This is a genomic window from Micromonospora sp. NPDC005215 (assembly GCF_040607915.1).
In the GTDB taxonomy this organism is placed as follows: Bacteria; Actinomycetota; Actinomycetes; order Mycobacteriales; family Micromonosporaceae; genus Micromonospora.
Genome location: NZ_JBEXHQ010000003.1, coordinates 60,455 through 175,797, shown reverse-complemented (window position 1 = coordinate 175,797; position 115,343 = coordinate 60,455). Strand labels below are relative to the sequence as shown.

The window sequence follows — 115,343 nt, the reverse complement described above, 5'->3', positions numbered from 1 at the left end:
TGGCCAGGCGGTCCAACGCGCTGAGCAGCGCGGGCAACTCACGGAAGGCGAACAGCCCCGGCACGTAGCCGAACGCCGGCCGCCCCACAGCGACCGCCGAATCCACCACGACCAACGTCCGGGCATCCAGCACCGTCACGGCCGCCGCCAGCAGGTCACCGCCCTGGGAGTACGCGACGTCCAGGCCGGCCACCGTCTCCGGCGCGCTCGGCCCCGGCCCGACCAGGTCGACAAACGGTCGCAACTCCTCCTGGACGGCCACCGCCTCGCCAACACTGCCCGGCCCCACCGTGCCACCCGGCATCGCCGCCGCCCCCCATGATCCACTCGGCTCCAGTGCAGTCGGGCTGTCGCACGGCCTCGGATGCCCCGACATCGGCGAACCCGAGTCGGTCACCCTTGCTCGGGGCCGTCGGCACCGTCCCCGGCGGCACCACCGTCCCGGCCACCCTTCGCAGGCTCGCCGTCGGTTCGCCCCTTCGTCGCGCCGAAGGCGATCGCGAAGGCGATGCCAAGGGCCACACCGAAGGCCACGCCGCCGGTCGACCCGAACGAGGGGACGCCGATCGCCAGGCCGATCAGGATGCCAACCGGCCATGCCCAGAGGTTGGACCTGCCGCTCTGCGTGTCGGAACTCGCCATACGTCGATGCTATTCGACTCGATCGGCAACTCCTGCGCAGCGTCAATCCTCATTGATCTCCTAGTCGAGTAAGTCCTAACTGTGCTGCCCAGGGACACCTTGGCCGGGCTCGGGCTGGGGACGCAGCCGGCCGCGGGCGGTGACTGTTGGTCACCTCCGTCGGGGCGGATGCGGTAGTGAGCGGTATACCTCTGAGTCATATTCATACCTCTGCGGTATACCGCTCAGCAGCACATCACTTGGTGGGCCAGCCACAACGAATGGCGAGCCCTTCGCTGCGCCGCAGCCCCGTCTTGAGTGAGGACTTACTCGTCTAGTCGTTCAAAGCGAATGATCAGGCCCGGATCGAAGACCCACTATCCACACCGGTGGTCCAAGAGCAGCCGGCACCCCTGCGATTACCCGGTTGGCTACGCCGAACACCTCGTCCCAGTCGCCGCCGAGTCGCCCGACCTCACTCGGGCCCAGCGCTGCGCGCAGACGATCCAAAGCGACCCGGTCCACCTGCCCGTACAGGGCTTCACTCGACTTCATTGAATCGGGCTGTCCCACCGCCTCGGATGCCCCGACATCGCCGAACCCGCAACGCACGGGCAGCTTCCCGATCACCGTCGTCCACCGCCAGGGCCGCCAGACCCATCAATTGGCCGCGACTCCCGGGGTGAAATCGAGATCCCGGCGCAGCCGGGTCGACTCGGTCAGCAACTCCCGCGGCGTCAACGCGACCGGCGGCCTGCTCTCCGAAGCAGAGGTGCCCAGCACGTACGACAGCGTCAGATCATCCCCCGCTGCGGTGGCCAACTCTCGGGCCTGAGTGAAGAAGGGCTCAGCGGTCGCCTGTCCGTCGATCCGCGGAACATGGATGCCTATTTCGCCCTCGCTATCTCGGGGTCCGCGCCAGGATCACCGGCCGCCCGGAGCTGCTCCTCGAACATGACGAACGTCCGCTGCCGAATGCCATGGATGATGGCCTGTTCACGTGGAGTCTCATGACGAGCCTCGGCGTCTGCGAGATCCTCGATTGCCCGCACGGCATCGTAGAGCGCGAAGATGGGTCCGTCACCCTTGAGGTAGTGCGCCCTGAATGCCTCGACCTCCTGCACGAAATCCTCAGCGGTACGGCGAAAGATATCGCCGCCGACGTCAAAGACAATCTCGCTGAACAGGTCATTCTTCTCCTGCCAGCCGCCGGTGTCGATGGAAACCCGCCATACCCTGGCGCCACCGTCGGGCGTTTTCACGATCTTCACCGGCGACTGGTAATAGAGGTAGTAGGACGGCAGCACCAGACCTGGCATTTGGGTCATCAAACATTCCCCTCGTAGGTCGACTGCAATGCCTGCCAGAACAACTGTTGCTCACGCCGGAGGATCCCGTCTGCGATCGCTCCCTCGCGCCCCGTCAAGGCACGGCCCTCGGCTCGGGCCAGGGCATCCACATCGCGGCGCACCTCATACAGCGCATGCTCCCAGACCGCTACTGCGTCGAGTGCAGCCAGGTGCAGACGGAACTCGGCAAGATGGGCGTTCCGCGTCCGCAGTACGAGTTGCACGTCCCGGTAGCCGCTGTCCTCAGGAGACATGAACCGGTCCTGGCAACTCACGATCACGACGTCAGGGTGGTCGCGAATCCGCTCGAGCGCGGCGTAGAGATCGTCGAGGTTGCGGAACTCGACCTTCGCGGCCGCGAGGTCGAGCAATTTCGACGCATCGCCCTGATTCTTGTTTACCTTGTCCTCGGCTCGGCGACGGTCCTTGGGCTGAGGACGCCAGCCGGGCTCCCCGACACGAAGGCCGTCAACGTCAGCAAGCGATACCGCTAACTGCTTCAGATCGGCCTGCGCCACCGCCGCAGCGGCGTAGAGATCGTCGAGGTAGCGCCTACGGTAGGCATCGTCACCGCGCCGGGGGTCATCAAATCCTGCCTGCGCGACCGGCCCCCGACGCAACTGAATGCTGGCACTGATTCTCAGCTGCTCGTCGGTGAGGGGAGTCGGCTCTGGCCGAGGTACATCCCGGCCGGCCGCCTCCAGGCCCGCAGCTTCTTGCTGCGCGACGTCGTCGAGCACCTCGGCGAGGACGTCGATGGCCTGCTGATGACCGGCCAGGTGATAGAGGGTCAACGGGCGCGCGGTCAGCGAGTTCGCGAGTTCGGGCGTGGACAGGATCAGGCGCGCCAAATCCGGATGCCGCACCAGCTGCCGGGTCAGGCTCTCGGCCAGTTCTGGCTCGTTCGCGGGTGGCTCCCGCCGAGCGCTGTCGAGCATGTCGCGGACCCGACCGTCGGCGAACAGCCGCACCACGTCCCGCGCCGACGCGTCGTCCAACTCCGGCACCAGCCGACGAAGGCTGGGCGGGTCGACCACCGTCGCGAACTCGGCCGGACTCACTCCGACCGTGAAGATCTCGTCCAGACTGGCGGCCATCGAAACGACCCGGGCCGGGCTGTCACCCGTCGACGGCTGCCGCAAGACAGACCCGGAGGAATCCTCGGCGGGATCGCCGTCGCCCACACTCGCCGAGCCCGGACCGTCCAGCAGGAGATGCATCCGGTTGATGTACGGGTCACCGTGGCCGCCGTCGTCGTCCGCCGAAGGGTGGTCCGGCAGGTCGGGCCGCTCGCTGAACCGGCCGCGGGGTAGCCCGCCGAGCGGCATCGGCCGGCCATCCCCGCTCAGCACCAGCGCGTCGATGCCGACCACATCGGGGTACAGCGGCCGGTCCCGGACCACACCGTTCTGCGGGTCCACGTAGAGCACAGTGCCGTTCTGGTTGAGCGCCACCCACGCGTGCGAACCGCCGTGCGGCCACTCGGTGACCAGGAACGCGTAGCTGCCGTGACCGCCCAGCAACAGTTGGTCGTGCAGGTTCCGGTAGCCCCGGTCGGCGGCCTGCCGCGCCTGCTCGGCGTACGGGCGTTGTCCGGACGGCGGGGCGAGGAGTTGCTGGAAGCGCCCGCCGGTCACGTCCTCCACCCGGCCCGGGCCGCCTGCCTCGCCACGGATCGGGCGTCGGATGTCCCCGTCCAGGTAGCCGTCGAAGGTACGCGGCGCCGACACTCGCGGCCGCCCGTGCACCCAGGTTTCGAACATCGACAGGGTGCAGTCCAGGCAGTTGATGCCCCGGGTGGCGTCGGCCGTGGGACCTCCGTCGTTCAGCAGCCGAAACCAGCCGCCCTGTCGGGGATCGGCGGTGCGGGTGACGGTGCCGTCCGACTCGCGGGGCATCTGCCGTTCGACGTCGACCTGGTGCAGGGCGAGCGGTGGACGCAGTCCTCCCGGCCGCCCGTACGGCCGGGAGTCGTCGATCGGTGGGGGTGTGTCGTCGCCGGTGAGCCGGGACGGACCGGAGGTCTCCACCGCGCCGAGCGCGAGCGCGCCGACGTCGCTGTTGGCGTGCTCGAAGGCGGCAGCGCCGATGTCCACGACCGGCGGCGCCGTGGTGCCGGCCAGCACCGCGTCCGCCAGGTCACGCCACTGGGCGTACGCGCGTGTCTCGTCGTTCGCGGCCCGCTGCCAGCCGTCGGCCCACTGTCGGTGACCAGCCTGGTGCAGTTGTCGGGCGTAGGTGGCGTACTCGATGGCCCGGCGATCGTGCTCGGCGGCCCGGGCGCGCAGTCGGGTGGCCTCGGCCTGTCGGCGGTTGCGCTCGAACCCGGTTCGCTGGGTTTGGTAGTGGCCCTGGTAGAGCCGCCGCTCGGCGGCTTCCGCCTCGGCGGCCCACTGCGCCGCGTACGCGTCGATGGTCTCGGTCGCGGGCGCCACCGGATCGCCGAACGCCATGACGTCGACGGGGACTGCCGCCCTGCCCCGGGCCGGATGATCGGGTGCGCCCGGCTCCCGCGTCGGGGCGTGCGATCGCCGCACCACCGGGGTAGGGAAGGTGACCTGCGGTGTCGGGCCGGTGGTGGTCGTCGGCGCTGGTGTGCCGGTCGACGGTGACCAGGCGACCGGGCCGGAGGTGGTGGGGTGCGGCGAGTTGTCGAGGTGGCCCGGCGCGGCACCGGTGGCCGGTCCGCTGGCCGGCCCGAAGGTCCCGGCCCCGGGCGCGGCGACGGACGAGAGCCCGGGAGCGACCACCGACGAGACCCCGGGAGCGACCGCCGACGGCAGCCCGGGAGCAGCCACCGGCGAGAGCCCGGGAGTGACCGCCGACGAGACCCCGGGAGCCGCCGCCGGCGACGTCCTCGGATCGGCGGGCACCGGCGGCAGCGTCGGATCGGCCGCGACCGGGAGTGCGGCGCTGGCCTCCTTCAGGAGTGGTCCGTCCGCCGGCGGCATCGGCTCGGACGGGTGCGGCGAACGACTAACTGCGTCCACGTCGGACAGCGCGCTGACCGACGGTGGTGTCGACACGTGGACGTCGGAGGCGGTGGAGGGCGGCACTGCCGTCGCCTGAGCCGCGGAGACGCCCGGCAAATCGGCGCGCAGCGGCACCACGGGCTCCGGTGGCGACGTGGCGGCGGCCGGCGTCGCCTGCGCCGGAACGCCCGGAGCCGGGACCATCCCGGTCGAACCCGCCGCACTCGCGGCCACCACGGGCGAACCCGCTCCGACCACACCCCCTCCCGAAGCCGCCTCGGCCGACGAGGACGCTCCCGAGGCGGACGGATCGGCGGCGACCGGTGCCACGGGAGGTAGGGAAGGGCCAGCGAACGACGTCCCAGCGAGGGCGTTGGCCTGCGCGTCGAGCCGGGCGCGTAACGCGTGGTCGGTCTGGCCGGTCACCGAACCGGTGGCCCCGGACGCGGCGGCGCGCGCCACCCCCTCCACTGAGGTCAGGCCCTGACCGGTGGCCAGGCTGGCGGCGCTGTCGGCGAGCACCTCGCCGGTCATCTCCCGCCCCAGGTGCTCCCCGACTCGTGCCATCCGCCCAGTCGCGTGCCGGCCCAGGCCGGCCAGCGGTGCCACGGCCCCGCCGGCGAGGCCACCGACCGCCGACGCGCCGAGGTCGGTCACATCCAGGCCGTGGGCCCGCCCGGTGGAGTTCTGGTACGCCTGGGTGGCCAGGGTGACCCCGGCCTCCTCGGCGGCTTCCTCCAGCCCCTCCCGGGCGGCCCGCCTGGTGAGACCGCGCACGCCACCCCGGGCGGCCTCCTTGGCCGCCCGCTCGCCGGCCTCCTTGAGCCCGTGTTTGAGGGATTTGCTGGCCAGTTGACCCATCAGCCGCTTGAAGATCTGTTGGACCAGCAGCCGGGTCGCGGTGATGGCCGCGCCGGCCGCCGGGGTTGCCGCACCGGCGGTGAGCACCGCGGCGACCGCCACCGAGAGCAGCTCGATGACCAGGATGCCCAGCTCGATCCAGACTTCCAGCTTGGCGCCCTCGATGTCGCAGCCGCACTCCTCGACCAGCCGGCCCAGATCGGCGGTGACCGCGAGCAGCACGGGCAGCGGGGCGTCGGCACCCTCGGCGATCCCCCGCCAGGCCGCCTCGAACGCCGCGTCGACCGCCCCGACACCGCCGTACCCGTCGTGCACCTCGCCGGCGGCCGCGGCGGCGTCGGTGTACGGGCCGGAAAGGACGCCGGCAACCGCGTACCACTGGTCGGCGACGTCCCAGACGGCCCGCTCGTTGCCCTCCGGCCACTGCACACCGACCACCCAGTCGAGGGCCTCGTAGATCCAGCCCGGCACGTCCCAGGGTGCGTGGTCCAGCGGGTGCGGAATCGGGCTCGGCAGCACACTCATCTCCGTCGCCGGCCGTCAGCGCTGGTCGGCGGCCCGACCGAACCGGGCGGCGCTGTCCCCGTCGGTCTGCACGCTCGCGTCGACGGCACGGACCACGTCGCTGCCCAACTCGGTGAGCCGGTGCCCGACGCCCGCCCAGGCCCGCAGCACGGTCTGCTCGAAGCCGCGGTAGTTGCGCTCGAACGCGGCGCCGACGTCGTCGCGACCCCACGGCCGGGCAGCGCTGGCGGCCTCGATCGCACCGCCTTCCGCCGCTCGACGGGCCGTCACCGCCTCACCGGCGAGGGCCAGGTCGGCACCGCCGCGGCGGGTCCGGGACGGATCGAGCCAGAGCTGCGCGTCGGTCATGGCTGCCCCGCACCTTTGCCGAGAACGGTGTCGGCCCGGCCGAGCAGCGTGGCGTAATCCCCGGTGCGCAGGAAGTCCGCCGACCCGGAGCCGGCCGGCATGACCTCGGCGACAAGGTCGCGGGTGGCGTCGGCGGCGGCGGTCGCGGCGGCCCGGATCGTTTCGGTAATTTTTCGGGCGAGCGCCTCGGCGTCCCGCTCGCGGTAGACGGCCGGCGTCAGCTCGACCTGGATCAACTGACCCTGGGCGCCCACGGTGGCCGTCACCTGGCCGTCGGCCGAGCGCCGGGTCACCCGCAGCTCGGCGAGGCGCGTCTGCAAGCTGTCCAAACCGGACCTGAGCTGCTTGTACTGCCCGTACACGTCGTCGAATCGGGCCCGTAGCTCGCGGTTGGCGTGCCGGTCCACGTGTTCGCTCACCGCCGCCCCTTTCGTCACCGTCGGTAGAGCAGCACCATACCGGCTGCCATCGATCCGCGTAATCCGGTAGTTTCAGTGCGTGATCGACCGTCAACAGGCCGAGCAGCTCGCGGCCACCTGGGCCCGCCGTGACTCGCAGCGCCTCGGCCACGAGTGCACAGCGATGGTCGACGAGTTCGACCTCGGCTTCGTCATCACGTCCGTCGTGCCCACCGAGGTGCGTACGGTCCCCGGTGACCTGCCGACGACAGTCATCGACAAGCAGACCGGCAAGGTCACCACCTGGCCGCGGGTGCCGAGCGATGTGGTGGCGGATCTGTACCGACGCAGCCAGCCGGCCGGGCCGACCGCTCCCCGCACTGTCGACCCGTCGAGTCTGCTGGTCCGGGAGATTCATCGGATCGCCACCCCGAACACCACCGCGCACCTGACCCTCGAAGGCCGGATCTGGACGGCCCAGGGCACCAGGGCGGACGTCCCGCTCAACCATCATCCGCTGGTCCGCACCTACCTCGACCAGTTGCCCCCGGGCGACCTGGTCCGCGGCGGCGACGCCCACGCCGAGCTGATCGTGGTCTCCGACGTGCTGCACGAGTACGACCACCGCCGGGCCGCCGAGGGCATCGCGCCGATGGGTCGGGGCGAGGCGGCGGCGCTGCTGGCGGACGCCCGGTTCGAGATCTTCCGGATCCGGGAGCCGGGTGACCCGGCCGGCGGCCCCGCCGAGCTGCCCTGCGATTCGTGCATCACGTTCCTGGTGCGCGCCAACGTCCTGCCGGAGGCGGCTCGGGCGTACACGGAGACCTGGCGTGCCCCGGCGGAGCCCGACCCTGATCCTGGCCGCTTTCCGGCGGAGGTCGCCAACGCGCTGGTCGCGGCCGGTTGGCGTCCGCACATCGGAGACCAGATCATGGCTGCCGCCGCCGTGCGGGACGTCACCGCGGTGCGGGGGGTGACCCACCAGCACGCGGTCTTCCCCGCCGCCGTCGAGGCGCTGACCGCGTTCCCCAGCCTGGTCGGCGCCCGACGCGGTCGCGGGGAGCAGGTGTGGATCTCCCGTTTCGACATTCGCCCGCACACCATCGCGCACACCGCCGACACCCTCGCGGACTTCGGGGCGGTGCTCGGCGTACGACTGTTTCCGATCGGCACCGAGCAACAGGACAGCATCCTGGCGGTGGACGAGCGCGGCCGGGTCTTCGCCCTCGATCAGGCCGGCGAATGGTTCCTCGGCGACACCATCGACGCGGCGTTGACCACGCTGCTGCTCGGCCGCGCCCCCGCCCGGGTCGGCGACGACGGCACCTGGCAGTCCGACTGAGGCGGCAGCGTCAGCGGAGCACCTCGACGGTGTTGCGGCGGATCAGGTTCTTGCCGGGCTCGCGGATCTGGTCCATCGCGGCGGAGTTGAGCAGCACACAACTGCCCGACGGGCCGGTCACCGTCACCGTGGTCGCCCGGTTGTTGTCCAGGTTCGTCACCCGCAGCCGGGTGCCCACCGGGAACTGCCCGCTTGTCGCCCCCGGTCCGGCCGCCTCCTCGAAGAAGGTGAGCGCACCCGAGCACGCCGAACGGGGCGCCGTGCCGGGCGCGCCGGGCGACGCGGCACCGGGGCGGATCGAGCCGGGAGCGGGCGCGGCGGCGGGTGGCGCGGCACCGTCGACGCGTTCCACCACGTTGCGGCGGATCACGTTCTTGCCCGGCTCCCGGACCAGCTCCATGGCCGCCGCGTTGAGCAGCACACAACTGCCCGACGGGCCGGTCACCGTCACGGTGGCCGCCCGGTTGTTGTCCAGGTTGGTGATCCGCAACCGGGTACCCACCGGGAAACGGTCGCTGGTCGCCGCCGGCGCGCCGCCCTCCGCCGAGAAGGTGACCGAGCCGGAGCAGACGGTCGACCGTGCCGGGGCGGTGTCGGCGAAGCCGAAGTTGGTCCCCACCGCCACACCCGCCGCGGCGAGCACCGCCACGGTCGCTGCCAGCACGTGTCTGCGCTGCACCCTCATCGACGTCACTCCCGTCCTCGGTGGTGTCTTTCCCTCCCCTGGTACGGACGGGAGCGCCCTACCGTTCAGCCGGGACGGGCACCGATCGGGCGGCGGCCAGGTCCACCGGCCCGTACCGGGTGTGCGGCGCCCCGGTCATCAGCGCCCAGTAGCGGTCGCCGTACGACCAGTGCCACCACTCGGTCGGGTAGTTCACCATCCCCGCACCGCCGAGAGCGTCCACCATGATCTGCCGGTGCCGTCGGGCCGTGGCGGAGATCGTGGGTGCGTCGGTGAAACAGGCGTCGTCGCTGTCCTCCGGGGTGGCGTCGATGGCCGTGCCCAGGTCGAGTTCCACACCGTCGTCGGTGCAAAGCGTCAGGTCCACCGCCCCGCCCGTGCTGTGCGGGGCCACCTCGACCGGCGAGACGAACTTGGTGGTCTCCCGGTGCAGACGCTGCGGGGACCAGTCCGGGTGCCGTCGGCGCAGCTCGTCCCGGTAGCCGGTGAAGATGGCCAGCTGCGCCTGGTACGGCCGGTATCCCTCGACCACCAGCAGGCGCATCCCGGCCGGCAGGGCACGCTGCGCGGCCAGCAGGCGGTCCACGACTGCGGCGCGTAGCCGGGCGTACGCCCCGGCGGGGTCGGCCGCGCGGTCGTCGAGCCGCAGTTCCGGCAGCTCACGCAGGTCCAGCAGGGGGTCGCCGTCGTCGGCGCTGGGCACCGCCGCCACCCGCGGATCGGAGAGCAGGATCATCGGACGGTCCCCGCGGTGATCGCGGTCCGTTCCGCATGCCGGGTACGGGCCAGCGCGACGAGCCGGTCCACCACCTCCCGGTAGCCGACACCGGCAGCCGCCCACACCTTCGGATACATCGAGTGCGCGGTGAATCCGGGCATGGTGTTCAGTTCGTTGACGTACAACTCGCCGCTCGTCTCGTCGTAGAAGAAGTCGACCCGGGCCAGGCCCCAGCCGCCGATCGCGGCGAACGCGCGCAGCGACAGCTCGCGGACCCGCGCTGTCACCTCGTCCGGCAGTACGGCGGGGACGATCATCGGGTCGGCGTCGCCGAAGTACTTCTGCTGGTAGTCGAACCACCCGCCGGCAACCCGCACCTCGCCCACCGCCGACGCCTCGGGGCGCCAGCCACCGAGCACCGCGCACTCCAGCTCCCGGCCGGTGGCGCCCTGCTCGACCAGGACGAGCTGGTCGTGGCGAAGCGCCTCCTCCACGGCGGCGGCCAGGTCGTCGCCTTCGTCGACCCGGGAGATGCCGATCGAGGAACCCATGTTCGCCGGTTTCACGAAGAGCGGCCGGCGCAGCCCGAGGACCAGCTTCTCCGGGTCGTCGGCCGCCCGGTAGGTGTGCGCGTCGAACGCGACGTACGGGGTGACGGGGATACCCTCGGCGCGCAGCGCCCGCTTCATCGCCACCTTGTTCATGCCCACCGCGGAGGCGAGGATGCCGCACCCGACGTACGGCACGTCGAGTGACTCCAGCAGCCCCTGCACCACACCGTCCTCGCCGAACGGGCCGTGCAGCACCGGGAAGACCACGTCCAGCTCGGCGTGCACCGCGCCGGGGGCGTTACCCGCGGACACCTGCACGACGCCCGGACGCGGACCGGCCCGCAACTCGACGGCCGGGCCGGTCACCAGCAGGCGGTCGTCGATGGCCCGCTCGCCGGCCGGCCGGTCCCGCAACTCGGCAAGCAGCGCGTCGGGCATCAGCCGAAAACCGCCGCTGCGGGTGACGCCGATGGCGAGCGTGCGGTAACCGCCGCCGCCGAGCGCCCGAGCCACCCCGAGAGCGGACGCGCAGGACACCTCGTGCTCCGCCGACGGTCCACCGAACAGGATTCCGATCCGCGTCGGCGCGCTCACGCCGCCACCGCTTCCCCGGTCGGCACCTCGGCGGGCGGCGGGACCAGCAACCGGGCCACCAGCGCCGGCTCCACGTTTCCGCCGGTCAGCACCACCCCGACGGTCCGCTGCCGACCAGCTCCGGGGGTGAGCCGGAGCGCACCGGCCAGGCCGGCCGCCCCGGACGGCTCGGCGAGCACCTTCAGCTCCGTCAGGATCAGCCGGAACGCCGCGCCGATCTCGTCGTCGTCGACCCGGACGACCCCGCGCAGCGCGTTCCGCACGATCGCGAACGGCAGCTCACCCACGCAGGACGGCCGCAGCCCGTCCGCGATGGTGGGCACCGGCGCGACCGGGACGCGCTCACCGGCCGCCAGGCTGCGGGCGAGCGAGTCACAGCCGACCGGCTCCACGCCGTACACCTCGATGCCCGTGCCGGCGGCGGCCAGGCAGGCGCCCGCGACCCCGCCACCACCACCCACGGGTACGACAAGCGTGTCCAGCGGTGTGCCGGCGCGCTCGGCCTCCTCGATCAGTTCGAGGCTGGCGGTGCCCTGCCCGGCGATGACGTCCGGGTGGTCGTACGCATCGACGACGGGGTGGCCGCTCTCGGCGGTCAACCCGTTGGCCACCGCCACCCGCTCCTCGACGCTGGTGCCGGCGAACACCACCCGCGCCCCCGCCGCGCGGGCACTGTCGACCTTCGTCGGTGCCGCGTCGACCGGCAGCACCACAGTCGCCGCGATCCCGTGCTGGTGAGCCGCCAACGCCACCGCCACCGCGTGGTTGCCGGTGCTCTGCGCGATCACCCCGGTGTGGCCGGCCGCGGCGAGCCGGCCAACCGCCCGCAGCGCGCCCCGCATCTTGTACGAGCCGCCGTCCTGGAGGTTCTCCGCCTTGAACAGGACTCGCGCCCCGGCCAGTGCGTCGATCACCGGGGACCGCAGCACGGGCGTACGGACCACGCGGCCGGCGAGCCAGCGGGCGGCCTCCTCCACATCGGCCCGGACCTGGGCAACGGTGCGTGACATCGGGTTCTCCTCTCGGGCACACCACGGTTCAGATCCGCCGGTACGCGGACCCGGGGAACGGCGGTGAAGCGCTAGGTCACACTGGGTAGTTGGACGTCGACCCGTAGGCCCCCGTGCTCGGCGGGCCGGGCCGCGATGATCCCGTCGTGCGCCTGGGTGATCGAGCGGGCGATGGCCAGGCCGAGACCGGCGCCTCCGCCCTGCGAGGTGCGGTCCCGGGCGAGCCGGCGGAACGGCTCGAAGAGACCGGCCACCGCCTCGGCCGGCACGGGCTGACCGGTGTTGACCACGGACAGCGCGGGCACCCCGCTCACCGCGACGGTCAGCGAGCCGCCCCGCCGGTTGTACTTGATCCCGTTCTCCACCAGGTTGCTGACCAGGCGCTCCAGCAGCACCCGCTCGCCGACGACGACCCGGGGCGCGAGATGGGTGTCGATGGTGACAGCGGCCTCCCGGGCGCGGTCCTGGTATCCGGCGAGCACCGCCTCGACGATCGCGTCGAGACGCTGCGGTATCCGCGAGCGCAGGCCCTGGTCACTCTCGCTGAGCGCGAGCAGACCCTCGATCAGCCGTTCGTTGCGCTCGTTGGTCTCCAGCAGTTGGGCGGTCAACAGCTCCAACTGCTCACCGGAGAGCGCCCGAGCCATCCCGACCTCGATGAGCGTCCGCTGCACCGCCAGCGGGGTACGCAGCTCGTGCGAGGCGTTCGCGGCGAACCGGCGCTGCCCCTCGTACCCGGCGGAGATGCGTTCCATCATCTCGTCGATCGACCGGGACAGCCGGGCCAGCTCGTCGCGCCCCCGAGGGCGGATGCGGTGACCGAGGTTCTGCGGGCCGACGTGCCCGATCGGCTCGGCCAGGTCACGGACCGGGCGCAGGCACCATTCCGCGCCGAACCAGAGCGCCACCAGGACCGCCACGGTCACGAGCAGGACGGCCACCAGGGGCAGCACGAACGCCCCCGGCCGCACCTCGGCGCAGACCGTGCTGAGCCCGGGCAATGGCACGTCGCAGAACTGCTGTCCCCAGCCCCAGGTCACCCCGGTCAGCCATTTGCCCATCGTCGGCAGCACCGGCCCGGCCAGCAGTGCCAACAGGCCCACGAGCAGCACCCGACGTCGGGGCGTCCAGCTCACGCCGTACCGCCGATCCGGTAGCCCGCCTTGTGAACGGTGTGGATGATCGTCGGATCGCCGAGCTTCTTGCGGAGAGTCATCACGGTGACCCGTACCGCGTTGGTGAACGGGTCGGCGAACTCGTCCCAGGCCTGCTCCAGCAACTCCTCGGCGCTGACCACCTGACCTTCGGCCCGCAGCAGCACGTGCAGCACGGCGAACTCCTTCGGGCTCAGGGTGAGCGGCCGGCCGTCCCGGGTGGCCACGTGCCGGCCCACGTCCAGCGTCAGGCCGTCCTGACTGAGCACCGGCGGCAGCGCCGGGGTGGACCGTCGACCGAGGGCCTGCACCCGGGCCACCAACTCGGCGAAGGCGAACGGCTTGGTCAGGTAGTCGTCCGCACCGAGCCCGAGCCCCTCCACCCGGTCCCGGATGCCGGCCGCCGCGGTGAGCAGCAGCACCCGGGTGCCGACCTGTGAGTCGGCGATGCTGCGGCACACCTCGTCGCCGGTGTGCCCGGGCATATCCCGGTCCAGCACCGCCACGTCGTAGCGGTGCACCCCGATCCGCTCCAGCGCGCCGTCGCCGTCGTAGCAGACGTCGACGGCCATCGACAGGCGGCGCAGCCCTTCGGCCACCGTGTCCGCCAACAACCGCTCGTCGTCCGCCACCAGCACCCGCACGTTTTCCGCTCCCCCGAGTTCGGCCTGCCCGGCATACCGTCGCAGGCCCGGGTTAAGGGTTCCGTAAGCACCCGCGACAAGCCATCCTCCACGGCAACGACCAGCGGACGAACCAGCGCAACCCTGACCCTGCCGGCTTCGTCCCCTGTCGCGCCGTCTGCGTCCCAGGTTCGGTGGCCACGACGGTTGACGGTCGAGGGTGAGCTGCGTCACCAGGCAGTGGGGTCGCTCCGCCTAACAAGCGATGTACCTCCGAGTCGAAAATAGGACTCAGAGGTATATCGCTTGTTGCCCTGCCCTCGTCCAGGGAGGTGACGCTGCGTGAGCACCCACCGCCGAATGCTCAGTCGCAGGCGGTGCCGTCGCCGTCGCGGTCCAGGTCGTAGATGTCGTCGCCGATCACCCTGATGGGGCCACTGACGTAGGCGGGGCCGTTGCCGCTGCCGCCCGCGCAGTCGACGTCGCTGGCGATCGGAACGCAGCCGCTGTAGTTCGGGTCGCACGTCGAAGACTGCGGCTTCTTGGTGCCGACGGCGACGACCTGGGCCACCGCCTGCTTCGTCACTGTGGACTTGACCAGCTTCCTGGACGTCCGTACCCCGTTCGTGGTGGTCACCTGGTACGTCAGGGTTCGTACTCCGTTGACGCCCTTGGTCCGGACGACCCGCTTACCCTCGGCCAGGGACGAGTCCTTGACGGTCTTCTCGCCGTACCGGACGGTGACCTGCTCCGTCTCGGTCGTCACCTTGACGACCGGCGGGGACGCGGCATCCGACGGGGTCGGCGAGGCTGGCACCGAGGGCTCGGTCGTGTCGGCCGCGGCAGCTGGCGTGGCGACCGGGGCGTCAGCCTCCTCGGTTGCCGCGGCAGCTGGCGTGGCGACCGGGGCGTCAGCATCCTCGGTCGGCTCGGCGGGCGCTGCCACGATGGGCTGCTGCGCCTGCTCGGCGGCCGTGCTTGTCTTGGTCGGCTCCGGCTCGCCGGCCAGCGCGCCGACGATGGCGGTGCCGGTGCAGCAGAGCAGCAGGATCGACAGGGTCACCGAGCCGAGGATCACGGCGGTCCGCCGGGCGGGACTGGCCCGACGGAACCAGCTCGGGCGAGGCACCTGCCCAAACGACGACGGGTACGGCGGCCCCGGATTTTGCGGTGGTTGCATCGTCACGGCGATGAGTGTCGTCGCAAACACCGTGCCCAATATCCGCCGTCGTGCTCGTCACCTGCGCCGTTCGCGTCGCACCGATGATCCATGGGCACTGCCTCGGACAACGAGACGACACCTGCGGCAAGCCTCCAGGCCGGCTGGCCAGGGCCGATCGTTCGGCTGCATTTGTCAACAAGAGCCGCAAATCGGCACGCGGCGCGCCCTCGCGCGGCCACTCGTCGAAGGACGACAGGTGATGTGTCGAGATGCCGTCAGCAGGCGCGCTCAGCCGTGGCGAGCATCGGCTCAGACGTGGCCACGACGAGCCCGCAGAAAGGACCCAGCAGCCGATTGATGCCGTCACCCGTCGGTGTCCACACTGGCGCCATGCCCAAACCGTCAACGCGGAGTTTGCGGACCTTGGCCCTGGGCGCGTCCGCCCTCACCCTGGGCGGAGTCGCGATCGCCTGGAAGCTCCATCGTGTCGAGGCGCTCAGCTGGCTCGCCGGCATCGGAAGCTTCGTGTTGGCAGCCGTCACACTCTTCAGCTCCGGCAACGCCGGCGGCAACCCGCAGCGCACCTTCCTGGCCCGGCTCGGTGGGCGGATCAGGCGGGTGTTCCTCTCCGGGGAGGATGGGAACACCACCATCCGCGCGACGACCGGCGCGACCATTGAGGACATCACGGTGAGCGGGCCAGCTCTACCGGCCGCGCCGACACCCAGAGAGTCACCAACGGACAGGCTCGCGCCAGCCATTCGGGCAGACCTGGTGGGTCGGGGCACACCGGGCGCCGTACCGACTCAGGTCGTCCCGCCGGAGGCAGCACAACCGCACTCTGCCGTGCCGGTTCTGGTGGTGGACGGTCTCGTCAGCCGCACGGACCAACTGGATCGGGTGCTGGACGGCATCCGGCGCAACCTCAACGGCACTGTCACCGTGCTCGCGGCGAAGGGCATGGGCAAGACCTCGTTCCTCGGGCTGCTACGGACGGCCATCCAGCGCGACTTCCCGGACGTCGTGATAATGCCCATTCGCGCGAACATGACAGCGGAGCCCTACGGGCTGAGTGAGGTCTATCGGGGCGAGTACGGCGCCGACACCACAACCGTCGTCTCCGCCCTCCTGCTGGAGAAGTCGACACAGTTTCTCGGGGATCTGGCGCAGGCGGTGGCGCGGCAGTTTCCGGGTTTCATGATCGCGGCGGAGGCAACCCGCAGCGCGGCGAACACCGTCACGGTCAACAACACGTTCACCGCCAAGTCGTGGGGAAGACTGTCCAATACCGCGCTTGAGATGAATGTCGCAGGCGAGAGTCCGATCGAGCGGATACGCCAGGCTCAGCGACGCGTCGACGAGGCGTTCATCGCCGACTGGCGCAATTTCGTCGCGGGTCAGCGGGCGGTCCTGGTTGTCGACGGCTTCGAAACCCTCATCGACGACGCGGTGGGCCAGTGGTTCGTTCGACTCGCCGCCCGCCTGCCGAATACAACTGTGGTGCTGTCGCTCGTGCCACGCGAGTTCGCCGAGCACGGCCAACAGGTGTTGGACCCGGCCCTCGTTCAGGAACTGCCCCGGTTCACCGCGGCCGAGACCCGCGCCTACCTGGCGCACCATCTCGGTGACCAGGTCGGTGCACGCCTGACCAGCCTGGTGTACGGCTTCACCGGCGGCCACCCGTACGGGCTCAGTCTCGTCGTGAAGTTCATGCACGCCCACCGCGAAGAGGCGCTCGACCCGGACCGCCTACAGGATCTGCTCTCCCGGCTCTCGCAGGGCGACCGACAGGTGGACGATCTGGTCCGGGCAGTAATTCGACCGGAGAGCAATCCGGACGTGTGGCGGGTGGCCGAGGTCGCCTCCCTGCTGAACAGTTTCGACGTACCGATGCTCGTGTCCGTCCTTGCCGGCGAGGAGCTGGCGACCGCCCCGGAACGGGTAAGCGACGCGGTACGGCGGATCGAGCACCTCGGTCTGATCGATCCGCTGCCGGTGGTCGGGCGGTTCCGTCTGCACGACTTCATCCGGCCGTCGATGTCCGACGCGCTCCGGGAGTTCCAACCCGAACGGTGGGCGCACATCCATCGGCGCGCGGCCACGTACTACTACGACCGCATCATGTCGTTGGAAGACAAGACATCCACTGTGTACGGCTCCTGGTTCAAGTACGAGAACGTGGTGTGGCAGATGTACGAGGCCGAGTGGTTGTCTCACTCCGCCCGTCTCGTCGACGAACGGGAAGTCGTTCGCGCCCAGTTCATCGTGCTTTTTCTGGAGGCATTCTGGTGGTGGGCGCTCTACGTCGACTTCTCTTTCTGCCACCAACTGCTGGACAGCTGGCAGCGGGCGACCCGCGACGAACTGGACCGGGACCTGGTCAAGGAGCTGCGCCGCTTCCACGAAAACTATCCGACCGGCCCGGACAAGCCGGCCGGCGCACACTGGACCGAGGTGCGCCATGCGTTACGCACGATCGGCCAGCTGTGCGGCGTTCACCACGGGTGGCAGGATGCGCGCTATTCGGCAGAGGTCCAACAGATCCGCCGCAAGGCCTGGCTCTATCTCGGCGTCTTCACCGCCCACTCGTACTGGTACGACAGGCAGTTCGCTGCTGCCGACGCCGCGTACCGGAGGCTTGAGCCGGAGTTCCTCGACCTCGACGATGAGTGGCTTCTCGCCTGGATCTACTTCGAGTGGGCCGAGGTGGCGCTCGGCGCCGGTGATCACCCCTCCGCCGGTGCGCGGTGCCGGCAGTCGAGCGGGTGGGTCCGCAAGCTGGCCGAGGCCGGGGAATCCGAGTCGGAACTGCTTGCCAATCTGCACCGGCTGCTCGGTGACCTCTTCTCCGAGACCGACCGAACTATCGCCGCTGAGCAGTACGGCCAGGCGGTGAAGCGGGCCTTCGTGTTCCACCTGACGGACGACCCGCTCGGCCCGGCGGTCACCGGACCGGACGAGTACACCAGCCAGTTCTACGCCGAGATGACGTCCCGAGCCGCCGCCCGGCTTGCCGACTGGTGGCAGGATCCTCGCCGGGAAGCCATCCTGACGGCTCTGGTCGAGCCCACCGCTGGTCAGCCGCCGCTGACCAGCCAGACGGACCTCGACGCGGGCGCCGGGTCCATGGAGACCAGGAAACAGCTGGTCGAACGGTTGTTGCCGCGCGGGCCCCGCGACGATGAGCTGTACCGCCGTTCGGGAACCTTCATCGACCACTGGGGCGATGTTGTCGAGCACCTCGACCTGGACATCGCGGCCGAACTGGAGCGCGTCGACGAGCTGGCCGCCAGGCTGATGGACGGCTCAGCCGACTGACGTGTCCAGCTCAAGCCGGTCGACCAGCCAGCCCGTCTGCCACCGTCGCTCCGCCTCGTACCGGTCTTCGGTGGGATCCGGTCGACGGGCCTGGGCCGCCCGCGCGGCCACGTAACCGAGGGCCGGAACCGGATAGGTCTGGGCCATCTCGACAGCATCGGCCAGGTATCCGCAGAGCCGCGCGGCGGCTTCCCGGCCGGACAGCGTCGCCGTCCTCTGCAGGTGCAGGGCCACCTCGCTCACCCCGGCGAAGGGGTCGGCCTCGGTGCGGCGGTTGCCCGACGCCAGTAGCTGATCCGCCACCTCCGTCAACAGGTGGCCGCCGGGGTCGCCGTACTCAGCCGCGGCGTGGGTGGCGGTCCGCCCCACGCACGCGCGCTTGAAGGCGGCGCCAGCATCGGCGTCCCACTGCGGCACCGGCTTCGCCAGCCGCCCACGTTGGGCGACGACCTTGTGGCCCGCCACGGTGACCGGGCCTTCCAACTCGACCGACCACAGCTCGTCGTGCAACCAGTAGGGCAGATCCTCGACGCGACACGCGTGCAGCCCGCGTTCGCAGGGAACGGTCGCGGTTGCCTGGAGCCAGTCGGTTGACCAGGTCTGGCCGGAGAAGGGCGCCACCTGGCCAGCGGCCAGAAACTTGTAGTAATTCATGGCGAGGTGCGTTCGGCCGGATCGAGGTCGACTGTCGGCGCGGTGGCACCGCCGGCGGCGTTCCCAGTGGCCAGGGTGAGGAGATGCTCCGGCGGCGGTCGACCCGGCAGGCTGGAAAGGCTCGCCCGTAGGTCTCGCACCTTGCCCACGTGGCTCAGACAAGCGGGGCAGACCAGCAGGTGCAGCTCGACCAACTCGCGCCGATCCGCCGCGACAGTGCCGTCGATCAGGCGCGCGGTCAACGACACAGTGGAGTCACATCGCAGGAAGGTGTCCACCGCTCTCCTCCTTGTCGAGCTGCCGATCGATGAGGGCGACCACCTCGGTCCGGGCCGCGCCAAGAAGCTCGAGGTAAGCCTGCTCGTCGTGGCCGACGAGAGCCGCCGCCTCGGCCGGCGCGACGCCGAGCACATCGGAGAGGATGACAGCAACCCTCGGCAGCGGAGGCAACCGCCGGACGGTCAGCGCGACCAGAGGACGCGATGGGACCACCCCATCCCAGCTCGGCGGATCCTTGCGCCACCACCCCGCCCACGGATCGTCCTCGCCGAGGAACCACCACTGAAGCACGTCCGCGTCGACAGGGTCCGACGAGACGAAGAGCAACCCGGCATCTGACAACGCGTCGAGCAGTGCGGCCACCACGACGACCCCCGGCCGGGGCAGGCGCTCCCCGGCGACCAGCCTGGCCAGCACCCCCGCCCAGACGTCATCGAGCACCGGGCCGGCGCGACCATCGGTGGCCAGCAGATCCAGGGCGCTGGCTGTCGTCGGGTAGTCCCGCCGCAGCAACTCGGCCGCCACGTCCAACGGGGGAACGGTGGGATGTTGATCCAGGGCCAGCGGAGTCAGCGCGGGTCCCTGGCGTTCGACGACGGCGACCAGGGCGTTGAACTCAGGATCATCGTGCACCTCGAGCCCTTCGGCTGACTCGAAATACTCGACGAGGAAGGACGTCACGAGGTCTTTCGGCACCGCCGCGTCACAGGGCTGGACGGCCAAAAGCATGCCAGGCTCCCGCAGCGCGTCCGGCCGAAGCCGAGGCTGGGCGAAGGGGACAGGCAGCATGCCGAAACCCGCCCGTTGGTAGAAGCGCAGCCGCGCGGCGGGATCACCGAACTCACCGGCCGGATGCAGCCGCGGATCCTCGACCTCCGCGAGGACCACATCGGCGCCCGAGCGCTCCCGCCACGCTGGCAACAGGCGGCCCACCAGCAGACCGCCAATGCCGCCACTGCGGGTCCCCGGTCGCACCGCGAGGTAGCTCAGCAGCAGAACTCCGCCGATGGGTTCGGCCACGATCACGCCGACGGGCGCGGCGTCGTGCACCGCCACACCGACGAATGTCTCGCTCGATCCCGCCAGGACTTCGAGGTCGTCCAGCTGGTGCGCCGGGAAGCTGGGCACCAGGATGTCGTCGTAGGCTCGCCGCAGCAGATCAAGGTCGGGCTGGTCGTTCAGATCACGAAGCTCGATGCGCCCGATGGCCGTGTCAACCGTCGGTGGCGTCATCCCACCATCCTCGGTTCTGGGTGCTGGCCGCCGCAAGTGGCGTGGCACCGACGCACCAGACAGCGGCGGATCGGTGACCGCGACGGGCGGGCGGCGCGGATCAACTTCGCGGCCCGGCCCTGCTTTGTCCTGCCCGCGCGGCGGCCTGGCACCGGCCCGGCCATGGAGCGCCGTCGGCTCAGCGGTCGGACCGGCGCACCGAGTCGACGAAGGACGACCAGTCGGCCAGCGCGAAGGCCAGGATGCCACCGTCGCGGTCCTTGCTGTCGCGCACCAGCACCCGACCCGGCAGGTTGTCGGCCACCTCGACGCAGGCGCCACCGTTGTTGCTGCTGCGGGTCGCGGTGCGCCAGCGGGCGTTGGTCATGTCCATGTCGTGGCCACTTCCCTCAGTTCGGTCGACCAGCGTTGGGGTAACGCCTCACCGGCGAAGCTTTCCCGGCCGTGGAGCGCCGTCGGCTCAGCGGTCGGACCGGCGCATTGAGTCGACGAAGGACGACCAGTCGGCCGGCGCGAAGGCCAGGATGCCACCGTCGCGGTCCTTGCTGTCGCGCACCAGCACCCGACCGGGCAGGTTGTCGGCCACCTCGACGCAGGCGCCACCGTTGTTGCTGCTGCGGGTCGCGGTGCGCCAACGAGCGTCGGTCATGTCCATGTCGTCGCCACTTCCCTGATCAACTCGGTCGACCGGCGTTGCGGTAGCGCCTCGCCTGTGACGCTCTCCCACCTGCGACCCATGCTAGCGATGTCGACGGGATCGGTCACGATCTGACCACGGAGCTGGTTGTCGAGATACGCCAATTCCGTCCCATCGGGCAGCCGGCCCAGCACGAAGGGCCCGGCCAGACCGGTGTGCCACGGGCTCTCCGCCGGGATGACCCGGACCTGCACGTGCTCCCACTCGGCCACCGCTACCAGGTGGGCCAACTGCCCGGACATCACGGTGCGGTCGCCAACCAGCCGGCGCAGCACCACCTCGTCGATCACCGCCACGAGCTGCGGCGGGTCATCGCGGCCCAGGACCGCCTGCCGTTCGAGTCGGCTCGCGACGATCACATCCACCTCGGACGGTGGGACGAGACCGCCGGTGCCCAGCACCGCGCGGGCGTACCCCTCGGTTTGCAGCAGGCCCGGCACCAGCAGCGGCTCGTACCACCGAATGCCGGTGGCGTCCTGTTCAAGCTCGGTCCATGGTCGGAACCACGGCAGGTCACGGCGGCGGAACGGCTCCGGCCAGAGGTCGGCCGCGTCCCGGCGCAGGATCTGGGCCACCGTGACCCGGGTACGCGGGTGCGGGATGCACCCCGCGGCGAGCCACCGCGCCGCCGTCTTGGGGTCGACGCGAACCTTCTCCGCCAGCGACTCGACCGTCTCCCCCACCTCAGCCATCGCCACCCGCAACGCCTCGTTCGCCACCAAAGCCTCCCGCCCGCCAGGGGTACACCGTGACCTCGCTCGGTGCACGCTGCGGCGCATGTTAACCACGCTGAGTGGCGGTGTCTGCGGCCTACCGGCGTGTGGCGGTCGGACGTGTTGGCGCGCTTGCCGGACGCCCCCCAAACGCCCCCAACGTGTCCCGGCCACACTCGTTGATCAAGAGGTTTCAGTCATCAACGGGCGCATTCTTGACGCTAACCTCTTGATCAACGCCGGCGGCCAGGCGTGCGGAGGCCAGGCCGGCGCGCGGACAGGCGGCCGGAGGGGTTAGTGGTTGGGCGGGATGACCCGGAGGTGACCTCGACGGCCGGTCTGGTGGGGGTTCTCGTGGTGCTGGTCCGGGTCCGGCGGGCGGGGCGCGGGGCGGGCGGCTTCGCGGACCGCTTCGGCGAGCGCGACCAGGTCGTCGGTGGTGGGCGGCGGTGGCTCGAACTCGCCCTCGTGCCGGACCACGTCCCAGCCACGCGGCGCCGTCAGGCTGCGGGCGTGCGGCTCACACAGGTCGTACGTGTGTGGCTCGGCGAACGCCGCCAGCGGCCCCACCACCGCTGTCGACTCGTTGTAGACATAGGTCAATGTGGCGACCGCTTGCCGGGGGCAGCCGTTACGGGAGCAGCGCCGTGGTGACCTCACGTGCGGCAGGGTATCTCCATTACCGGGTCCGGCGCATCGCTTCGCGTTGCGACACGCCCGTCGCGGTGATCACAGTTCGCCGTTCTGGGCGCGGCGCGCCACGGGAGCGGCGGTGCCGCTGGCCGGCCCCGCGCGGGGGCTACCCTTTGCCTCATGACGAGCCCGGAACACCGCCGCCCCGGCCCTGGCCGGCGCGTGCACCGTGACCGGCACGGTCGCGGCCTGCGCGGGCGACTGGTGCCGGCCACCGTGCCGCTGGCGCGGACCAAGGCCGAGGTCTTCGACGACCTGGTCCTGGACACCGTGGAGACGCTGGAGCGTCGGTTCGCCAAGGAGTTGGCCGGGGTCGAGTTCGCGGTCGAGGACGTTCCGCCGGACCTGAACGTGTACGACTCCGACGTGCTGGAGGACGGCGAGGTCCCGCTGGCCCGGCTGCTGCCCGGTCGCCCGGGCCGGCAGGAGGTGCCGCCGCGGATCGTGTTGTACCGGCGGCCCCTGGAGTTCCGGGCGATGGACCGCGAGGACCTCGCCGATCTCGTGCATGACGTGATCATCGAACAGGTGGCGAACCTGCTCGGGGTCGACCCCGACGAGCTGGCCTGAGCCAGGCCCCGCACGGGTGGGTCGGGCGGCCCCCACCGCCCTGACCTCGCACCGCTCAGGCGGCCCGCCGCTTCAACTTGCGCCGCTCCCGCTCGGAGAGCCCACCCCAGATGCCGAACCGCTCGTCGTGACCGAGAGCGTATTCGAGGCATTCCGTCTTGACCTCGCACCGCGAGCAGATTCGCTTCGCCTCGCGGGTTGAGCCGCCCTTCTCGGGGAAGAACGCTTCCGGGTCGGTCTGCGAGCACAACGCCCGCTCCTGCCACTCCGGCGCGTTTCCGAGCAGGTCGGCCACCTCAAGCTGGCCGTCCATAAAATGCCTCCTTGTCGCGCACCGGCGTCATCGCCGCTGCAACCCCCCACGCGAAAGGCGTGCTTGTCCGTCCGGTCCCGTTTTGTTGCGTTCCGTGCGAACAACCCCATTCAAATTACACGCGTGTAATGCGTGCGCCGTCAAGCCAAACTTGATAATGGAGTCGCTCTCCCGACACCCCCGGCCGGCCACTCGGGCCGTCCAGCCTCGCAACCTGCCCTATCGATTCAGACCCCGGCCGAGTAACGCCCTCTCCGGCGAGTTGCCCGACTTTTCTGCCGTGGCGCTCCCCCGACGAGTCGCCGCCGGGACGACGTCAGACACCCCCACCCCCAAAGCTGATCTTGGTGGGGGACAGGTTAACGCGGCGCGGCGCAGACCGCCCGTCGAGTTGGGGACAGCACGTGCGCCCCGCCCACAATGTGGGCGGGGCGCGGTGCGGAACCGGTGCCGGACGGTCAGCTGGCGGCCCCGAAACCGCTGGTGGGCCAGACGAATTCGGCTATCCCTCCACCGTGGACAGAAACCGATCCCACTGGCGTACTCTCGTCCCACCAGACGGTATAGATCCCGCCGGGCAGGTCCGGATAGACCGCACTGTGGAACGAGCCGTCCTGCACCCGGCGCTCGCGCACGGCGGAGTGGACCCGCCGATCATCGTCCCGGCTGATCTCGATCTCCCGGCCGTGCAGGTCCCGGCCCGTGTAGACGATCAGGGCACCGGTGTCGCCGCCCAGATCGAGGACGACGCTCCCCGTCTCCGACGGTCCGTACGCGTGCTCGTGCATCCCTTCCCCCTGCCGAGTCAGGACGCGGCCGGCGGGTTGTTGAACCCGTCGTACGGCGTACCCAGGTAGGGGAAGTTTCCGAGGAACGGCGCTGTCACGTCGGCGGCGCTGAGGCCGGGGGTGACCGCGGCGGCCGCCGCGTCGGGGCGGAACGTCTTGTCCACCAGCGGCACTGTCACCCCGGCGATCGCCCGCAGCGCGATGCTGACCACGTCGTCGCCGACCCGCCGCCCGTTCGGGAACCCGGCCAGGTCACCACCGAGCACCCCGAACCGGTCCGGCTGCCGGGTCGGCGGGATCGCGGTGTTCAGCCGCAGCATGTCGGCCTGCACGTCGCCGGTGGCGTTTGTGAAACCGTCGATCAGACCGGCGGGTACGCCGGTGAGCAGGATCGCCACCAGGTCGGCGCGGGCCTTCTTCGCCTTGGTGAGCTTGTCCAGATTCGGGAAGACGTCCGGGTACAGCGCCGGCAGCAGAGCGGCCAACTCCGGCTGCTCCACGAACCGTGCGAACCGCTTGTCCTCCGACGGTGGCAGCGAGTTCCACAGGTCCTTCTTGGACATCGGCACGATGACCTCGTTGAACAACGGATTGCCCAGCCGGGAGACCTGCGTGAACGGCCCGGTCGCGGTGTCCGCGCCGCCCCGGTCGCCGAGTACCCGCACCTGCCGGCGCGACGCCGACGTCCACACCCCGATCACCGACGCCGGGTCGCCGGCGCCGTAGCGGTTGGCGCGGCGGCGCACCTGCTTCAGCGGCACCTGCACGGCGATGCTGTGCACGTTCATCCGGTCGGTGGCGTTGACCGGCTCCCCCTCGGCCTTGAAGATCTTCTTGCCGGCGACGTGCAGCTGCTGGAACGGCCGCAACGTGCCGAGGTCGAAGATCGCGCCCAGGTCGACGAAGAAGCCGTCCGCGCGCTGGCCGGCGAAGACCCGCTCTCCGGTGGACAGCGAGTAGGTCGCCTGCCGCACCAGCTCGGCGTACTTCGGGGTGGACAGCGGGCCGACGTTGCACGGCGGGCAGGGCAGCTTGTGTGCCAACCGGTGCTCCCGGCCGTCGGCCACCCGGGTCAGGCTGTAGAACTGCCGTCGGTTCCAGTTCTTGCTGTCAAGCGACTCGATCGTGCCGGTGTTGTAGAGAAAGCTGTTCGGATTGGTGATCTCGGTGGTGAACTCGAACCGGTAGGTGACATCCGGACGACCGTCGCCGTCGTTGTCGATATGGATCTCGTAGCGCACGTCGTCACCGAACTCGAAGAAGTTCGGCCCCCCGGAGGGCAGCTGCAACGGAACGTAGTTGGCGATCAACGTCACGGTGTCGGGCTTGTCGGGGCTGACGAACGCGTACAGGTCGGAGCTGTCGGCGACCGGATCCTTGGCTATCTCCGGGGCCTCGCGATGGGAAGACATGGCGGACCAACCTCACTGGGCGGGGACAGGATGGCAGTGCGGAGTGCCGGGTCAGCGCCGGGCGGCGCGCCGCAGCCGGTCCGCCAGGCCGCGGTCGCGTACCTCGATCCGCGTCTCACCGACGAAGACGTCCATCGTTCCGGATCTGGCATCGCGCAGATGCACGACGATCGGTTCGTCGGCACGTCCGGCCGCGCCGGGGGCGTTCTGCGCGGCCGACAGGCCCGGCACGGTGAGCGCGGCGGCGCCGAGAGTGGCGCTGGCCGCGGCGGTCAGTGTCTGCCGGCGGGTCAGTCGCGGCCACTGCCGCTTCCGCTGATCACTGGTCATGGGCAACCTTTCCGGCGGCGGCGCGAACGCGCCCGCGGGGACGGGACGGGTCCGACGCCGTCCATCGACGCCGCCGGGCCCCTGAAGGGACACCGGCGGTGGTCCTGGCCGCGACCGCCGCCGGCATCGCGTGGTACGGCCGGCGGCGGGGAAAGGTTCGACGTCAGGGTCGGGCGTGACCGTACGCAGTCGACCGCTTGCGCGCCGGCCGTCCGGCGGCCTCGGCGATGGCCCGCAACTGCTCCTCGGTACGCGCCGACCCGTTGTCGGAGCCGGCCATCCGGGAGATGGTCTCCTCCATCAGCGTGCCGCCCAGGTCGTTGCACCCACCCTGGAGCATCACCACGGTGCCCTCGTCGCCGAGCTTCACCCAGGAGCACTGGATGTTGTCGATGCGACCGTGTAGCAGCAGCCGGGACATCGCGTGCACCACCCGGTTCTCCCGCCACGTCGGTCCGGGGCGGGCGATGCCGGCCAGGTAGATCGGGGCGTTGGTGTGCACGAACGGCAGGGCCACGAACTCGGTGAACCCGCCGGTGCGGTCCTGCACCCCGGCCAGCACCCGGAAGTGCGCCAGCCACTGCCCGGGGTGGTCGACGTGGCCGTACATCATCGTGGAGCTGGACCGGATGCCCAGCTCGTGGGCGGTGCTGACCACGTCGACCCAGGCGGCGGCCGGGAGCTTGCCCTTTGTCAGCACCCAGCGCACGTCGTCGTCGAGGATCTCCGCGGCGGTGCCGGGGATGGTGTCCAGCCCGGCCTCGCGCAGCTGCGTCAACCACTCGCGCACCGGCACGCCCGCCTTCGCGGCGGCGGTGACGATCTCCATGGGCGAGAACGCGTGCACGTGCATCTCCGGCACCCGGGCCTTGATCGCGCGCACGATGTCGGCGTACCCGGTGACCGGCATCTTCGGGTCGATGCCGCCCTGGAGGCAGACCTCGCTGGCACCGACGGCCCACGCCTGCTCGGCCCGGTCGGCGACCTGGTCGACGGAGAGCCGGTACGCGTCGGCGTCCCGCTCACGCTGGGCGAAGGCGCAGAACCGGCAGCCCACGTAGCAGACGTTGCTGAAGTTGATGTTGCGGTTGACCACGTAGGTGACGTCGTCGCCGACGGCGTCGCGGCGGACGTCGTCGGCGAGCCGGCACAACGCGTCGAGCGCCGGCCCGTCCGCGCCGAACAGCGCCAGCGCGGCGTCGGTGTGCCGGGGATCGAGCAGCGCCGCCGGGTCGTCGGCGGCCAACCGCAACCCGGCCGCCAGGTCACGGTCCGCGCCACTCCCGGCCGGCACCGGGGGTACGCCCGCTCGGCGCGCCGCCGCCTCGGGGGTGACCTTGCCGGCGACCTCGGACCAGTCGCCGTAGACGCTGTCGAAGTCGCCGCGCCGGTCGTCGGTCCGGCCGGTGGTGTCGATCGTGGCGTGCAGGTCGATGCGCCCGCCGAACACCTCCTCCGGCTCCTGCCAGGGACGACCCTGCGGCCGGGCCGACTCGACCGCCATGCCGGAACTCGGATCGGCCAGGGCGTTGACATGCGGCAGCAGCCGCGGGTCGAGCCACGGGTCGCCGGCGCGCACGTACTCCGGGTAGATGGTCAGCCGCTCCCGCAGTGTGAACCCGGCCAGCTCGGTGTGCCGGGCCAACTCCTCGATCTGCGGCCACGGGCGTTCCGGGTTGACGTGGTCCGGGGTGAGTGGCGAGACACCGCCCCAGTCGTCGATCCCGGCGCGCAGCAGCAGCTCGTACTCGCCGGCGATGAGGTTCGGCGGGGCCTGGATCCGGGCCTTCGGGCCGAGCAGCAGCCGAGCCACCGCCACCGTGGCGGCCAGGTCGTGCAGCTCCGCGTCGGGCATGCCGCGCATGGCCGTGTCCGGCTTGGCGCGGAAGTTCTGCACGATCACCTCCTGGAGGTGGCCGTACTCGCGGTGGGCGCGGCGGATCGCGAAGAGCGCGTCCACCCGCTCGGCCGGCGTCTCGCCGATGCCGATCAGGATGCCGGTGGTGAAGGGCACCCCGACCCGGCCGGCGTCGTCGAGCACGCGTAGCCGGACCGCCGGCTCCTTGTCCGGTGAGCCGTAGTGCGGGCCGCCCGGCTCGGACCAGAGCCGGGTAGCGGTGGTCTCCAGCATCATGCCCATGCTCGGGGCCACCGGCTTGAGCCGTTGCAGCTCAGACCAGGACAGCACGCCGGGGTTGAGGTGCGGCAGCAGGCCCGTCTCCTCCAGCACGGCCACCGCGCAGGCCCGCAGGTAGTCCAGTGTGGAGTCGTAGCCGCGCTCGTCGAGCCAGCTCCGAGCCGCCGGCCAGCGCTCCTCCGGCCGGTCACCGAGCGTGAAGAGGGCCTCCTTGCAGCCCTGTGCGGCACCGGCGCGCGCGATGGCCAGCACCTCGTCGCGGTCCAGGAACGGCGCCGGCAGCCGGTGCGGCACCGTGGCGAACGTGCAGTAGTGGCAGCGGTCCCGGCAGAGCCGGGTCAACGGGATGAAAACCTTCTTCGAGTACGTGACCACACCCGGCCGCCCGGCGTCCCGCAGCCCGGCGTCGCGGATCCCACCGGCGATCCGGAGCAGATCGTCGAGGGCGTCACCACGGGCGGAGAGCAGCGCGGTCGCCTCGTCGACATCCAGCGCCCGCCCGGTCGCGGCCCGGCCCAGGGCCCGCCGCACGCTAGCGTCACTCGGGCCAGATTGGGTGCGATCAACCATCCGCTCAGCCTATGCGCAGCGCCAGCCCGCCCCGCCAGTCCCAGCCCGCACCGTGAGAAACGGCCCACCTGGTTCGCACCGACGGGGTACCCGTACCGGCGATCTCGCTGCGGCCAGCCACCAGCGATCGGGCTGCGCCAGCCACCGGCGATCCGGCAGCGCCAGCCACCGGCGATCCGGCAGCGCCAGCCACCAGCGATCCGGCAGCGCTGTGATCAAGTGATGAAAAGTAGGTGCCAGGAGCGCTGTCGACCTACTTCTCATCACCTGATCATGGAGTCATCCAGGAGGACGACTCAGCGGGGCTGGTCGGGGTGCTCGCCGGGCTTGATGTACTGGGTACGGTCGTCGTCCGGTTCGGCGGGGCGGGTGATGGCCTGCGTCGGGTCAGCCGCAGCCAGGTCGGCGGGGCGGGTGATGGCCTGCGTCGGGTCAGCCGCGGCCGAGTCGGCGGACTGGCGCGGAATCGTCTGCGTGGGATCGGCCGAAGACGGCTGCCCGAACGGCGGCGCAGCCGGGGACGGCGGCGCGGAGTTGACCGGCGGAGCGGACTGCGGGAACGGCGGGGCCGACTGCGGCGCGGCCTGCGGGTGCGGCGGGGCCGACTGCGGGGCCTGGAACGGCGGCGACGGCTGGGCGTACGGGCCGGCGAACTGACCCGGCGGGTACCCGCCCGGCTGGCCGGGAGCCGGCCACCCGCCCTGCGGCTGACCACCGGGCTGCCCCGGGGTAGGCCAGCCACCCTGCTGCTGCGGCCAGCCCGGCTGCGGTTGGCCGTAGACACCCGGCTGAGGCTTGGGCCGCGGCACGTAGTAGTGGGCACGCCAGATGGTGTAGACGACCCAGGCGGCGACCGCGAAGATCATCATCCAGGCGAACTGGGTGAGCACACCGAGGAGCGCGTCGAGCACCTCGGTATCGGCCAGCTGACCCACCGTCCAGATCAGCAGGGTCAGCGTGCCGAACACGGCGCTGACCCCGTACTCACCGAGGGCCACCTGTGTGATCAGCTTGGCCTTCGGCACCACCGGCGAGATGTGCGTGGCCAGCAGCACGGCCAGCAGCGGGAGGCCCACCGCCTCCACCCCCACGAACGTGCCGAAGGCGTCGCCCGCACGATCGGTGAAGGAGCCGTCCGGGTCGATCAGCCGGAGCAGGCCCACGAAGAGGAACACGGCGTTGGCGCCGAGCAACGCGAGCGCGGCGAGTTCGCGTAGTGGCTTGGTCAGCTGACGGGCCTGCGCCGCGTCGGCGGACGCGGGCTCGGCGGGGCTGGTCACGAACTCCCCCTCGGGGCATGAGCGGACAGGGCGCACGTGAGCCTAGTCTGCTTCCTTGTCACCGCTCATTTCTGAGCGCTTCGGATGATTCGCTCTCCGCCCGGCGGACCGGGCTGGAGTCCGGGAGCGGCAGTCTGCTCCGGTGGCGATCGGCTCGCGCCTGCACGATCTGCTTCACCACGAGGTGCGGGGTGTGCAGGGTGATGTCGGGATCACCATGTCGTCGCAGGACGTTGATCGCGGCGTTCACGTCGGCCTGCCACACCACCCCGCACGAGGTGCAGTGAAGCCGGTCCCCGGCGCGGCGGCCGAGGCAGCCGCAGCGGTGACAGACTTGTGAGGTGTAGGCGGCATTGACGTGCACGAGCGCAGAACCTCTGCGCTCCGACACATTCTTCAGCGCCCGCGCGGTGACTCCCTTGGTCCACGCGGCGAGACGCCGATTAGTGTTCCTGCCGAGCGATTTGCGCCCGGTGAACGTCTTGGTCAGGTCTTCGGCCACCACGACGGCAGCCTTGTCCACCACCTGGTGCACGGCGGTGAAGATCTCCGTGCGCACCCGCGCCTGGTGACAACCGGCCTGCCGGTCACGCTTGATCGCGCCCAGGTTGTTGCGGGCAATCCGGTCAGCTTTGGCGTGGTTGCCACGCCGGGCGGCGGTGTTGGCGACTGACCGCAATTTCGCACGGTGGCGGTTCCGTTCCTTGAGGCGATCGGACTCTGTGGTCAACAGGCGACCAAGACCTTCGCCGTGGTAGTTGCCGTCGGAGTCGGTCAGCGCCTCCGTGTAGCCCTTGTCCACGCCGATTGTCGCCTCACCGCACGGCCGCTGCGATGTCTTCATCGTGGCGGCGTCGATCTGATAGTGGATCTCCACCGGGTCGCCGCGCAGGATCAGCCGCAAGGTGCCCGTTGGGGCGACGATGGTGTTCAGCGGGATGCGGACCAGTTGCCGTCGCACGAGGCCGGGTACGGCGAGCCACAACCGCCCATGCGCGTCGACACGCGTGTTGTGCTGGTCGGCGCGCACCACGATCTGATTGCGGGTGCGATTGTGGCCCCGCCGCCAGCGCAAGCGCATCAACCGCGACAGATACGGGTCCTGGCCCCACCGATCAGCTTTGAGTAGACCGAACAGCCGCCTACGCTCGGCAGGGTCGCTGGTATGGCGTCGGATGGCTTCGCGCGCCGGCACCTTCGCGGCTTCGCAGGTCGCCGTGATGTCGGCCATCGCGTCGCGGACGGTCTCCTTCCACGGGGTGGCCAGCACCCCGAACTGGCGGTGGGTGCCTTCCGCCAGCCAGCGGTCGCGGACCTGCCGGTCGGTGAGCCAAGCACCGCCAACCGAGGCGTAGCGCTGCCACACCTCGGAGCGCACCCGCCCCAGCCGCCGAGCCTGCTCAGCGAGCGCGGCGTACTTGCCTGCGTTGAGCCGGTGTGAGTAGGCGATCCGGGTCGTCTTCACGCCAGATCCTCGGTCAGGTCCGCTGACGTGAACTGCTTCTCGTAGCGGCGTAGTCGACCGCCCACTCGGTTGGCGAACTCCCTGATCCGGTAAACGCTACTCATTACGCCTATTTGTAGCCACTTCCAGTCAATCAATCAACCCTGGAGTCACTGCTCCAGGGGCACCGACGGACCGGAGGCGTCACGTGCGCGAGGATGGTCGTCATGCACATCGTGGTTCTGACCGGCGGCATCGGCGGCGCCCGGTTCCTGCTCGGCGTCCGGGCGTACGCCCGCGAGGTCGGCGCGGAGGTGACCGCCGTGGTCAACGTCGGCGACGACCTGTGGCTGCACGGGTTGAAGATCTGCCCCGACCTGGACAGCGTCATGTACACGCTCGGCGGCGGCGCGGACCCGGAGCGGGGCTGGGGTCGGGTCGGCGAGAGCTGGACGGTCAAGGGCGAGTTGGCCGCGTACGGGGCACAGCCGGACTGGTTCGGCCTCGGCGACAAGGACATCGCCACCCACCTGGTACGCACCACCATGCTCAACGGCGGTTACCCGTTGAGCGCTGTCACCGAGGCGCTGTCCACCCGCTGGCAGCCGGGCGTACGCCTGCTGCCGGCGACCGACGACCGCCTGGAGACCCACGCGGTGGTGGAGGACGAGCAGGGTCAGCGGGCGATCCACTTCCAGGAGTGGTGGGTACGGCACCGGGCCGACATCCGCACCCACCGCTTCGTCTTCGTCGGTGCGGAGACGGCGAAGCCGGCACCCGGGGTACTGGACGCGATCGGCTCCGCCGACCTGGTGCTTGTCGCTCCCAGCAACCCGGTGGTGAGCGTCGCACCGGTGCTGGCCGTACCGGGGCTGCGGGAGGCGGTGGCGGACGGCCCGGCGCCGGTGGTTGGCGTCGCACCGATCATCGGGGGCGCTCCGGTGCGGGGGATGGCCGACCGCTGCCTCGCCGTGCTGGGTGTCGAGTGCAGCGCCGCCGGGGTGGGCCGCCTCTACGGGGGCCGGTCGGACGGCGGCGGCCTGCTGGATGGCTGGTTGGTGGCCGAGGAGGACGCTGGCACGGTGGTGCCGGGGGTGACGGTCCGCGCGATGCCGCTGCGGATGACCGACGAGGCGGCGACGGCGGCCATGGTCCGCGCCGCGGTGGAGTTGACGTGAGGCTGGAGATCCTGCCGGTGCTCGGCATCGGCCACGTGACCGAGGGTGACGACCTGGCGGCGATGATCGCGACCGCGGCGCCGTGGCTGCGTAACGGGGACGTGCTGGTGGTGACCAGCAAGATCGTCTCCAAGTCGGAGGGGCGGCTGGTCGACGTCCCGGCGGACGGGCCCGAGCGGCTGGCCGCACGGGACGAGATCCTGGCCGGGGAAACCGCCCGGGTGGTCGCCAGTCGGGGGCCGACCCGGATCGTGCAGACCCATCACGGTTTCGTGATGGCCTCCGCGGGGATCGACGCGTCGAACGTGGACAAGACCCAGCTGGTGCTGCTGCCGGTCGACCCGGACGCGTCGGCGCGGGCGCTCCGCGACGCGCTGCGAGAGCGCTACGACCTGGACGTGGCCGTGATCATCAGCGACACCATGGGCCGACCCTGGCGCAACGGGCTCACCGACGTGGCGCTGGGCGTGGCCGGGATGCCGGCCATCCGCGACCACCGGGGCGAGGTGGATCCGTACGGCAACGAGCTTCAGCTGACCCAGATGGCCGTGGTGGACGAGCTGGCCGCCGCCGGTGAGCTGATCAAGGGCAAGTGCGATCAGGTCCCCGTCGCGGTCGTGCGCGGCTACCTCGCCGCCACCACCGCGGGCGACGCCGGTGGCGCGCGGGCGCTGATCCGCGACGCGGCACAGGACCTCTTCGCGCTCGGCACCGCCGAAGCCCGCGCCGCCGGGCTCGCCGACGCCGCCACCCTGGCCGATGGCCCCGGCCCCACGCCGGCCGACCTGACCGCGGTGCGACGGGCGATCGACGCGGTCGCCGGGGTGGTCGCCCCCGGCACGGTCTTCACCCTGGTCGACGAGGCCGAGGTACGCGCCGGGCTGGTCGCCGAGATGCCCGGATGGCCGGACGGGGCCACCCTGGTGCTCGGCTCGGCCCCCACACCCGTCGACCCGATCGGCCTGGTTCGCTTCGGCGCCGACCTGCACCGACTGCGCGTCGCCCTGGCTGCCCAGGGCGTCGGGTCGACACTGTTACCGCCGCCGCCCGGCAGCCCGGCGAGCGCTGCGCTCGCGCTGTGAGGGACGGCCGGGCCACCCGCCCGGCACACGCCGCGCTCGCGCGGTGAGAGACGGCCGGGCCACCCGCCCGGCACACGCCGCGCTCGCGCGGTGAGAGACGGCCGGGCCATCCACCCGGCACACGCCGCGCTCGCGCGGTGAGAGACGGCCGGGCCATCCACCCGGCACACGCCGCGCTCGCGCGGTGAGAGACGGCCGGGCCATCCGCCCGGCACACGCCGCGCTCGCGCGGTGACCGGTGGCGGGTCAGGCGTCCAGCATGGCCCGGCCGAGCGGGGTCAACGTGTGCAGCACGCTGTTGCGGTCCCGGTGGCTGACCAGCAGGCCGGCGTTGCGCAGCACCGTGGCGTGCTGGCTCGCCGCCGCCGGTGAGATGTTGAGTCGGCGGGCGACCTCGCCGGTGGTGCAGCCCTCGTCGCTGGCCTGCAACACCGCCGCTCTGGTGCGGCCGAGCAGCGCGGCGAGTGAGTCGCGGGCGGCAGCGGACCGGGCCGCCCCGGTGCCGTCGACCGACGCCAGCCCGCCCAGCCGGTCCACCCGGTAGACCAGCACCGGCGGCAGGGCCGGATCGAGCAGGGCGACCGGCGTGTCCGCACAGAAGAAGGACGGCACCAGCAGCAGCCCTCGACCGTCCAGGTGCAGCTCCCGGCTGTGTGGGTAGTTGCGGACCTCAAGCACCCCACCGTCCCAGCGCATGGCCGGCCGGAGGCTGGTGAGCAGGCTCTCGACACCACCGTCGAGCAGCGCCCTGGCCCGGTGCGCCCGGTCCGCCGCGACCGCCGACTGGATCCGGCTCCAGTACGGATTGATCGCCAACGACCGGTACTGGACCATCGAATCGGCGAGGTGGTGCAGCACCGCCACCTCACCCCGGGCCAGCGCGGCTGCCGAGGGCGGCAACTGGTTCTCGGCGGCGAGCACGCTCAGGTCTCGTTGCAGCATCCCGGTCGGGGTGCTGCGGAGCGCGTCCAACCCGGCCTCGAAGCCGTCGACGCTGGCATACGGGGTGAGGAAGTCCGGGAAGTAGCCGCGCGGCGGGCTCAACGCGAAGAGCAACCGGAGCTGCTCGGAGGCGACGTCCTGACGCAGCCCCTGGGACACGGTGCGCCGCCAGTTCGCCGTCAACGGGTCGCGGTTGCGGCTCTGCAACGCGTGCAGGCTGAGGACCAGCTCCCAGACCGGGTCCGCCGCCGGCGCCACCCGGGTCCGGAGGATGTCCTCCCCGGAAAAGTGGATCTTCAGCATGGAGCGCTCCAGTGTCGCCAGCAGGGGGATGCCGGGTGACCGTTCGACTCTACCTGGCCGGCACTAATCTCCATCTTTAAGCCTGGACTGAAAAACCTCGACGTCGGCGGAGCGGTTCGACATGCTTCCAGTGCCCGAACAGGGTGCCGGTGCGTCCTTGAAGCCCCGGTGCCAGGGCACCGGGTCTGGGGAGGCCCCGGTGATCGGGCGGCACCACGAGGGTCTGCGGCCCTTGCTCCGCAGAGGTGCCGTCCGGTCATCCCGCCCTCAGCATCACCCGCTCGGCTCAACCAACCCAGAGCGCGACCCGGTGATCCTCGTCCGTGACGTAGAACGGTCGCCCGTCCAGCTCGGCCAGCCCTTCCACGTGGTGGAACGGCGCCAGGTCCAGCACCGGCTCACCGACCAGCCGGCACACGTCGTCCGACCCGGCGGCCGGGAGTCGGAAACGGACGTGCCGAGACGTGACGTCACCGCCGCCCGGATGGTCGTCGAGCAGCACCGAGCCCTTGCCCAGCGCGTCGATCGAGCCGATCACCGCCGCGTACCCGCCGTCCGACGTCGGGGTGATCGCACGGAAGCCGGTCAGCTTCCCCGGCGGGGTGACCCCAGTCAACGCGTACGCGCGCAACGCCACCGGCCACGCCGGCTCCGCCGCGAACATGCCCGGCACACCGGCCACCTCCACCAGGATCGGCTCACCGGCGTCCGTCACCGGGAACCGCAGCCCGAGCAGCACCGTCCCGCCCGGGGTGAAGGCGGCTGCCTCCACGTTCAACGGCAGGTCGTCCGGGGCCAGCCGGCTCACCCAGCGCTTCTCCCGGGCGGTCCCCCGCGCCAGCGTCTCCACGATGAACCGCTCCCGCACCCGTTCCCCCGGTGGCAACACTGTCAACGGCGACCCGGCGAGGGCGTCGTTCACCGCCCGGTGCAGCCGGAACGAATTGCGCACCACGTGCACCGGTAGCGGCCCGGCCGCCGCGTCGTCCTCCCGGAAACGGGCCACGAAGGCGCGCCGGGGCCGCAGCGGGCCAGCCTTCGAGCCGAAGTGGGAGCCGAAGACGTACACCCAGCCGTCGTGATGGGCGAGCGCCTCGCCATCCTCGGTCCGCCCGTTCTCCACACCGGCGTCCGCCAGCACGTGCCGGGCCGTCCACTCGCCGTCGTCCCGCTCCAGCAGCAACGCCAGGCAGAGCTCCACCGGCCCCTCGTCCAGCACCGTCCAGAAGCCCCGCCGGGCGCCGTACGCGCGCAGCAGCGCCATCGACCGCACCGGCAGCAGATCGCTGGCCTCGTTGCCGGCCACCACGAATTCGACGAGTCGCAGGGTCACCGAGCCAGCGTACGGAGCACCCGCTCGTACAGTGGTGGGGTGTCCGACACCTCGATCACCGCCCAGCCGACCGACCCCGAGGCGTACGCGTCGCTGCACGCCGACGCCACCGCGCTGCTCGAAGGCTGGCAGCCGACCAGCCCGGCCGCCTCCACCGCGCGGGACCAGACCCTCGCCCTGCTCGCGGCCGGGCCGATCGCGATGAGCCGGCAACACCGCCCCGGGCACATCACCGCGAGCACGCTGGTGCTGGACGCCACCGGCGCACGGGTGTTGCTCTGTCTGCACGTCAAGTTCGGTCGTTGGGTGCAGCTCGGCGGGCACTGCGAGCCGGTCGACCAGACCCTGGTGGCCGCCGCGCTTCGCGAGGCCACCGAGGAGTCCGGGATCGCCGGCCTGCGCATCGACCCGGTGCCGATCGATGTCGACGTGCACGAGGTGCTCTGCCAGGGCGGCTCACGCCACTACGACGTCCGGTTCGTCGTGGTCGCGCCGCCCGGCGCGGTGGAGCAGGTCAGCGACGAGGCCGAGGAGTTGGGCTGGTTTCCGCCGGACCAGCTGCCCGAACCGCTGGCCGGCGGGACCGTGCAACTGGTCGCGCCGGCTCTCGCGGCCCTCAGACGTAGCCCTCTTCGCCGCGCGCCTTGAGCTCGTCGACAAGGGCCTTGACGCCCTGGGCCTGGTCGCGCGGGCAGACCAGCACCGCGTCCGGGGTGTCCACCACGATCAGGTCGCGCAGCCCGAGGACAGCCACCAACCGACCGGACTGCGGCACCACCACCAGGTTGGCGCTGTCCCGCAGGAGCACCCCGGGCTTGGCGTCGGTGCCGAGCACCACGTTGCCCGCCTCGTCGGCCGGCAGCACCTCACCCAGGGTGTGGAAGTCGCCGACGTCGTTCCAACCGAAGTCGCCCTGCACTGTCGCGACCCGACCCGCGGTGGCCGCGCCCTCCATCACCGCGTAGTCGACGGAGATCTTCGGCAGGGTCGGCCAGATCGCGCCGAGCACCTCGTCCTGCTCGGGGGTGCCCCAGGCGGCGGCGATCGAGGCGACGCCGGCGTGCAACGCCGGCTGCTGGCGGGCCAGCTCGGCAAGGAAGACATCCACCCGCCACACGAACATGCTCGCGTTCCACAGGTGTCGGCCGGACCGGACGTACGCCTCGGCGACCTCGGCGTCCGGCTTCTCCTTGAACTCGGTCACCGGCCGCCACGGAGCATCGTCGGTCTCCTCGCCGGTCTCCAGGTAGCCGTAGCCGGTCTCCGCGCGGGTCGGGGTGATCCCGACGGTCATCAGCATTCCCTGCTCGGCCCCCCGGACCGCCTCCTGCACCGTGTGGACCCAGCTGCCCGGGTCGCCGATCAGGTGGTCGGCCGCGAAGCTGCCCATCACCGCGTTCGGGTCGCGCGCCGCGATCACCGCGGCGGCCAGGGCGATCGCCGCGCAGGAGTCCCGGGGGGACGGCTCGACCAGGATGTTCTCCTCCGGCAGACCGGTCAGCTGCCGAGCCACCGCCGCGACGTGCGCGGCGCCGGTGACCACCAGGGTCCGATCCGGTGTGGTCAGCGGCGCGAGCCGCTCCACTGTCGCCTGGAGCAGCGAGGAACTGGTGCCGGTCAGCGGGTGGAGGAACTTGGGGTGGCCGGCGCGGGACAACGGCCACAACCTCGTGCCGCTGCCACCTGCCGGAATGACCGCATAAAGCATCCGCACATCATGCCCGACGCACCTGCTGGCAGTGGCACGGGTCACCACCAGGGACCCGGGGGGGTCACGAACGGGCGCGACTCCAGGCGGCGATGTGCACCTCGGCGCTGGACTCCCAGGTGAACTCCTTGGCCCGGTCGAACCCCGCCTTCGCCAGCGACAACCGCCGCTGCTCGTCGTCGAGCAGCGCGGCCAGGTCGGTGGCGATCTGCTCCGGGTCCTCCGAGGTGTACGCGACCGCGTCGCCGCCCACCTCGGGCAGCGAGAGCCGGGGCGTGGTCAGCACCGGGGCGGCGCACGCCATGGCCTCCAGGATCGGCAGCCCGAACCCCTCGCCGTAGGACGGGTAGGCGGCGACCAGTGCGCCGCCGAGGAAACCGGGCAGGTCGGCGTAGCGCAGGTAGCCGGGGCGCAGCAGGCGCAGGTGCGACGGGACCTCGGCCACCGCCCGGTCGATGTCGTCGTCGTGCCCCTGCCCGCCGGCGATCACCAGGGCCGGCGGCTCGGCCCGGTCGGCCACCGCTTGCGCCCAACCACGGATCAGGTTGGGTACGTTCTTGCGCGGCTCCTTGGCGCCGAGGAAGGCGACGTAGCTGCTGTTGCCCAGCCCCAGCCGGGCGCGGACGCGGGCCTTCTCCTCCTCGGTGGGGGCGTGGAAGGCCGCCTGGTCGACACCGTGGTAGGCCACGTCGATCCGCGTGGGGTCGGCGTCGAGCAGCCGGATCAGCTCGTCCCGGGTGGCCTTGCTGGGCACGATCACCCGGTTGGCGCGGCGCAGCGAGGTCTTGATGGCGCTGCGGAAGAACGTGCGGCGGGATTTGTCGTAGTGCTCCGGCTCGGTGAAGAACGTCGCGTCGTGCACGGTGACCGTGACCGGACACCCGGCCCGCAGCGGGCAGGTGTAGAAGGGCGAGTGCAGCACGTCGGCGCTCACCTGCTGGGCGAGCAGCGGCAGGCCGGTCTGCTCCCAGGCGAGCCGGGCCGGGCGGTGCGCCACGGCGGCCGGAGCTGGGATGATCTCCGCGCCGGGCAGCATCCGGGTGTAACGCTCCAGGTCGGTGCGGAGGCTGACCACCGCCAGCTCCACCCCCGACCCGCACACCTTGCCGAGGGCACCGAGCAGACCGTCGACGTATCGACCGACGCCACCACGGTCGGTGGGGACACTCGTGGCGTCGATGAGCACGCGGGGCGGGCGACCGGCGGTCACGGGGCGACTCCTTGCACTGGCGGGTCTGTGGGGAACAACACTCCGGGGGTCAAGCCTACGCCGGAGCGCGGGGCCGACGCTGACTGCGACCCGACGGTACGCCGAGTTGTCATCGTCATCGAGTACGGCCCGTAGGGGCGTATCGTTCGCGCCGATGGCCGACAACATTGCCCGGGTGTTCGCCGACGCGATCGCGACCGACCCGACCCGACCGCTTCTCACCTGGTACGACGATGCCAGTGGCGACCGCACCGAGCTTTCCGGCGCCACATTGGCGAACTGGGTGGCGAAGACCGCCAACCTTCTCGTCGACGAGGTCGGCCTCGCCCCGGGCACCGCGGCCGGGGTGCTGCTACCGCCGCACTGGCAGACCGCGGCGGTCCTGCTGGGCTGCTGGTCGACCAAGTTGAGCGTCATCGACACGCCAGGCGACGTCGACGTGCTCTTCGCCGCCGCCGACCGGCTCGACGAGGCGCAGTCCTGGTCGGCCGACGAGCGGTACGCCCTCGGGTTGGCTCCGCTCGCCGCCCCGCTCCGGCAGGTGCCGCCCGGGTTCGCCGACTACGTGGTCGAGGTACGCCGGCACGGCGACCACTTCAACCCGCAGCCGGGGCCGGGCCCCACCGACGAGCACCTGCTGGCCCGCGCCGAGGCCCGCGCCGCGGAGCTGGGCATCGAGGCCGGCGCTCGCGTCCTCGTCGACGCCGCCCGCTACCCGGACCCGGTCGACTGGCTGCTGGCCCCGCTGACCCGGGCCGCCACCGTGGTCCTCTGCGCCAACCAGGACCCCGCCCGCCTGGCCGCCAGGCTGACCACAGAGAGAGTCACGCACCCCCTCCGCTAGGGCCGCCGCGCCCTGCGGAGGTCCGACGGGTGCGGCCCGCGATTGGACCGAGTAGGTGCTGATTCTCCCCTTGCGTCTCAGACGGGCGTTCTGGTCGGAGGGCGGCGTTGGGCCAGGGCGGCGAAGGCGGCCAGGGACTCGGGGTTGGCCAGGGCACCCTTCGCGGCGGCCTGGTCGACCGGGGTGCCGGTCAGGATCTTCTTGACCGGGACCTCCAGCTTCTTCGCCGACAGGGTGCGGGGCACCGCGCGTACCTGATGGATCTCGTCGGGCACGTGCCGGGGCGACAGGGCGGTGCGCAGCTCGCGGCAGATCTTCTTCCGCAGGTCGTCGTCCAGGTCCAGACCGTCGGCCAGCACCACGAAGAGCAGCAGCTCACCGGCGCCGCCCTCGTCGTCCTCCAGGTGCACGACGACCGAGTCGACCACCTCGTCCAACCCCTCGACGACCGAGTAGAACTCGGCGGTGCCCAACCGCACCCCGCCCCGGTTGAGGGTGGCGTCGGAGCGGCCGGTGATGACGCAACCGCCGCGCTCGTTGATGGTGATCCAGTCCCCGTGCCGCCAGACGCCCGGGTAGACGTCGAAGTACGCCTCGAAGTAGCGGACGCCGTCCGGGTCGTTCCAGAAACCCACAGGCATGCTCGGCATCGGCTCGGTGATCACCAACTCGCCCAGCTCACCGATCACCGGAGCGCCGTCGGCCGAACGTGCCTCCACCTTCGCGCCCAACGCCCGGCAGGCGATCTCGCCGGCGTACACGGGCAGGAGCGGCACCCCGCCCACGAAGCCGGTGCAGACGTCGGTGCCGCCGGAGAGCGACTGGAGCTGCACCCGGTCGCTGACCGTCTCGTACACCCAGTGGAAGCCCTCGGCGGGCAGCGGCGCACCGGTCGAGCCGACGCCGCGCAGCGCGGACAGGTCGGCGACCTCGCGGGGCACCAGCTGCGCCTTGCGGCAGGCCAGCAGGAAGGGCGCCGAGGTGCCGAAGTACGTGGTGCCGGTCTCCGCCGCCAGCCGCCACAGCCCCCCGAGGTCGGGGTGGGCCGGATTGCCGTCGAAGAGCACGATGCTCGCGCCCACCGCCGGGCCGGAGACCAGGAAGTTCCACATCATCCAGCCGGTGGTGGTGAACCAGAAGAACCGGTCGGCCGGGCCCAGGTCGTGGTGCAGGGCGAGCATCTTCAGGTGCTCCAGCAGGATGCCGCCGTGACCGTGCACGATCGGCTTGGGCAGCCCGGTGGTGCCCGAGGAGTACAGCACGTACAACGGGTGGTCGAACGGCACCGGCGTGAACGTCAACGGCTCGTCGGTGGGCGCGGCCAGCTCGTCCCAGCCCAGCGCATCCCGCGGCGCGGGGCCCGCCGGGTCCAGGTAACCGATGCCGACGGTGTGCCGCAGCGACGGCAGGGCGGCCCGGATCGCGGCAACCTCCGCGCGCCGGTCCACCGCCTTGTCGCCGTACCGGTAGCCGTCCACGGCGACCAGCACTGTCGGTTCGATCTGCTGCCAGCGGTCGGTGACGCTGCGGGTGCCGAACTCCGGCGCGCAGGACGAGAAGATCGCGCCCAGGCTGGCGGTGGCCAGCAGGAGGACGTATGTCTCGGGAATGTTCGGGGCGTACGCCGCCACCCGGTCACCGGCGGTGACGCCGAGCCGGCGCAGCCCGGCCGACACCCGGCGGACCTGCTCGCGCAACTCCCCGGCGGTCAGCGTGACCGGCGCGCGGGTCTGCCCGTGCGCGATCACCACCGGGTCGTCGTCGGCGCGCCCCGGCATCCGCAGGACGTTCTCCGCGTAGTTGAGCGTGGCGCCGGGGAACCAACGGGCGCCGGGCATGCTCCGCTCGGCCAGGGTGGCGGTCGGCGGGGTGTGCGCGACAACCTCGAAATGGTCCCAGATCGAGCGCCAGAACCCGTCCAGGTCGGTGGTCGACCAGCGCCACAGCGCGTCGTAGTCGGCGAAGTCCAACCCGCGGTGCTCCCGCAGCCAGCGCAGGTAGCCGCCGATCCGGGACCGCTCGCGTACGTCCGCCGGCGGCGTCCACAGCATGTCAGCCACTGCTCCACCCTCCCCTGGCCCGGCACGACAGTGTGCAGGTCCGTGGCGCCATCTTGCCCTACCTCGAAGCGCCATTCTGCGCACCGGGTACGGCTACCGATGCGTGCCCACCCCACACTCCGGCCGGTCACCCCATGTGGAGAACATGGCGGGGCTCCCGGCGGTGACCGGGAGCCCCCCGCTCTTCTCAGCCGGCGCGGTGGGCCTGGATGGCACGGCGGCGGGCGAGGCGGTGCGCGCGACGGATCTCGGCCTCCTTGTACCGGCGCTCGTCCTCCGCCGTCTCCGGCAGAACCGGACGGACCACCCGTGGGGCACCGCCCACGTCCACGCCGACGAAGACCAGGTACGCGGTGGCCACCCGGACCGGTGCGTCCTCGGCCGAGTCCCACCGCTCGGCGACCACCCGCACGCCCACCTCCATCGAGGTCTGGCCGGTCCAGTTCACCTGCGCGTGCGCGTGCACAAGGTCACCGACCCGGACCGCCTCGGAGAAGACGATCTCGTCGATCGCCGCGGTCACCGCCGTTCCGCCGCTGTGCCGGGCAGCGGCGGCGCCCGCCACGTCGTCGACGAACTTCATCAGAACCCCGCCGTGCACGGTGCCGTAGAGGTTCACGTCCACGGCAGTCATGATCTTGCTCAGCGTGACGCGGGAGTACGACGTCGGCTTGCCGATCGGTGCGGCGGAGAGGTGCTCAGTCATGTCGAAAACGGTACGGTGCGCGGATGCGACATCTCTGGAGCTTCCTCGCCGGGCTGGTGGTGGCGCCCATCACCTGGGTGCTCGTCACACTGGGGCAGGACGGGTCGAGCCGGACGGTCGACCGCTGGGTGGAGACCGGCACGTTCAACACCGCCAACCTGATCGAGCCAGCCGTGTACCTCGGTGTCGGCGGGGTCCTGCTGGGCCTGCTCGGCACTCTGCGCTTCTCGCCGATCGGTCCGCTGGTGGCCGGGTTGCTGCTGGTCACCCCGTACATCGGGATGTTCGTGGCGCCCTTCGCGGTACGGGACGCGATCCCGCACGGGTGGAAGGTGGCCGGCGATCCGTTGCCGCTGCGGCTGCCCGTGGAGAACGGCACACTCTTCCTGATCGGCCTGCTGCTGCTGATGGCGACCTTCAGCCTGCAGCGTTGGCGGCAGTGGCCCTACCCGGCCACCGAGCCGGCCACGGCACCGGTGTCCGCCCCGGGCACCGGCCCCCGCAACGACGACTTCACGCTCACCGACTGGCCGTCCCCCACGCCCGCGGAGCGCGAGACCGCACCGCTCACTCTGGGTTACCCGGCCGAGCCGACACCGACCGATCCGCTGCCGCGGCGGGTGGGTGGCGAATCGCCCTGGTCCGCCCCACCGCGCGGCCAGCCGCGCCCGGAGGACACCACGGAGATTCGCTGATCGTCGGGCGGGCCGGGCAACCGGCCCGCCCTCTTCCTAGTGCGAGGCGACCGCCAGGTCCGGGTCGACAGTGCCGAGGCCGGCGCGGGGCACGACGAGGAGCATGACGATCAGCGCGGCGGCCATGCCGCCCGCGATGACGACCGCCATCGGTACGCTCCCGGTCCCGAACAGGCCCGCCAGTGGTGCCGAGAGCGCGCCCACACCGAACTGCACGGCACCGAGCAGCGCCGCGGCGGTGCCAGCGGCCTCACTGTGCCGGCTCATGGCCAGCGCCGGAGCGTTCGGCAGGGCCAGGCCCGCCGCGGCCAGGACCAGCCACAGTGACGCGAGCAGGGTGCCCAGGCCACCGAAGCTGGTCGCCGCGAACATGACAAGCAGCAGCCCGGCCGCCGTTCCCGCGATGAGCGCGCCGACCAGGATCTGCTGCGGGGTGTAGCGGCGCAGCAGCCGGACGTTGAACTGGGTGGCCCCGATCAGGCCGACGGCGCCGGCCCCGAACGCCAGGCCGAACTGCTGCTCGTCGAGGCCGTACTCCCGCTGGAGCACGAACGACGACCCAGCGACGTACGCGAACAGGGCCGCCATCGCCAGCCCGGCAACCAGCACCAGACCGACGAACGCCCGGTCGTTGAGCAGCCCCCGGTAGTCGCGCACTGTGGCACGGACCCCTCCGTGCCGACGACGCGCCACCGGAAGGGTCTCCGGGAGCCGGAGCGCCGCCACGACGATCAGCAGCGCACCCAACACCGCCAGCGCCGCGAAGACGCCCCGCCAGTCGGTCCAGCTCAGCAGGCCGCTGCCCAGGGTCGGCGCGAGAATGGGCGCCAGGCCCATGACGAGCATCAGCCGGGAGAAGATCCGGGCGAACGAGGCGCCACTGAACAGGTCACGGACGACGGCGGTCGCGACCACGGTGGCAGCCGCGACGCCCAGCCCCTGTAGGACACGCAGCGCGCCGAGCACTGCGATGTTGGGCGCGAAGACGCACAGCACGGAGGCCACGATGTGCGCGGCCAGCCCGGCCAGCAGCGGCACCCGCCGTCCGACCACATCGGAGAGCGGCCCGATCAGCAACTGGCCCAGCGCCAGGCCGACAAGCGTGCCGGTCAGCGTCAACTGCACGGCGGTCTCGGTGGTCTGCAACCCTGCCGTGATGGCGGGCAGCGCGGGCAGGTACATGTCGATGGTCAACGGCCCGATGGCGATCAGCGCACCCAACACGAGGACGAGTTGCGCCCGCTGACGGTTGGTCATCAGGTCACCGGGCAGCACCTCCCCGGTCGTGCCCGGGTTTACCGTGCGGGTGCCCGGTCCGGTCTTGTCCACCAACTGCCTCATCATCTCGATCTCTCTGCGGGAGCTTGTGCGTCGTCACGGCGTCAGCGCGTCCACAGCTGCGGAGCGTGGTGTCCCGGTGCCCGACGTTGGGCGACGAGAGAGTGACGAGGCAGGGGTCGGTGGGGTGGCCGGACGAGGCGATCGCCCGGTGGTGGTCCTCTCGCTCGCCAACACCCGAAAACCGTACGACGTTCCCGCTGTGGGGGGAGTCACGCCGCGTCGGCCCTCGCGACGTCGCCCACGACCGGCGGGCGGGGACCGATGCCGGTCCCCGCCCGCCGCCCAGCTCACCGCAGGCCGAAGGCCCTGGTGATGCTCTGCTCGACGCTGTTCCCCCGGGCGTCCCGGGCCGTGGTGCGCAGGGTGACGAAACCTGCCGTACGCGGGGCGTCGATCCGCGCACGCCAACCGTCACCCTTGTGCTGGAGCTTGGCGTGGTGCCAGCTGACGCCGTCGTCGTAGGACACGTCGAGCGTCACGGTGCGGATGGCGGACGCCTCGGTCGCCGTCGGCAGGTGCAGTGCGGTGACGGTGATGTCGGCGTTGCGCTTCGCCCTGCCGTCGACATCGGTGTCGACGGCGTAGTCGAGCTGGATCAGGGACGGGTTCCACCACAGGGTTCCCGGGCTGATCCGGCCGGAGGTGAAGCCCCATTCCGTCCGGGTGGCGGTGGAGTACGGCCCGGCCCAGGCGTCCCGCCGGTTCTGCGAGACGAGCCGGTACGGCAGCGGCTCCGGGCTGAGGGTGCCGCTTGCCATCATCGGCTGGTAACGGTTGGCCTCGCCGACGAGCGTGTCGCCCTGGTAGAGCCGCAGGCTGTTGTCGACGGCCGGGTTGCCGGAGGTGCTGCCCTCGTGCGCGGTGCCCGAGTCGCCCCAGCCGGGGATCAGTGCGGAGATCGCGTCACCGTCTCCCCGGAAGACGGTGCTGGTCGTCAGCAGCCGGGGCCGTTGCACCGGGCCGAACCACCGCTCCTCCTGGACCGAGCCGGCCCGGTAGGCGGTGGGTGCCGTCTGCTGGGCCTGCTCGTCCGGCACCGCGACGTTCGTGATCCACCGCGTCCCGGCGGTGACCCAGTCGGTGCGTTCGCCACGCGCCGGGACCTCGTGGTAGTCGATGCCGCTCAACGAGCCCGACGCGGTGAAACCGCTGCGAGTCTCCACCGCCCGGCCGGGACGCCAGTTGCGCAGGGACATGTCGACCCGGGCCAGGTCGCGCGGGGTGAACCGCTGGGCGAGGTCCGCCGGAACGGCGCCGGCGTAGTCGTGGATCAGGTCGTAGACGTACTCGGTTGTCGGGTGGGAGGTGACGTCGAGCCGGACCCGCCTGTCGTGCGCGATCCGGGCGATCAGCTGCTCGCCCTCGTCCCGGGTGAGGGTGGCCACGGTGACCGGCGGCGGGTCCGTCGGCACCCACGCCGAACCCGGCCACGGCGCGAGGCGGCCGCTGCCGTCGTTCACCACGAGCAGGAGACGAGCGCCGGCGGACGCGGCCGCCGTGGCCTGCTTCTCCAGGGGTACGGCGTCGTTGCGGCGCACCACTGCCGCCTTGCCCCGCACGTTCAGCGTGGCGTACCCGCTGCTGCCGCCGTCGCCGGCGAACACCGCGTCGAGGTGTTGAGCACCTCGGGGCAGCGGCGTTGCGGCGCGTTGTACCCGCAGGTCCTCGTAGTCGCGACCACCGGCCGCCACCGTCAGTGCGGGCTGCGCCGTACGCCACTGGGTGCTGAGGCTGAACGTGCCCGTCGTGACCTTCCGGCCGGTGGGCAGCACCCACACGCTGTCGTACGTGGCATCCGGGTACCAGCCGTCGGTCCACCGGTTGCCGCCGAAGTCGCGAGACATCTCGAAGCGGGCGCCGTCCATTGTCGAGTCCTGCGGCGTGGTCACCGTGACCTGGCGGGCCAGGGTGGCGTCGAAGGCGATGGTGCGGTCCTGGTCGAGGGTGATCTCCGGTACCGGAAGCAGGCCGAGTCCCCGCGAGTTCGGCCCGTTCACGCCCTCGATGTCGGTCTTGACCCAGGCCGCGTACGTGCCCGCGGGAAGCCGCAGCTCCAGGGTGCCGGTGGCGTCGATCTGCTGCTGCCGGACGCTGTTGTCCTGCCCGAGCAGGAGGAGGTCTCCACCTGTCGGTTTGCCGCTGCGGTCCTTCACCGTGAGGGTGAGATGGTGGCGCACGCCCTCACGGCCGACGGCGAGCGAGGTCCGGGTGCGGACCGCGCCGGAGGCGTCGGTGGCGGTGAGGAATCCCGCGAAGGGGTTGTCGGCCGGGACGCGGTCGAAGTTCGTGGCCACTGTCACCGCGGTGACGCCGCGCGCCGGGACGGTGATCTGCCGGGACGACAGCGTGAAGAGATCCGCGGGGCCACCGTCGACGGTCGCGGCGAGGTTGAGGGTGACAGCGTTGTCACCGAGGTTGCGGTAACGGACTTCCCGTTCGACGGTGCCCTGCGGGGCGGTCGGCCACTCGGGGTACCCGAAGTTGGCGCTGGGGGTGGCCACGACGGACGCGGCAGTGGTCGCGGCAATGTCCAGTCGGCCGTTGCCGCCCTGGTACGGGTTGAGCCCGGCGAGCGGCTTCGCGGTGCTGACCAGAGCTTCCTTGAGCTGCACAGCGGTGAAGTCGGGATGCTGGGCGACCAGCAGCGCGGCGGCGCCGGCGACGTGCGGGGCGGCCATCGACGTGCCGTCGCCGAGGCGGTACCAGCCTTCGCCGGCGGAGTACTGCGAGCGGGCGGCCAGGACGCCGACACCGGGGGCGGTGAGGTCGGGCTTGAGGGCTCTGTCGCCGACCCGCGGACCCTGCCCGGAGAAGTCGGCGAGGCTGTCGTGGCCGTCGACGGCGCCGACGGTCAGGGCGGCGTCCGCGCTGCCGGGGCTGCCGATCGTGTACTGGCTGGGACCGGTGTTTCCGGCGGCGACGACGAACAGCGCTCCGGTCTCCGCGCTGAGTTCGTTGAGCGCCACACTCATCGGGTCGGTGCCGTCGGTGGGTTCGGCCCCGAGGCTCATGTTGACGATCCTGGCGTGCTGCTCGCGGACGGCCCACTCCATGCCGCTGATGATCCACGACTCCTGACCGGAGTTGTTGTCGCCGAGGACCTTGCCGACGTGCAGCCGTACGCCCGGGGCGACGCCCTTCTCCGTACCGCCCGAGGCCGCGCCGGTGCCGGCGATCGTGGAGGCGACGTGCGTGCCGTGGCCGAAGACGTCCTTCACCGTCTCGCCGGGGACGAAGGACTCGGTGGCGGCGATCTGACCGGCGAAGTCCGGGTGACCGGTGTCGATGCCGGTGTCCAGGACGGCGACGTCGACACCCTTGCCGGTGTTTCCGGACGCCCAGACCTGCGGGGCGCCGATCTGCGCGGTGCTGTCGGCGAGGTCGGCTTCGACCTTGCCGTCCAGCCAGATCTTCGCGATGCCGCCGCCGAGTGCGAGCCGGCTGCCGGTGGAACCGGCGCTCACCTCCCCACCGCCGGTGAGCGAGGACCAGAAGGTCTCCGAGCGGTCGACGTTCAGGGCGGCGCCCTGGATGGTGTCCAACCTGCGCACGTCGTGGGCACCCTCGGGCGCCGAGGCGCTACGGGCACGGGCGGCGGCAGCGGTGTAGGTGACGATCAGCGGGAGCTTGTCGCGCTGCGCGTCGTCGTATCCGTCCGCCAGCAGCTCGGAGAGGTTGAACAGCTGCTTGTCGAGCAGTCCGGCGCTCACGTACGGCAGCACGCCGTGCGGATAGACGTAGGTGTCCCCTCCTTCCCGGGACGAGGTGAACCCGGTCAGCCGACCCTCGGTGTCGCGCACCTGAGGGCTGAGGCTTCCGTCGGCCGACCGGGTGGCGGTGACCTTCTCCCCGGTGACCAGGGTCACGGTGGGGGTGGTCGCGGGAGCCGGGGGTGGGGCAGACGCGAGGGCGGATGAGGCCGAGGGGGCAGCGGCGCCGGGTGAGGCCAGGGCGGGCGACGGGGCGAGCACCGCGAGCGCGGTGCACAGCGCTATCGACCCTCGTCCGCGCAGACGTGGAGGTAGCAACACGATTCCTCAAGTTGATCAGCACAAGAAAGGCAGGTGCTAATCTCCCGGCTGCTTGTTTCAGCAGTGGATCTTGAATGTTTCGTGACGGGTGGGTGGTGGCCGTCTCCCGCTGCTCACGTGGCCGGCGAGGGGCGTACGAGTTCCGTGGTCGCCGCCGCGCTTCCCCTCGCCTGGAGGACCATCGGCAAGGACGTCAGCAGCATCCGCACCAGGCTCGGCTGCCCCCGTCCGATGACGACTCACCGGCGTGTCCTCGCCGTCCTGGCGTATCTCAACAACCAGTCAAGGTTGTCCCACGCATCGCACGCCCCCTCGTCCATCAACCAGTCCGCTGGTCGGCGCCGTCGTTCGGGTCTCCGCACGCCGACCAACCACTCCCCCTTGCCGGTCGGAAGAAGAATCACCGACTGCCCATGCCGAATCCTTCCCGTATTCTTCCCAACGCTGGAACGCGTCAGATCGGCAGCCATGGGCATCGGGAAGGTCGTGGTGGAGCTTCGGGTCCTGGGCCCGGTCGAGGTGTGGAACCGTGGGGTTCCGCTCCAGTTCGCTCGGCGTCAGCAGCGGGTACTCCTGGGGATCCTCGCGCTGGAGGCGAACCAACTGGTCACCGGTGACCGACTGATCGACCTCCTGTGGGGTGAGCTTCCACCCAGGCGGGCACGGGCGGTGCTACAGACCCGGGTGTCCGAGATCCGCGCGATCCTCGACCTGGCCGAGGAACCCGATCCAGCGGTCCTGCTGGACACCACCGGCGGTGGTTACCGGCTGCGGGTGGCACCCGAGCAGGTCGATGCCCAGCTGTTCCGCAACCTGGTGAGCGATCAGCGGACGCGGGGCTCCGACGACGAGGCACGGTCGATCCTCCGGTCGGCGTTGGCCCTCTGGCGCGGACCGGTCCTCGGCGGATGGCTGCCGGCCGAGGCGCAGGCGGACCTGACCCAGGGCCTGGAAGCGTTGCGCCTGACCGCGAACGAGGACCTCTTCGACGTCGAGCTCCGGCTCGGCAACCACCGGGACATCGTTGACGACGTTGTCGAGTTGGCCGGCAGGCATCCGACCCGGGAGCGGCTGGCCGGTCAGATGATGCGGGCCCTTGCCCGGTCCGGCCGAGGCCCCGAGGCGCTGACGTCGTTCGACCGCTGGCGGCGGTGGTTGCGAGACGAACTGGGCACCGACCCGTCGGCCGAGATACAGGCGATCCACCTCGCGGTGCTGCGGGGCGCCGACGACCAGCCGGACACCGACGGCAGCCGGACGCCGGTCGTCTCCACCCATCCACCGCACGCCTCGGACGGGCAGCGACGAAGCTCCCCAGCCGGGTTCCAACTCAGCACGCCGCGTAACCTTCCCGCCGACATCGCCGACTTCTCCGGACGGCAGTCGGAGCTGGCCAGGATCGAGAAAATCCTGCTACGTCCGGGCGCCGGCGCCCGGATCGCGGTGGTCTCCGGACCCGCTGGTGTCGGCAAGACCGCGTTCTCCATCCACGTCGCGCATCGACTGGCCGGCTCCTTTCCGGACGGACAGCTCTACGTCAACCTACGCGGCGTGGACAGCGACAGGGGCCTGGCTCCGTACGAGGTGTTGGGTCGGTTCCTTCGTGCGCTCGGCGTCGACGGGCTCCACCTGCCGGCGACCCTGGATGAGCGGATGGACCTCTATCGGGATCTGCTCGCGGACCGGCGGCTGCTGCTCCTGTTGGACAATGCCGCCGCCGACGACCAGTTGTCGGCCCTCATCCCCGGCAGCACGTCGTGCGGGGTCCTGGTCACCAGCCGCGCTCGGCTGGGTGCCATCCTCGGCGCCCAGACCGTGGCGCTCACGGTGATGGACGCGGCCGATTCCATGCTCCTGCTGACCCGGATCGCCGGCCCGGGCAGGATGCTCGACGAGGCGTCCGCCACCGCCCTGATCAGCCGCTGCGCCTACCTGCCCCTGGCGATCCGGATCGTGGGCGCGAAACTGGCAGCGAAACCGCACTGGACCGTCGACAGGCTCGTCCAGATGCTCGACGACGAGCGCAGCCGGTTGGACCGGCTCTCACACGGTCACCTCGACGTCCGCGCCAGCCTCGCACTCAGCTACCAGGTGCTGAGTCCGGCCGCGCGGACGCTGCTGCGCCGACTCGGTGACATCGAGGTCGCCGAGGTCAGCGACTGGCTCGCCGCCGCGCTGCTCGACACCACGGCCGATCAGGCACAGGAGCTGCTGGAGCAGCTCATCGACGCCCAACTGCTGGACTTCTCCGGCCACTATCCGTCCGGTCAGTCGCGCTACCGCCTGCACGACCTCGTACGCCTCTTCGGCCGGGAACGGGCGCTACCGGAAGCCAACCCCGGGGAGCTGAGCGCGGCACGCGGCCGGGCCTTCGGTGCCGCCCTGAACATCATCGAGCGACTCCTCCACGCGCTGTACGGCGGGCTCACCCTCACCATGCAGGGCGGGACTCCACGGTGGGAGGTCGACGAGCTTCTCATCGGGTCGTCGGCGACCGATTTGCTCGGATGGTTCGACGTGGAACGCCCCACCATCGTGTCGATCATCAACCGGGCGGCCCGGGACGGGCTCGCTGAAACAGCCTGGGACCTCGCCTGCACGGCGTCCCCGCTCTTCCCGTTGCGCCGGCAGCACGACGACTGGCAGCGCGTCCTCGAGGTCGCCTGGGAGAGCGCGCTGGCCGGGAACGACATCCGGGGGCAGGCGGCGATCTCCTACCGGCTGGGGATGTTGAGCCTCGACCGGCAGCAGATCGACCGGGCCGACGAACACCTCCAGCGGGCCAGGCGGCTGTTCGACGACATCAGTGACCTCCACGGGGTGGCGGTGGTGGATGCGTACCTCGCCATGGCGATGCGTTTCCGGGGCCAGCCGGACGCGGCGCTGAAGCGGTACTCGTCGGCGCTGGCGGGTCTGCGGGACACCGACGTGGGCGGAGCCGCCTTCGTCCTGCGGGGGATGGGGCAGGCCCACCTGGATCTCGGCGACCAGGACGGCGCCAAGGCGCACTTCGACGAATCCCTCGCGTTGTACGACACGATCGGTCCCGCGCCGATGGCACGCGGGCAAGCGCTGTTCTGGCAGGGTATGCGCCTGCTGGCGGCGGGCGCTCACGAGCAGGCGGCCCCGCTGTTCGACCACGTCCTACAGATCACCGCAGTCCTCGGAGACCGGCACGGGCAGGCCCAGGTGCTGCGCGGGCTCGGCATCTGCCACCATCGGGCGGGCCGGATCTCGGAGGCGCGGGCGGCGCTCGACGAGGCGCTGCGGCTGATTCAGCAGCCGATACCCACAATCGTGGAATCGTTCGTACGGCGGACCGTTCGTGACCTCTTTGGCGACGATTGATGACCTGGCAGGCGTCGATGGATCCCACGGCCGGAGACATAGACGCTAGGATCCAGCCATCCATCGAAACATCGGCATGGGAGACAAGTTTTGAGGAAGCACATCGCTGCCGTGGCAGCTGTTCTCGCCGTGGCTCTGTCCGTCTCCGCTCCGCAGTTGGCCTCGACGTCGTCGTCGGAAACGAAGCCCACCGTGGTCGTCTCGGTGGCCTGCGACTGGTGCGCGCCAGAGCGCTGAGCAGCTTCACTCAGGCCGAGTGAGCCTCCGCACGTCGGCCAGTCTGAGCACATGGTCGAGGGCCATGTCGGATGACCCGGTCGGCCGACGGTCGCGCCGCACCCGCGGGCGTGACCGTCGGCCGAGCAGGCCGGTGTCACTGACCGAGATGCTTGACCAGAAACTCGCCCGCGTCCGCGAATGCCTTGGCCTGGTTTTCCCGGCGGAGCAGGCCGTGCCCCTCATCCGCGAAGATCTCGTACCGCACCTCCACCCCGCGCGACCGCAGCCGCTGCACGATCTGATCGCTCTCCTGCTGGGGCACCCGGGGATCGTTGGCCCCCTGGATGACAAGCAACGGGGCCCGGATCTGGTCCGCGTGGGTCACCGGTGATCGGGCCATCAACCGGTCCGCATCCGCCTCCGGGTCACCGATCACCGCGGCCACCAGTGAACGCCACGTCGGAGGCGAGGCCTTCGCCAGGGTGACGAGATTGCTCGGCCCGTACAGGTCGACGCCGGCGGCCCAGTCCAGCTCCGGCAGCCGGCTGAGGCAGGACAGGACCGCGAAACCGCCGTACGAGGCGCCCATGATCCCGATCCGGGTCGGATCGACCCACTCCTGGCTGCGCAGGAAGGCCACCGCGTCGGCGAGGTCCGTCAGATCGCCGCCGCCCCAGTCACGGTTCACCAGGTCCGAGTAGGCGCGGCCATATCCGAGGGAGCCGCGGATGTTCGGGGCGAAGACGCCGATCCCGTGCGCGAGCAGGTACTGGTAGAAGCCGTCGTACATGTAGACCGGCAGTTCCTGCCAGGCCGGACCACCGTGCACCGAGATCAGGACACCGGCGGACGCCCGACCCTCGGGGCGGTAGAGGTAGCCGGGGATCTGGCGGCCGTCGCCGGCCGGATAGCGGACCAACGTCGGCTCGACGAAGGTGGCGGGGTCGGCCGCGACCGGCCGGGCGTCGCTGAGCCACCGGAGTTCGCCGGTGTCGAGTTCGATCAGGAGAATGTTCCACGGCTGGGTCGCCGTCGAGAATCGCAGCACGACGAAGCGCCCGTCGGCGGAGACGGTGAGGCCGGTCGCCGCCCCGGCGGGCAGTTCCGGAATCCGGATGTCGGCGCCGGTGCCGAGGTCACGACCGCGTAGCTGGCAGAAGCCGTCGACATTGACGTTCCAGACCAGCACCCGCCCGTCAGCGGAGAGGGCGACCTCCTGCACCTCCCAGTCCGGGGTGTCCAGCCAGGTGAGAGCGCCGGTGTCCGCGTCCATCACCGCCAGACCGGTGAACTCCCGTTCGAAGTTCGACATGACCAGGAAGCCGCTGCCGTCCGGCAGCCACGGGCCCAACCAGTACGTCGCCACACCGTCGCGCGACGTCAGCGAACGGGGCTCGGCACCGTCCAGGGACGCGACGTACACGAGGTGGTCACTGTTGGTGGTCCGCCACTCGGCGACGGTGAGCCTGGTCCCGTCCGGAGACCAGTAGCCGGGAAACGCCCTGCCACCGCCTGCGTACACCCGGCGCACCTCGGCGGACGACAGGTCGAGGATCAACACGTCCTGGTCGGCGGGGGTCCGATCGTTTCCGCAGTACGCGACGAACCTGCCGTCGGGGGAGAACGGATCGCCCTCAGCCGCGGAAAACTGCACGTCCGGCACGTCGGTCAGCCGCACCGGGTCCCCGCCGTCGGCGGCGATCCGGTGCAGTTGCGTGTTCTCGTTCCCGTGGTCATCGGCCAGGTACAACAGCCACTCGCCGCCGGGGTGCCAGGCAACCCTGCGGACTGTCGAGTCGGTGTTGGCGGTCAGCCGACGCGTGCCGCCATCCGACAACGACTGTGTGACCAGGTTGAACTGGCCGTTCCGGTCATCGACGTAGGCGATCTGGCTCCCGTCGGGGGCGATGACCAGCGTCGGCAAGAATCTCAGGCCTGACTGAAAGTCGCGGTATCCGGGCATGAGGGAGATCCTAGACACTCGATGTCCGCGGGCGTTCGATCGATGGCCTGCGGCCGATCCCATCCTGAGCACTGCCTGGATAAGATGCCTTTGATGAAGATCCTCAATTGGGTTTCGGCCACCCTGGACCATGCGGTGCCGCTGGCAGCCCTCTTTCGACGGGCCGAGGCGAGCACGCCCGTCGGCCTCGATCAACGCCCCGAGAGCGTCCACCTGCGGCTGGCGACTCTCGGGCCCGACCTTGCTCGGAACACCCTTGTCGGCGTAGCTGACGACGGAGCCGTCGCCGCGTATGCGGAGGTCGCTGACATGGGGGAGGCCGATGGCGTACGCCGGCTCCGGCTGACCGCCGTGGCCCATCCCGAACTGCCGGCCGATGTCCGCACGGAGTTGCACCGGTGGCTCATCGAGCGGGCGGATCAGTTGCGGCGGGCCGGCGGAACGGCACAGGCGGCCGTCCTGGGCACCCGGTGCGCCGAGAACGACGGGGCCGGGCACCGGCTGCTGATCGAGGACGGCTTCTCGCTGGCCCGGCACGAACGCGACCTCGTCTTGGCGGTGCCAGAGCTGCCGCCCGCCGTGGAAGTGCCGCCCGGTCTGGTGCTGGAGTCCGTCGACGAGCGTTACGAGGAACTCGCCCGGCTGGCCCACAACGAGGCCTACGCGGAAAGCACGGCGGCGGTCCGGCCAGACCAGCGCAGCTGGCCGCAACACGCCATCACGCACCCGCGGTTCCTGCCCGACCTCTCCTGCCTGCTGCTCGCCGAGGTGAGCCGACCTGACAACCCGGTCGCGGCCTTCCTGTTCGCGCTGGCCGACGACGACGCGGACGAGCCAATCGCGGTGTTGCACTGCCTCGGCACCCGGCCGCCCTGGCGCCGCCGTGGCCTGGCCACCGCGATGATCGTGCGAGCCCTGCACCAGGCCCGATCATCGAGCTTCCGCCGGTTGCGACTCCAGGTGAGCGACACCAACGAGCCAGCCCTGGCGCTGTACCGGAGGCTCGGCTTCGCCGAATCGGGACGCGGGTACGCGGTGCTGATGCGACAACTCACCGCCGACTGACGACGAGGGCGCGCGCTGGTCGAGCCGCCAACGTCTCAGGAAAGGCCGGGGGTGGGCCGCTACCGAGCCAGCGCATGCTGCACAGACACCCGCTGCTCAGTCCTTCAGCAGCTGCCGCGCCATGACGATCCGCTGCACCTGGTTCGTTCCTTCGTAGATCTGGGTGATCTTGGCGTCGCGCATCATCCGCTCGACGGGGTAGTCCCGCGTGTAGCCGTAACCGCCGAGCAGCTGCACCGCGTCCGTGGTGATCTCCATGGCGGCGTCCGAGGCGAAGCACTTGGCCGCCGCGCCGAAGTAGGTCAGATCGGCGTCGCCGCGCTCCGACTTTCCGGCAGCCGCGTACGTGAGCTGCCGGGCCGCCTCCAGCTTCATGCCCATGTCGGCGAGCATGAACTGGATGCCCTGGAACTCGGCGACCGCCTTGCCGAACTGGCGGCGCTCGGCCACGTACCCCTTGGCGTAGTCGAGCGCACCCTGCGCGATCCCGACGGCCTGCGCGGCGATGGTGACCCGGGTGTGGTCCAGGGTCTTCATCGCGGTGGCGAAGCCGGTGCCCTCCGCGCCGATCATCCGGTCGGCGGGGATCCGCACGTTGTCGAGGTAGACCTCGCGGGTGGGCGAGCCCTTGATGCCGAGCTTTTTCTCCGGCGCGCCGAAGCTCACCCCCGCATCGGACTTCTCGACCACGAAGGCCGAGATGCCCCGGGACCGGGCGGCCGGGTCGGTGACGGCGAAGACGGTGTAGAACTCCGACACGCCGGCGTTCGTGATCCAGCGCTTCACACCGTTGAGCACCCAGTGATCCCCGTCACGCACGGCCCTGGTCGTCATCGACGCGGCGTCGCTGCCCGCCTCCGGCTCGGAGAGGCAGTACGAGAACATGGCGTCACCGGCCGCGACCGGCGTCAGGTAGCGGCGCTTGAGCTGCTCGGAACCGGACAACAACAGCGGCATCGTGCCGAGCTTGTTCACCGCCGGGATCAGCGAGGAGGACGCGCAGGCACGGGCCACCTCCTCGATCACGATGGCGGTGGCCAGCGCGTCCGCGCCCGCGCCGCCGTACTCCTCGGGGATGTGCGGGGCGTGGAAATCGGCGGCCCGCAGCGCGTCGTAGGACGCCTTGGGGAACTCACCGGTCTCGTCGGCCTCGGCGGCGTGCGGGGCGACCTTCGCCGTGCAGACCGCACGCACCGCCTCCCGGATCGCCTCGTGCTCCTCGGGCAACCGGTAGACGTCGAACAACTCGCCTGCGGCCATGTTGGGCCCCTCCCCTTCACCGCTATCATGCGCAGTCTGTGACGACTCCTGACCGCCGACCGCGCAGACTGAAGACTAGCGACTGCAGTTCAGGTGATGTTACCGGCGCGTAGGTATGGGCATGAGGGTGCACCCACGCCGCTGGGCAATGATGGAGGACAACAGTGAGCCACCCCTCCGGTGCCCCGCCAGGCGCCGCAGCAGAATGCGACGCGACGACGCGCCGCCAGCGCGAGCGGAGAAGACAGGCGTGACGATCCCCTACCCCACCATCCAGCCGACCCCCGCCATCGCCGCGGTGACACCGCCCTCGGGCGCGCCTCGGCCGCGGGTGACGTTCCTGGGGACTGGTTACCTCGGTGCGACGTACGCCATCTGCTACGCCGAACTGGGCTACGACGTGCTCGGATTCGACGTCGACGCCGACAAGATCGCGATGCTGAACGCTGGTCAGGTGCCGATCCACGAGCCCGGCCTGGATGAGCTGCTGCGGCGCAACCTCGCCGCCGGCCGCCTCCGGTTCAGCACCGACATCTCCGAGGCAGCCGACTTCGGTGACGTGCACTTCATCTGCGTCGGCACCCCGCAGCGGGCCGACGGGATGGGCGCCGACCTGTCGTACGTCGAGGCGTCGGTCACCAGCCTCGCGCAGCACCTCACCCGTAAGGCCCTGATCGTCGGCAAGTCCACCGTGCCGGTCGGCACCGCCGACTGGGTGGAGCAGCTGGTCGGCAAGCACACCCCCCACGACCTGGGCGTCGAGGTGGCCTGGAGCCCCGAGTTCCTCCAGGAGGGCTTCGCCGTCGACGACGTCCTGCGCCCCAACCGGATCGTGGTCGGCGTGAAGAGCGAGTGGGCCAACGGCATGCTCTACGCCGCGCACAAGGGCGTGTTCGACCTGGCCGCCACCGAGGACCGCGAGGTGCCCCTGGTGGTCACCGACTTCGCCACCGCCGAGCTGGTCAAGGTCGCCGCGAACGCCTTCCTGGCCACCAAGATCTCCTTCATCAACGCGATGGCCGAGGTCTGCGAGGCCTCCGGTGGCGACGTCACCCAACTCGCCCGCGCGATCGGCTACGACCCACGGATCGGCAACCGGTTCCTCCAGGCCGGCCTCGGCTTCGGCGGCGCCTGCCTGCCCAAGGACATCCGGGCCTTCCAGGCCCGCGCCCAGGAGCTGGGCGCCGGCGAGGCGCTGCGCTTCCTGCACGAGGTCGACCTGATCAACCTGCGCCGTCGTACCCGGGTGCTGCAACTCGCCTCGGACCTGCTCGGGCGTCGCTCCGGTCCGGCCGGCCCGGACTTCTCCGGCACCCGGATCGCCGTGCTCGGTGCGACCTTCAAGCCCAACACCGACGACGTCCGCGACGCTCCGGCGCTCGCCGTCGCCGCGCTGCTGCACAAGGCCGGCGCCGAGGTGCACGTGTACGACCCGCAGGGCACCGAGAACGCCCGCCGCGCGGTGCCCGAGCTGACCTACGAGACCGGCATCAACGAGGCGGTCACCGGCGCCGACCTGGTCTGCGTCCTCACCGAGTGGGCCGACTTCCGTAACGCCGACCCGGTCGCGCTCGGCGAGTTGGTAAGCGGTCGCAAGGTGGTCGACGGCCGAAACTGCCTCGACTCGGCGCTCTGGACCCAGGCCGGCTGGGACTACCGGGGCATGGGCCGCCCCTGATCGGACCACCCCGCCGGCCGGTCATCGAGCTTCTCGATGGCCGGCCGGTGTCGTTGTTTGCCCCGGACCCGCCGACAAGAGTCGAAATCCGGGCCAGCTTTGGGCATGCTGCGACAGTGGGAGTCCACAGTGCGGGTGGAGGGGTGTCGTGGCGAACTTTCAATGCTCCTCGTGCGGCCGGGAGATCAAGCCGGCCGTCCACTGCCCACACTGCGGGGCCGACCAGCCGCAGTGGGCCGAGCACCTAGCGGACATCGAGCGTTCGATCGCGGAGATGAAGGCGCGCGACGCCGCCATCGCCCGCGAGCAGCGGCAGATCGCCGCGAAGATGCAGGCCGCGCTCTTCCAGCGGGACATCCTCGCCCACGCCGGTGAGGAGCGACTCAAGCAGGCCACCCGGCCCCGCCGGGTGCTGCGCCGCCGCCCTGGCCGGCGGCCATCGACCGCCACCGCTTCAGCGCCGCCCCGGGTTCCCCGCCAGGGCGCCCCGTCCGCCCCGGATGACCCGCCGCCGCCTCCGCCGCGGCCAAGCTGGCTGGACGCGGACGACCCGGCGCACCCGCCGGAGGCCTCGTCGCGGGAGGTGCAGAACATCCCGCTCGGGCTGGGCGCGTTGCTGCTCGCGGTGGCCGCTGTGGTCTTCGCCGCGGTCGCCACCAGCTCGATGGACGCGCTGGCCCGGCTCGGCATCCTGCTCCTGGCCACGGCGCTGATGCTGCTCGCCCCACCGGCGCTGGCCCGGCGCGGGCTCACCTCCACCGCCGAGACCATCGCCGCGGTCGGCCTGCTGCTGGTGCCGCTCGCCGGCAACGCCCTCTGGGCCGTGGACCGGATCGGCGGCGGCACCTCCGGCACGGTCTTCGCGGGGGTGCTCTTCGCGGTCACCGCCGCTGTCGCACTCGGGTACGCCCGCTGGACCGGTCTGCGCGCACCCCGCTTCGCCACCGTGCTCGCCGCGCAGCCGGTGCTGCCGCTGTTGGCGTACGACCAGATCACCGGACCGGGCGGCTGGGCGCTGGTGCTGGCCCTGGTCGCTCTTCTCGACCTCTGGCTGGCCCGCTCCGGCGTGGCCCTGGAACGCCCTGTCCGGCAGGACGGGCCAGCGTCGGGCAGCACGTCGGCGCCCCGCCAGCGCAACGCCGAGACCCGGCCGGAGGGCGACCCGGAGGAGGCCGCCGAGCTGATCGACGCCAGCGCGGGTTCCGCCGACACCCGGCCGGCCCGCCCGGTTCCCGGGCTGGGCGCGCTGACCTGGCTGCTGCACGCGGTGGCGGTCGCGCTCGCCCTGGCGTACGCGGTCACCGCCCTGCTCCGGGCGCAGACCGTGCCGACCGCGACCGGCGCCGGGGTGGTGCTGCTGCTGGCCGCCGCGATCGGGCTGGCCGGCGCGCTGGTGCTGCGTCGCCCACCGCTGCCCGACGTCGCGGCCGGCATCGTCACGCTGGCCGTGATCGGGGCGCTGAGTCGAATCGCCTCGGTGGCCTTCCCGGGCCAGGCACTGCTGCTGATCGCGGCGGTCATCACGGTCACCGGGCTGGCCGTGCGCGCGGTTCCCGAGGCGGCCCGACGTGGCCCGCAGCTCGCCTCGGCGGTGGCGCTGACCGTCAGCGGTCTGGTGGTCGCCGGAGGCGCGCTGCGCGCCGGGGTGGCGCCGCTCCGGGCGGCACTGCCCGCCTGGGGTGCCGACCTCGACCGGTATCCGGCCGAGCTGGCCGCCGCGGTCGGGCCGACCACCTGGCAGCTCGCGGCTGCCGCCTTCCTGCTCACCATCGCGGCGGTGCTGGCCCTGCCCACCGAGATCCGCCGGGAATTCGCGGTCGCCGGCGCGGCGCTGACCGCGCTCGCCGTACCGGCCTCGCTCGGTCTCGGTTGGGCCACGGCACCCTGGCCGATGGTGATCACGGCGATCGGCATCGGGGTCATCGGGCTCTCCGCCCGCACCGATCGAGCCGCGGCGGCGCACGCCATCGGGGCGGCCGTGGTGGGCCTGCTCGGCGCCGGTGCCAGCCTGTCGCGCCCCGCACTCACCGCCGCGGTCCTGCTCGCCCTGTTCACGGCCGGCACGCTTGTCGCTCTGGCGCCGCGGATCCGGATCGCCTCGGCCGCCTCCGACACGGTCACCGCCTGGGCCGCCGGAGGTGCGGCGTTCGCGCTGCCCGGGGCGGTGGCCGCGTTCGTGGCCGCCACCGTGCCCACCGACCCGACCCCCACCCCGGCCAGCCTCCGGGAGGTGACAGTTCCGGTCCTGGCGGCCAGCTTCCTGGCGGTCTGCGTGACCCTCGGCTACGCCGCCGTCGTGCAGGTCTCCCAGCGCCGCATCCCCGCACCGCTGTCGGTCGGCACCGGGCTGGGCGCGTTGCTGGTCACCGCCGCCGCGTTCGGAGCGCCCGGCGCGACCGTCGCCGACGCCTGGGTGGGCGCGTTACTGCTGGTCGCCGCGGTGCTGCTGTTCCTGGCCCCATCCATCGACGCCGGCCGTCGCGCCGACCTCACCCTCGACGGCTCGGACCTGGCCGCCGCGGCGGTCACCACCGCCCTGATCGCCACGCTGGTGCGGATCGGGGCGGTGCTCGCCCCGGGCGGGCAGTTGGCGATGGCCGCCGCCCTGGTCCTGGTGGTCGCCGTGGGAGCACGCACCATGCCGGAGGAGTGGCGACGCGGACCGATCCTCGGCCTCGCCGCCGGCGGTCTCCTCATCGGCGTACTCGCCGGCTGGTCGGCGGTGCGCGGTGGGGTCGGCGTGCTGGCCACCCCCGGCCCGATCTGGCAGGGCGACCTGAGCGGCTGGCCGGCCTCGCCCGTCGGTGGGGCCACCTGGCAGGCGCCTGTCGCGCTGGCGCTGTTGGCCCTCGCCGCCGGCATCCTGCTCCCGCCGCCCTGGCGGTGGGACGTGTCCGGCGGGGCCGTGGTGCTCGCCACGATCGGCGCGCCGGCCGCGTTCGATCTGGCCTGGTGGTCGCCGGTTTTGGTCGGCGGAATGGTCGCCACCATGTACGGGATGGCCGCGGTGGCCAGCGAGGAGGCGCGCGCCGGGCTGTCCCGGGCGACAGTGGCCGGGGTGGTCGCGCTGCACGCCGCCGGAGCCGGCCTGGTCCGGCCCTGGACGACGGCGCTGGCCCTGGGCAGCATCGCGCTGATCGGCGTGGTGGTGGCGGCGCTGGCACGCGTCCTGGCCGGCCCACAGGTGGCCGACATCGACACCGAGGGGATGCCACCACACCTGGTGCAGATCGGTGGCGCGGCGATCGGTGCCGCGCTGCTGGCCCTGCCCGGCGCGGTGGCGGCACTGGCCGCCGAATTCGAGAACTCGGCGCAGGTGGTGCTGACCGCCGCGCTGGCCGCGTCCAGCCTCGGCCTGGCCGCCGTGGCAGCGGTCCGCCGGCAGGTGCCGCAATATCTGCCCTGGGTCAGCGTCGCGGTGGTCGGCGGGGCCAGCATCAGCGCCCTGGCCGCCATCCCCACCGGCCTCCCCGCGGGTGTCTACGCGGCCGCCGCCGCCCTGCTCGGTGTGCTGGCCGAGCTGATCCGAGCGGCCACCGTGCCGCCCACCGGCTCGGCCCAGCCGGTCCGGCGCTGGGCGGTACGGCTCGACGGCGCGCTCCGGCGACTGCCGGACGACCCGGAGCGACGCCGGTGGCGGGTCAACCCGGCTGCGGGCGCACTGGCCGCGGCGGCCCTACCGACCGCCCTGGCCCTCGCCTCGATCGCACCGGCGCTGGTCGCGGCACTGGTCGAGCCGCACCGCACCCTGACCCGGATCTGGCAGGGCCCGCCGCCGGAGCTGCTCACCCCACCTTCGGACGTGGTCAATCCGACGCACGTGCTGACGGCGCTGCTGCTCACCGCGACCGCCGCGCTGGCCGCCACCGGGTTCAGCGGCGGGCGGCGGTCCCGGGCCGTGCCGGTGGTGCTACCCGGGGCAGCCGTCACCCTGCTGATCGCACCCATCGCGTTGGGCTGGGGCTGGCCCGCCAGCACCGCCGCCGCGCTCGCCGTCTTCACCATCGCGATGCTCGGGCTCGCGCTGACCCCACCGCCGCCGCTGGCCGAGCGGGCCCGCTCGCTGCGGCTGGCCCGGGTGCTGGTGTTCGCCATCGGTCTGGCCGGTGGCAGCGCCGGGCTCGCGGGCAGCCTCGCCGACCGGCAGCTGACCCTGTTCACCCTGGGCAGCGGTGTCGGGGTGGGCGCCGTGGGGGCGCTGTTCGGCACCACCCAGCGGGCGCGCATCCTCGGTTGGCTCTTCGCCTCACTCATGGCGCAGCTCTTCGTTCTCACCGCCGGCCTGGTCGCCGGGCTGGCCGCGGTCTGGTCCGCGTTCGGGGTGCTCGCGGTCGGGGCCGTCCTACAGGTGCTCGCCGCGACCCTGCCCCGGCTCCGCCGCCCCGAGGCGCAGCGGGAAGCGTCCACTGTGGAATGGACCGGATACGCCGCCGCGCTTATCGCGTTGGCCCTCGCCTTCGACTCGCCCCGACACATCGCCGCCCTGCTGGCCGCCTGGGGTGCGGTCCTCGGCGTGGCGGCGACCCGGCCCGGCCGCCGGCCGGTGGAACGCCGGATCCTGTTCTGGGCCGTGGTGGTCTGCGAGATCACCGCCTGGTGGATCCTGATGCGGGTCGCCGACGTGGCGCTGCCCGAGGCGTACACGCTGCCGTTCGCCGCGCTGGCCCTGCTCGTCGGGGTCCTGGAACTGCGCCACCGACCGGACCTGAGCAGTTGGGTGGCGTACGGGCCGGCGCTGGTCACCGCCTTCGTGCCGACGCTGGCCATCGTGCTGGCCACCGAGTCCAGCACGGTGCGGCAGATGCTGCTGCTACTCGGCGCGGTCGCGGTATTGATCTTCGGCTCGTCCAGTCGACAGCAGGCACCGGTGATCGTCGGCGCGTCGGTCACCGCGATCGCCGCGATCCACGCGCTGGTCAGCCTCGGCCCGTGGCTGGCGCTCATCCCGGTGGGCATCCTGCTCCTCGTGCTCGGCGCGAGCAACGAGCGCCGACGCCGGGCTCAGGAACGCCTACAGACCGCCCTACGCGGCATGAGATGAGACCGGAGGCGACGCCGCCAGCTCCGACTCCTGGGTCGGAGCAGTTGGGCAGGGTCCGCTCAGTGATCTTTGAGGGAACATCTGACCGACGAGACCTACCGTGAGATCGATATCGCGGTGGCCCGCCGCACATATCGGAGCAGCGCCTCTAGACGGGTAGGTCCTCACCCGGGGAGCGGGGCTGCGGACGCGGCGAAGGGCGCTCGCCGTCCGCGTTGGCTGCCCGCCATCTCGATGTGCTGGTGAGCGGTATACCTCAGAGGTATGAATATGACTCTGAGGTATACCGCTCACTATCGCATCCGCCCCCACGGAGGTGACCGACGGTCACCGCCGGCCGCCGGCCAGGGTTAGGAATTACTCGTCTAGGAAACCCTCGCCGCTCTTCCACCTGCCTGAGAGATGCGGAGGGAACTCCTGGTGCTGCTGGCGCACGCCGGACCGGCGGGGCCGGTGCGTTACCGGAGGGTTTCCTGGAGGGCGGCTTCCTTGGTGGCGACCAACGTCTCCAGGTCCCGCTGATAGGCCGCCATCTTGGCGCGCAACCCCTCGTCGGAGGCACCGAGGATCCGTACGGCCAGCAGGCCGGCGTTGCGGGCGTTGCCGATCGACACGGTGGCGACCGGGATCCCGGCCGGCATCTGCACGATGGACAGCAACGAGTCCATGCCGTCGAGGTGCTTCAGCGGCACCGGCACACCGATCACCGGCAGCGGCGTCACCGAGGCGACCATGCCCGGCAGCGCGGCGGCACCACCAGCCCCGGCGATGATCACCCGCAGGCCCCGGTCGGCGGCGTCGCGGCCGTACTCGATCATTGCGACCGGAGTGCGGTGCGCCGAGATCACCCGCACCTCGTACGCCACGCCGAAGTCGTCAAACACCTCGGCGGCGGCTCGCATGGTCGGCCAGTCCGAGTCGCTGCCCATGATCAACCCGACAGTGCTCACCGGGGTCTCCTTCTCGACCGAGGGGGTCACTCGTGCCCCTCGCGCAGCCAGCGGGCGGCCTTCGCGGCGCGCGCCCGTACGTCGTCCAGGTCCTCGCCGAGCACCGTGACGTGCCCGACCTTCCGGCCGGGCCGCACCTGCTTGCCGTAGAGGTGCACCTTGGCACCCGGCTCGGCGGCGAAGAGGTGGTGCAGCCGCTCGTCGATCGACATGCCGCCCGGCTCGCCGCCCAGCACGTTCGCCATCACCACCACCGGCGCGGTCAGCGAGGTGTCGCCCATCGGGTAGTCCAGCACCGCCCGCAGGTGCTGCTCGAACTGCGAGGTCCGGGCACCCTCGATGGTCCAGTGCCCGGAGTTGTGCGGGCGCATCGCCAGCTCGTTGACCACGATCGCCGGCCGGCCCGACTCGTCGCGCACCTCGAACAGCTCCACCGCCAGCAGACCGATCACCCCGAGCGCGGTGGCCAGGTCGATGGCGAGTTGCTGGGCGGAGACCGCCAACTCCTCGTCCAGGCCGGGCGCCGGGGCCAGCACCTCCACGTTGATGCCGTCCCGCTGCACCGTCTCCACCACCGGGTACGCGGCCACCTGACCGAACGGCGACCGGGCGACCTGCACAGCCAACTCCCGGCGCAACGGCACCCGCTCCTCGACGATCAGCCGGGTGCCGCCGGCGAGCAGCGTGGCTGCCAACTCGGTGGCCTGGGTGGCGTCGTCGACCATCCAGACGCCCCGGCCGTCGTAGCCACCGCGCGCCGCCTTGAGCACCACCGGCCAGCCGACCTGCTCGCCGAAACCAACAAGGTCGGCGGGCTCGCCGACGGGACGCCACACCGGGTTGGGCGCACCCAGCTCGGTCAGGCGTTCCCGCATGACCTGCTTGTCCTGGGCGTGCAGCAGCGCGTCCGCCGGCGGATAGAGGGTCACCCCTTCCGCCGCCAGCGTGCGGATGTGCTCCGAGGGCACGTGCTCGTGGTCGAAGGTGACGACGTCGCAGCCCTTGGCGAAGGTGCGTAGGGCGGCCAGGTCGGTGTGATCGCCGTACTGGACGTCGGCGGCGACAAGCGCCGCGCCGTCGTCGGGGGCGGTCGCGAGCACACGCAGTGACTGGCCGAGGGCGATCGCGGCCTGGTGGGTCATCCGGGCCAACTGGCCGCCACCCACCATGCCGACAGCAGGCAAACCGGTACGGGAATCCATAGCGCGGCCAGCCTATCCGGGCCGCCGACAGGCCTGCCCGGAGGGCCGGCGACCATGCCGCCGCCGGCCGGGCCACGCCCGGTGCCCGGAGCGCGAGCAACTACCGGGCGTGGCGATGCGCTCAGCCCAGCTCGGCGACCAGCTCCTCGACGGAGGTGACCGGCCGCTGGCAGACGAACCCCCGGCAGACGTACGCGGCGGACCGGCCGTCGACCAGCGGACGGTCCGCGAGCAGCGGCACCCCGGGCTGGTCGGGTTGCCCGGCGACGACCACCGCCCCGGGCGGGGCGTGCCGTCGGGCCGCGGCCACCAGGGGATCGCCCGCCGGGTCGTCGGTCACCACGGCGATCTCGTACGGCCCGGAGAGCAACGCCTCACCGACCATGGCCGCGTACCCGGTGAACCGGGGGTGCTGCCCGACGATCGGCGCGACAGTGGCGAGCGCCGCCTCGGCGGCCTCCCGGTAGCGCGTCTCCCCGGTCAGCGCCGAGTACGCCACCAGAGCGGCGATCAACGCCGACCGGCCGGACGGGGTGGCGTTGTCGGTCGGGTCAGCGGGCCGGGCGACAAGCCGTTCGGCGTCGTCGGCGGTGTCGTAGAAGGCGCCACCGGGCGCGGCGAAGCGCGCCAACGCGGTGTCCAGCAGCTCGCCGGCCAGCGCGAGCCAGCGACCCTCCCCGGTGAGCTGGTGCAACGCGCAGAACGCCTCGGCCACACAGCCGTAGTCCTCCAGGACGCCGGCCGGCTCGCCGACCCTGCCGTCCCGGGAGACCCGGCGCAGCCGGCCGTCCACCAGGTGCACGGTGGCCAGGAGCTCGGCGGCGTCGCGCATCGCACCCTCGGCGACGATGGTCACGCCGTCCATCAGGTTGGTGTCCTCGTCGCGCGGAGCCGCGTACAACGCGGCCACCTGGAGGAACTCGACGATGGCGGTGATCGCGAGGCCGTTCCAGGCGGCCACCACCTTGTCGTCGCGGGCCGGCTGGGGGCGGGTGTCCCGGGCGGTGAGCAGTCGCCCGACCACCTGCTGCCAGCGGGCCCGGACCTCGGGGGCGGCGTCGTCGACGTCCCGGGCGAGCCTGAGCACGCTCATGCCGTGCTCGAAGGTGCCGTCGTCGGTCACCGTGAACAGGTCGGCGGCGAACCGGCCGTCCTCCTCGCCCAGCGCCTCGACGAGCTGTGCCGGTGTCCAGGCGTAGGTGAGCCCCTCGACGCCCTCGGTGTCGGCGTCCAGCGCGGACGCGAAGCCCTCCCCCGGCCGGTGCAACTCGTCGGCGAGGAAGCGGGCGGTGTCCCGCGCCACCCGGCGGGCCAGCGGATCACCGGTGAGCCGCCACAGCTGGGTGTAGAGCCGCAGCAGCAACGCGTTGTCGTAGAGCATCTTCTCGAAGTGCGGCACCGTCCAGTGCGCGTCCACCGAGTAGCGGGCGAAGCCGCCGGCGAGCTGGTCGTAGATGCCACCACGGGCCATGGCCTCGGCGGTGTGCCGGGTGATCTCCAGGCTGCGCGGGTCGCCGGTGCGCTGGTGGTGACGCAGCAGGAAGAGCAGGTTCATGTGCGGTGGGAACTTCGGGGCGCCACCGAAACCGCCGTTCGTCGCGTCGTACTCACTGGCCAGCCTGCCGGCCGCGGCGTCGAGCAGCGGCGCGTCCAGCGGGGCGGTGGGGCCACCCACGGCCTGCGCGCCACCGATCGCCTCGACCACGGCGGCGCCCTGGCGCACCACCGCCTCGCGCTGCTCCCGCCACGCGGTGGTGACCGACTGGAGCAGCTGGAGGAAGTTCGGTCGCGGGAAGTAGGTGCCGCAGAAGAACGGCGTGCCGTCCGGGGCGGCGATGACGGTCATCGGCCAGCCGCCCTGGCCGGTCATCGCCTGGGTGGCGGTCATGTAGACCGCGTCCACGTCCGGGCGCTCCTCACGATCCACCTTGATCGACACGAAGTTGTCGTTCAACAGGGCGGCGACCTGCTCGTTCTCGAACGACTCGTGGGCCATCACGTGACACCAGTGGCAGGCCGCGTAGCCCACCGAGATGAGCACCGGAACGTCCCGCCGTTTCGCCTCGGCGAACGCCTCGTCGGTCCAGGGCCACCAGTCGACCGGGTTGTCGGCGTGCTGGAGCAGGTACGGGCTGGTGGCGTCGACGAGTCGGTTCACGCACACGACCATAACCAGCCCCGGCGCTTACCGCGCGGGCTCCACCGGACGGTCCGCTGCCCGGTCGCCCGCATGGGCAGCGTCGGGGACCGCTGAGCCGGGAACGGTCAGGAGGCGCCGTCGGCGCGCAGTCGGAACACGTTCGACTCCGCCGAGTCGCGCAGCGACCCGAGCACCGCGCCGATCTTGTCGGCCGGCATCGGCTTGAAGAAGTGGTAGCCCTGCGCGGAGGTGCAACCCAGCTCCGCCAGGGCCAGCCGCTGCTCGGCGGTCTCCACCCCTTCGGCGACCACGCGCAGCCCCAGCTCGTGGGCGAGCCCCACTGTGGTCCGGACGATCGCGGCGGCCTCCGGCGAGTCCGCCATCCGGATCACGAACGAGCGGTCCACCTTCAGCTCGTCCACCGCGATCCGGGTGAGGAACGTCAGCGACGAGAAGCCGGTGCCGAAGTCGTCGACGGCGAGCTGCACGCCCATCGACCGGAGGGTGGCCAGCACCTCGTCGATGATCTCCAGCTCACTCATCACCACCGTCTCGGTGATCTCCAGGACGAGCCGGCGCGGTGGCACCTGATGGCGGCGCAGCGCCTCGGCGATCTCCGCCGGCAACCGGGGGTCGAGCAGGCTGCGCGCCGACAGGTTGACCGAGATCGGGACGTCGAGCCCCTCCCGCGCCCAACCGGCGGCCACGCCGAGGGCCTTGTCCAGCACGTAGCGGGTGAAGGTGCCGAGCTGCTCACTGTTTTCCACAGGTCGGATGAAGTCGGCCGGACTCAGCCACCCGCGCCGGGGATGCTGCCAGCGGATCAGCGCCTCCACCCCGGTGGGCGCACCGGTGGCCAGGTCGACAGCCGGTTGCAACGCCAGCACCAGCTGGTCGTCGACCTTCAGCGCCTCGCGTAGCTCGGCCAGCAGGGCCAGCTGATCGGTGCTGGCCGCGTCACGGGTGCCGTCGTACGCGGCGACGTTGCCGCCGCCCTCCTTGGCCTGGTACATGGCGATGTCGGCCCGACGCAGCAGCTCGGTCAGGTCGGCGGTGCCGGCGTCGGCCACCACCACCCCGACGGAGACCTCGATCGACATCCGTACGCCGGCCACCTCGGTCGGCGCGGCCAGTCGTTCGGCGATCTCGCGGGCCTGACGCAGGGCGTGGGCCATCGGGGCGGCCCGGTCGCCGAGCACCGGCACCGCGGTGAGCAGCAGCGCGAACTCGTCGCCGCCGAGACGGCCGAGCAGGTCGCCGGGGCGGGCCAGCGCGCTGAGCCGGTTCGCGGTCAGTCGCAGCAGCTGGTCGCCGGCGGCGTGACCGAGGGTGTCGTTGACTTCCTTGAACTGGTTGATGTCCAGCAGCAGCAGCGCCACCGGGTGATCGTGCGCGAGTTGTCGCAGCGACTGGTCGCCCTTGCCGAGCATCGCCGCCCGGTTCGCCAGCCCGGTGAGCGGGTCGTGCACCGCCTCGTACGACGAACGAGCGGTGACCAGCCGCAGTTCCCGATGGGTCGCGGCGTCGTGCAGCGCGGCGGCGAGCGCGTCACCGAACGCGGCCACCGCGTCGCGTTCCCGGGCGTTGGGTGGGGCAGAGCGGGGGAACCGGACCCGCAGCCGGCCGACCGGAGCGGCACCGACCGACAGTGCCCGGCTCAGCTCGTGCTCGTCGGGCTCGGACCGGTCCGGTGGGTCCGTCTCCCGGTCGACGAACTGGCCGGTGGCGTCGCCCCGGTACCGGTGCCACCGGCCGTCGGTCCGAGCCACGTCGACGTCCACCAGTTCGGCGTTGAACAGCGTCAGCGCCCCGGTGACCGCCGCACTGGCCACACCTCGTTCGTCGAGCTGGTTGAGGGCCGCGGTGGCTTCGGCGAACGCTCGCCAGGTGCGATGCTCCTGATCGGAGCGCAGCCGGTAGCGGTAGGTCTGTTGCAGCAGCCACAGCAGCGGCGGGAGCAACAGCAACCACCGTGGGTCGAGTTTCAGCAGGGCGACGACCACGAGGCCGACCGCGACGTTGCCGACGAACATCAGCAGCTTGCCGCGCAGCGCGGCGAGCAGCGGTGGCCCGATCGGCAGCCCGTGCCGCAGGCCCAGCGTCACCCCACCCAGCCAGGCGGTCACCAGGAGGTAGGTCACCGACCCGGCGATCACGGCCAACGCCAGCATCGGGGTGGGCCGGGCGAGCAGCGGCCGTCCGAGCGCGGTGGCCACGGAGACGGCCAGTGCCGTCGCGGCGGCCAGCGACGCGGCGATCCGGACGATCTCCAGGGCGGGACGGCGGTCGGTGTGCAGGGAGAGCATGGTCCAGGCCAAACCGGTGCCGAGCAGCGTGGCGAGCGGCAGCCAGCCGGCTGGCGTCAGATGAAGGCAGACGATCAACGCCGCCTCGCCCCAGGTGATGCTGACCATGCCCGCGGTCGACCGGAACCGCAGCCGAGCGAGCTGGGCGAGAGCGAGGACGGCGACCGCGATGCCGAATCGGGCCGGCCCGCCGAGGGGATCGTCGGCCGGCAGCCTGGCGGGAAGGGTCAACCCGACCACGGAGGCGACCAGGGCGGTCAGGGTGACGGCGGCGGTGAGCACGAGCAGGCGGCCCGGTGTGCCCCGCACCCCGAGCCGGTCGAACGAGTCGCCGGCCGGACCGGAGGTCATCGACCTCCCCCGTCAGCCGACCGACCGACGATACGGCGGGCGGCCGGTGCTGTGCTGGTCATCGGCGCCCCCTCCCGCACACGGCTCGGAGACTTTTGGTCCCCCGGCGGAAGGCTAAGCCAAACCGGGTGGTCGCAACAGGGGGCGACCACCCGGTTCGGCGTGATTCACGTGCTGGCTACCCGTTCCGGTGCTGCTGGTGCCCATTGGGACCGGCGGTGGATGAATCATGCCCCCCGGCCCCGTCTGTCGGATCGACGACTGAAGCGTCGGCCCTGGTCGGGTCGGCCGGCCTCGCCTGCTGCGGGAACCGGTCCGGCAGGCGGCGCAGCCGAGCGTTCATGTTGCGGATCAGCAGAATGGTCGCGGCGGCCAGCAGCAGGATGAGGAAGAGGCCCATCGGCCCGGCCAGACCACCCGTGCGGGTGTCTCCGAAGTTGTTCTCCGCGAGCACCTGAGCAGTGGTCAGCATGGCGTTCCTCCGATGTGCGGTTGGTAACCAGGGTAGCTCTGCCCGGAATCAGCGTGCGTGCGCCGTCTCCCGCACCCCCGCGAAGAGATCGGACTCGGGCAGCGGGCTGTCGACCATTGATCGGGCCAGCTCGAAGTCCTCGGTTGGCCAGGCGCGGCGCTGCAACTCCATCGGCACGTGGAACCAGAAGCCGTCCGGGTCGACCTGGGTGGCGTGGGCGCGCAGCGCGTCGTCGCGGACCGGGAAGAACTCGGAGCACTCCACCCGAGTGGTGATCCGTGGGCCCTTGTCGGGCCGGTCCTCCCAGCGCTGGAGCCACTCCTCGTAGGGCGACTCCTTGCCCGCGGCCAGCATGCCCTCGTGCAGCGCCATGATCTTGGCCTTGGAGAAGCCGATGTCGTAGTAGAGCTTCAGCGGCTGCCAGGGCGCGCCCAGCTCCGGGTAGCGCTCCGGGTCACCGGCGGCCTCGAACGCGGCCATGCTCACCTTGTGGCACATGATGTGGTCCGGGTGCGGGTAGCCGCCCTCCTCGTCGTACGTGGTCACCACGTGCGGACGGAACTCGCGCATCAGCCGCACCAGTGGGCCGGCGGCCACCTCGACGTCCTGCAGGCCGAAGCAGCCCTCAGGCAGCGGCGGCAGCGGGTCGCCCTCGGGCAGCCCGGAGTCGACGAAGCCGAGCCAGGCCTGCTCGACGCCGAGGATCGCCCGGGCAGCGTCCATCTCGGCGCGGCGGATCTCGCCGATGTTGGCCCAGACGTCGGGACGGTCGAGCTTGGGGTTGAGCACGCTGCCGCGCTCCCCGCCGGTGCACGTCACGACCAGGACCTCAACGCCCTCGGCGACGTACTTGGCCATGGTCGCCGCACCCTTGCTCGACTCGTCGTCCGGGTGCGCGTGCACGGCCATGAGTCGCAGCTGCTCTGCCAACTTCGGCACTCCTCGTCTGTGCCGGCCGGTGGACCCGACCGGGCTCGACCGGCTGACCTGCCGGGATCGTTGCTCACCGCACCCTGTCGCCGGCCAGCACCGCAGGGCATGACCTGCCATTCCTGCCGCTGGACCGGGTGGGAGGATGGACTCTGTCATTCTTGCCGATGCCGCCGACAACAACGCCAGGAGATACCCGCCGGTGACCGAGACGCACGCCACAATTTCACCCGGCGCTCCGGTTTTTCCCGCCGGACGCTACGGCCGTCGCCGGGCACCTGGCGGCGAGCGCCGTCGCAACCTGCTCGCCGCGCTGGTGCTGCTGGCGCTCGTGGCGACGCTGACCGTGATCTCGGTGCGGCTCTACCGCCAGTACGGCGACCCGGTCTACGACGCCCAGGTGATCACTTACACCGACATCACGGACACCCAGGTGCTTGTCGACTTTCGGGTGACAGTGCCGGCGGGCGGCTCGGCGGTCTGCGTGCTGCGCGCCCGGGACCGCGCGGGCACCGAGGTGGCCCGTGACCAGATCACCGTCACCGCCCGGCCGGGCGACCGGCACGTCACGAGCCGGCACCGCCTGACCACCACCGCGCGGCCGTTCATCGGCGAGGTCCTGCGCTGCCGACCCCCGGCCTGACCTGCCACAACAGCCGCACCGACAGGCCTCGGAGGGCGCCTACCCCGGGGTGTCGGATCCGGACACCGGCGGTATTGGCCGACACGCTGTGTCGTACCGCACTGGTAACTTGGTAATTCACCTGTCAGCCAGCCACGCACAACTGAGGAGAACGCCTGTGTCCACTGGCAACGAGGCGCCCGCCACCTGGCTGTCCCAGGACGCGTACGACCGCCTCCAGGCCGAGCTCGACGAGCACATCGCCAACCGTCCGGCGATCGCCGCCGAGATCAACGCTCGGCGCGAGGAGGGCGACCTGCGGGAGAACGGCGGCTACCACGCCGCCCGCGAGGAGCAGGGCAAGGCCGAGGGACGCATCCGCTACCTGCAGGAGCTGCTGCGCACCGCGAAGGTCGGCGAGGCGCCGACCGCGGACGCGGTGTCGCCCGGCATGGTCGTGACGATCTACTTCGACGACGACACCGACGACACCGAGACCTTCCTGCTCGGCTCGCGGGAGATCGCGGCCACCACCGACCTGACCGTCTACAGCCCCGAGTCCGCGCTCGGCAAGGCGATCCTGGGTGGTCGGCCCGGGCAGACCTGCACCTACACGGCACCCAGCGGCGCCGACATCAAGGTGACAGTGGTCAGCTTCGAGCCCTTCTCCGGCTGACGTCGCCGGCTCCACCGCAGGCCCAGACGCACCGCCCCGAGGCGTGGCACCCCACCGGTGTCACGCCTCGGCGGCGAAGACCACCTGGTAGCCGCTGGCCCGCAGCGCGCTGATCAGCGTGTCCGAATGCTCGACGCCCCGGGTCTCCACCGACAGCGCCACCTCCACCTCGCCGAGACTGAGGTGCGGGTTGGCGCGCTGGTGCTCCACGTCCACCACGTTGGCCCGGTGCTCGGCGATCTGACTGAGCAGCGACGCGAGTTGTCCCGGCCGGTCCGAGCAGCGCACCGTCACCCGCAGGTAGCGGCCCGCGGCGGCCAGACCGTGCTCGATCACCCGGAGCATCAGCAGCGGGTCGATGTTGCCACCGGAGAGCACCGCGACCACCGGCGTCTCCACCTCGACCACACCGGCCAGCAGCGCGGCGACGCCGACCGCCCCGGCCGGCTCGACCACCTGCTTGCCGCGCTCCAGCAGCATCAACAGGGCCCGGGAGATGTCCTCCTCGGAGACCGTGACGATCTCGTCGACGAGCTTGCGCACGTGGTTGAAGGTGATCTCCCCGGGCCGACCGACAGCGATGCCGTCGGCAATGGTGAAGAACGCCGGCAGACGGACCGGCTCCCCGGCCACCAGCGAGGGAGGAAACGCCGCAGCACCGGCCGCCTGGACGCCGACGATCCGGACGTCCGGTCGCAGCGCCTTCGCGGCGACCGCCATCCCCGAGATGAGGCCGCCACCACCGACCCCGGTGATGATCGTCTTGACGTCCGGGCACTGTTCGAGGATCTCCAGCGCCACAGTGCCCTGGCCGGCGATCACGTCCGGGTGGTCGAACGGGTGGATCAGCACGGCCCCGGTTCGCTCGGCGTAGGTGTGCGCGGCGATCAGTGACTCGTCGACAGTGTTGCCGGCGAACTCGACCTGCGCGCCGTACCCCTTGGTGGCGGCCACCTTCGGCAGCGGCGCGTTGACCGGCATGAAGACGGTGGCGTGCGTGCCCACCAGGCCCGCGGCGAGGGCCACGCCCTGCGCGTGGTTGCCCGCGCTCGCCGCGACCACGCCCCGCTCCCGCTCCGCCGCCGACAACCGGGAGATCCGCACGTACGCGCCGCGCACCTTGTAGGAGCCGGCGCGCTGCAGGTTCTCGCACTTGAGCCAGGTCGGCCCGCCCAGTGCCGCGCTGAGCGGACGGGAGGGCTCCAGCGGGGTGGTCCGGATGACACCGGCGAGCAGTTGCCGTGCAGCCCGCACGTCGTCGAGACCGACCAGTTCCGTCATGCCCCGATCGTGCCACCCAGCTCCGGAGCCCTCTGCGGCGACACCGGCCTCCCCGTTCCGACCCGGGGGTAGCCGGGGGCGTGCCGCGCCCACGGCGCGGCCATCTCGAACTGGCCGGCCACACCGAGCAGCAGCAGCTCCGAGCCCGGCGGGCCGACGATCTGCACGGCGACCGGCAGACCGTCCGGGCGGCGGCCGACCGGCACCACGATCGCCGGCAGACCGGCGATGTTCCACGGCGCGGCGTACGGGGCGTACCGGATGTTGGCTGTCATGTTCGCCCGCCAGGACCGGTCGGACCAGCGTGCCGCCTCCGGTGGCGCGCTGGCCAACGCCGGGGTGAGCAGCAGGTCGACCGAGTGGTCGGTGAAGAAGTCGACAGATCGTTGCCGCCACGCGGCCCGGTCCGCCTCCCGCACGTAGCCGCGACGGTGCGCCCACTCGCCCAACGCGACGTGCCGCCGGGTACGCCGTTGCAGGCCCCGGCGGTCCAACCCGGCGGCCCGCACGTCGGCGGCGGCGGCGGCGAGCCAGGTGGCGATGCCCTGCAGGCTCAGCGCGGTGGGGTAGACCGGATCGGCCGGCACCGTGTCGTGCCCGGCGGCGGCGAGGAGCCGACCGGCGGCGGCGACCGCGTCCCGGTTGGGCGCGTCCGGTGCGACACCCCGCACCGGCGAGCGCAGCGAGACACCCACCCGCAACCGTTGCGGCGGAACCAGCTTCTCGGGACGCCGGCCGGCGAGCACCGAGAAGCCCACCGCCGCGTCGGCGACGGTGCTTGTCAACATGCCGTGCTCGGTGAGGCCGAACCAGTCGTCCGCGCCGAGCTGGCAGGGGACCACGCCCCGACCCGGCTTGAGCCCGACCAGCCCGCAACAGGCCGCCGGGACCCGGATCGAGCCGAGGCCGTCGTTGGCGTGCGCGATCGGCACCAGCCCGGCGGCCACCGCGGCGGCCGCGCCACCGGAGGACCCGCCGGGGGTACGCGTGCTGTCCCACGGATTGCGGGTCACCGCGTTCTCGTCGTCGGTGACCGCCCAGAGCCCCAACTCCGGCATCCGGGTCACACCGAGGATCACCGCGCCGGCGCCGCGTAACCGGCGCACCACCTCGTGGTCGGCCTCCGCGACGTCGCTGCGTGCCGCCGCCGACCCGTTCCAGGTGGGCAACCCGGCGACCGGAGTGTTCTCCTTGACTGCCACCGGCACCCCGGCCAGTGGCAGGTTGGCGAGGTCCTCCTGCTCGTCGACCTTCTCCGCCTCGGTGATCGCCTCGCCGCCGCGGACGGCGCGGAACGCGGCCAGCTCACCGTCGGCACGGGCGATGTACTCAAGGTGGTCGGCGACGACCTGGGTGGCCGACACGTCACCCCGGCGTACGCCCCGGGCGATCTGCTTGGCGGTCGCCCCGACCCAGGTCGCCATGATGTCCTGCACGGCCATCCTCCCCAGCGGTCAGCCCAGCGCCTGCTCCAGATCGGCGAGTAGGTCGTCGACCGTCTCGATGCCGACAGACAGTCGCACGAGATCGCCGGGAACTTCAAGCGGCGAGCCGGCAGCACTTGCGTGTGTCATCCGACCCGGGTGCTCGATCAGGGATTCCACGCCACCCAGCGACTCGGCGAGCACGAAGAGCTTGGCGCGGTTGCAGATGTCCACCGCGTGCTCCTCACCACCGGCGGCACGGAACGAGATCATGCCGCCGAACCGGCGCATCTGCTTGGCGGCGACCTCGTGACCGGGGTGCGACGGCAGCCCGGGGTAGAGCACCTGGGCCACCTTGGCGTGCCCGTCGAGGTACGCGGCGAGCCGCTCGGCGTTGTCGCAGTGCCGATCCATGCGTACCCCGAGGGTCTTGATGCCGCGCAGGGTGAGCCAGGCGTCGAAGGGGCCGTTGATCGCGCCCATCGCGTTCTGGTGGTAACGCAAATCCTCGCCGAGCGCGGCGTCCGCAACGACCAGCGCACCACCGACCACGTCGGAGTGCCCGCCGATGTACTTGGTGGTCGAGTGCACCACCACGTCCGCGCCGAAGGCGATCGGCTGTTGCAGGTACGGCGAGGCGAAGGTGTTGTCCACCACCAGCAGCGCGCCCGCGTCGTGTGCCACGGCGGCCAGCGCGGCGATGTCGGCGATGCCCAGCAGCGGGTTGGTCGGCGTCTCCAGCCAGACGATCTTCGTGCGGCCGGGCTGCACGGCCGCCCGGATCGCCGCCGGGTCGGAGACCTTCGCCGGGGTGAACTCCAGGCCCCAGCGCTGGGCGACCCGGGCGAACAGCCGGTACGTGCCGCCGTACGCGTCGTCCGGGATCACCACGTGGTCGCCCGGCTGGCAGACGGCCCGCAGCAGCGCGTCCTCCGCCGCCAGACCACTGGCGAAGGCGAGCCCCACCGGCCCGCCCTCCAGCGCTGCCAGGCACTCCTGGAGCGCGTCCCGGGTCGGGTTGCCGGAGCGGCTGTACTCGTAGCCGAGCCGGGGCGCGCCGACGGCGTCCTGGGCGTACGTGCTGGTCTGGTAGATCGGTGGAATCACCGCACCGGTCCGCGCCTCAGGGTCCTGACCGGCGTGGATGGCGAGCGTCTCGAAGCCGTGGGTCATTCTGGTGAGGCTAGTGCCCCGTCGGAGAGGGCTGGAACGGAACCCGCGCTCCCGCCGAGGCGACGCCCTGCGATCCGGGACCCCCGGCATAGCCTGGCCCGATGAGTGGGTGCGTGTTCTGCGGGATCGTGGCGGGCGAGGTGCCGGCGTTCCGGGTCGCCGACACCCCGGACGGGGTGGCGTTCCTGGACACCCGGCCGGTGTTCAGGGGGCACGTGCTGGTGGTGCCCCGAGTCCACCTGGTGACCCTGGCTCAGTTACCGGCAGACCTGCTGCCCGGCTACTTCGCGCTGGTCCAGCGCCTGGCGGTGGCCGTGGAGACCGGCCTGGGCGCCGGTGGGACGTTCGTGGCGATGAACAACAAGGTGTCCCAGTCCGTCCCGCACCTGCACACCCATGTGGTTCCACGGACCAGAGGCGACGGGCTGCGCGGCTTCTTCTGGCCACGTACCCGCTACGAGGACGACGCCGAGGCCCGGACCTACGCGGACCGCGTTGCCGCCGCACTCCCGGGCGGGGCCTGACTCACACCGGCGCGGGTAAGGAAGGTGGACCCACCGGTGTTACACGCTGGGAGAGGTACGAGAGGAGATCCCCACGTGTTTTTGCGCCGTATGAACGCTGAGATGGTTTCGCCCGATCAGGCCCTACCGGGCCGTCCGATCGCCATGCCGGTCGCCGACCGCCACGAGGTGCTGGGCACCCCGCTGAAGGGCCCATTCCCGGAGGGCCTGCAGGTCGCGGTCTTCGGCATGGGCTGCTTCTGGGGAGCCGAGCGACTGTTCTGGACGCTGCCGGGGGTCTACACCACCTCCGCCGGTTACGCGGGTGGCATCACCAGGAACCCGACGTACGAGGAGACGTGTTCCGGCCGGACCGGGCACGCCGAGGTCGTCCAGGTGGTATACGACCCCAGCAAGATCACCTATGAGGACCTGCTGAAGGTCTTCTGGGAGAACCACGACCCGACCCAGGGCATGCGCCAGGGCAACGACGTGGGCTCCCAGTACCGGTCGGCGGTCTACACGACCACCGACGAGCAGCGGGCCATCGCGGAGTCGTCCCGGGACGCGTTCCAGCCGATCGTGACGCGGGCCGGCAAGGGTGAGATCACCACCGAGATCGCTCCGCTCGGCAGCTACTACTTCGCCGAGGACTACCACCAGCAGTACCTGGCGCCGACCAAGAACCCGAACGGGTACTGCAACCACGGCCCGAACGGGCTGAGCTGCCCGGTCGGCGTGGCGCGGGTCGCCGGCTGACCACCGCCACCCGCACACGCGTGCTGCCCGGCCGCCGATGAGGCGGCCGGGCATTCCCATCTGACCGTGTGATCGAAATCCGTTGCCGACCCCGGTGAGAACTCGATAACGTGGCCGTACACGTGAAGGGAGGTGGTCCAGACTTGTATAGCAATCGGACTCGTGAGGTGGCTGTCAGCTAGCCGCTGTCCTCGACAGTGATCGGTCCGCCGCAAGGCGGGCACCAGCACCATCGTCGAGACCGTGTGGCAGCGGTGCGGCGAATCCACGACAGCCACCCGACCCCCGGGGTGCCGGCCAAGTCCAGCCGGCCCGCGCACCAGCGCGGAGCGCCCCGGGGGTCGCTCCATATCCGGGGGAGCGGCGATGTCCATGCGCGAGCTGGTGATCCTCGGAACGGCCAGCCAGGCGCCGACCCGTCAGCGCAACCACAACGGGTACGCGCTGCGCTGGGACGACGAGGTGATCCTCTTCGACCCGGGCGAGGGCAGCCAGCGCCAACTCCTGCACACCACGGTCACGGCCACCGACCTGACCCGCATCTGTATCACCCACTTCCACGGTGACCACTGCCTCGGCCTGCCCGGCACCATCCAGCGGCTCTCCCTGGACCGGGTTCCGCACCCGGTCGCCGTGCACTTCCCGGCGGGCGGTGCCGAATACTTCGCCCGGCTGCGGCATGCCACCTCCTTCTACGAGACCGCCGAGTTGCGGGTCACCCCCATCGAGGAGGACGGGCAGCGGATCACCCTGAGCTGCGGCACGCTGGAGGCACGCCGGCTGCGGCATCCCATCGAGACGTACGGCTATCGGCTGGTCGAGCCGGACGGCCACCGGATGCTGCCCGAGCAGCTGGCCGCGTACGGCATCAGCGGGCCGGCCGTCGGCGAGCTGATCCGCGTCGGCCACCTGGACCTCGACGGGCGTCGCGTCACCCGCGACGAGGTGAGCGTCCCCCGGCCGGGTCAACGGTTCGCGTTCGTGATGGACACCGGCCTCTGCGACGGGGTGTACGCCCTCGCCGAGCACGCCGACCTGCTGGTCATCGAGTCGACCTTCCTGGAGTCGGAGGCCGCGCTCGCCGCCGAGGTCGGCCACCTGACCGCGGCGCAGGCCGCCCGGGTGGCGACCGAGTCCGGGGTACGCCGGCTCGTGCTCACCCACTTCTCGCAGCGCTACTCCGACCCGCGCCGGTTCCACGACGAGGCCCGCGCGCACTTCGACGGTGACCTGATCATCGCCGAGGATCTGACCACGGTGCAGCTCCCACCCCGCCGGGTAGCCTCGGCCGGGTGACCGTCACGCTCCGCCCCGCGACCGCTGCCGACATGATGGCGGTGGGGGCCCTGCACCAGCGCTCCCGGGTTGCCGCGTACTCCGCCTTCCTGCCGGCCGAGGCGTTGGCCGACCCGACGCCGGAGGCGATGGGGCGGTACTGGGCGGAGCGGTGGCGCTGGGAGCGGGACAACCACCGGCTGACAGTGGCCGAGCGGGCCGGGACGCTTGTCGGGTTCAGTTACCTGGGTCCGGACGACGAGGACGATCCGGGGACCGGGCTGCTCAACGCGATTCATCTCGACCCGGCCGAGCAGGGCCGGGGCACCGGCCGGACGCTCATGGTGGACACGTTGGAGGCCATGCGGGTCCGTGGCTGGCGGCGTGCCGTGCTCTGGGTGCTGCGGGAAAACGCGCGTGCCCGCGCCTTCTACGAACGCGGCGGCTGGACATCGACGGGCGTGGAGCGCGAGGAGCACATCGGCACTGCCCTCACCCCGCAGGTCCGCTACACCCGCCCCCTCTGAACTGCCCGGCCCGGCAGCAGACCGACGCTGGCCCGCCATGCCGATGTGCTGTTGAGCGGTATACCTCAGAGGTATGAATATGACTCTGAGGTATACCGCTCACTACGGCATCCGCCCCCCACGGAGGTGACCGACGGTCACCGCCGGCCGCGCCCACAGCCCCAGCCAGGGTCAGGACTCGCTCGTCTAGTGGGCGCCCAGGTGGGCCAGGAGGTCCTGCCGGGTGAGGACGCCCTTCGGCTTTCCGTCGACGAGGACCAGGGCGGCGTCGGACTTCTCCAGCAGGCCCACCGCCTCGCTCACCGGCTGACCGCCACCGATCATCGGCAGCGGGTCGCCCATGTGCCGCTCGATGGTGTCGTGCAGGTGGGCCTGACCGGTGAAGAGCGCGTCGAGCAGGTCCCGCTCGGCGATCGAGCCGGCCACCTCACCGGTCACCACCGGCGGCTCGGCCTTGAGCACCGGCAGCTGCGAGACGCCGTACTCGCGCATGTAGTCGATGGCGTCGCGAACCGTCTCGGTGGGGTGCACGTGCACCAGCTCGGGCAGGCCGCCCGGCTTGCTGGCCAGCGCGTCGGCCACCGTCGGCTCGGCGCCGGAGTTGTCGAGGAAGCCGTACCGGGCCATCCACGAGTCGTTGAAGATCTTGGAAAGGTAGCCCCGGCCGCCGTCCGGCAGCAGCACCACCACCACGTCGTCCGGGCCGGCCCGGCGGGCGACCTCCAGCGCGGCGACCACCGCCATCCCGCAGGAACCGCCGACCAGCAGCCCCTCCTCGCGGGCCAACCGCCGGGTCATCTCGAAGGACGCCTTGTCGGAGACCTCGACGATCTCGTCGGCGACACCCTGGTCGTACGTCTCCGGCCAGAAGTCCTCGCCGACGCCCTCCACCAGGTAGGGACGGCCGGTGCCGCCGGAGTAGACCGAACCCTCCGGGTCGGCCCCGATGATGCGCACCCGACCCTCGGAGGCCTCCTTCAGGTACCGGCCGATGCCGGAGATGGTGCCGCCGGTGCCGACGCCCGTCACGAAGTGGGTGAGCCCGCCCTCGGTCTGCTTCCACAACTCCGGGCCGGTGGTCTCGTAGTGCGAGCGCGGGTTGGCCGGGTTGCTGTACTGGTTGGGCTTCCAGGCACCGGGAATCTCGCGGGTCAGCCGGTCGGAGACGTTGTAGTACGACCGCGGGTCCTCCGGGGCGACAGCGGTCGGACACACCACCACCTCGGCGCCGTACGCCCGGAGCACGTCCTGCTTGTCCTGGCTGACCTTGTCGGGGCAGACGAACACGCACTTGTAGCCCTTGAGCTGGGCCACCAGGGCCAGCCCGACACCGGTGTTGCCGCTGGTCGGCTCGACGATGGTGCCGCCGGGCCGGAGCAGGCCGGCGGCCTCCGCGTCCTCCACCATCCGCAGCGCGATCCGGTCCTTGACCGAGCCGCCCGGGTTGACGTACTCCACCTTGGCCAGCACGGTGGCCTGGATGCCCGCTGTGACGTTACGCAGACGCACCAGCGGGGTGTTGCCGATCATGTCGACGACATTGTCGTAGAACTGCACGGTGTGCCCTTCGTTGCGGCGCCGGCGACGGCGGCCGGGCAGACGTTTCCTCGCCGCCCAGCGTACGTGTCGTCAGGGCACCAGCCCCCCGGGGATGACCGAGCTGCGCCCGGCCTCCCACTGGAGGAAGCGCTCTGTTTCGGCGAGCACGCTGCCGGCCAACCACGTGATCATGACCGCGTCGTCGGCCAGCCCGAAGATCGCCAGCGGGATCTCCGGGAGCAGGTCGATCGGCGAGACGATGTACGCCGTCGCCGCCGTCATCAGGGCCAGCCGTAGCCCGCCGTCGTACTCCCCCTTGGTGGTGGCCCGGATCATCCGGGGCAGGGCGGCCAGCCGGGTGCCCAGCGACGGCCCTCCGCGTGCCCCGGCCGTCAGTGCCCGCGCCAGGGCCGCGAACGCCGCGCTGCGCTTCAGTGTCTTCCCCATCGTCGCGCTCCTCTCCGCCGAATCAGCGTGGCGGGTCGGCGCAAGTCGGCCGGCCTCTGCCGTACCGATACCCCGCCGCGTCGGTTTCCAGGCACTCGGGTGCCGGCACGACGACAGCGGCATGTCGGGGCGGCGCGATAATGTCGTGGTATGGGGGTGGCTGATTCCGTCGTACCCGGTGAGCGCTGGCGGCAGACGCGGCGGTTCGCCCGGCTGGCGGCGATCGGGACGGGCGCCACCGCGGCGGCCGCGGTGGCGACCGGCGGTGTGCTGCTCGGCCAGGCCCGGCAGGCCCGACGCACCATCCCGATGGCCGAGGCACCGCCACCACGCTGCGACGGGATCTACGGCGCGAAGTTCCCTGGCCCGGCCCTCACCATGGTCGTGCTCGGCGACTCGTCGGCTGCCGGCTACGGGGTGCACCGCCGTCGGGAGACGCCCGGCGCGCTGCTCGCCAACGGCCTGTCCCGTCGACTGCACCGGCCGGTGCGACTGCACCGCTTCGCGGTGGTCGGCGCCATCTCCGCGGCGCTCCGCCACCAGGTGGAGGCGGCGCTGGAGTGCCGACCCGACGTCGCGGTGATCCTCATCGGCGGCAATGACATCACCAACCGGACCCCGCGTGGGCTGGCTGTGCGCTATCTCGTCGAGGCGGTGCACACGCTGCGCGACTCCGGCTGCGAGGTGGTCGTCGGCACCTGCCCCGACCTGGGTGCTATCCGCCCGATCCAGCCGCCGCTGCGGTGGCTGGCGCACCGGTGGAGCCGCCAACTCGCCGCCGCCCAGACGGTCGCGGTGGTGGAGGCGGGCGGTTGGACGGTCTCCCTCGGTGATCTCCTCGGCCCCCGGTTCGCGGCGGAGCCGACCCGGATGTTCGCGTGGGACCGGTTCCATCCCTCCGCCGAGGGGTACGCGATGGCCGCCGCCGCGCTCCTGCCGACGATGCTGTCCGCGCTCGGCGCAGGGCAGGAACGACGGGCCACACCGACGTGGGGAGAGGGCGTACGGTCGCTGCCGGAGGCCGCGCAGGAGGCGGCCCGGCACGCCGGCACCGAGGTCAGCGGCGTCCAGGTCCAGGGCCGCGACCGGGGGCCGGCCGGCCGGTGGGCGAGGTTGCGTCGCCGGGCGTTCTTCGGTGTCGGCGCGGTGCCGCAGCACGGATCCGCTCCGGACGCCTCGACAGTGGAGGGACTGGCATGAACGAACGCAGCGAGCGGGGCGTGACCGCCGGCCTCGCCGGCCGACTGGGTCGGGCGGCGGCGTTCTCGCTGCTCGCCGGCACCGTGGGCGGCGCTGCCGTCCTGGCCGGTGAGGCGTTCGTCGCCCGGCACCGGCGCTACGCCCAACCGGAGCTGGGGCTGGCCCTGCGGGCCACGATCGGCCGGGCGGGCGCACCGCCGCTGCGGCTGGTGCTGCTCGGCGACTCGTCGGCACTCGGCGTGGGTGTCGACCGTCTCGACGACACCATCGGCGGGCAGTTGGCCAACCTGCTCGCCGAGGGCCCGACCGGCCGACGCGTGCACCTGTCCAGCGTCGGCGTCTCGGGTTCCCGCTCGACGGACCTGGCCACCCAGGTGGCCCGGGCCCTGCTCGGTGAACGGCCCGACGTGGCGCTGATCCTGATCGGCGCGAACGACGCCACCGGGCTGCGCCGCCCCTCCGACGCGGCGGCCTACCTCGCCGCCGCTGTGCACCGGCTGCGGGAGGCGCGGGTCGAGGTGGTGGTGGGCACCTGCCCCGATCTCGGCGCGGTGCGTGCCATCGCGCCGCCGCTGCGCCAGGTGGTCGGCTGGTCGGGGCGTCGGATGGCCCGCGCGCAGACCGCCGCCGTGCTGGACGCGGGCGGCTCGGTGGTCGACCTCGCCACCGAGACCGGGCCGGTGTTCCGGGCCGACGCGGGGACGCTCTGCCACGACGGCTTCCACCCCTCCGCCGACGGCTACCGGGTGTGGGCGCACGCGCTGCTGCCCGCCATCGTCGCGGCGGCGGCGGCCACGACCCGGCGCTAGATCGTCCCAGCCAGGGTGACATTTCCCGCCGCGCACGCTCCTTCCGCGTCATGTTACTGACGGGTTAACGTTGGCTCATGCCGATTGAGTCGTCCCGCGACGCCGTCATCGTCGCCACCGCCCGCTCCCCCATCGGCCGGGCGCACAAGGGGTCCCTGCGCGACGTCCGCTCCGACGACCTCGCCGCGACCATCGTCCAGGCGGCTCTGGACAAGATCCCCCAACTCGACCCGACCACGATCGACGACCTCTACCTCGGGTGCGGCCTCCCCGGGGGTGAGCAGGGCTTCAACATGGCCCGGGTGGTGTCCACCCTGCTCGGTCTGGACACTGTGCCCGGTGCCACGCTGACCCGCTACTGCGCCTCGTCGGTGCAGACCACCCGGATGGCGATGCACGCGATCCGGGCCGGCGAGGGCGACGTGTTCGTCTCCGCCGGCGTGGAGATGGTGTCCCGCTACGCCCGGGGCAGCTCCGACGGGCTGCCGCCGGAGGCGCAGGCGCTGGTCGGCGGCGGTTGGGAGAATCCCCGCTTCGGGGCGGCCGGCGAGCGCTCGAAGCGCCGCGCGCAGGGCGGCGCCGAGGTCTGGGCCGACCCGCGTGAGGCCGGCGAGCTGCCCGATATCTACCTGACCATGGGGCAGACCGCGGAAAACCTGGCCCAGGTGTACGACGTGACCCGCGCCGACATGGACGAGTTCGGCGTACGCAGCCAGAACCTCGCCGAGAAGGCCATCACCGACGGCTTCTGGGCCCGGGAGATCACCCCGGTCACCACGCCGGACGGCACCGTGGTGAGCACCGACGACGGCCCCCGTGCCGGCGTCACCCTGGACGCGGTCGCCGGCCTGAAGCCGGTGTTCCGTCCGGACGGTCGGATCACCGCGGGCAACTGCTGCCCGCTCAACGACGGCGCGGCAGCCGTGGTGGTGATGAGCGCCCAGCGGGCCGAGGAGTTGGGGCTGACCCCGTTGGCCCGGATCGTCTCCACCGGTGTGACCGCCCTGTCACCGGAGATCATGGGCCTCGGGCCGGTCGAGGCGTCCCGGCAGGCGCTGCGCCGGGCCGGCATGACCATCGACGACGTCGACCTCGTCGAGATCAACGAGGCGTTCGCGGCGCAGGTCATCCCCTCCTACCGCCAGCTGGGCATCCCGGAGGAGAAGCTGAACGTGATGGGCGGCGCCATCGCGGTCGGTCACCCGTTCGGTATGACCGGCGCCCGGATCACCGGCACCCTGCTCAACGCGCTGGAGTGGCACGACAAGACCATCGGTCTGGAGACCATGTGTGTGGGCGGCGGCCAGGGCATGGCCATGGTGCTCGAACGGCTCAACTGAGCCGGGCCGCCCTCAGAGCGCGCTGCGGGTCGCCGTCACCTCGGCGGCGGCCCGCGCCAGCACCTCGTCGCCGGCTCCGGTGGCCCGCAGGTCGGCCGTCACCACCCGTAACTGGTCGGGCAGCGCCAGGTCGTTGTCGAGCCGGGGCACGGTCCGGCGCGGCTCGCCCTCGGCGTCGGCGGCCAGGTTGGCCAGCTCCTGCACCAACCGGTGCACCAGGTCGGCGCGGGGCACGTTGCCGGTGGTCGCGACCGCCGCCCAGCGCGGCTGCTGCCAGTGCCCGACCTGACTGACCAGCAACCGCACGGCCTGATCCAACTCCGCTGCGCTCATCGGCACCGAGTCTACGGCCGGCCGGCGCACCGGTCACCGACGCAGGTAGCTGAGCAGCCGCAGCAGCTGCCAGTAGAGGAAAACCAAACCGGTGAGCAGGCCGAACGCGCTCAGCCACGCGTACCGGCGGGGTCGACCGTCGCGCACCGAGCGCTCGACGAGGTCGAAGTCCAGGATGAAACTGAACGCCCCGGCGATGATGGCCACCACCGAGAAGGCGTACGGCAGCCAGCCCACCTGCCCACTGACGCTGTATACCGCCAGACCCGGCCGGCCGGAGATCAGGTACGACACCAGGTTGACCACGCTGAGCACGGCGATCCCGAGCAACGTCCCGATCACCAGGCGGGCCAGCCGGGGCGTCGCCCGGATCACCCTGGCCCGGTAGAGCGCCGCCATGCCGAGGAAGACGCCGAACGTGCCGGCCACCGCCTGCACCACGATGCCCGGGTAGACCTGCTCGAAGGTGCGACTCGCCACCCCGAGCAACAGGCCCTGAAGCACGGCGTAGCCGACGATCGGCACCGGGTTGGTGATGCCTCGCAACGAGATGACAAGGACCAGCGCGATCGAGGCGAGCGCGCTGCCGGCCAGTGCGGCGCCAAGCCAGTCCGCGTCCGGGATCACCGCCCAGGACACCGCCGCCGCCACACCGGTGACCAGCAACAACCCGACGGTACGGGCCACCACGTCGTCGACCGTCATCGGCTCGACGTCGCGGGCGCCGAGCACCCGGGACTCCACCCGGCCGGTCTCGTCCAGCCGGTTGAGCACCGGGTTGTTGCTGCGCACCGCCGCCTCCTTCGCCCGCGTACCCGCCGGGCCTGTGTCAAAGCCCCTGGCCGGCCTGGGCTTAAACACAGGCCCTCGCAGTCACTCTGCCCCGGGCGGACCGGCGGCGGCGGGAAAACGGCGCGGACGACGGCGCCCGCCCCCGCCGAAGCGGGAGCGGGCGCCGGTCGGCAGTGCGGACGAGGTCAGTCGTCGCCCTGGAAGTAGCTCAGCAGGCGCAGGATCTCGATGTAGAGCCAGACCAGGCTGACCAGGATGCCGAACGCGGCCACCCAGGAGTAGCGCTGCGGCAGGCCCATCCGGACGCCGTCCTCGATCTCCTTGAAGCTGAGCACGAAGCTCAGCGAGGCGACCACGATGCAGACCAGACTGAAACCGATGGCCAGCGGGCTGCCGTCCCGCAGGCCGGTGTTGACGCCGAACAGCGCCAGCACCAGGTTGATCATCATGACCGCGAAGAGGCCGGTCATCACCGCGATCATGCCCTTGACGAAGGCCGGGGTGGCCCGGATGACCTTCGCCCGGTAGAGCATCGCCATCAGGAAGAAGATGCCGAAGCTGGCCGCGGCGGCCTGGAGCACGATGCCGTCGTAGGCCGTCTCGAACGCCTTGCTGACCATGCCGACGAAGACACCCTCGACGACCGCGTACGCGATCACCAACGCCGGGTTGGCCATCCGGGAGAACGAAATGATCAAGCCGAGGACGAGGCCGACCACCGCCGCACCGATCCAGGCGGTACCGACCAGCGCGTCGGGCACGAGCACCCAGGCGGCTGCGGCGGTGATGCCCAGGATGCCGAGCAGGGCGACCGTCTTGACGACCACGTCGTCGACGGTCATGGGCGCCACGGTCGGCGGCGCGGCCGGGTAGCCGGCCTGGGACGGGTACTGCTGGGGAATGCCGGGCTGTCCGTACGGCCCGGCCGGGGCGTACCCGGCGGAGCGCTCCCGCTCGGCCGCTTGGCCGAGCCGGGCGAGCACCGGGTTCGAGGTCTTCACTGTCTGGCCTCCCTCAGGGGGTCGTTTGCACGTGAACGTGCCCTTCAAGAGTAAACGGCGTGGCCAAGTCCTGGTGATCACGAATGAGAATGTGTCGAGCTGGGGGTGCCCGGGGCGGGGGTCGAACCCGCACGCCTTGCGGCAGCCGCTTTTAAGGCGGCCGTGTCTGCCTTTCCACCACCCGGGCGGGTGGCACCGGCGCGTCGACACGCGCGGTGCAGTGTCACCGTAACCGGTTAGCGGCGACCCGACGTACCCAGCAGGGCTTGCCACATTAGGGTCGGTGCCGTGAGCAGCGCAGCCCCCACGGCCCCCGACGCCGCCCCTGAGCAGGCGCTCCGCGTCGCCCGTCGGGTCGACCGCCGGCCTCGGGCCGCCCGCCTGCTGGCCGCCGTCCACCGACACCGGGCGGATCTGCTCGTCGCTCTGGTCTGGGTGGTGCTCGCCGGCTGGCTCACCCACGGGCTGTGGCCCGATCCGTCCGGCCGCACCCTGGCGCTCAACCCGGAGGACCAGACCCTCTACGAATGGTTCCTGGCGGTCGACGCCCGCGCGCTGCTCGGGGACTTCGACCTGCTCACCGACCGACTCAACGCGCCCGACGGCGTCAACCTGATGGCCAACACCACGGTGATCGCGCTCGGCATCGTCTTCGCGCCGGTCACCCTGCTGCTGGGCGCACCGGTCAGCTTCGCGCTGCTCGCCGCCGCCAACCTCGCCGGCACCGCCGCCGCCTGGTACCTGCTGTTGCACCGGATGCTGCGCGCCCGCCGGCTCGCTGCGGCGCTCGGGGCAGGACTGTGCGGCTTCGGCCCCGGCATGGTCTCGCAGACCAACAGCCACCTGCACATGACCGCCCAGTGGCTGGTGCCGGTGATCGTCTGGCTGGTGGTCCGGCTGCTGCGGGCGGCCGACCCGGGGCCGGCGACGCCCGGACGGGCCCGACCCGGCGGGCCGGATCGCCGACGGATGGTCACCTCGGCGGCCGGGCTGGCCGGCGCGGTCAGCGCGCAGGTGTTCATCGGCGAGGAGGTGCTCTTCCTCGCCGCCGTCACGCTGCTGGTGATGGCGATCGGCTACGCCGTGGCGGACCGGGACCTGGCGCGGCGGGCGCTGCCCGGCTTCGCCGGTGGGCTGGCGATCGCCGCCGGGCTCTCCCTGCTGGTGCTCGGCTACCCGCTGTGGTTCCAGTTCGCCGGCCCGCAGGGTGTTGCCGACGGCATGTTCACCCCGGCCTACTTCTCCGCCGACCTGAGCAGCTGGTGGACGGTCTCCCCGCTGTCGGTGGCCGGCAGCGACGAGGCGGCCCGGCTGACCACCGGTCCGGCCGAGTACAACACGTTCCTCGGCTGGCCCCTCCTGCTGGTCACCGTGGCCTGCGCGATCTGGGCCGGGCGACGTCGACTGGTCTTCGCCTGCGTCGTGGCGGGCCTGGTGATGGGTGCGCTCTCGCTCGGCCCCGAGGTGGTGCTCGGTGGCACCAGGACCGCGCTTCCCGGCCCGTACGCCCTGATCGGCGGGCTACCGGTGGTGGATGGCGCGTTGCCGATGCGGTTCGCGCTGGCGTTGCTGCCGATCGTCGCGACACTGCTCGTGCTGGCGGTCGACCGGGCTCTGCGCGGCACCGGTCGGGCCCGACGGCTGGTGCCACTGGCCGTCGGCGCGGCGCTGCTGCCGATCTTCCCCACTCCCCTGCCGACCACCGCACGGCCCGCCGTGCCGGAGTTCATCACCGGCGGCCACTGGCGGCAGTGCGTACCCCCCGGCGGGGTGTTGGTTCCGGTGCCGCTGCCCACGCCCAGGGAACCGGGGCCGATGCGCTGGGCCACCGCCGCCGACGCCGCCTTCAGCCTGCCCGAGGGGTTCTTCATCGGCCCGTACGGGCGGGGCGGCACCGCGGCGATGGGCACCTTCAAGCAGCCCACCTCCGCGCTGCTGGCGGACGTCGCCCGGCGCGGTGACCAACCGGCCATCGGCGACGAGCAGCGCCGGCAGGCCGCCCGGGACGCGGACTTCTGGGGCGCCTCGTGCGTGGCGCTGGCCGACGACGCGCCGCACGCGGAGAGTTTGCGGAGCACCCTGGAGCAGCTCTACGGCCCCGGAACCCGGGTGGCCGACGCCTGGATCTGGCGCGTCTGACCCCCCACCGCCGCACCCGAGAAGGGCCCCTCCCTACCGGAAACGGTAAGAAGAGGCCCTCTCGTGCATCTCTGGGTCAGACGCGCGGTGCGCCGACCGGCTGGGACGCCTCGACGAACTCCTCGCGCGGGTCGTGCAACTGCCCCAGGGCGACCACCTCACGCTTGAGGAAGAACGCCAACGACCAGTCCACCACCACCCGGACCTTGCGGTTGAACGACGGGATCCGGCTCATGTGGTACGTCCGGTGCATGACCCACGCCGGCCAGCCGGTCATCTTGATCCCGTACACCTGGGCGACGCCCTTGTGCAGACCGAGGCTAGCGACGCTACCGACGTGCTTGTGCTTGTAGTTGACCGGCTCGCGGCCTCGGATCACGGCCGTGATGTTGTCGGCCATCCGGGCGGCCTGGCGCACCGCGTGCTGCGCGCTCGGCGAGCAGAAGTTGCCCGGCTCCTTGGTGAGGTCCGGCACGGCGGCGCAGTCGCCGGCGCTCCACGCGCCCTCGACCACCCGGTCGCCGTCGACCACCTGGAGCGTGGGCAGGCAGGTGATCCGCCGACGGTCGTCGCGCGGGAAGTCGGTCGCGTCCAGCATCGGCGACGGCTTCACGCCGGCCGTCCAGACGATCGTGTCGGACCGGAAGCTGTCCCCGTCGGAGAGCTTGACCACCCCGTCGACGCAGGACTCGAGCCGGGTGTCCAGCCGGATGTCCATGTTGCGCTTCATCAGCTGCTGGACGGTGTAGGCGCCCATGTCCCGGTCGACCTCGGGCAGCACCCGCTGGGTCGCCTCGACCAGCACCCAACGAACCTCGTCCTGGTTCAGCTCCGGGTAGTAGCGCAGGGCGTCGCGAGCCATGTCCTCCATCTCGGCGAGCGCCTCGATGCCGGCGTACCCACCGCCGACGAAGGTGAAGGTCAGCGCCGAACGCCGGACGTCCGGGTCGGCCGTGGCGGCCGCCACGTCGAGCCGGTCCAGGACGTGGTTGCGCAGGTAGATCGCCTCGCCGATGGTCTTGAACCCGATGCCCTGCTCGTGCAGGCCGGGGATCGGCAGGGTGCGGGAAACCGACCCCGGGGCCACGACCACGTGGTCGTAGGTGATCTCCCGGGCCGGGCCGCTGATCGGCTGCACGGTGGCCACCTTGCGGTCGTGCTCGATCCGCGTGACAGTGCCAGCCACCAACTTGCACCGCCGCAACTCCTGGCGCAGCGGCACCACGGAGTGCCGTGGGGAGATGTTGCCCGCCGCGGCCTCGGGCAGGAACGGCTGATAGGTCATGTGCGGTTGGGGGTCCACCACCATGACCTCAGCCTCACGGGAGCTGAGCTTCTTCGACAGGCGCAGCGCCGCGTAAAGACCGACGTGCCCGGCACCCACCACAAGGATCCGCTTCGGATTCACGTTGTCTATCTTTCCCCGGCCGGCTCAGGTAATGCCGCTCGCGGCCCCCATCTGTGACGGAGCACAACCCATGTGACCTGCGTAACCCTCAGGTCGCACCGGTCACCGCCGTCGCAGCAGCCAGCCCAGCAACGCCGCCGTGCCCACAGCCAGCAGCAGCCCCAGCACTGTCACCCACTGGTATCCGGCCTCCCCACCCATGCCCGCGGCCTGCAACAACAGCACCCCCAGCACCGCGGTGCCCAGCAGGACACCGCCCGCCCGCAGCAACCACCGGGTGATCAGCGCGGGGTCCACCACCGCGTCGTAGGGCAACAGTGCGGCCAGCGCGCAGAGGGTGTGCGCCAGGTAGAGCAGGGCGGCGACGGCGAGCAGCCGCCAGAGGGCCACCGGGCGGCCGTACCCGTCGGTGGCGAGCAACCACCCGCCGACCGTGACCAACGCCGCGAAAACCGCCCAGACCCGGCGCGGACCGAACGCGGGAAACAGCGCGGCGACCGCCAGGAAGAGGAGCGGGCGGCCGGAAAGCACCTCGGCGGGGAAGGCCAGGGCGAACCCGGCAAACACGATGACGAAGATCCCGGCCCGAACCAGTAGCGGGGCAGCACTGATGCGGGCCACCGCTTGCTGGGCGGCCCGAACCCGCCCGGTCACCGCGTCGATCATCTGCCACCAACCCTCGGAGCCGTCGCCAACCGGGCCACGTCCCGCAACACCTGGTCCAGGCTGCCGGCACCGGCCCAGCGCACCACCGGTACGCCGTGCTCCCGGAGCTGTCCGATCATGACGTCCCGATCCAGGCGCCACAGCCGGTACGCCACCTCGGCCCAGCCCTGGTTCTTCGGCGACGACAGGTCGGTCGGCAGCGTGTCGACGGCCACCACGAACCGGCCGGCGCGGGCCAGCCGGGCGAGCATCTGCGCCGACCGTTCGTCAAGCAGCGGAGTCAACACCACCACCAGCGCGTCCGAGGAGAGCAGTTGCGGGCCGAAGACCTGGTCGTACGGCTCGTGCGAGGACGGGTGGACGTGCACGTCGAGCAGCCACTCCAGAACGGTCAGGTACTGCCGACGCCCGGCGGCCGGACGCAGCCGGCGAGCTGTCGGCCCGTACTCCAGCAGGGAGACCCGGTCGCCGCGGTGCAGGTAGTGCTCGGCGATCGCGGCCGTGGCCCGGACTGTGGTGTCCAGCACCGAGGCGGCGCCGCTCACCCCGCCGGAGCGGCCAGCCTCGGCGAGCACGTCGAGCAGCACCACCACCTCGGCGTCGCGGTCGGAGAGCGTGGCTGCCACGTGCAACTGCCGGGCGCGCAACGACACCCGCCAGTCGATGCGGCGCAGCCGGTCCCCCGGGGCGAAGATCCGTACCCCGGCCAGCTCGCCGCCCTCGCCGGGCCGACGGGAGTGGTGCGCCCCGACCAGCCCGGCGGCGCGGGGCATCGCCTCGACGGCCTCGAACGGCTCGGTACGCGGGTACACCCGCACCCGGACCGGCTCGGTGAGCACCGCCCGGGAGACCAGCAGGCCACCCGCCGTGGCGACCCGGGCACCGGCCGGTCCCACCGGATGCCGGCCCCAGCGCAGGGCGTGGCCGGCCAGTTCCAGATCCGCCACCGTCGCGCTGGGCACCGACGTCACGAACGGCCGGTCGGCGACGGATCGACCCCTACCGCTGGCCGGAGCGCCACCGCCGGTCGGCGTCGTGGCGGCGGGCGACGCGTCGTCGACGATCCCGTCCAGGGCGAAGCCGGCCCGGTCGATGCGCAGCCACGGCGACACGCGGGAACGCACCACCACCAGGTCGTAGTCCACTGTGTCCGGATTGCCGACGCTCACCGCCGCCGTCACGTCGCCGCCCTCGACCAGCGGCCCGTCCTCGCCCTGCGTGATCCACACCTGCGGCAGCGCCGTCGGCCGCCGGCGCAGCGCGTACGCGGTGCCCAGCGCGAACGGGGCGGCCAACACGATCAGGTCGACCCGCCCCAGCAGCACCCCCGCCACCAGCAGCAGGCCGGCGAGCAGCACCGCCCGGCCGAGCGCCCGGGTGGGTGCCCAGCCGGCAGCCGGTTCCGGCTCGGTGGCCGTCGGCACTGTCGGTCCGGTCATCAGCGCCGAGGCCCGCCCGCGGCGTAGCTGGGCAGCGCGCCACTCGCCGGGGCGGGGGTGGCCTCCAGCACCTCGCCGACCACGAACGCCGGATCGACCCGGCGCAACCACATCTCCGGGCGCAGGGTGATCCGGTGGGCCAGGGCGGGAGCCGCCACCTCCTTGACGTCCTCCGGCACCACGTAGTCCCGGCCGCCGAACACCGCGCGGACCCGGGCCAGCAGCAGCAGCGCCAACGATCCCCGAGGGGACGCGCCGACCAGCACCGACGGGTGCTCCCGGGTGGCCGCGGTGAGGGAGACGATGTAGCGGCCGATGGAGTCCTCCACCACCACGTCCTCCAGGGCGGCCTGCATGGCCCGCAGCGTGGCGGCGTCGACCACCGCCTTGATGTCCGCCTCCTCACGGCGGCGGCTCATCCGGCGGCGGAGCACCTCCCACTCCTCCTCGTGCTGCGGGTAACCGAAGGAGACCCGCAGCAGGAACCGGTCCAGCTGGGCCTCGGGCAGCGGGTACGTGCCCTCGTACTCGATCGGGTTGGCGGTGGCCAGCACGTGGAACGGCTCGTCCAGCTTGTAGGTCACCCCCTCCACCGAAACCTGCTTCTCCTGCATCGCCTCCAGCAGCGCGGACTGCGTCTTCGGCGGCGTCCGGTTGATCTCGTCGGCGAGCAGCAGGTTGGTGAAGACCGGCCCGGCCCGGAAGGTGAAGTCGCCGTTGCGCTGGTCGTAGAGGAACGAGCCGGTGACGTCGGCGGGGAGCAGGTCGGGGGTGAACTGCAACCGGCGGAAGTCCAAGCCCAGCGCCTGGGCGAACGAGCGTGCGGTGAGCGTCTTGCCCAGCCCCGGCAGATCTTCGAGCAGCACGTGACCGCCCGCCAGGATGCCGGCGAGGACCAGCTCCAACGCGTCCCGCTTGCCGACCACGACGGTGCCGACGGCGTCCAGGACCGACCGAGCCAGGTGGCCGACCTCGGCGGGGGCAATGCTCCGGTCCACGTCGTTCATCAGATCTTCTCCAGTTCGGCGACGATCACCGCGAGGTCGCGTGGCGACGGGGTGCGGCGAGGCGGGGTCTCCAGGAACGTCCACAGCCGGTCACCCAGCAGGACACGGGCGCGGGCCGGATCCGACTCGCGGGTGACGCCGTGCTTCAGGCGCATCCGCTCGTCGGCCAGTTCACCGATCCGGGGCAGGACCACCCCGGTGAAGCGTTCGGGTCGGGTCGTGGACCAGTCCAGCGGCCATTCCCAGCGATTGATCGCGGTGCGCAACGCGTCCCGGGCACCCCAGTTGTAGCTGCCGTCCTCCTCGCCCGTCCCGCCCCGGCCACCCCCGGGCAGCGGAGGTGGCGGCGCGAGCAGGGCGGTGACCCGGCGGACCGCCAGCACGGCGAGCACCCCGGCAATGAGTACGGGCAGCGAGACCTGGAGGCCAACCGCGCGGAGGCCGACGAGCAACACCGCGACGACCGCGGCGGCCAATGCGAGGGCGCGCACCACGGGACCGGTCCGAGAGCGGGGCGCCTCTGGGCCTCTCGGCGCGGCCTCCTCCTCGAACGCAAGCAGGTCGTCGATGCTGGTGCTGCTCACGGGGTCACCGCCGTGAGCTCTCCACGCAGCCGACGAAGTGCGGCGCGGGCCTGGTCGCGGGTGCGTTCGTCGACCGGGCGGGTGGCGTAGCGGGCCTCCCGGTAGACGTGCGCGAACTCGGCAAGCACGTCGGTGCTGACGATCGCCGGAACGCCGGCCGCCGGGTCACCTCGTAGCAGCCGGCTGACCAGGTCGGTGGGGGTGTCCCCGGCGAGCCGTGGCACGCCGGCCGCGGCGGCGGCCTCCTCCAGGCGCACCCAGCAGGCGATCACCGCCACCCGGGGATCGGTGTCCCGGTCGTCGAGCTCCAACAGGCCGGCGTCGAGGGCGGCGACCACCTCGTGGGCGGTGCCCTCGGCGGTACGCCGGGCCCGCTGCGCCGGCAGGGCCCGGGTGGTGCGGCGCAGTGCGCCCCGGATCAGAATCCAGGACAGGTAACCGAGGGCGGCGAGGATGGCCAGCCCGAGCAGAACCACTGCCACGGTGGCGATCCACTGCGGGATGTGCGCCTGCGTTGCCTCACCGGCCGTACGCGGCTCGACCGGGATGGACGGCGACGGCTCGGCGGTCGGGTACTCGGGCACCCACGGGACGTTCTCCGCGGCCGGCGGGATCCGGCTGGCCCCGATCGACGAGTGCGCGGACGCCAGCGCGGCACCGGCGAGCAGTGCGGCGACCGCGGCGACCGGCCACCACCGGCGAAGCAGGCCGAGCGCCGGACGCAACACCCCCGGCTCGGCGGCCTGCGACGGGGTGGGGGGGCGTGTTCCGTCTGTCATCGCCACCACCCCACGCGTGTCTCAGTCCACCCCGGCCAGCTGCTTAGCCTGGCCGAAGACGTCGTCCAGCATCTTTGGTGTCAGCCGCCCGGTGAAGGTGTTCTGCTGGCTGACGTGGTAGCTGCCCAGCAAGTCCGGAGCGGCTGTGCCGGACCAGTGTGCCCCATGACCGAACGCCGGTCGCGGGCTGGGCGGGCGCTGCCCGTACACCTGGCGAAGCACCGGCCACCACGAGGCCCAGGCGAACGCGCCAAGCGCGACGACGACACGCAGCGTGGGCTCGATCAGCGTGACCTCGCGGTGCAGCCAGGGCGCGCAATTGTCCCGCTCCTGCGGGGTCGGCTTGTTGTCCGGAGGCGCACACCGGACAGCCGAGAAGATCCGCAGGTCCCGCAGGGCCAGCCCGTCGTCGGCGGCGACGCTTGTCGGCTGGTTCGCCAGCCCGGCCCGGTGCAGCGCGGCGAACAACACGTCACCGGACCGGTCACCGGTGAAGATCCGGCCCGTGCGGTTGCCGCCGTGCGCGGCGGGTGCCAGCCCGAGAATGGCGATCCGCGCGTCGTCGGTGCCGAAGCCCGGCACCGGGCGGCCCCAGTACTCCTGGTCGCGGAAGGCAGCCCGGCGGGTGCGCGCGACCTCCTCCCGCCACCGGACCAACCGGGGGCAGGCGAAACAGTCAGTCACCGCCGCGTCCAGGTCGGCCAGGTCGGTCGCCCGCGCTGCGCGGGCGACCACCTGCTCCGGGGTACGCGACTCAGCCAAGCTTGGCCCGGAAGAGTTCCAGGGTGCGGGCCCAGGCGCTGGCGGCGGCGCGCTGGTCGAACGCCTCCGGCCGGTCGTCGTTGAAGAAGGCGTGCGAGGTGCCCGGATAGTCGTAGAGGTGGCAGTCGCCGCCGGCCTCCTCGATCGCCCGGCGGGCGGTCTGCACGCCCTCGGCGGCCGAGGTGCCGTCCTCTTCGGAGCAGTGGACGAGCGCGGCCTTGCCGGCGTAGTCGGCCCAGTCGGGGCGCATCGACTCCCACGGCAGCACCGGATAGAAACCCGCGGTCGCGACGATCCGCTCGGAGACGGTGGCCGACCAGAGGGCGAGGCTGCCACCGGCGCAGAAGCCCACCGCACCGACCTTACCGGTGACCTCGGGCCGCCCGGCGAGATAGTCGGCCGCGCCGGCGATGTCCTTCGCCGCCTCGTCCATCCGCATCGCCATCAGCAGCCGCTGCGCCTCGTCCGGCTCGCTTGTCGTCTCACCGTTGTAGAAATCCGGGGCGAGAGCGACGAAACCGGCCTCGGCGAACCGTTCCGCAACCGACCGGATGTGCGGAACCAGGCCCCACCACTCCTGGATGACGATGACGGCGGGGCTGGCCATGCCACTGGCGGGTATCGCGAGATACCCCTCGCTCGTACCCCCGTTGCTGCGGTAGGTCACCATTTCGCCCATGGGCCGTCCTCCTAGCGGTCAGTCATCGTTGGCTGGTCGCCCAGTGGTCCTAGTGCCGAAAGCCTGCCATGCCGCGCCGCCGCCGGGAAGACGCCGGAACAGTGGCATTCACCTCCTGTTCGCCCGCCGGTGACTCCGGGTACGCCGACGGCGGCGGGGTAAGCTCCCGCCGCCGTCGATGCTGATCTACCGCCGTGGTCAGGCCTTCTTGGTCAGGCAGAGCACGTAGCCCGTCTTGCCGGGCATGATGGTGGAGTAGATGTACCCCTCTTCGTCCGGCTTGAAGTACTGCTCACAGGCGGTGCCGGCCCGGGCCTGGGCCTCGGTCTGGTCTTCGACCCGACCGACCACGTTGTACGCCGCCTCGGTCGAGGTGCACGCGACGATCCGGGCGTCCGTGACCTTCTCCTGCTTGGTGCCGGTGACCTCGGGCAGCTTGGCGATGCAGTCGCCGGCCTTGGCGGCAGCCGTTTCGTCCTTGTTGACGAAGTTGCCGATCGCCGAGACGACACCGAACTTCAGGCCGGCGACGACGACGACCGCGAGGATCGCGCCGGCGATGCCGAGGGCCTTCTTCGCACCAGACTTCTTCACCTCCGGCTCGGCCGACTCCGGCCCGGCCGACTCCGGCCCGGCCGACTCCGGACCGGCCGGACGCGACTCGGCCGACTCCGGCTCGGCTGACTGCGGCTCGGCCGACTGCGGCTCGGCCGGACGCGGCTCGGTCGGCTGCGGCCCTGCCGGACGCGACTCGGTCGACTCCGGCCCGGCCGGACGCGACTGGGCCGACTCCGGCCCGGCCGACTCCGACTCCGACTCGGCCGGACGTGACACCGCCGCCTGCGGCTCGGTCGGCTGCGGCTCGGTCGGCTGCGGCTCGGTCGGCTGCGGCTCGGTCGGCTGCGGCGTCTCGCCGGCCGGCTCCGGCTTCTCGACGGCCGGCTCAGCCGGTGCGGCGTCGGACGCGGGGGGCGTTGCGACCTGCTCTGGCACAGGGGTTCCTTCCGAGGGGTTGATGAGCAGACGACACCGTAACGATCATTGATTTCCGGTGTCGTCCCGCTCGCCTCGTCCGTTCAGTTATTTCCCAGCCTCGCCCGCATGATCCAATTCACACCGTGACTCAGCTCGTCGGGGTGGGGCTCGGTGTCGCGGTCGGCTCCGCCGAGGGATCGCCGGTCGTCGTTCCGCTCGGTGTCGGCGTACTGGTCGGCCCGGCCGTCGGCGTGCTGTTCGGCTCCGCTGGCAGCGTGCTGGGCGCGGGCGGCGCCACGGTTGGGCTGGACCCGGCCGGACCGCGAGGACCGAAGGGCGCCCGGCCCACGCAGTACGGGTACGGCCGCAGCAGCGGGTTGCCGTACTCGTCGACCCGACCTTCGCAGTCCGGGTAGCCCAGGCGGATCGGGTTGCCGTCCTGGTCGAAGAGCCGGGCGTTCTCCACCAGCCGGCCCTCGCTGTCGTAGACGAAGACGTCCCGGACCTGGCTGTACTGGCTGTCGACCGAGGTCTGGTCGTAGTAGTAGCCGCGGTCGAGCCGGCCCTCGAGATTGACCAGGGCGGAGAGCGCGAAGACCACAAGAACCGCGCTGCCGACCTGCAGCGCCGAACGCGGCCAGCGGGTCAGCTGGGCGGAGCGACGACCGAGCCAGATCGAGGCGAGCACGAGGCCGACCAGCATGACCATGCCGGCGAGCGACTCGCCACCAAACCGAGGCAGCAGACCGTAGGAGTCACCGCCGGTGCTGATCGCGGTGAGCAGCATCGCGGCCAGATAGCCGCGCAGCACCCACCACGCCGGGCGCAGCAGGCGGAGGAAGTCGCTGGCGTGCGCGTACCCCAGGGGTGGACCGAGCCGGGTGTCGACCGCGCTCAGCCGGCTCCGGAGCCGGACCATCGCGGTCGCGACCCGCTGGTCGAGGTTGCGCCCACCGCCCGGGGTGGCGCCGGCCGCGGCGCGCAGCTCGGCGGCGTACGTCTCGGGCTCGCCCAGCCGCTCGACGAGAGTGCCCTCGGCCTCGGCGGCCACCTCACTGAGGTGGTCGGCGAGATCCTCGATCAGCTCGTCGCGTTGCGTGGACGGCAGGTCGGCCAGAGCGGCCCGGACCCGCGCCACATAGTCGGTGATCTCCTGCTCCGCGACGGTCATGCCGCCATCCCCCGATCGTCGAGCAGACTGTCCATTGTGGTGGCGAACGAGCGCCAGAGCTTGCCGGAGCGGGTCAACTGGTCCCGCCCCGCGGCGTTGAGTGAGTAGTACTTGCGGTGCGGCCCGGATTCGCTCGGCACGACGTAGGTGGTGAGCAGGCCGGCGGCGAAGAGCCGGCGTAGCGTCCCGTAGACCGAGGCGTCGCCGACCTCTTCCAGGCCGGCCTCGCGCAACCGGCGCAGGATGTCGTAACCGTAGCCGTCCTCCTCCCGGAGGACGGCCAGGACGGCCATGTCGAGCACGCCCTTCAGCAACTGTGTGGTGTCCACGCAATGCACACTACTACGCAATGCGAAGTAGCGTCAACGATTCCGGCACCGACACGCGCTGGCGCTGGCGCTGGCGCTGGCGCTGGCGCTGGCGCTGGCGCTGGCGCTGGCGCTGGCGCTGGCAAGATTCACTCGGGTTCCTGGAAGTCGGGGCATCCAGGCGACTCGGACGCCCCGACTTCCCCACAATGGAGTCGATCAACCGCCTCGCGGGGGTCCTTCCGTCGATCACGCGCCCCGCTAGCGCGTGGCTGGCTGGAGGCTCCAGGCGATGCCGTCGAGAATGTCGTGCTCCGAGGCGACCACCGACGGCATCCCGGCCCGCTCCATGATCACGCGGAGCACCAGCGCACCAGCGCCGATCACGTCGGCCCGGCCCGGGTGCATCACCGGGATCGCCAACCGCTGCGCACGGGTCTGGCCCAGCAGGTCCGCGGTCACCTGGGCGACCGCCTCGTAGGACACCCGGGCGTGGTGGATGCGCTCCGGGTCGTACTCCCGCAGGCCCTGCGCGATGGCGACCACTGTGGTGACCGACCCGGCGAGGCCGACCAGGGTGGCCGCCTCGCGGCCGGGCACCACGGCGAGCGCCCGGTCCACGGCGGCCGCGATGTCGGCCTCTGCCGCCGCGACCTGCTCGGGCGTCGGCGGGTCGCCGGGCAGGTGCCGCTCGGTCATCCGGACACAGCCGATGTCCACCGAGATCGCCGCGCGCACCCCCGCGGCCCGGTCACCGACCACGAACTCGGTGGAACCACCGCCGATGTCGACGACCAGGAACGGCTCCCTCGCGTCGGCCGGCAGGCCGCGCACCGCGCCGGTGAACGACAGCCGAGCCTCCTCGTCGCCGGTGACGACCTCCGGCGCGACGCCGAGGGTGCCCCGCACCATCTCCGTGAAGTCGTCGGCGTTGGCGGCATCCCGGGACGCCGAGGTGGCGCACATGCGCACCCGCTCCGCGCCCAGCTTCTCGATGTCCGCCGCGTACGACGCCAGCGCCACCCGGGTCCGTTCGATCGCCTCCGGCGCCAACCGGCCGGTGCGGTCGACACCCTGGCCGAGCCGGACGATCTCCATCCGGCGGGTCAGGTCGACAAGCGGCGCCGGCGACCCGGTGGACTCCTCGGGCAGGTCGGCGACCAGCAGTCGGATCGAGTTGGTCCCGCAGTCGATGGCCGCCACACGCGTCGTCACGGCAGCAACCTTACGGCAGGACGGGCGGGCACCCCGGGCCTTGGCCGGGTGGCCGACCCTCGGTCTGTCGGCCACCGACCTGACGTAAGAGTTCTTCGCGGCCCACCCCCGCCGGCCTGACTAGAGGCGCAGCAGCATCCGGGTGTTACCCAGCGTGTTCGGCTTGACCCGCTCCAGGTCCAGGAACTCCGCGACACCCTCGTCGTACGAGCGCAGCAACTGCTCGTACACCGGTTGCGGCACCGGTGCGCCGTCGATCTCCTGGAAACCGAACGCGCCGAAGAACTGCGTCTCGAAGGTGAGCACGAAGATCCGTGCCACCCCCAACTCCCGGGCCGCGTCGATCAGCTCGTCCACCAGCCGGTGCCCGATCCGCCGGCCCCGACAGACCGGATCCACAGCGACCGTACGGATCTCGGCCAGGTCCTCCCACATGATGTGCAGCGCACCGCAACCCACCACTGCGTCGTCGACGGGGCGGACCGCCACCCGGAACTCCTGCACCTGCTCGTAGAGGGTGACTGTCGCCTTGCTCAACAGCCGCCGGTCGTTGGTGTAGGTGTCGACCAGCCGCCGGATGCCGCGCACGTCCCCGGTGCGAGCCCGCCGCACCAGGATCTGACTCTCGGGTGCCGACGACCCAGCCTGAACGTTCATTCGCCCGCCGGGACGTCCACGCACGGGCCGGCCGTCCACCAGGGCTCGACCAGCTGCAACGTCTCGTCACCGAATGGGTTCACCCCGGGGCCGGCGCCCAGCGCGTGCCCCAGGTGCACGTGCAGGCACTTCACCCGGCCCGGCATCCCACCCGCCGAGATACCGGCGATTTCCGGCACCTCGCCGACCGCCTTCCGGCGGGCGAGGTAGTCCTCGTGCGCGGCACGGTAGTGGGCGGCCAACTCGGGATCCGTCGTCAATCGGTCCGCCATGTCCTTCATCAGCCCCGCCGACTCCAGCCGGCTGCACGCCGCGGTGGCACGGGGGCAGGTCAGGTAGTAGAGCGTGGGGAACGGCGTGCCGTCGGCGAGACGGGGAGTCGTCTCCACCACGTCCGGGAGTCCGCACGGGCAACGGTGCGCCACCGCCCGGGTGCCCCGGGGCGTCCGGCCGAGCTGCGCGGCCACCGCGGCCAGGTCCGCCTCGGTGGCCGACTCACGCTGCGGCAAGGGTACGGAATCCGCCGCCGGCTCCGACGGTGGTACGACAGTCACTGTGCCATCTCTCCTGGTGTGCTGGTCGGTGGATCACTTGCCCGGCTGCTGGCTGTCCGCCGCCTGCACGCTCGACCAGAGCGTGTCGTACCAGGTCGATGGCCCGGCCGGGGCGGCCGAACCGGCCGACTTCCCGGCATCCCGGGCGGCGCCCTCCGGGTCGTGCAGCACCACCATCATCTTCTCGCCAGGCGGGCCCATGAAGAACCGCTCCCGAGCCTGCGTCTTGATGTATTCCTCGTCTTTCCAGTTGGCGGCCTCGGCGGCCAACTTGGCGATCTCCGCCTCCTGCACCGCCTGGGCCGCCTCCATCCGCTCGATGTCGGCCTGCTGGTCCAGGTAGACCCGGACCGGGTAGGTGTAGGCCAGCGCGAGCGCGATCAGGACCGCGAACAGCACGGTGGCCCGACCGGTGAAGCGACGGGGGTGAGGTGCGGTGAGCCGCTTGACGGCACCACCGGCGGCGGTACGCCGAGCGGCGGCCGGACGATTCGCGGAGCGGACGCCCTCGGCGCCCCGGGCCGCGCCCGGAGCCCGACCAGCGGTGCCGCGCGGCTCGGCGCGTACGCCGGTCTCGCGGACCGATCCCCGGGTGGCCCGTCCACCGCCCGGCCGACCGGACTGACCCGGCCGGCGGGCGGGACGCTGACCACCCGGTGTGCGGCGCTGCTGCATCGTCACACCCCTCCCCCGAGGCTTCGCGCGTCTCAGGCCGAACGGTAGCGCGGGAACGCGCCAGCGCCGGCGTAGCGCGCCGCGTCGGCCAGCTCCTCCTCGATCCGGAGCAGCTGGTTGTACTTCGCGACGCGGTCCGAGCGGGCCGGCGCGCCGGTCTTGATCTGGCCGCAGCCGGTGGCCACCGCCAGGTCGGCGATGGTGGTGTCCTCGGTCTCGCCGGAACGGTGGCTCATCATGCACTTGAAGCCGGCCCGGTGGGCCAGGTCCACCGCGTCCAGGGTCTCGGTCAGCGAGCCGATCTGGTTGACCTTGACCAGGACCGCGTTTGCCGACTTCTCCGCGATGCCGCGGGCGATGCGCTGCGGGTTGGTCACGAACAGGTCGTCACCGACGATCTGCACCCGGTCGCCGATCGAGGCGGTAAGCGTCTGCCAGCCACTCCAGTCGTCCTCCGCCAGCGGGTCCTCGATCGACACGATCGGGTAGTCACCGGCCAGCTTCGTGTAGTAGTTGCTCATCTCCTCGGCAGACTTCGCGGCACCCTCGAAGGTGTAGGTGCCGTTGTCGAAGAACTCCGTGGCCGCCACGTCGAGCGCGAACACGATGTCGGTGCCGAGCCGGTAGCCGGCCTTCTCGACCGCCTCGGCGATCAGGTCCAGGGCTGCCGCGTTGGTCGGCAGGTTCGGCGCGAAGCCACCCTCGTCGCCGAGCCCGGTCGACAGGCCCTTCTTCTTCAGCACCGACTTCAGCGCGTGGTAGACCTCGGCGCCCGAACGCAGCGCCTCCCGGAAGGTCGGCGCGCCGATCGGCGCGACCATGAACTCCTGGATGTCGACGTTCGAGTCGGCGTGCGCGCCACCGTTGAGGATGTTCATCATCGGCACCGGCAGGAGGTGCGCGTTCGGGCCGCCCAGGTAACGGAAGAGGCTCAGCTCGGCGCTGCCGGCAGCGGCCTTCGCCACCGCCAGGGAGACCCCGAGGATGGCGTTCGCGCCCAGCTCCGACTTGCTGTCGGTGCCGTCGATGTCGAGCATCTTCTGGTCGATCAGCCGCTGCTCGCTGGCCTCGTACCCGATGATCTGGTCGACGATCTTGTCTTCGACGTTGGAGACCGCCTTCTCCACGCCCTTGCCCTGGTAGCGGTCGGCGTCACCGTCGCGCAGCTCGATCGCCTCGAAGGCGCCGGTGGAGGCGCCGGAGGGCACGGCGGCGCGGGCGACCGTGCCGTCGTCCAGGCCGACCTCGACCTCGACCGTCGGGTTGCCCCGCGAGTCGAGAATCTCCCGGGCGACGATTCCCTCGATGGTTGCCACTAAGTCGCTCCTCGTTGTTGTGATCCGGTCCGTGGGTGGGCCGCGACGGTGCGGCTGAGGCAGGTGTTGAACGCAGCGTATCGGGCCGCACGAACGGGCACGGCGTCGCCCGCGCACCCGAGTCGCCCCGCGGTGACGGACATTCCCGGATTTCCGGGCGTCAACCGGCAACGGGTTTGCGCTGCGCGGACCACATCCACCAGGCTGGTCGTCATGCCCGCCGCCTCGACCACCCTCCGCATGCTCGCCGTGTCGGTCATCGCGTCGCTCACGGTCACCGGCTGTCAGACATTCGAGGACGCCGGAGTCGCCATGGGTCGCTCGGAACTCGTCAACGACCTCGCCGCCCGGCTCGACCGGGCGCTGGAGCTGACCTACTCGGCCGACTACCAACTCCCGGGCGGCCAGAGCGCCGAGATCGTGCAGGCGCAGGATCCGGCCCGGTCCGCGTACACCTACCCGGGCGGGCGGCTCACCGTCACCCCGGAGGCCATCACCCGGTGTACGACGACCGGCGCCCGCCCCGAGTGCACGCTGGTCGCCCCACCCACCCCGGGCAGCAAGCCCACAGTGACGCTCTTCGGCGAGGCGAACCGGCAGGGCCTTGCCACCCCACCCGTGGTGGTCGGGCTGCTGACCGCCGCCGCGCTCGACCCGCAGGCGGTCATCAAGCAGAGCGACACCACAGTCGCCGGGCACCACGCCGCCTGCGTCGAGGTGCAGGGCTCGCCGTCCGGTGACTTCACCGCATGCGTGACCACCGAGGGCGTGCTCGGCAGCTTCACCGGGCCGGTCGACGGCAAGCCGGTGGACCTGGCGCTGAGCCGTTACTCCGCGACGGTCGACACCGGCGCGTTCGACCCGCCGGCCGGCGCCGGTGTCGTGGACCGTCGCCCCGGCGGCTCGTGACCGACCCAGCGGCCGGGCTCACGCCCACGCCAGGGCGCGACGCGGCCCCGTCCTCCGCTGAGCGCGGCTCTGCCTTGTCCGCCCCAGGGCACGGCGCGGCAACGTCCGCCCCTGGGCACGGCTCTGCCCTGTCCGCCCCAGGGCACGGCGCGGCAACGTCCGCCCCGGGGCACGGCTCTGCCACGTCCGCCCCAGGGCGCGGCCCAGTCCCGTCCGTGGCATCCCACGGCGGGTCGGCGGCCACCGCGCCGCACTGCGGGTTCCGGCCGGGAGCCGACCGGAGTCGGCCGCCCGCCCCCGGCGACCTGGCCCTGCCGGTGACCGGCGCGAAGCTGCTGACCAGCGCCGACGGTCAACCGCTCCGGGTGGTCGACCTGCCCGCCGACACCGACTGGGTGCCGCTGGGCACCCTCGACGGAACACCCGCGTGGGCCACCGAGTTGTCCACCGCCGAGGATCTGCCCGGCCAGGCGCGCGACTGGGCCTCGCTCGCCGCCGAGGTGCCGGAGCCACACGCCACGCTCGCCGGCCGGGCGCTGGCGGTGATGACGTGGCGGCGTACCCACCGGTGGTGCGGCGCCTGCCGGGCCGAGCTGACCGACCTGCCCGGCGAGACCGCTCGGCGATGCCCCGACTGCGGTCTGTACGTGCCGATGCAGCTCTCCGCCGCGGTGCTGGTGGCGATCACCCGGCCGGGCCCGGCCGGGCGCGCCGACGAGCTGCTGCTGGTCCGGCACGCGACCGGGCCGACCGGGCTGTGGGCGCTGGTGGCTGGCTTCGTCGAGGCCGGCGAGACGCTGGAGGCGGCGGTACACCGGGAGGTTAGCGAGGAGGTCCGGCTGCCCGTGGACCGACTGGCCTATTTCGGCAGTCAGCCGTGGGCGATCTCCGGCCCCGGTGTGCTGCTCGCCGGATTCACCGCCCGTGCCGCAGACCCGCACGCCGAGCCGGTGGTCGACGGCCAGGAACTGACCCAGGCTCGGTGGTTCGGCCTGGATGCGCTGCCGGCGGAACTGCCGCCCGCGTACTCCATCTCGCGCTGGCTGATCGACGCGACGGTGACCGCCGCGCGACGGTGACCGCCCCGCGACGCAGCGGTCAAGATCCGCGCAGGTTCGGGGATGTTGCTGCCTCAGGCGCGCTGGAGGCAGCAACTTCAGCGACGTTGCGCGGATCTTGACCGGCGGGGAGCCTAGATCTCCAGCAGGGTGCGTAGGTGGCGCGGGGGCGGGCAGTCGTGGGCGAGCATCGCGTCGTGCCAGTCGCGGGCCGACACGCCGTTCGGGCGGGCGAGGGCGATCTCGGCCACCTCGCTGTACCCGACGAAGTAGGTGGAGAGCTGGGTGGAGGTGAGCAGCGCCCGACGCCACTTGCCGGCCGCCTCGCCCTCCTCCTGGAAGCCGCGTTCGGTCATCAACGCCATCGCCTCGGCCTCGGGCAGGCCCTCGGCGTGCACCAACTGGTCGAGCAGCGCGTTGATGGTCATCCGGAGCTGCATCTTGAGCTGCTGCAACCGCACCGGGAGGCCGCCGAAACCAAGCCCCGCCATCAACTCCTCCGCGTACACCGCCCAGCCCTCGATGAACGGGCCGGACTCGGACAGGGCCCGGACCCGGGTGGCACCGACATAGCGGCGGGCATGGGCGAGCTGGAGGAAGTGCCCCGGCATCGCCTCGTGCACCGTCAGGTTGCGGATCATGTGGTCGTTGTACTCGCGGTAGAACGACTCCACCCGCTGCGCCGACCAGTCCGACGGGGTGGGCGCGATGCAGTAGAAGGTCGGCACGGCCGCGGTCTCCAGCGGACCGGGCGAGTCGCAGTAGGCCACCGCGACACCCCGGGCGAACTCCGGCATCTCCTGGATCACGCACCGGTCGTCGACAAGGGTGACCAGGTCGTGCGCGCGGACGAAGTCGGTGGCCTCGTCCAGCGTGATGCCGGCCAGGTCGACGATGGTCCCGTCGTTCGGGTGCTCGGCGGCGAGCAGGTCCAGTGCCCGGCGGACAGCCCCGTCGTCGGCCGGGCCGCCGACCAGCTCGACGGCCGCCTCGCGGATCTCGGCGGTGACCCGGTCCAGGTTGGCCCAGGCACGGCGCTGGATCTCGGCGGCGCCCAACTCGGTGTCGAGGGTGTGCCAGAGGCGGGCCTCCCAGCGGCGTCGGCCCAGCCGCGGGTCACGGCCGGGGCCGGCGTCGGCGGCCAGACCGGCACGCAGCCACGCGACGAACTCCTCCAGCGCGGCGATCGCCGCGGTGGCCGCCGGCTCGACCCGGTCGAGGGTGCTCGGCGCCTGGGCGAGCAGCGCCGGCAGCTCGTCGCGGATCAGCGCCGCCGTGCCGGTGAACTGCCCGACCGCCGTCTCGGCGTGGATCCGCGGCATGTCCCGCAGCGTCGCGCGGGCGGTGGCGAGAGCGTCCGGTACGGCGGCGAGCCGGCCGGCGAGGCTGGTCAGCCGGACGTCCGCGGGAGCGAACGGGCGGGCGAGGAGGGCGTGCAGCAGCGGGCCGGGATTGTGCGTCAGTGGGTCCCATTCGTGGGCCCGCATCTCGGTCGACTCGAACAACCCCCGGTCCACAAGTGAGCTGAGCAGCGCGTGGTCGACCTGCTCCGCGAGGCCCAGAGCAGCTGGATCGATATCGGAGAGCGCGTCGGCGGCCTCCTTGAGCATCGCCCGGTCGGCGGCGACCGCGTCGGCGGAGAGGTCCGGCAGTCGGTCGTCGTAACGGTGGTCGCCCACCGAGGTGGCGAGGCCGGGCCGGCTCTCCAACACCGCGTCGACGATTCGCTCAGCCAGTGGCACGAAGGACTCCATGCCCCCGACCCTAGACGGCACCCCTGACCCGACCTGCCGTACCAACCCCTGGCACGCCGCTGCCGGCAGGGGTAGGGAGACCCTGCGGTCAGTCGGACTCGGCGGCGCGGACGGCCTCGGCGTAGGCGAGGGTGGCCCGGCGAAGGGCTGCCTCCGGGTCGATTCCCGCCTCGCGGGCTGCCGCGACCGTTGCCAGGAGGCTGGCGCCCAGCCGTGCCTCCGGGTCTACCTGGGTGTCGGCCAGTGGCGGCGGGACTGCTCGGCCGGCACGGCCGGCGCGGTCCAGGATCTGCGCGGCCAGGGCCAGTGCGGGCTGGCTCAGGGCCACCCCGTCCAGCACCGAACTCCGTGCCTTCTCCGCCCGCTTGATCCGCTCCCAGTTCTCGGTGATCTCCTCCAGCGTGCCCGCCTCCGCCCCGGCGAAGACGTGCGGATTGCGCCGGATCATCTTGTCGACGAGGCCACCCGCCACGTCGTCGATGGTCCACCGCTCATCCTCGGGCAACTCCTCGGCGAGCCGCGCGTGCAGGACCACCTGCAACAGGACGTCACCCAACTCCTCACGCAGCGCGTCGGTGTCGTCGGCGCTTATCGCGTCGTACGCCTCATAGCTCTCCTCCAGCAGATAACCCGCGAGGCTGCGGTGCGTCTGCGCCCTCTTCCACGGGTCACCACCCGGCGAGGCGAGTCGGTCCAGCACAGCCACCGCGTCGAGCAGCCGGGCACCCGGCGGGTCCCACGAGCCGTACATCAACTCCATCTCGGCCAACCCCGGCTGCCGGGCCAGCCGCAGACCCAACTCCCGAGCCAGCGCCTCGTCGCCAGCGGGGCCGGCCAGCCACACCACAGTGCCGTGCGTCGCCACCGCATCCAGCAACGGCTGCGTCGCCGGACCGTCCACCACTGTCACAGCGGCGCCCGCCTGGCGCGCGGCAGTGGCCAGTTCGCTCTCCGCGCCGGTCAACACCGGGTGCTGGCGTACGACGTCCCAGGCCGCGGAGGTCAACAGGCCGGCCGGCAGCCGGGGTGAGGTGACCAGGAGGACGATCCGTGCCGTCATGCTCAGCTGGCCGTGCCCTGGTCCGGCGCTGGGCCCTCGGCACTCGGGGAGCCGGTCGACGGCACCGACTCCGGGGTGGAGATGTCGGTGACCGGGCCGTCCTCGTTGATGTACGGCAGCGAGTAGAAGACCACCGACTCGCCGGTACTCACCAACGACGGCACCCCGACCGCCCGGAAACGCGGGTTGATCGAGACGTCGACCCGGCCCGCCTCCTCCCCCAGTGCGGCGCCGAGGGCGGTGGCGGCGCGGACGAAACCGCCGTCGCCGAACGCCTGGCGAACGTCGGCCACCGACATTCCGGCGTTGATCGCCCCGGCCTTCGCGAGAGCGCCGTAGACGGCCATCAACGAGTCGTCGCTCAAATCGGCCGGCGGAAGCTGCTGGTTGAGCACCTGAAGCAGGTCGACCCACTCGCCCCAGAGCTTGGCGTACTCGGTGGTGGCCGGCACCCGCAGGTTCTGTTCGAGCTGCTGCGGGGTGATCTCGTCGGGCACCTGCACGTTCTTCGCCGCCACCACCCGCTTGCCCAGATCCAGGCTGACGAGCAGGTCGACCACGTCCTGACGGGTGACCGCGGAGCGCAACTGCTCCGGCGACGGCGTGGCACCCGCCCGGACCGCCTCCTGCCGGACCACGTCGCCGTATTTCGCCTGCACATCGGCGTAAATGGCGTCGACCCGGTCCACCGAATAGGCGGTGTCACCGACGTACGCGGCGACGTCCGGCGCGGACCTGCCGCAGGCGGCGAGGGAAAGGACACCCAGGGCCGCGACGCTGGCGGCGGCGATCACACGGCGAGCACGCATGCCCGTCACTCTCTCATGCCCTCGTCCGTGCTGTGACGGCCCCCACCTCACCCCGGCGCCCCCACCTCACCCCGCCGCGACGGCGAGCGGGGCGGGGGCACCGAGCACATCGGAGAGCAACTGCGCGCACCACTGGAGCAGCGCCTGATCCCGCAACTGCTCGCCACCGACCCGACGGGTGGTCGGGCGGGGCACGCTCACCTGGTCGGTGGCCAGCTTGTAGACGGCGTCCGGGTGGTAGCGCTTGAGCCGCAGCTGCTTCGAATCCGGCAGGGGCAGCGGACCGAACCGGACGTGCTTGCCCTGCACGGACACGTCGGTGAGGCCGTACCGGCGGGCCAGCAGGCGGAACCGGGCCACCTCCACCAGGTTCTGCACCGGGGCCGGCGGCTCGCCGTACCGGTCGGTCATCTCGGCGACCACCTCGTGCAGCCGCTCCGCGTCGCGTGCCTCGGCGAGCTTGCGGTACATCTCCAGGCGCAGCCGTTCCACGCTCACGTAGTCGTGTGGCAGGTGCGCGTCGATCGGCAGGTCGATCTTGACGTCGGGTTCGTCCTCCGCCCGCTCACCCTTGAACGCGGAGACCGCCTCGCCGACCATCCGCACGTACAGGTCGAAGCCGACGCCCTCGATGTGCCCGGACTGCTCGCCGCCGAGCAGGTTACCGGCGCCCCGGATCTCCAGGTCCTTCATCGCCACGTACATGCCGGCGCCCAGCTCGGTGTGCTGGGCGATCGTCGCCAACCGCTCGTGGGCGTGCTCGGTGAGCGGCTTCTCCGGCGGGTAGAGGAAGTACGCGTACGCCCGCTCGCGGCCCCGGCCGACCCGACCCCGGATCTGGTGCAGCTGGGCCAGGCCGAGCAGGTCGGCACGCTCCACGATCAGGGTGTTGGCGTTCGGGATGTCGATGCCCGACTCGACGATCGTGGTGCAGACCAGGACGTCGAACTCCTTCTCCCAGAAGCCGACCATGACCTTCTCCAGGGCGTCCTCGCCCATCTGGCCGTGCGCCACCGCGACCCGCGCCTCGGGCACCAGCTCCCGCAGCCGCCGCGCCGCCCGGTCGATCGACTCGACCCGGTTGTGCAGGTAGAAGACCTGCCCGTCGCGGAGCAACTCGCGGTGGATGGACGCCGCCACCTGCCGGTCGTCCTGCGCGCCCACGAAGGTGAGCACCGGGTGCCGCTCCTCCGGCGGGGTGGCGATGGTGGACATCTCCCGGATACCGGTGATCGCCATCTCCAGGGTCCGTGGGATCGGGGTGGCCGACATGCTCAGCACGTCGACCGAGGCGCGCAGCGTCTTCAGGTGTTCCTTGTGCTCGACACCGAAGCGCTGCTCCTCGTCGACGACCACCAGACCGAGCTGCTTGAACCGGGTGGCCGTCTGCAACAGCCGGTGGGTGCCGATGACGATGTCGACGGTGCCGTCGGCGACCATCTCCAGCGTCCGCTCGGTCTCCTTCGGAGTCTGGAACCTCGACAGCTGCCGAATCTGCACCGGGAACTGGCTCATCCGCTCGGCGAACGTGTTGTAGTGCTGCTGCACCAGCAGCGTCGTCGGCACCAGCACCGCCACCTGCTTGCCGTCCTGCACCGCCTTGAACGCCGCCCGTACCGCGATCTCGGTCTTGCCGTAGCCGACGTCGCCGCAGATCAACCGGTCCATCGGAACGGTCTGCTCCATGTCCCGCTTGACCTCGTCGATAGCGGCAAGCTGGTCCGGCGTCTCCTGCCAGGGGAAGGCGTCCTCCAGCTCGCGCTGCCACGGGGTGTCCGGGCCGAACGAGTGGCCCTTGGACGCCTTGCGGGCGGCGTACAGCTGGATGAGCTGCGCGGCGATCTCCCGGACCGCCTTGCGGGCGCGGGCCTTGGACTTCTGCCAGTCCGAGCCGCCCATCTTGTGCAGGGTCGGCTGCTCGCCGCCCACGTAGCGGGAGAGCTGGTCGAGTTGGTCGGTGGGCACGAACAGGCGGTCGCCGGGCTGGCCCCGCTTGCTGGCCGCGTACTCGATCACCAGGTATTCCCGGCTGGCGCCGTTGACGGTGCGCTGCACCAGCTCGACGTAGCGGCCGATACCGTGCTGCTCGTGCACCACGTGGTCGCCGGCCTTCAACTCCAGCGGGTCGATGGTGTTGCGCCGCCGGCTCGGCATCTTGCGCATGTCCCGCGTCGAGGTGCCGCGACCACCGGTGACGTCATTGCCGGTGAGCAGCACGAAGCGGGACGCCTCGTCGACGAACCCGCTGCTCAGCGCGCCACAGGTGACCACCAGCTCGCCGGGGACGGGCGCGGTCGGCACCTCGTCGGTCAACCGTGCGCCCAGGCCGGCGTCGCGCAGCACCTCCACCGCCCGCTGGGCGGGGCCGTGCCCCTCGAAGACCAGCGCGATCGACCAGCCCTCGCCAGCCCAGCGCTTGAGGTCCTCGACCACCCGCGTCGTCTCGCCGTGGTAGAGCGGGGCCGGCTGGGCGGCGAGGGTCACCGCGATGGCGTCGTCCGGGGTGACGGCGGCCTGCTCCGGCGCGTCCTCCCAGGGCTGGCGCGTCTCGGTCGCCGTCTCCCCCTCGACCAGACCGAACGGGGACAGCGTCCACCACGGCTGGCCGAGCTCGCCGGCGGTGGCGCGTACCTCACCGAGAGTGCGGAAGGCAGCGGCGCCGACGTCCACCGGGGCCTGGCCGCCGACCGCGGCGGCGGCCCAGCTGGCCTGCAAGAACTCCTCCGAGGTACGCACCAGATCGTGCGCCCGCGTGCGAATGCGCTCCGGGTCGCACAGCAGCACGTGGGTGCCGGCCGGCATGGCGTCCAGCAGCAACTCCAGCGAGTCGGGGCCGACAAGCACCGGCGCCAGCGACTCCATCCCCTCCACCGGGATGCCCTCGGCCAGCTTGTCCAGGATCTCGGCCAACTCGGGGTGCTGCTCGGCGAGCGCGGCGGCCCGGTCGCGGACCGCCGGGGTGAGCAGCAGCTCACGGCAGGGCGGCGCCCAGAGCAGCGGAACCTGCTCGATGGTTCGCTGGTCGGCGACCGCGAAGGTGCGGATCTCCTCCACCTCGTCGCCCCAGAACTCGACCCGGGACGGGTGCTCGTCGGTCGGCGGGAAAACGTCCAGGATGCCGCCGCGTACCGCGAACTCGCCGCGCTTGGTGACCAGGTCGACCCGCGCGTACGCCATGTCGACCAGGCGGTGGGCGACCTCCTCCAGGTCCGCCTCCTCGCCCGCGGCGAGCTGCACCGGCTCCAGGTCACCGAGCCCCTTGAGCTGCGGTTGGAGCAGTGAACGGACCGGGGCCACGACCACCCGCAGCGGACCGGTGCCGCCGTGCGCGTCGGTCGACTCCGGGTGCGCCAACCGACGCAGCACGGCCAGCCGCCGACCCACCGTGTCCGAGCGTGGGGAGAGCCGCTCGTGCGGCAGCGTCTCCCAGGAGGGGAAGACCACCACCTGATCCGCCGGCAGCAACCCACCCAACGCGGCAGCCAGGTCGTCGGCCTCGCGGGTGGTGGCGGTCACCGCCAGCACGGGTCGCCCGGCCCCGCCCCCGGTGCCGTCGGGGTCGGCCGCGACCGCGGCGACCGCGAACGGGCGCAGCGCGGCGGGGGCGGTGATGTCGAGGCCGTCGACCTGGGCGGCACCGGAGCGCGCCAGGTCACGCGCCCGGGTCAGCCCGGGGTCGGCCAGGGCGGCGGAGAACAGACCGGTGAGCAAGGGAATCCTTCCAGGGGAGTCGACGCACACGACGGCGGCCCCTCGTCCAGCCGGACGGGGGGTGCACGACGCAAGCCTATCCCCGTCCACCGACACGCACCCCCTTCCGCCCAGGACCACGCCGCGTCGCGCTCGACACCCCGCCCGCGCACCCCCCCCAGGTCCGCGCCATGCCCACGCCCCTTCTCCCAGGTCAGCGCCACGCCCCACGCCATTCACCCTCGGCCCAAGGCCACGCCACGGCACACACACCCGAGCCCAGATCCGCGCCACGCCCCGCCGCGCACCCCCCGGCCCAGGTCCGCCACGCCCCGCCACGCACTCCCAGCCCAGGTCCGCGCCACGGCATACCCCCACGCCGCGCACCCCCCGGCCCCGATCCGCGCCACAGCACACCCCCACGCCGCGCACCCCCGGCCCAGATCCGCGCCACAGCACACCCCCACGCCGCGCACCCCCGGCCCAGATCCGCGCCACAGCACACCCCCACGCCGCGCACCCCCCGGCCCAGATCCGGGCCACGCCCTGCCGCGCCCCGCAAGCCCGTGCCCCACCCCAAGATCCACGCAACTTCCCGGAAGTTGCTGCTTCCGGGGCGCGGGAGGCAGCAACTTCCCTGATGTTGTGCGGATCTTGTCGGTGGAGCAGCGTCGATCGTGCCGGAGCGCGCGTACACGCGTGATCGCCGGGGCGATCCCGCGCTGCCGCCTTGCGCAGGGGCAACAGGATCAAGGTCGTGCTCGATCCAGGGTGTAGTGGTCTCGAAGCCGGCGGATCGCACCCTTTCCCGAGTCGAGCACGACCTTGGCCAACTGGAGGACGCGGACCAGAGACGATGGGTGGTGTAGCGAGCACTCACCGGGCCCGAGGCGACCGAACCAGACGCCCTGCCACGGCCGAAGGGGGCCGGTCCACGGCCCGGCCCGAACCCCGGGGCGGGCGAACGCCGCAGTCCAAGGCACGGCCCGAACCCCACAGCCCGAACAGCCGAACCCGACAGCTCGGGGCGGGCGAACCCGGCAGCCCAAGGCATAGCCCGAACCCCGCAGCCCGAGACGGCCGAACCCCCGCAGCCCGAGACGCCGAACGCCGCAGCCCGAGACGGCCGAACCCCCGCGGCCCGAGACGCCGAACGCCGCAGCCCGAGGCGGTCCGAACCCCGCAGTCCGAGGCGGCCGAGGACGGAACGTAGATCTTGACCGATCGGCGGCTGTCATGGTCGGGTTTCGGGGTGGATGAGCAGTGGCGGGCGCAGTTCGACGCGGAGGTGAGCTTCGCCAACGGCGGCGGGCTGCGTACTGAGGGCTTCCGGCTGGACATTCCGGGTCAGGAGATCAGCGACGACGAGTTGGCGGCGTTGTTCGTCCGGCATCTCGGGTTGCTGATGGTCGCCGAGGTCCGGATCAGCGCGAAGACCATCATCGGAGAGCCCCACAAGGGCGGCCGCGGCGTTGCCGTCGACCGGTCAACGTCCGCTCGCCGGCTGGTCGAGCTGAGCCACGTGATCAGCGACGGAATGACCACCCTGCCGGGCTGGCCGGGCCCCCGGATCACCGACTGGCTGACCTTCGCGGCATCCCGCGAGCGGTACGCGCCGGGCACCGAGTTCCACGTGGCCCGGATCGACATGATCGCCAACACCGGCACGTACCTGGACACTCCCGCCCATCGTTGGGCCGGCCGTGACGATCTGACCGGAGTGTCCCTGGACATCCTCGCCGACCTGCCGGGAGTGGTGGTCCGGGTGCCGCCCGGCGTCCGGGCCGTGGACCGGTTGATGCTGGCCCCGTACGAGGTGGCTGGGCGCGCGGTGCTGCTGCACACCGGTTGGGATGCGCACTTCGGGACCGAGCGGTACGGCGCGCCGGAGGCGCCGTACCTGACCGGGGACGCCGCCCAGGTACTGGCCGACGCGGGCGCGACACTGGTCGGCATCGACTCGATCAACATCGACGACATGAGCCCGGCGGCCGGGGGTCAGCGCCCCGCGCACAGCACCCTGCTCGCCGCCGGCATCCCGATCGTGGAGCACCTGACCGGCCTGGACGCGCTGCCTCCGGACGGGTTCCGGTTCACCGCGGCCCCACCGAGGGTGGCTGGCATGGGCACCTTCCCGGTCCGCGCCTTCGCCGTCGTCAGCCCCTGACGTCACCCGCAGCGGCGGCGACGCACGCCAGGCCAACGACGCACGCGCCAAGCCAACAGCGGACACGCCAGGCCAACGACGCACGCGCCAAGCCAACAGCGGACACGCCAGGCCAACGACGCACGCGCCAAGCCAACAGCGGACACGCCAGGCCAACGA

97 protein-coding genes and 1 tRNA gene (1 of these 98 cut by a window edge) are annotated in these 115,343 nt (G+C 71.8%); 25 read left to right on the top strand and 73 right to left on the bottom strand.

Annotated features, from left to right (window positions below; genetic code table 11):
• The 7 genes from ABZU25_RS04355 to ABZU25_RS04325 form a co-directional block, all read right to left on the bottom strand.
• Positions 1 to 304, bottom strand: partial view of an endonuclease V gene (locus ABZU25_RS04355; protein WP_355027890.1) — the start only. 401 nt of this gene lie to the left of the window's left edge; 304 of the gene's 705 nt are visible here — the first part of the coding sequence; its start codon is at positions 302 to 304; its stop codon lies off the left edge, out of view.
• An 89-nt stretch (positions 305 to 393) separates the two neighbouring features.
• The gene (locus tag ABZU25_RS04350) at positions 394 to 642 is read right to left on the bottom strand and encodes a hypothetical protein (protein WP_355027889.1); all 249 of its coding nucleotides are present in this window, start codon (positions 640 to 642) and stop codon (positions 394 to 396) included.
• A 639-nt stretch (positions 643 to 1,281) separates the two neighbouring features.
• Positions 1,282 to 1,443 (bottom strand): hypothetical protein, encoded by a 162-nt coding sequence (locus ABZU25_RS04345; RefSeq protein WP_355027888.1) that lies wholly within the window; start codon positions 1,441 to 1,443, stop codon positions 1,282 to 1,284.
• A 65-nt stretch (positions 1,444 to 1,508) separates the two neighbouring features.
• Complete coding sequence (locus tag ABZU25_RS04340; RefSeq protein ID WP_355027887.1) at positions 1,509 to 1,949, bottom strand: hypothetical protein; 441 nt, start codon at positions 1,947 to 1,949, stop codon at positions 1,509 to 1,511.
• Positions 1,949 to 6,328 (bottom strand): toxin glutamine deamidase domain-containing protein, encoded by a 4,380-nt coding sequence (locus tag ABZU25_RS04335; RefSeq protein ID WP_355027886.1) that lies wholly within the window; start codon positions 6,326 to 6,328, stop codon positions 1,949 to 1,951. The genes ABZU25_RS04340 and ABZU25_RS04335 overlap by 1 nt, the downstream gene beginning before the upstream one ends.
• Positions 6,329 to 6,343: 15 nt before the next feature.
• Entirely contained in the window at positions 6,344 to 6,676 is a 333-nt protein-coding gene (locus ABZU25_RS04330; protein ID WP_355027885.1) for a hypothetical protein, read from the bottom strand.
• On the bottom strand, positions 6,673 to 7,095 hold the full coding sequence (locus ABZU25_RS04325; RefSeq protein WP_355027884.1) for a YbaB/EbfC family nucleoid-associated protein: 423 nt from the start codon (positions 7,093 to 7,095) through the stop codon (positions 6,673 to 6,675). Before ABZU25_RS04325 ends, ABZU25_RS04330 begins: the two co-directional genes overlap by 4 nt.
• Positions 7,096 to 7,174: 79 nt before the next feature.
• Between ABZU25_RS04325 and ABZU25_RS04320 the strand changes: the two genes are divergently transcribed.
• On the top strand, positions 7,175 to 8,416 hold the full coding sequence (locus ABZU25_RS04320; RefSeq protein ID WP_355027883.1) for an SUKH-3 domain-containing protein: 1,242 nt from the start codon (positions 7,175 to 7,177) through the stop codon (positions 8,414 to 8,416).
• 10 nt (positions 8,417 to 8,426) lie between these two features.
• Here ABZU25_RS04320 and ABZU25_RS04315 read toward each other — a convergent pair whose 3' ends face one another.
• The 7 genes from ABZU25_RS04315 to ABZU25_RS04285 form a co-directional block, all read right to left on the bottom strand.
• Positions 8,427 to 9,101, bottom strand: coding sequence for a hypothetical protein (locus ABZU25_RS04315; RefSeq protein WP_355027882.1), 675 nt, complete (start codon positions 9,099 to 9,101; stop codon positions 8,427 to 8,429).
• Between the two features lie 58 nt (positions 9,102 to 9,159).
• Positions 9,160 to 9,837, bottom strand: coding sequence for a M15 family metallopeptidase (locus ABZU25_RS04310; RefSeq protein WP_355027881.1), 678 nt, complete (start codon positions 9,835 to 9,837; stop codon positions 9,160 to 9,162).
• Complete coding sequence (locus tag ABZU25_RS04305) at positions 9,834 to 10,964, bottom strand: D-alanine--D-alanine ligase family protein (protein WP_355027880.1); 1,131 nt, start codon at positions 10,962 to 10,964, stop codon at positions 9,834 to 9,836. Before ABZU25_RS04305 ends, ABZU25_RS04310 begins: the two co-directional genes overlap by 4 nt.
• On the bottom strand, positions 10,961 to 11,974 hold the full coding sequence (locus ABZU25_RS04300) for a pyridoxal-phosphate dependent enzyme (RefSeq protein WP_355027879.1): 1,014 nt from the start codon (positions 11,972 to 11,974) through the stop codon (positions 10,961 to 10,963). The genes ABZU25_RS04305 and ABZU25_RS04300 overlap by 4 nt, the downstream gene beginning before the upstream one ends.
• 71 nt (positions 11,975 to 12,045) lie before the next feature.
• The gene (locus ABZU25_RS04295) at positions 12,046 to 13,110 is read right to left on the bottom strand and encodes a HAMP domain-containing sensor histidine kinase (protein ID WP_355027878.1); all 1,065 of its coding nucleotides are present in this window, start codon (positions 13,108 to 13,110) and stop codon (positions 12,046 to 12,048) included.
• A complete protein-coding gene (locus tag ABZU25_RS04290) occupies positions 13,107 to 13,772 on the bottom strand; it encodes a response regulator transcription factor (RefSeq protein ID WP_355027877.1) in 666 nt (221 codons plus the stop codon). The genes ABZU25_RS04295 and ABZU25_RS04290 overlap by 4 nt, the downstream gene beginning before the upstream one ends.
• Before the next feature lie 343 nt (positions 13,773 to 14,115).
• Positions 14,116 to 14,814 (bottom strand): G5 domain-containing protein, encoded by a 699-nt coding sequence (locus ABZU25_RS04285; RefSeq protein ID WP_355027876.1) that lies wholly within the window; start codon positions 14,812 to 14,814, stop codon positions 14,116 to 14,118.
• 489 nt (positions 14,815 to 15,303) lie between these two features.
• On the opposite strand from ABZU25_RS04285, the gene ABZU25_RS04280 reads away from it, so the two are divergent.
• On the top strand, positions 15,304 to 18,231 hold the full coding sequence (locus ABZU25_RS04280) for a hypothetical protein (RefSeq protein WP_355027875.1): 2,928 nt from the start codon (positions 15,304 to 15,306) through the stop codon (positions 18,229 to 18,231).
• On the opposite strand, the gene ABZU25_RS04275 is transcribed toward ABZU25_RS04280, so the two are convergent.
• The 7 genes from ABZU25_RS04275 to ABZU25_RS04245 all read right to left on the bottom strand — a co-directional run bounded on the left by ABZU25_RS04275 (position 18,220) and on the right by ABZU25_RS04245 (position 22,467).
• On the bottom strand, positions 18,220 to 18,885 hold the full coding sequence (locus ABZU25_RS04275; protein WP_355027874.1) for a hypothetical protein: 666 nt from the start codon (positions 18,883 to 18,885) through the stop codon (positions 18,220 to 18,222). The two genes, ABZU25_RS04280 and ABZU25_RS04275, sit on opposite strands and share 12 nt — an antisense overlap.
• Positions 18,882 to 19,163: a zf-HC2 domain-containing protein gene (locus ABZU25_RS04270; protein ID WP_355027873.1), complete on the bottom strand. Its 282-nt coding sequence runs from the start codon at positions 19,161 to 19,163 to the stop codon at positions 18,882 to 18,884. Before ABZU25_RS04270 ends, ABZU25_RS04275 begins: the two co-directional genes overlap by 4 nt.
• Entirely contained in the window at positions 19,141 to 20,397 is a 1,257-nt protein-coding gene (locus ABZU25_RS04265) for a GNAT family N-acetyltransferase (RefSeq protein WP_355027872.1), read from the bottom strand. Before ABZU25_RS04265 ends, ABZU25_RS04270 begins: the two co-directional genes overlap by 23 nt.
• A gap of 178 nt (positions 20,398 to 20,575) precedes the next feature.
• Complete coding sequence (locus ABZU25_RS04260) at positions 20,576 to 20,770, bottom strand: DUF397 domain-containing protein (protein WP_355027871.1); 195 nt, start codon at positions 20,768 to 20,770, stop codon at positions 20,576 to 20,578.
• 87 nt (positions 20,771 to 20,857) lie between these two features.
• Complete coding sequence (locus ABZU25_RS04255) at positions 20,858 to 21,052, bottom strand: DUF397 domain-containing protein (RefSeq protein ID WP_355027870.1); 195 nt, start codon at positions 21,050 to 21,052, stop codon at positions 20,858 to 20,860.
• A complete protein-coding gene (locus tag ABZU25_RS04250) occupies positions 21,043 to 21,786 on the bottom strand; it encodes a DUF5753 domain-containing protein (protein ID WP_355027999.1) in 744 nt (247 codons plus the stop codon). The genes ABZU25_RS04255 and ABZU25_RS04250 overlap by 10 nt, the downstream gene beginning before the upstream one ends.
• Positions 21,787 to 22,101: 315 nt before the next feature.
• Positions 22,102 to 22,467, bottom strand: a complete 366-nt coding sequence (locus ABZU25_RS04245; RefSeq protein WP_355027869.1) for a DUF3499 domain-containing protein — start codon at positions 22,465 to 22,467, stop codon at positions 22,102 to 22,104.
• 153 nt (positions 22,468 to 22,620) lie between these two features.
• Between ABZU25_RS04245 and ABZU25_RS04240 the strand changes: the two genes are divergently transcribed.
• The gene (locus tag ABZU25_RS04240; protein ID WP_110562108.1) at positions 22,621 to 23,070 is read left to right on the top strand and encodes a metallopeptidase family protein; all 450 of its coding nucleotides are present in this window, start codon (positions 22,621 to 22,623) and stop codon (positions 23,068 to 23,070) included.
• A gap of 55 nt (positions 23,071 to 23,125) precedes the next feature.
• Here ABZU25_RS04240 and ABZU25_RS04235 read toward each other — a convergent pair whose 3' ends face one another.
• The 7 genes from ABZU25_RS04235 to ABZU25_RS04205 all read right to left on the bottom strand — a co-directional run bounded on the left by ABZU25_RS04235 (position 23,126) and on the right by ABZU25_RS04205 (position 31,365).
• Positions 23,126 to 23,383 carry a WhiB family transcriptional regulator gene (locus tag ABZU25_RS04235; RefSeq protein ID WP_007455784.1) on the bottom strand — a complete coding sequence of 86 codons (258 nt, stop codon included), beginning with the start codon at positions 23,381 to 23,383 and terminating at the stop codon, positions 23,126 to 23,128.
• 458 nt (positions 23,384 to 23,841) lie between these two features.
• Positions 23,842 to 24,171, bottom strand: a complete 330-nt coding sequence (locus ABZU25_RS04230) for a phospholipase (RefSeq protein ID WP_355027868.1) — start codon at positions 24,169 to 24,171, stop codon at positions 23,842 to 23,844.
• Positions 24,172 to 24,188: 17 nt separating this feature from the next.
• Positions 24,189 to 25,583, bottom strand: a complete 1,395-nt coding sequence (locus ABZU25_RS04225) for a DUF4331 domain-containing protein (protein ID WP_355027867.1) — start codon at positions 25,581 to 25,583, stop codon at positions 24,189 to 24,191.
• A 51-nt stretch (positions 25,584 to 25,634) separates the two neighbouring features.
• Positions 25,635 to 25,913 carry a hypothetical protein gene (locus ABZU25_RS04220; RefSeq protein WP_355027866.1) on the bottom strand — a complete coding sequence of 93 codons (279 nt, stop codon included), beginning with the start codon at positions 25,911 to 25,913 and terminating at the stop codon, positions 25,635 to 25,637.
• A 163-nt stretch (positions 25,914 to 26,076) separates the two neighbouring features.
• Positions 26,077 to 28,620: a bifunctional FO biosynthesis protein CofGH gene (locus tag ABZU25_RS04215; protein WP_355027865.1), complete on the bottom strand. Its 2,544-nt coding sequence runs from the start codon at positions 28,618 to 28,620 to the stop codon at positions 26,077 to 26,079.
• A gap of 296 nt (positions 28,621 to 28,916) precedes the next feature.
• The gene (locus ABZU25_RS04210) at positions 28,917 to 29,900 is read right to left on the bottom strand and encodes a hypothetical protein (protein WP_355027864.1); all 984 of its coding nucleotides are present in this window, start codon (positions 29,898 to 29,900) and stop codon (positions 28,917 to 28,919) included.
• A 58-nt stretch (positions 29,901 to 29,958) separates the two neighbouring features.
• Positions 29,959 to 31,365: a transposase gene (locus ABZU25_RS04205; protein ID WP_355027863.1), complete on the bottom strand. Its 1,407-nt coding sequence runs from the start codon at positions 31,363 to 31,365 to the stop codon at positions 29,959 to 29,961.
• Positions 31,366 to 31,571: 206 nt separating this feature from the next.
• Here ABZU25_RS04205 and cofD point away from each other — a divergent pair, with 206 nt between their 5' ends.
• A complete protein-coding gene (cofD, locus tag ABZU25_RS04200) occupies positions 31,572 to 32,522 on the top strand; it encodes a 2-phospho-L-lactate transferase (RefSeq protein ID WP_355027862.1) in 951 nt (316 codons plus the stop codon).
• Complete coding sequence (locus ABZU25_RS04195) at positions 32,519 to 33,604, top strand: coenzyme F420-0:L-glutamate ligase (protein WP_355027861.1); 1,086 nt, start codon at positions 32,519 to 32,521, stop codon at positions 33,602 to 33,604. Before cofD ends, ABZU25_RS04195 begins: the two co-directional genes overlap by 4 nt.
• 246 nt (positions 33,605 to 33,850) lie before the next feature.
• Here ABZU25_RS04195 and ABZU25_RS04190 read toward each other — a convergent pair whose 3' ends face one another.
• Together ABZU25_RS04190 and ABZU25_RS04185 are read right to left on the bottom strand one after the other, a co-directional pair.
• Positions 33,851 to 34,849 (bottom strand): winged helix-turn-helix domain-containing protein, encoded by a 999-nt coding sequence (locus ABZU25_RS04190; RefSeq protein ID WP_355027860.1) that lies wholly within the window; start codon positions 34,847 to 34,849, stop codon positions 33,851 to 33,853.
• 286 nt (positions 34,850 to 35,135) lie between these two features.
• Entirely contained in the window at positions 35,136 to 36,182 is a 1,047-nt protein-coding gene (locus ABZU25_RS04185) for a hypothetical protein (protein ID WP_355027859.1), read from the bottom strand.
• 39 nt (positions 36,183 to 36,221) lie between these two features.
• Between ABZU25_RS04185 and ABZU25_RS04180 the strand changes: the two genes are divergently transcribed.
• Positions 36,222 to 36,830, top strand: coding sequence for an NUDIX hydrolase (locus ABZU25_RS04180; protein WP_355027858.1), 609 nt, complete (start codon positions 36,222 to 36,224; stop codon positions 36,828 to 36,830).
• Here the strand turns inward: ABZU25_RS04180 and ABZU25_RS04175 are convergent.
• Both ABZU25_RS04175 and ABZU25_RS04170 read right to left on the bottom strand, forming a co-directional pair.
• Entirely contained in the window at positions 36,799 to 37,890 is a 1,092-nt protein-coding gene (locus ABZU25_RS04175; RefSeq protein WP_355027857.1) for a sugar phosphate nucleotidyltransferase, read from the bottom strand. The genes ABZU25_RS04180 and ABZU25_RS04175 overlap by 32 nt on opposite strands.
• 64 nt (positions 37,891 to 37,954) lie before the next feature.
• Positions 37,955 to 39,100, bottom strand: a complete 1,146-nt coding sequence (locus ABZU25_RS04170) for a glycosyltransferase family 1 protein (protein WP_355027856.1) — start codon at positions 39,098 to 39,100, stop codon at positions 37,955 to 37,957.
• Positions 39,101 to 39,254: 154 nt separating this feature from the next.
• Between ABZU25_RS04170 and ABZU25_RS04165 the strand changes: the two genes are divergently transcribed.
• Positions 39,255 to 39,944, top strand: a complete 690-nt coding sequence (locus ABZU25_RS04165; protein WP_355027855.1) for a TIGR03089 family protein — start codon at positions 39,255 to 39,257, stop codon at positions 39,942 to 39,944.
• Between the two features lie 77 nt (positions 39,945 to 40,021).
• On the opposite strand, the gene ABZU25_RS04160 is transcribed toward ABZU25_RS04165, so the two are convergent.
• On the bottom strand, positions 40,022 to 42,004 hold the full coding sequence (locus ABZU25_RS04160) for an acetoacetate--CoA ligase (RefSeq protein ID WP_355027854.1): 1,983 nt from the start codon (positions 42,002 to 42,004) through the stop codon (positions 40,022 to 40,024).
• A 187-nt stretch (positions 42,005 to 42,191) separates the two neighbouring features.
• Entirely contained in the window at positions 42,192 to 42,710 is a 519-nt protein-coding gene (locus tag ABZU25_RS04155) for a hotdog domain-containing protein (RefSeq protein ID WP_204943434.1), read from the bottom strand.
• A gap of 23 nt (positions 42,711 to 42,733) precedes the next feature.
• Between ABZU25_RS04155 and ABZU25_RS04150 the strand changes: the two genes are divergently transcribed.
• On the top strand, positions 42,734 to 43,405 hold the full coding sequence (locus tag ABZU25_RS04150; protein WP_355027853.1) for a hypothetical protein: 672 nt from the start codon (positions 42,734 to 42,736) through the stop codon (positions 43,403 to 43,405).
• A 36-nt stretch (positions 43,406 to 43,441) separates the two neighbouring features.
• Here ABZU25_RS04150 and ABZU25_RS04145 read toward each other — a convergent pair whose 3' ends face one another.
• Together ABZU25_RS04145 and ABZU25_RS04140 are read right to left on the bottom strand one after the other, a co-directional pair.
• Complete coding sequence (locus ABZU25_RS04145; protein ID WP_355027998.1) at positions 43,442 to 44,662, bottom strand: multidrug effflux MFS transporter; 1,221 nt, start codon at positions 44,660 to 44,662, stop codon at positions 43,442 to 43,444.
• A 371-nt stretch (positions 44,663 to 45,033) separates the two neighbouring features.
• The gene (locus tag ABZU25_RS04140; RefSeq protein ID WP_355027852.1) at positions 45,034 to 48,612 is read right to left on the bottom strand and encodes a S8 family serine peptidase; all 3,579 of its coding nucleotides are present in this window, start codon (positions 48,610 to 48,612) and stop codon (positions 45,034 to 45,036) included.
• 633 nt (positions 48,613 to 49,245) lie between these two features.
• Here ABZU25_RS04140 and ABZU25_RS04135 point away from each other — a divergent pair.
• The gene (locus ABZU25_RS04135) at positions 49,246 to 52,125 is read left to right on the top strand and encodes a BTAD domain-containing putative transcriptional regulator (RefSeq protein WP_355027851.1); all 2,880 of its coding nucleotides are present in this window, start codon (positions 49,246 to 49,248) and stop codon (positions 52,123 to 52,125) included.
• 373 nt (positions 52,126 to 52,498) lie between these two features.
• Here the strand turns inward: ABZU25_RS04135 and ABZU25_RS04130 are convergent, their stop codons facing one another.
• A complete protein-coding gene (locus ABZU25_RS04130; RefSeq protein ID WP_355027850.1) occupies positions 52,499 to 54,307 on the bottom strand; it encodes a S9 family peptidase in 1,809 nt (602 codons plus the stop codon).
• 93 nt (positions 54,308 to 54,400) lie between these two features.
• Here ABZU25_RS04130 and ABZU25_RS04125 point away from each other — a divergent pair, with 93 nt between their 5' ends.
• On the top strand, positions 54,401 to 55,372 hold the full coding sequence (locus tag ABZU25_RS04125) for a GNAT family N-acetyltransferase (RefSeq protein ID WP_355027849.1): 972 nt from the start codon (positions 54,401 to 54,403) through the stop codon (positions 55,370 to 55,372).
• Between the two features lie 96 nt (positions 55,373 to 55,468).
• On the opposite strand, the gene ABZU25_RS04120 is transcribed toward ABZU25_RS04125, so the two are convergent.
• Positions 55,469 to 56,632, bottom strand: a complete 1,164-nt coding sequence (locus ABZU25_RS04120; RefSeq protein ID WP_355027848.1) for an acyl-CoA dehydrogenase family protein — start codon at positions 56,630 to 56,632, stop codon at positions 55,469 to 55,471.
• Positions 56,633 to 56,882: 250 nt separating this feature from the next.
• On the opposite strand from ABZU25_RS04120, the gene ABZU25_RS04115 reads away from it, so the two are divergent.
• Both ABZU25_RS04115 and ABZU25_RS04110 read left to right on the top strand, forming a co-directional pair.
• Entirely contained in the window at positions 56,883 to 58,310 is a 1,428-nt protein-coding gene (locus ABZU25_RS04115; protein WP_355027847.1) for a UDP-glucose/GDP-mannose dehydrogenase family protein, read from the top strand.
• 148 nt (positions 58,311 to 58,458) lie between these two features.
• Positions 58,459 to 63,351, top strand: coding sequence for a permease (locus ABZU25_RS04110; RefSeq protein WP_355027846.1), 4,893 nt, complete (start codon positions 58,459 to 58,461; stop codon positions 63,349 to 63,351).
• 458 nt (positions 63,352 to 63,809) lie between these two features.
• Here ABZU25_RS04110 and purE read toward each other — a convergent pair whose 3' ends face one another.
• The 6 genes from purE to mca form a co-directional block, all read right to left on the bottom strand.
• Complete coding sequence (gene purE / locus ABZU25_RS04105; RefSeq protein ID WP_355027997.1) at positions 63,810 to 64,301, bottom strand: 5-(carboxyamino)imidazole ribonucleotide mutase; 492 nt, start codon at positions 64,299 to 64,301, stop codon at positions 63,810 to 63,812.
• A 26-nt stretch (positions 64,302 to 64,327) separates the two neighbouring features.
• Positions 64,328 to 65,503 (bottom strand): 5-(carboxyamino)imidazole ribonucleotide synthase, encoded by a 1,176-nt coding sequence (locus ABZU25_RS04100; protein ID WP_355027845.1) that lies wholly within the window; start codon positions 65,501 to 65,503, stop codon positions 64,328 to 64,330.
• A gap of 121 nt (positions 65,504 to 65,624) precedes the next feature.
• Positions 65,625 to 67,661: a thioredoxin domain-containing protein gene (locus ABZU25_RS04095; protein WP_355027844.1), complete on the bottom strand. Its 2,037-nt coding sequence runs from the start codon at positions 67,659 to 67,661 to the stop codon at positions 65,625 to 65,627.
• Between the two features lie 107 nt (positions 67,662 to 67,768).
• Complete coding sequence (locus ABZU25_RS04090) at positions 67,769 to 70,300, bottom strand: bifunctional diguanylate cyclase/phosphodiesterase (protein ID WP_355027843.1); 2,532 nt, start codon at positions 70,298 to 70,300, stop codon at positions 67,769 to 67,771.
• Between the two features lie 178 nt (positions 70,301 to 70,478).
• Positions 70,479 to 70,772, bottom strand: a complete 294-nt coding sequence (locus ABZU25_RS04085; protein ID WP_355027842.1) for a hypothetical protein — start codon at positions 70,770 to 70,772, stop codon at positions 70,479 to 70,481.
• A gap of 48 nt (positions 70,773 to 70,820) precedes the next feature.
• On the bottom strand, positions 70,821 to 71,702 hold the full coding sequence (mca, locus tag ABZU25_RS04080) for a mycothiol conjugate amidase Mca (RefSeq protein WP_355027841.1): 882 nt from the start codon (positions 71,700 to 71,702) through the stop codon (positions 70,821 to 70,823).
• 202 nt (positions 71,703 to 71,904) lie between these two features.
• Between mca and ABZU25_RS04075 the strand changes: the two genes are divergently transcribed.
• Together ABZU25_RS04075 and greA are read left to right on the top strand one after the other, a co-directional pair.
• Positions 71,905 to 72,345: a DUF4307 domain-containing protein gene (locus tag ABZU25_RS04075; RefSeq protein WP_355027996.1), complete on the top strand. Its 441-nt coding sequence runs from the start codon at positions 71,905 to 71,907 to the stop codon at positions 72,343 to 72,345.
• Positions 72,346 to 72,502: 157 nt separating this feature from the next.
• Positions 72,503 to 73,000: a transcription elongation factor GreA gene (greA, locus tag ABZU25_RS04070; protein WP_139584162.1), complete on the top strand. Its 498-nt coding sequence runs from the start codon at positions 72,503 to 72,505 to the stop codon at positions 72,998 to 73,000.
• A 60-nt stretch (positions 73,001 to 73,060) separates the two neighbouring features.
• Here the strand turns inward: greA and ilvA are convergent, their stop codons facing one another.
• Genes ilvA through ABZU25_RS04055 form a run of 3 tightly spaced genes read right to left on the bottom strand, consistent with a single transcriptional unit; the run spans position 73,061 to position 76,878 of the window.
• Positions 73,061 to 74,281 carry a threonine ammonia-lyase gene (ilvA, locus tag ABZU25_RS04065; protein WP_355027840.1) on the bottom strand — a complete coding sequence of 407 codons (1,221 nt, stop codon included), beginning with the start codon at positions 74,279 to 74,281 and terminating at the stop codon, positions 73,061 to 73,063.
• Positions 74,278 to 75,723, bottom strand: coding sequence for an amidase (locus ABZU25_RS04060; RefSeq protein WP_355027839.1), 1,446 nt, complete (start codon positions 75,721 to 75,723; stop codon positions 74,278 to 74,280). Before ABZU25_RS04060 ends, ilvA begins: the two co-directional genes overlap by 4 nt.
• Positions 75,724 to 75,735: 12 nt before the next feature.
• The gene (locus tag ABZU25_RS04055) at positions 75,736 to 76,878 is read right to left on the bottom strand and encodes a cystathionine gamma-synthase (protein ID WP_355027838.1); all 1,143 of its coding nucleotides are present in this window, start codon (positions 76,876 to 76,878) and stop codon (positions 75,736 to 75,738) included.
• A 101-nt stretch (positions 76,879 to 76,979) separates the two neighbouring features.
• On the opposite strand from ABZU25_RS04055, the gene ABZU25_RS04050 reads away from it, so the two are divergent.
• From ABZU25_RS04050 to ABZU25_RS04035, 4 genes are all read left to right on the top strand, one after another.
• On the top strand, positions 76,980 to 77,402 hold the full coding sequence (locus ABZU25_RS04050) for an HIT family protein (protein WP_355027837.1): 423 nt from the start codon (positions 76,980 to 76,982) through the stop codon (positions 77,400 to 77,402).
• A gap of 75 nt (positions 77,403 to 77,477) precedes the next feature.
• Complete coding sequence (gene msrA, locus ABZU25_RS04045) at positions 77,478 to 78,140, top strand: peptide-methionine (S)-S-oxide reductase MsrA (protein ID WP_355027836.1); 663 nt, start codon at positions 77,478 to 77,480, stop codon at positions 78,138 to 78,140.
• A 366-nt stretch (positions 78,141 to 78,506) separates the two neighbouring features.
• On the top strand, positions 78,507 to 79,436 hold the full coding sequence (locus tag ABZU25_RS04040; protein ID WP_355027835.1) for a ribonuclease Z: 930 nt from the start codon (positions 78,507 to 78,509) through the stop codon (positions 79,434 to 79,436).
• Entirely contained in the window at positions 79,433 to 79,942 is a 510-nt protein-coding gene (locus tag ABZU25_RS04035; RefSeq protein ID WP_355027834.1) for a GNAT family N-acetyltransferase, read from the top strand. Before ABZU25_RS04040 ends, ABZU25_RS04035 begins: the two co-directional genes overlap by 4 nt.
• 186 nt (positions 79,943 to 80,128) lie before the next feature.
• Here ABZU25_RS04035 and ABZU25_RS04030 read toward each other — a convergent pair whose 3' ends face one another.
• Positions 80,129 to 81,499, bottom strand: coding sequence for a cystathionine beta-synthase (locus ABZU25_RS04030; protein ID WP_355027833.1), 1,371 nt, complete (start codon positions 81,497 to 81,499; stop codon positions 80,129 to 80,131).
• A gap of 72 nt (positions 81,500 to 81,571) precedes the next feature.
• Positions 81,572 to 81,928 carry a YkvA family protein gene (locus ABZU25_RS04025; RefSeq protein ID WP_355027832.1) on the bottom strand — a complete coding sequence of 119 codons (357 nt, stop codon included), beginning with the start codon at positions 81,926 to 81,928 and terminating at the stop codon, positions 81,572 to 81,574.
• A 150-nt stretch (positions 81,929 to 82,078) separates the two neighbouring features.
• Between ABZU25_RS04025 and ABZU25_RS04020 the strand changes: the two genes are divergently transcribed.
• The 3 genes from ABZU25_RS04020 to ABZU25_RS04010 all read left to right on the top strand — a co-directional run bounded on the left by ABZU25_RS04020 (position 82,079) and on the right by ABZU25_RS04010 (position 85,277).
• Positions 82,079 to 83,128: an SGNH/GDSL hydrolase family protein gene (locus ABZU25_RS04020; protein ID WP_355027831.1), complete on the top strand. Its 1,050-nt coding sequence runs from the start codon at positions 82,079 to 82,081 to the stop codon at positions 83,126 to 83,128.
• The gene (locus ABZU25_RS04015) at positions 83,125 to 83,937 is read left to right on the top strand and encodes an SGNH/GDSL hydrolase family protein (protein ID WP_355027830.1); all 813 of its coding nucleotides are present in this window, start codon (positions 83,125 to 83,127) and stop codon (positions 83,935 to 83,937) included. The genes ABZU25_RS04020 and ABZU25_RS04015 overlap by 4 nt, the downstream gene beginning before the upstream one ends.
• A 77-nt stretch (positions 83,938 to 84,014) precedes the next feature.
• Positions 84,015 to 85,277, top strand: coding sequence for an acetyl-CoA C-acetyltransferase (locus ABZU25_RS04010; protein ID WP_355027829.1), 1,263 nt, complete (start codon positions 84,015 to 84,017; stop codon positions 85,275 to 85,277).
• A gap of 12 nt (positions 85,278 to 85,289) precedes the next feature.
• Here ABZU25_RS04010 and ABZU25_RS04005 read toward each other — a convergent pair whose 3' ends face one another.
• From ABZU25_RS04005 to ABZU25_RS03990, 4 genes are all read right to left on the bottom strand, one after another.
• Entirely contained in the window at positions 85,290 to 85,610 is a 321-nt protein-coding gene (locus ABZU25_RS04005) for a hypothetical protein (protein WP_355027828.1), read from the bottom strand.
• 33 nt (positions 85,611 to 85,643) lie between these two features.
• Complete coding sequence (locus ABZU25_RS04000; protein ID WP_355027827.1) at positions 85,644 to 86,402, bottom strand: Bax inhibitor-1/YccA family protein; 759 nt, start codon at positions 86,400 to 86,402, stop codon at positions 85,644 to 85,646.
• A gap of 185 nt (positions 86,403 to 86,587) precedes the next feature.
• The gene (locus ABZU25_RS03995; RefSeq protein ID WP_355027826.1) at positions 86,588 to 87,403 is read right to left on the bottom strand and encodes a Bax inhibitor-1/YccA family protein; all 816 of its coding nucleotides are present in this window, start codon (positions 87,401 to 87,403) and stop codon (positions 86,588 to 86,590) included.
• 106 nt (positions 87,404 to 87,509) lie between these two features.
• Positions 87,510 to 87,590 (bottom strand) — tRNA-Leu (locus tag ABZU25_RS03990).
• Positions 87,591 to 87,691: 101 nt separating this feature from the next.
• Between ABZU25_RS03990 and ABZU25_RS03985 the strand changes: the two genes are divergently transcribed.
• Positions 87,692 to 89,542, top strand: coding sequence for a hypothetical protein (locus ABZU25_RS03985; protein WP_355027825.1), 1,851 nt, complete (start codon positions 87,692 to 87,694; stop codon positions 89,540 to 89,542).
• A 76-nt stretch (positions 89,543 to 89,618) separates the two neighbouring features.
• On the opposite strand, the gene ABZU25_RS03980 is transcribed toward ABZU25_RS03985, so the two are convergent.
• The 16 genes from ABZU25_RS03980 to eno form a co-directional block, all read right to left on the bottom strand.
• On the bottom strand, positions 89,619 to 90,950 hold the full coding sequence (locus tag ABZU25_RS03980; RefSeq protein ID WP_355027824.1) for an NAD(P)/FAD-dependent oxidoreductase: 1,332 nt from the start codon (positions 90,948 to 90,950) through the stop codon (positions 89,619 to 89,621).
• A 102-nt stretch (positions 90,951 to 91,052) separates the two neighbouring features.
• On the bottom strand, positions 91,053 to 91,616 hold the full coding sequence (locus ABZU25_RS03975; RefSeq protein ID WP_355027823.1) for a hypothetical protein: 564 nt from the start codon (positions 91,614 to 91,616) through the stop codon (positions 91,053 to 91,055).
• Positions 91,613 to 93,055, bottom strand: coding sequence for a DUF58 domain-containing protein (locus ABZU25_RS03970; RefSeq protein WP_355027822.1), 1,443 nt, complete (start codon positions 93,053 to 93,055; stop codon positions 91,613 to 91,615). Before ABZU25_RS03970 ends, ABZU25_RS03975 begins: the two co-directional genes overlap by 4 nt.
• A complete protein-coding gene (locus ABZU25_RS03965) occupies positions 93,055 to 94,062 on the bottom strand; it encodes a MoxR family ATPase (protein WP_355027821.1) in 1,008 nt (335 codons plus the stop codon). Before ABZU25_RS03965 ends, ABZU25_RS03970 begins: the two co-directional genes overlap by 1 nt.
• Positions 94,062 to 94,646, bottom strand: coding sequence for a hypothetical protein (locus ABZU25_RS03960; RefSeq protein ID WP_355027820.1), 585 nt, complete (start codon positions 94,644 to 94,646; stop codon positions 94,062 to 94,064). Before ABZU25_RS03960 ends, ABZU25_RS03965 begins: the two co-directional genes overlap by 1 nt.
• Positions 94,643 to 95,425, bottom strand: coding sequence for a DUF4129 domain-containing protein (locus ABZU25_RS03955; RefSeq protein WP_355027819.1), 783 nt, complete (start codon positions 95,423 to 95,425; stop codon positions 94,643 to 94,645). The genes ABZU25_RS03960 and ABZU25_RS03955 overlap by 4 nt, the downstream gene beginning before the upstream one ends.
• A 21-nt stretch (positions 95,426 to 95,446) precedes the next feature.
• Entirely contained in the window at positions 95,447 to 96,160 is a 714-nt protein-coding gene (locus ABZU25_RS03950; protein WP_355027995.1) for a uracil-DNA glycosylase, read from the bottom strand.
• 19 nt (positions 96,161 to 96,179) lie between these two features.
• Positions 96,180 to 96,866: a dienelactone hydrolase family protein gene (locus ABZU25_RS03945; RefSeq protein WP_355027818.1), complete on the bottom strand. Its 687-nt coding sequence runs from the start codon at positions 96,864 to 96,866 to the stop codon at positions 96,180 to 96,182.
• 198 nt (positions 96,867 to 97,064) lie between these two features.
• A complete protein-coding gene (locus ABZU25_RS03940) occupies positions 97,065 to 97,859 on the bottom strand; it encodes a hypothetical protein (protein ID WP_355027817.1) in 795 nt (264 codons plus the stop codon).
• Between the two features lie 130 nt (positions 97,860 to 97,989).
• Positions 97,990 to 99,012 (bottom strand): hypothetical protein, encoded by a 1,023-nt coding sequence (locus ABZU25_RS03935; protein ID WP_355027816.1) that lies wholly within the window; start codon positions 99,010 to 99,012, stop codon positions 97,990 to 97,992.
• Complete coding sequence (locus ABZU25_RS03930; protein WP_030328782.1) at positions 99,009 to 99,341, bottom strand: PadR family transcriptional regulator; 333 nt, start codon at positions 99,339 to 99,341, stop codon at positions 99,009 to 99,011. The genes ABZU25_RS03935 and ABZU25_RS03930 overlap by 4 nt, the downstream gene beginning before the upstream one ends.
• A gap of 240 nt (positions 99,342 to 99,581) precedes the next feature.
• Complete coding sequence (locus ABZU25_RS03925) at positions 99,582 to 100,523, bottom strand: Ppx/GppA phosphatase family protein (protein ID WP_355027994.1); 942 nt, start codon at positions 100,521 to 100,523, stop codon at positions 99,582 to 99,584.
• 132 nt (positions 100,524 to 100,655) lie between these two features.
• Positions 100,656 to 101,192 carry an amino-acid N-acetyltransferase gene (locus ABZU25_RS03920; RefSeq protein WP_355027815.1) on the bottom strand — a complete coding sequence of 179 codons (537 nt, stop codon included), beginning with the start codon at positions 101,190 to 101,192 and terminating at the stop codon, positions 100,656 to 100,658.
• Entirely contained in the window at positions 101,189 to 101,746 is a 558-nt protein-coding gene (locus tag ABZU25_RS03915) for a DUF501 domain-containing protein (RefSeq protein WP_355027814.1), read from the bottom strand. The genes ABZU25_RS03920 and ABZU25_RS03915 overlap by 4 nt, the downstream gene beginning before the upstream one ends.
• A gap of 33 nt (positions 101,747 to 101,779) precedes the next feature.
• A complete protein-coding gene (locus tag ABZU25_RS03910) occupies positions 101,780 to 102,421 on the bottom strand; it encodes a septum formation initiator family protein (protein ID WP_355027813.1) in 642 nt (213 codons plus the stop codon).
• A 32-nt stretch (positions 102,422 to 102,453) separates the two neighbouring features.
• Positions 102,454 to 103,737, bottom strand: coding sequence for a phosphopyruvate hydratase (eno, locus tag ABZU25_RS03905; RefSeq protein WP_184181511.1), 1,284 nt, complete (start codon positions 103,735 to 103,737; stop codon positions 102,454 to 102,456).
• 213 nt (positions 103,738 to 103,950) lie between these two features.
• Between eno and ABZU25_RS03900 the strand changes: the two genes are divergently transcribed.
• On the top strand, positions 103,951 to 104,646 hold the full coding sequence (locus tag ABZU25_RS03900; RefSeq protein ID WP_355027812.1) for a hypothetical protein: 696 nt from the start codon (positions 103,951 to 103,953) through the stop codon (positions 104,644 to 104,646).
• A 215-nt stretch (positions 104,647 to 104,861) separates the two neighbouring features.
• Entirely contained in the window at positions 104,862 to 105,725 is an 864-nt protein-coding gene (nudC, locus tag ABZU25_RS03895; protein ID WP_355027811.1) for an NAD(+) diphosphatase, read from the top strand.
• 113 nt (positions 105,726 to 105,838) lie between these two features.
• Here the strand turns inward: nudC and ABZU25_RS03890 are convergent, their stop codons facing one another.
• From ABZU25_RS03890 to mfd, 4 genes are all read right to left on the bottom strand, one after another.
• Positions 105,839 to 107,458, bottom strand: coding sequence for a DUF885 domain-containing protein (locus ABZU25_RS03890; protein ID WP_355027810.1), 1,620 nt, complete (start codon positions 107,456 to 107,458; stop codon positions 105,839 to 105,841).
• Positions 107,459 to 107,546: 88 nt separating this feature from the next.
• A complete protein-coding gene (locus tag ABZU25_RS03885) occupies positions 107,547 to 108,518 on the bottom strand; it encodes a nucleoside triphosphate pyrophosphohydrolase (protein WP_355027809.1) in 972 nt (323 codons plus the stop codon).
• Between the two features lie 2 nt (positions 108,519 to 108,520).
• Positions 108,521 to 109,327 carry a hypothetical protein gene (locus ABZU25_RS03880; RefSeq protein ID WP_355027808.1) on the bottom strand — a complete coding sequence of 269 codons (807 nt, stop codon included), beginning with the start codon at positions 109,325 to 109,327 and terminating at the stop codon, positions 108,521 to 108,523.
• A gap of 66 nt (positions 109,328 to 109,393) precedes the next feature.
• On the bottom strand, positions 109,394 to 113,038 hold the full coding sequence (mfd, locus tag ABZU25_RS03875) for a transcription-repair coupling factor (RefSeq protein ID WP_355027807.1): 3,645 nt from the start codon (positions 113,036 to 113,038) through the stop codon (positions 109,394 to 109,396).
• A 1,231-nt stretch (positions 113,039 to 114,269) separates the two neighbouring features.
• Between mfd and ABZU25_RS03870 the strand changes: the two genes are divergently transcribed.
• Positions 114,270 to 115,184, top strand: a complete 915-nt coding sequence (locus ABZU25_RS03870; protein WP_355027806.1) for a cyclase family protein — start codon at positions 114,270 to 114,272, stop codon at positions 115,182 to 115,184.
• Positions 115,185 to 115,343 lie beyond the last annotated feature (159 nt).

Excerpts from the sequence above, each read along its gene's own strand:
- ABZU25_RS03935 (WP_355027816.1), bottom strand. The coding sequence starts at position 99,012 with ATGACCGTCGCGGAGCAGGAGATCACCGACTATGTGGCGCGGGTCCGG.
- ABZU25_RS03970 (WP_355027822.1), bottom strand. The coding sequence starts at position 93,055 with ATGACCGGACCGACAGTGCCGACGGCCACCGAGCCGGAACCGGCTGCC.
- ABZU25_RS04255 (WP_355027870.1), bottom strand. The coding sequence starts at position 21,052 with ATGGACATGACCGACGCTCGTTGGCGCACCGCGACCCGCAGCAGCAAC.
- ABZU25_RS04165 (WP_355027855.1), top strand. The coding sequence starts at position 39,255 with ATGGCCGACAACATTGCCCGGGTGTTCGCCGACGCGATCGCGACCGAC.
- ABZU25_RS03920 (WP_355027815.1), bottom strand. The coding sequence starts at position 101,192 with ATGAACGTTCAGGCTGGGTCGTCGGCACCCGAGAGTCAGATCCTGGTG.
- ABZU25_RS04265 (WP_355027872.1), bottom strand. The coding sequence starts at position 20,397 with ATGACGCCACCGACGGTTGACACGGCCATCGGGCGCATCGAGCTTCGT.
- ABZU25_RS04340 (WP_355027887.1), bottom strand. The coding sequence starts at position 1,949 with ATGACCCAAATGCCAGGTCTGGTGCTGCCGTCCTACTACCTCTATTAC.
- cofD (WP_355027862.1), top strand. The coding sequence starts at position 31,572 with ATGCACATCGTGGTTCTGACCGGCGGCATCGGCGGCGCCCGGTTCCTG.
- ABZU25_RS04100 (WP_355027845.1), bottom strand. The coding sequence starts at position 65,503 with ATGGATTCCCGTACCGGTTTGCCTGCTGTCGGCATGGTGGGTGGCGGC.
- ABZU25_RS04150 (WP_355027853.1), top strand. The coding sequence starts at position 42,734 with ATGCGACATCTCTGGAGCTTCCTCGCCGGGCTGGTGGTGGCGCCCATC.
- ABZU25_RS04130 (WP_355027850.1), bottom strand. The coding sequence starts at position 54,307 with ATGCCCGGATACCGCGACTTTCAGTCAGGCCTGAGATTCTTGCCGACG.
- ABZU25_RS04275 (WP_355027874.1), bottom strand. The coding sequence starts at position 18,885 with ATGAATTACTACAAGTTTCTGGCCGCTGGCCAGGTGGCGCCCTTCTCC.
- ABZU25_RS04050 (WP_355027837.1), top strand. The coding sequence starts at position 76,980 with ATGAGTGGGTGCGTGTTCTGCGGGATCGTGGCGGGCGAGGTGCCGGCG.
- ABZU25_RS04240 (WP_110562108.1), top strand. The coding sequence starts at position 22,621 with ATGACGAGCCCGGAACACCGCCGCCCCGGCCCTGGCCGGCGCGTGCAC.
- ABZU25_RS04300 (WP_355027879.1), bottom strand. The coding sequence starts at position 11,974 with ATGTCACGCACCGTTGCCCAGGTCCGGGCCGATGTGGAGGAGGCCGCC.
- ABZU25_RS04055 (WP_355027838.1), bottom strand. The coding sequence starts at position 76,878 with ATGACCCACGGCTTCGAGACGCTCGCCATCCACGCCGGTCAGGACCCT.
- ABZU25_RS03885 (WP_355027809.1), bottom strand. The coding sequence starts at position 108,518 with ATGACGGCACGGATCGTCCTCCTGGTCACCTCACCCCGGCTGCCGGCC.
- ABZU25_RS04190 (WP_355027860.1), bottom strand. The coding sequence starts at position 34,849 with ATGCTGAAGATCCACTTTTCCGGGGAGGACATCCTCCGGACCCGGGTG.
- ABZU25_RS04125 (WP_355027849.1), top strand. The coding sequence starts at position 54,401 with ATGAAGATCCTCAATTGGGTTTCGGCCACCCTGGACCATGCGGTGCCG.
- ABZU25_RS04010 (WP_355027829.1), top strand. The coding sequence starts at position 84,015 with ATGCCGATTGAGTCGTCCCGCGACGCCGTCATCGTCGCCACCGCCCGC.
- ABZU25_RS04315 (WP_355027882.1), bottom strand. The coding sequence starts at position 9,101 with ATGAGGGTGCAGCGCAGACACGTGCTGGCAGCGACCGTGGCGGTGCTC.
- ABZU25_RS04335 (WP_355027886.1), bottom strand. The coding sequence starts at position 6,328 with ATGAGTGTGCTGCCGAGCCCGATTCCGCACCCGCTGGACCACGCACCC.
- ABZU25_RS04280 (WP_355027875.1), top strand. The coding sequence starts at position 15,304 with ATGCCCAAACCGTCAACGCGGAGTTTGCGGACCTTGGCCCTGGGCGCG.
- ABZU25_RS03945 (WP_355027818.1), bottom strand. The coding sequence starts at position 96,866 with ATGGGCGAAATGGTGACCTACCGCAGCAACGGGGGTACGAGCGAGGGG.
- ABZU25_RS04005 (WP_355027828.1), bottom strand. The coding sequence starts at position 85,610 with ATGAGCGCAGCGGAGTTGGATCAGGCCGTGCGGTTGCTGGTCAGTCAG.
- ABZU25_RS04135 (WP_355027851.1), top strand. The coding sequence starts at position 49,246 with ATGGGCATCGGGAAGGTCGTGGTGGAGCTTCGGGTCCTGGGCCCGGTC.
- ABZU25_RS04310 (WP_355027881.1), bottom strand. The coding sequence starts at position 9,837 with ATGATCCTGCTCTCCGATCCGCGGGTGGCGGCGGTGCCCAGCGCCGAC.
- ABZU25_RS03955 (WP_355027819.1), bottom strand. The coding sequence starts at position 95,425 with ATGACAGACGGAACACGCCCCCCCACCCCGTCGCAGGCCGCCGAGCCG.
- ABZU25_RS04350 (WP_355027889.1), bottom strand. The coding sequence starts at position 642 with ATGGCGAGTTCCGACACGCAGAGCGGCAGGTCCAACCTCTGGGCATGG.
- ABZU25_RS04025 (WP_355027832.1), bottom strand. The coding sequence starts at position 81,928 with ATGGGGAAGACACTGAAGCGCAGCGCGGCGTTCGCGGCCCTGGCGCGG.
- ABZU25_RS03900 (WP_355027812.1), top strand. The coding sequence starts at position 103,951 with ATGCCCGCCGCCTCGACCACCCTCCGCATGCTCGCCGTGTCGGTCATC.
- ABZU25_RS03910 (WP_355027813.1), bottom strand. The coding sequence starts at position 102,421 with ATGCAGCAGCGCCGCACACCGGGTGGTCAGCGTCCCGCCCGCCGGCCG.
- ABZU25_RS04230 (WP_355027868.1), bottom strand. The coding sequence starts at position 24,171 with ATGCACGAGCACGCGTACGGACCGTCGGAGACGGGGAGCGTCGTCCTC.
- ABZU25_RS04120 (WP_355027848.1), bottom strand. The coding sequence starts at position 56,632 with ATGGCCGCAGGCGAGTTGTTCGACGTCTACCGGTTGCCCGAGGAGCAC.
- ABZU25_RS04020 (WP_355027831.1), top strand. The coding sequence starts at position 82,079 with ATGGGGGTGGCTGATTCCGTCGTACCCGGTGAGCGCTGGCGGCAGACG.
- ABZU25_RS04250 (WP_355027999.1), bottom strand. The coding sequence starts at position 21,786 with ATGGCTGAGGTGGGGGAGACGGTCGAGTCGCTGGCGGAGAAGGTTCGC.
- ABZU25_RS04330 (WP_355027885.1), bottom strand. The coding sequence starts at position 6,676 with ATGACCGACGCGCAGCTCTGGCTCGATCCGTCCCGGACCCGCCGCGGC.
- ABZU25_RS04090 (WP_355027843.1), bottom strand. The coding sequence starts at position 70,300 with ATGACCTCCGGTCCGGCCGGCGACTCGTTCGACCGGCTCGGGGTGCGG.
- ABZU25_RS03880 (WP_355027808.1), bottom strand. The coding sequence starts at position 109,327 with ATGCGTGCTCGCCGTGTGATCGCCGCCGCCAGCGTCGCGGCCCTGGGT.
- ABZU25_RS04015 (WP_355027830.1), top strand. The coding sequence starts at position 83,125 with ATGAACGAACGCAGCGAGCGGGGCGTGACCGCCGGCCTCGCCGGCCGA.
- ABZU25_RS03890 (WP_355027810.1), bottom strand. The coding sequence starts at position 107,458 with ATGGAGTCCTTCGTGCCACTGGCTGAGCGAATCGTCGACGCGGTGTTG.
- ABZU25_RS04225 (WP_355027867.1), bottom strand. The coding sequence starts at position 25,583 with ATGTCTTCCCATCGCGAGGCCCCGGAGATAGCCAAGGATCCGGTCGCC.
- ABZU25_RS04175 (WP_355027857.1), bottom strand. The coding sequence starts at position 37,890 with ATGCTTTATGCGGTCATTCCGGCAGGTGGCAGCGGCACGAGGTTGTGG.
- ABZU25_RS04215 (WP_355027865.1), bottom strand. The coding sequence starts at position 28,620 with ATGGTTGATCGCACCCAATCTGGCCCGAGTGACGCTAGCGTGCGGCGG.
- ilvA (WP_355027840.1), bottom strand. The coding sequence starts at position 74,281 with ATGACGGAACTGGTCGGTCTCGACGACGTGCGGGCTGCACGGCAACTG.
- ABZU25_RS03975 (WP_355027823.1), bottom strand. The coding sequence starts at position 91,616 with ATGATCGACGCGGTGACCGGGCGGGTTCGGGCCGCCCAGCAAGCGGTG.
- ABZU25_RS04085 (WP_355027842.1), bottom strand. The coding sequence starts at position 70,772 with ATGCTGACCACTGCTCAGGTGCTCGCGGAGAACAACTTCGGAGACACC.
- ABZU25_RS04040 (WP_355027835.1), top strand. The coding sequence starts at position 78,507 with ATGTCCATGCGCGAGCTGGTGATCCTCGGAACGGCCAGCCAGGCGCCG.
- ABZU25_RS04220 (WP_355027866.1), bottom strand. The coding sequence starts at position 25,913 with ATGACCAGTGATCAGCGGAAGCGGCAGTGGCCGCGACTGACCCGCCGG.
- ABZU25_RS04155 (WP_204943434.1), bottom strand. The coding sequence starts at position 42,710 with ATGACTGAGCACCTCTCCGCCGCACCGATCGGCAAGCCGACGTCGTAC.
- ABZU25_RS04145 (WP_355027998.1), bottom strand. The coding sequence starts at position 44,662 with ATGACCAACCGTCAGCGGGCGCAACTCGTCCTCGTGTTGGGTGCGCTG.
- ABZU25_RS04235 (WP_007455784.1), bottom strand. The coding sequence starts at position 23,383 with ATGGACGGCCAGCTTGAGGTGGCCGACCTGCTCGGAAACGCGCCGGAG.
- ABZU25_RS04060 (WP_355027839.1), bottom strand. The coding sequence starts at position 75,723 with ATGGCCGTGCAGGACATCATGGCGACCTGGGTCGGGGCGACCGCCAAG.
- ABZU25_RS03965 (WP_355027821.1), bottom strand. The coding sequence starts at position 94,062 with ATGAACGACGTGGACCGGAGCATTGCCCCCGCCGAGGTCGGCCACCTG.
- ABZU25_RS04260 (WP_355027871.1), bottom strand. The coding sequence starts at position 20,770 with ATGGACATGACCAACGCCCGCTGGCGCACCGCGACCCGCAGCAGCAAC.